Origin of the sequence: Cellulosimicrobium sp. AB352 (assembly GCF_049538415.1) — a bacterium.
In the GTDB taxonomy this organism is placed as follows: domain Bacteria; phylum Actinomycetota; class Actinomycetes; order Actinomycetales; family Cellulomonadaceae; genus Cellulosimicrobium; species Cellulosimicrobium funkei.
The window spans coordinates 115,344-211,312 of record NZ_JBMVFX010000004.1 but is presented as its reverse complement, the minus strand read 5'-3'; the positions used below and the strand labels follow the sequence as shown (position 1 = coordinate 211,312).

87 protein-coding genes and 1 tRNA gene (1 of these 88 only partly in view) are annotated in these 95,969 nt (G+C 73.5%); 22 read left to right on the top strand and 66 right to left on the bottom strand.

Annotation, left to right across the window (positions count from 1 at the left end):
- Window positions 1-35: 35 nt before the first annotated feature.
- The 7 genes from ACPCUX_RS04885 to ACPCUX_RS04855 all read right to left on the bottom strand — a co-directional run bounded on the left by ACPCUX_RS04885 (window position 36) and on the right by ACPCUX_RS04855 (window position 10,138).
- Window positions 36-1,922 carry a PfkB family carbohydrate kinase gene (locus tag ACPCUX_RS04885; RefSeq protein ID WP_423388261.1) on the bottom strand — a complete coding sequence of 629 codons (1,887 nt, stop codon included), beginning with the start codon at window positions 1,920-1,922 and terminating at the stop codon, window positions 36-38.
- Window positions 1,919-3,199, bottom strand: coding sequence for an AGE family epimerase/isomerase (locus ACPCUX_RS04880; protein ID WP_423388260.1), 1,281 nt, complete (start codon window positions 3,197-3,199; stop codon window positions 1,919-1,921). The genes ACPCUX_RS04885 and ACPCUX_RS04880 overlap by 4 nt, the downstream gene beginning before the upstream one ends.
- Window positions 3,196-5,718 (bottom strand): glycoside hydrolase family 2 protein, encoded by a 2,523-nt coding sequence (locus ACPCUX_RS04875; protein WP_255179314.1) that lies wholly within the window; start codon window positions 5,716-5,718, stop codon window positions 3,196-3,198. Before ACPCUX_RS04875 ends, ACPCUX_RS04880 begins: the two co-directional genes overlap by 4 nt.
- Complete coding sequence (locus ACPCUX_RS04870; protein ID WP_081896102.1) at window positions 5,715-6,632, bottom strand: carbohydrate ABC transporter permease; 918 nt, start codon at window positions 6,630-6,632, stop codon at window positions 5,715-5,717. Before ACPCUX_RS04870 ends, ACPCUX_RS04875 begins: the two co-directional genes overlap by 4 nt.
- Window positions 6,629-7,567, bottom strand: coding sequence for a carbohydrate ABC transporter permease (locus ACPCUX_RS04865; protein WP_034656390.1), 939 nt, complete (start codon window positions 7,565-7,567; stop codon window positions 6,629-6,631). Before ACPCUX_RS04865 ends, ACPCUX_RS04870 begins: the two co-directional genes overlap by 4 nt.
- Before the next feature lie 80 nt (window positions 7,568-7,647).
- Window positions 7,648-8,955 (bottom strand): ABC transporter substrate-binding protein, encoded by a 1,308-nt coding sequence (locus tag ACPCUX_RS04860; protein WP_034656391.1) that lies wholly within the window; start codon window positions 8,953-8,955, stop codon window positions 7,648-7,650.
- 166 nt (window positions 8,956-9,121) lie between these two features.
- Window positions 9,122-10,138 carry a LacI family DNA-binding transcriptional regulator gene (locus ACPCUX_RS04855; RefSeq protein ID WP_034656392.1) on the bottom strand — a complete coding sequence of 339 codons (1,017 nt, stop codon included), beginning with the start codon at window positions 10,136-10,138 and terminating at the stop codon, window positions 9,122-9,124.
- 88 nt (window positions 10,139-10,226) lie between these two features.
- On the opposite strand from ACPCUX_RS04855, the gene glgB reads away from it, so the two are divergent.
- Window positions 10,227-12,458 carry a 1,4-alpha-glucan branching protein GlgB gene (gene glgB / locus ACPCUX_RS04850; protein WP_423388259.1) on the top strand — a complete coding sequence of 744 codons (2,232 nt, stop codon included), beginning with the start codon at window positions 10,227-10,229 and terminating at the stop codon, window positions 12,456-12,458.
- Window positions 12,459-12,842: 384 nt separating this feature from the next.
- Here glgB and ACPCUX_RS04845 read toward each other — a convergent pair whose 3' ends face one another.
- The 3 genes from ACPCUX_RS04845 to ACPCUX_RS04835 are packed head-to-tail and all read right to left on the bottom strand — an operon-like array spanning window position 12,843 to window position 16,065.
- Window positions 12,843-13,793, bottom strand: a complete 951-nt coding sequence (locus tag ACPCUX_RS04845) for a tetratricopeptide repeat protein (RefSeq protein ID WP_034653561.1) — start codon at window positions 13,791-13,793, stop codon at window positions 12,843-12,845.
- 20 nt (window positions 13,794-13,813) lie between these two features.
- The gene (locus ACPCUX_RS04840) at window positions 13,814-14,851 is read right to left on the bottom strand and encodes a hypothetical protein (RefSeq protein ID WP_051027862.1); all 1,038 of its coding nucleotides are present in this window, start codon (window positions 14,849-14,851) and stop codon (window positions 13,814-13,816) included.
- Entirely contained in the window at window positions 14,848-16,065 is a 1,218-nt protein-coding gene (locus ACPCUX_RS04835; RefSeq protein WP_043653203.1) for a hypothetical protein, read from the bottom strand. The genes ACPCUX_RS04840 and ACPCUX_RS04835 overlap by 4 nt, the downstream gene beginning before the upstream one ends.
- A gap of 364 nt (window positions 16,066-16,429) precedes the next feature.
- Between ACPCUX_RS04835 and ACPCUX_RS04830 the strand changes: the two genes are divergently transcribed.
- Window positions 16,430-17,923 (top strand): hypothetical protein, encoded by a 1,494-nt coding sequence (locus ACPCUX_RS04830; protein ID WP_244550490.1) that lies wholly within the window; start codon window positions 16,430-16,432, stop codon window positions 17,921-17,923.
- Window positions 17,924-17,927: 4 nt separating this feature from the next.
- Window positions 17,928-18,377 (top strand): hypothetical protein, encoded by a 450-nt coding sequence (locus ACPCUX_RS04825; protein WP_423388258.1) that lies wholly within the window; start codon window positions 17,928-17,930, stop codon window positions 18,375-18,377.
- Window positions 18,378-18,392: 15 nt separating this feature from the next.
- On the opposite strand, the gene ACPCUX_RS04820 is transcribed toward ACPCUX_RS04825, so the two are convergent.
- Genes ACPCUX_RS04820 through ACPCUX_RS04810 form a run of 3 tightly spaced genes read right to left on the bottom strand, consistent with a single transcriptional unit; the run spans window position 18,393 to window position 20,412 of the window.
- Window positions 18,393-19,181 carry an alpha/beta fold hydrolase gene (locus ACPCUX_RS04820; RefSeq protein WP_396052353.1) on the bottom strand — a complete coding sequence of 263 codons (789 nt, stop codon included), beginning with the start codon at window positions 19,179-19,181 and terminating at the stop codon, window positions 18,393-18,395.
- A gap of 54 nt (window positions 19,182-19,235) precedes the next feature.
- Complete coding sequence (locus ACPCUX_RS04815) at window positions 19,236-20,087, bottom strand: alpha/beta hydrolase (RefSeq protein WP_423388257.1); 852 nt, start codon at window positions 20,085-20,087, stop codon at window positions 19,236-19,238.
- A 19-nt stretch (window positions 20,088-20,106) separates the two neighbouring features.
- Window positions 20,107-20,412, bottom strand: a complete 306-nt coding sequence (locus ACPCUX_RS04810; RefSeq protein WP_378226773.1) for a hypothetical protein — start codon at window positions 20,410-20,412, stop codon at window positions 20,107-20,109.
- A 196-nt stretch (window positions 20,413-20,608) separates the two neighbouring features.
- Between ACPCUX_RS04810 and ACPCUX_RS04805 the strand changes: the two genes are divergently transcribed.
- Complete coding sequence (locus ACPCUX_RS04805) at window positions 20,609-21,586, top strand: FKBP-type peptidyl-prolyl cis-trans isomerase (protein ID WP_034653526.1); 978 nt, start codon at window positions 20,609-20,611, stop codon at window positions 21,584-21,586.
- 100 nt (window positions 21,587-21,686) lie between these two features.
- A complete protein-coding gene (locus ACPCUX_RS04800; RefSeq protein WP_415296587.1) occupies window positions 21,687-22,244 on the top strand; it encodes a phosphoribosyltransferase in 558 nt (185 codons plus the stop codon).
- An 18-nt stretch (window positions 22,245-22,262) separates the two neighbouring features.
- Here ACPCUX_RS04800 and ACPCUX_RS04795 read toward each other — a convergent pair whose 3' ends face one another.
- From ACPCUX_RS04795 to nrdH, 5 genes are all read right to left on the bottom strand, one after another.
- Complete coding sequence (locus tag ACPCUX_RS04795; RefSeq protein ID WP_423388256.1) at window positions 22,263-23,132, bottom strand: fructosamine kinase family protein; 870 nt, start codon at window positions 23,130-23,132, stop codon at window positions 22,263-22,265.
- A gap of 81 nt (window positions 23,133-23,213) precedes the next feature.
- Window positions 23,214-24,194 carry a class 1b ribonucleoside-diphosphate reductase subunit beta gene (gene nrdF, locus ACPCUX_RS04790; protein WP_034653523.1) on the bottom strand — a complete coding sequence of 327 codons (981 nt, stop codon included), beginning with the start codon at window positions 24,192-24,194 and terminating at the stop codon, window positions 23,214-23,216.
- Between the two features lie 138 nt (window positions 24,195-24,332).
- Window positions 24,333-26,519 carry a class 1b ribonucleoside-diphosphate reductase subunit alpha gene (gene nrdE / locus ACPCUX_RS04785; RefSeq protein WP_076406009.1) on the bottom strand — a complete coding sequence of 729 codons (2,187 nt, stop codon included), beginning with the start codon at window positions 26,517-26,519 and terminating at the stop codon, window positions 24,333-24,335.
- The gene (gene nrdI, locus ACPCUX_RS04780) at window positions 26,489-26,920 is read right to left on the bottom strand and encodes a class Ib ribonucleoside-diphosphate reductase assembly flavoprotein NrdI (RefSeq protein ID WP_021480850.1); all 432 of its coding nucleotides are present in this window, start codon (window positions 26,918-26,920) and stop codon (window positions 26,489-26,491) included. The genes nrdE and nrdI overlap by 31 nt, the downstream gene beginning before the upstream one ends.
- A gap of 81 nt (window positions 26,921-27,001) precedes the next feature.
- A complete protein-coding gene (gene nrdH, locus ACPCUX_RS04775) occupies window positions 27,002-27,247 on the bottom strand; it encodes a glutaredoxin-like protein NrdH (RefSeq protein WP_114552651.1) in 246 nt (81 codons plus the stop codon).
- A gap of 666 nt (window positions 27,248-27,913) precedes the next feature.
- Here nrdH and ACPCUX_RS04770 point away from each other — a divergent pair.
- Window positions 27,914-29,398, top strand: coding sequence for an APC family permease (locus ACPCUX_RS04770; protein WP_423388255.1), 1,485 nt, complete (start codon window positions 27,914-27,916; stop codon window positions 29,396-29,398).
- Window positions 29,395-29,841 (top strand): hypothetical protein, encoded by a 447-nt coding sequence (locus ACPCUX_RS04765; protein ID WP_423388254.1) that lies wholly within the window; start codon window positions 29,395-29,397, stop codon window positions 29,839-29,841. The genes ACPCUX_RS04770 and ACPCUX_RS04765 overlap by 4 nt, the downstream gene beginning before the upstream one ends.
- A 6-nt stretch (window positions 29,842-29,847) precedes the next feature.
- Here ACPCUX_RS04765 and ACPCUX_RS04760 read toward each other — a convergent pair whose 3' ends face one another.
- The 33 genes from ACPCUX_RS04760 to argS form a co-directional block, all read right to left on the bottom strand.
- Window positions 29,848-31,350 carry an MFS transporter gene (locus tag ACPCUX_RS04760; protein WP_144722689.1) on the bottom strand — a complete coding sequence of 501 codons (1,503 nt, stop codon included), beginning with the start codon at window positions 31,348-31,350 and terminating at the stop codon, window positions 29,848-29,850.
- A 133-nt stretch (window positions 31,351-31,483) separates the two neighbouring features.
- Window positions 31,484-32,974 (bottom strand): GH1 family beta-glucosidase, encoded by a 1,491-nt coding sequence (locus ACPCUX_RS04755; protein WP_423388253.1) that lies wholly within the window; start codon window positions 32,972-32,974, stop codon window positions 31,484-31,486.
- A gap of 129 nt (window positions 32,975-33,103) precedes the next feature.
- Complete coding sequence (yicI, locus tag ACPCUX_RS04750; RefSeq protein ID WP_423388252.1) at window positions 33,104-35,401, bottom strand: alpha-xylosidase; 2,298 nt, start codon at window positions 35,399-35,401, stop codon at window positions 33,104-33,106.
- Between the two features lie 57 nt (window positions 35,402-35,458).
- A complete protein-coding gene (locus ACPCUX_RS04745; protein ID WP_083711944.1) occupies window positions 35,459-36,382 on the bottom strand; it encodes a carbohydrate ABC transporter permease in 924 nt (307 codons plus the stop codon).
- Window positions 36,382-37,371 (bottom strand): carbohydrate ABC transporter permease, encoded by a 990-nt coding sequence (locus tag ACPCUX_RS04740; protein ID WP_081599874.1) that lies wholly within the window; start codon window positions 37,369-37,371, stop codon window positions 36,382-36,384. Before ACPCUX_RS04740 ends, ACPCUX_RS04745 begins: the two co-directional genes overlap by 1 nt.
- A 101-nt stretch (window positions 37,372-37,472) precedes the next feature.
- Window positions 37,473-38,774: an ABC transporter substrate-binding protein gene (locus ACPCUX_RS04735; RefSeq protein WP_043653192.1), complete on the bottom strand. Its 1,302-nt coding sequence runs from the start codon at window positions 38,772-38,774 to the stop codon at window positions 37,473-37,475.
- 71 nt (window positions 38,775-38,845) lie between these two features.
- On the bottom strand, window positions 38,846-39,898 hold the full coding sequence (locus tag ACPCUX_RS04730; protein ID WP_423388251.1) for a LacI family DNA-binding transcriptional regulator: 1,053 nt from the start codon (window positions 39,896-39,898) through the stop codon (window positions 38,846-38,848).
- A 246-nt stretch (window positions 39,899-40,144) separates the two neighbouring features.
- On the bottom strand, window positions 40,145-41,425 hold the full coding sequence (locus ACPCUX_RS04725) for an N-acetylglucosamine-6-phosphate deacetylase (protein WP_085387559.1): 1,281 nt from the start codon (window positions 41,423-41,425) through the stop codon (window positions 40,145-40,147).
- A 48-nt stretch (window positions 41,426-41,473) separates the two neighbouring features.
- Complete coding sequence (locus ACPCUX_RS04720) at window positions 41,474-41,995, bottom strand: DUF1990 family protein (RefSeq protein ID WP_085387558.1); 522 nt, start codon at window positions 41,993-41,995, stop codon at window positions 41,474-41,476.
- Window positions 41,992-42,978 (bottom strand): YndJ family transporter, encoded by a 987-nt coding sequence (locus tag ACPCUX_RS04715; protein WP_423388250.1) that lies wholly within the window; start codon window positions 42,976-42,978, stop codon window positions 41,992-41,994. Before ACPCUX_RS04715 ends, ACPCUX_RS04720 begins: the two co-directional genes overlap by 4 nt.
- Window positions 42,975-43,664, bottom strand: a complete 690-nt coding sequence (locus ACPCUX_RS04710; protein ID WP_114553064.1) for a TetR family transcriptional regulator — start codon at window positions 43,662-43,664, stop codon at window positions 42,975-42,977. Before ACPCUX_RS04710 ends, ACPCUX_RS04715 begins: the two co-directional genes overlap by 4 nt.
- Window positions 43,665-43,851: 187 nt before the next feature.
- Window positions 43,852-44,547 carry an endonuclease NucS gene (nucS, locus tag ACPCUX_RS04705; RefSeq protein WP_114553063.1) on the bottom strand — a complete coding sequence of 232 codons (696 nt, stop codon included), beginning with the start codon at window positions 44,545-44,547 and terminating at the stop codon, window positions 43,852-43,854.
- 64 nt (window positions 44,548-44,611) lie between these two features.
- Window positions 44,612-45,028 (bottom strand): DUF2550 domain-containing protein, encoded by a 417-nt coding sequence (locus ACPCUX_RS04700; RefSeq protein ID WP_034653511.1) that lies wholly within the window; start codon window positions 45,026-45,028, stop codon window positions 44,612-44,614.
- Window positions 45,029-45,041: 13 nt separating this feature from the next.
- Window positions 45,042-45,308 carry a F0F1 ATP synthase subunit epsilon gene (locus ACPCUX_RS04695; RefSeq protein ID WP_021480887.1) on the bottom strand — a complete coding sequence of 89 codons (267 nt, stop codon included), beginning with the start codon at window positions 45,306-45,308 and terminating at the stop codon, window positions 45,042-45,044.
- Window positions 45,309-45,440: 132 nt separating this feature from the next.
- Window positions 45,441-46,922 carry a F0F1 ATP synthase subunit beta gene (gene atpD, locus ACPCUX_RS04690; RefSeq protein ID WP_021480886.1) on the bottom strand — a complete coding sequence of 494 codons (1,482 nt, stop codon included), beginning with the start codon at window positions 46,920-46,922 and terminating at the stop codon, window positions 45,441-45,443.
- 91 nt (window positions 46,923-47,013) lie between these two features.
- Window positions 47,014-47,910: a F0F1 ATP synthase subunit gamma gene (locus tag ACPCUX_RS04685; RefSeq protein ID WP_021480884.1), complete on the bottom strand. Its 897-nt coding sequence runs from the start codon at window positions 47,908-47,910 to the stop codon at window positions 47,014-47,016.
- 2 nt (window positions 47,911-47,912) lie between these two features.
- Window positions 47,913-49,544, bottom strand: a complete 1,632-nt coding sequence (gene atpA, locus ACPCUX_RS04680) for a F0F1 ATP synthase subunit alpha (protein WP_034653508.1) — start codon at window positions 49,542-49,544, stop codon at window positions 47,913-47,915.
- A 109-nt stretch (window positions 49,545-49,653) separates the two neighbouring features.
- Entirely contained in the window at window positions 49,654-50,469 is an 816-nt protein-coding gene (locus ACPCUX_RS04675) for a F0F1 ATP synthase subunit delta (RefSeq protein ID WP_043655661.1), read from the bottom strand.
- Window positions 50,469-51,077, bottom strand: coding sequence for a F0F1 ATP synthase subunit B (locus ACPCUX_RS04670; protein WP_423388249.1), 609 nt, complete (start codon window positions 51,075-51,077; stop codon window positions 50,469-50,471). The genes ACPCUX_RS04675 and ACPCUX_RS04670 overlap by 1 nt, the downstream gene beginning before the upstream one ends.
- Window positions 51,077-51,307, bottom strand: a complete 231-nt coding sequence (locus ACPCUX_RS04665) for an ATP synthase F0 subunit C (protein WP_021482769.1) — start codon at window positions 51,305-51,307, stop codon at window positions 51,077-51,079. The genes ACPCUX_RS04670 and ACPCUX_RS04665 overlap by 1 nt, the downstream gene beginning before the upstream one ends.
- A gap of 104 nt (window positions 51,308-51,411) precedes the next feature.
- Window positions 51,412-52,206: a F0F1 ATP synthase subunit A gene (gene atpB / locus ACPCUX_RS04660; RefSeq protein WP_021482770.1), complete on the bottom strand. Its 795-nt coding sequence runs from the start codon at window positions 52,204-52,206 to the stop codon at window positions 51,412-51,414.
- A 238-nt stretch (window positions 52,207-52,444) separates the two neighbouring features.
- Window positions 52,445-52,996, bottom strand: a complete 552-nt coding sequence (locus ACPCUX_RS04655) for a hypothetical protein (protein WP_253705644.1) — start codon at window positions 52,994-52,996, stop codon at window positions 52,445-52,447.
- Complete coding sequence (locus tag ACPCUX_RS04650) at window positions 52,993-54,249, bottom strand: glycosyltransferase family 4 protein (RefSeq protein ID WP_085387555.1); 1,257 nt, start codon at window positions 54,247-54,249, stop codon at window positions 52,993-52,995. Before ACPCUX_RS04650 ends, ACPCUX_RS04655 begins: the two co-directional genes overlap by 4 nt.
- Entirely contained in the window at window positions 54,246-55,016 is a 771-nt protein-coding gene (locus tag ACPCUX_RS04645; RefSeq protein WP_081600066.1) for an L-threonylcarbamoyladenylate synthase, read from the bottom strand. The genes ACPCUX_RS04650 and ACPCUX_RS04645 overlap by 4 nt, the downstream gene beginning before the upstream one ends.
- Complete coding sequence (prmC, locus tag ACPCUX_RS04640; RefSeq protein ID WP_423388248.1) at window positions 55,013-56,023, bottom strand: peptide chain release factor N(5)-glutamine methyltransferase; 1,011 nt, start codon at window positions 56,021-56,023, stop codon at window positions 55,013-55,015. Before prmC ends, ACPCUX_RS04645 begins: the two co-directional genes overlap by 4 nt.
- Window position 56,024: 1 nt before the next feature.
- Window positions 56,025-57,128: a peptide chain release factor 1 gene (gene prfA, locus ACPCUX_RS04635; RefSeq protein ID WP_043655669.1), complete on the bottom strand. Its 1,104-nt coding sequence runs from the start codon at window positions 57,126-57,128 to the stop codon at window positions 56,025-56,027.
- Between the two features lie 202 nt (window positions 57,129-57,330).
- Entirely contained in the window at window positions 57,331-57,549 is a 219-nt protein-coding gene (gene rpmE / locus ACPCUX_RS04630; RefSeq protein WP_021483241.1) for a 50S ribosomal protein L31, read from the bottom strand.
- A gap of 164 nt (window positions 57,550-57,713) precedes the next feature.
- Complete coding sequence (gene rho / locus ACPCUX_RS04625; RefSeq protein ID WP_137281212.1) at window positions 57,714-59,834, bottom strand: transcription termination factor Rho; 2,121 nt, start codon at window positions 59,832-59,834, stop codon at window positions 57,714-57,716.
- Between the two features lie 249 nt (window positions 59,835-60,083).
- Window positions 60,084-61,013 carry a homoserine kinase gene (gene thrB / locus ACPCUX_RS04620; RefSeq protein WP_043658744.1) on the bottom strand — a complete coding sequence of 310 codons (930 nt, stop codon included), beginning with the start codon at window positions 61,011-61,013 and terminating at the stop codon, window positions 60,084-60,086.
- The gene (gene thrC / locus ACPCUX_RS04615) at window positions 61,013-62,116 is read right to left on the bottom strand and encodes a threonine synthase (RefSeq protein WP_171468197.1); all 1,104 of its coding nucleotides are present in this window, start codon (window positions 62,114-62,116) and stop codon (window positions 61,013-61,015) included. The genes thrB and thrC overlap by 1 nt, the downstream gene beginning before the upstream one ends.
- Window positions 62,116-63,453, bottom strand: a complete 1,338-nt coding sequence (locus ACPCUX_RS04610; protein WP_086150772.1) for a homoserine dehydrogenase — start codon at window positions 63,451-63,453, stop codon at window positions 62,116-62,118. Before ACPCUX_RS04610 ends, thrC begins: the two co-directional genes overlap by 1 nt.
- 163 nt (window positions 63,454-63,616) lie before the next feature.
- Window positions 63,617-65,005: a diaminopimelate decarboxylase gene (lysA, locus tag ACPCUX_RS04605; protein ID WP_423388247.1), complete on the bottom strand. Its 1,389-nt coding sequence runs from the start codon at window positions 65,003-65,005 to the stop codon at window positions 63,617-63,619.
- On the bottom strand, window positions 65,002-66,687 hold the full coding sequence (gene argS, locus ACPCUX_RS04600; protein WP_415296609.1) for an arginine--tRNA ligase: 1,686 nt from the start codon (window positions 66,685-66,687) through the stop codon (window positions 65,002-65,004). The genes lysA and argS overlap by 4 nt, the downstream gene beginning before the upstream one ends.
- A gap of 235 nt (window positions 66,688-66,922) precedes the next feature.
- Here argS and ACPCUX_RS04595 point away from each other — a divergent pair.
- A tRNA-Arg gene (locus tag ACPCUX_RS04595) sits at window positions 66,923-66,995 on the top strand.
- Window positions 66,996-67,107: 112 nt separating this feature from the next.
- Window positions 67,108-67,740, top strand: a complete 633-nt coding sequence (locus ACPCUX_RS04590) for a CYTH domain-containing protein (protein ID WP_034655122.1) — start codon at window positions 67,108-67,110, stop codon at window positions 67,738-67,740.
- A gap of 39 nt (window positions 67,741-67,779) precedes the next feature.
- Here the strand turns inward: ACPCUX_RS04590 and ACPCUX_RS04585 are convergent, their stop codons facing one another.
- The 4 genes from ACPCUX_RS04585 to ACPCUX_RS04570 all read right to left on the bottom strand — a co-directional run bounded on the left by ACPCUX_RS04585 (window position 67,780) and on the right by ACPCUX_RS04570 (window position 71,777).
- Window positions 67,780-68,343, bottom strand: coding sequence for a hypothetical protein (locus ACPCUX_RS04585; protein WP_144722700.1), 564 nt, complete (start codon window positions 68,341-68,343; stop codon window positions 67,780-67,782).
- Between the two features lie 55 nt (window positions 68,344-68,398).
- The gene (locus ACPCUX_RS04580) at window positions 68,399-69,205 is read right to left on the bottom strand and encodes a M15 family metallopeptidase (RefSeq protein ID WP_085387548.1); all 807 of its coding nucleotides are present in this window, start codon (window positions 69,203-69,205) and stop codon (window positions 68,399-68,401) included.
- 155 nt (window positions 69,206-69,360) lie between these two features.
- Window positions 69,361-70,404: a hemolysin family protein gene (locus ACPCUX_RS04575; RefSeq protein WP_085387547.1), complete on the bottom strand. Its 1,044-nt coding sequence runs from the start codon at window positions 70,402-70,404 to the stop codon at window positions 69,361-69,363.
- A complete protein-coding gene (locus ACPCUX_RS04570; protein ID WP_423388246.1) occupies window positions 70,401-71,777 on the bottom strand; it encodes a hemolysin family protein in 1,377 nt (458 codons plus the stop codon). Before ACPCUX_RS04570 ends, ACPCUX_RS04575 begins: the two co-directional genes overlap by 4 nt.
- 186 nt (window positions 71,778-71,963) lie before the next feature.
- Here ACPCUX_RS04570 and ACPCUX_RS04565 point away from each other — a divergent pair, with 186 nt between their 5' ends.
- The 3 genes from ACPCUX_RS04565 to ACPCUX_RS04555 all read left to right on the top strand — a co-directional run bounded on the left by ACPCUX_RS04565 (window position 71,964) and on the right by ACPCUX_RS04555 (window position 78,186).
- A complete protein-coding gene (locus ACPCUX_RS04565) occupies window positions 71,964-72,770 on the top strand; it encodes a response regulator transcription factor (protein WP_228075110.1) in 807 nt (268 codons plus the stop codon).
- The gene (locus ACPCUX_RS04560; RefSeq protein ID WP_081600254.1) at window positions 72,767-73,963 is read left to right on the top strand and encodes a sensor histidine kinase; all 1,197 of its coding nucleotides are present in this window, start codon (window positions 72,767-72,769) and stop codon (window positions 73,961-73,963) included. Before ACPCUX_RS04565 ends, ACPCUX_RS04560 begins: the two co-directional genes overlap by 4 nt.
- Window positions 73,964-74,358: 395 nt before the next feature.
- Complete coding sequence (locus ACPCUX_RS04555; protein WP_232322744.1) at window positions 74,359-78,186, top strand: multifunctional oxoglutarate decarboxylase/oxoglutarate dehydrogenase thiamine pyrophosphate-binding subunit/dihydrolipoyllysine-residue succinyltransferase subunit; 3,828 nt, start codon at window positions 74,359-74,361, stop codon at window positions 78,184-78,186.
- Window positions 78,187-78,289: 103 nt separating this feature from the next.
- Here ACPCUX_RS04555 and ACPCUX_RS04550 read toward each other — a convergent pair whose 3' ends face one another.
- Window positions 78,290-79,285 (bottom strand): aldo/keto reductase, encoded by a 996-nt coding sequence (locus tag ACPCUX_RS04550; RefSeq protein ID WP_043655897.1) that lies wholly within the window; start codon window positions 79,283-79,285, stop codon window positions 78,290-78,292.
- A 108-nt stretch (window positions 79,286-79,393) separates the two neighbouring features.
- Here ACPCUX_RS04550 and ACPCUX_RS04545 point away from each other — a divergent pair, with 108 nt between their 5' ends.
- Window positions 79,394-80,308 (top strand): aldose 1-epimerase family protein, encoded by a 915-nt coding sequence (locus ACPCUX_RS04545; protein WP_415296617.1) that lies wholly within the window; start codon window positions 79,394-79,396, stop codon window positions 80,306-80,308.
- Between the two features lie 88 nt (window positions 80,309-80,396).
- On the top strand, window positions 80,397-81,020 hold the full coding sequence (locus ACPCUX_RS04540) for a GDSL-type esterase/lipase family protein (RefSeq protein WP_031316757.1): 624 nt from the start codon (window positions 80,397-80,399) through the stop codon (window positions 81,018-81,020).
- 78 nt (window positions 81,021-81,098) lie between these two features.
- On the opposite strand, the gene ACPCUX_RS04535 is transcribed toward ACPCUX_RS04540, so the two are convergent.
- The 3 genes from ACPCUX_RS04535 to ACPCUX_RS04525 are packed head-to-tail and all read right to left on the bottom strand — an operon-like array spanning window position 81,099 to window position 83,481.
- Complete coding sequence (locus tag ACPCUX_RS04535; RefSeq protein ID WP_061269170.1) at window positions 81,099-81,902, bottom strand: DUF4097 family beta strand repeat-containing protein; 804 nt, start codon at window positions 81,900-81,902, stop codon at window positions 81,099-81,101.
- 50 nt (window positions 81,903-81,952) lie between these two features.
- Window positions 81,953-82,552 carry a PadR family transcriptional regulator gene (locus tag ACPCUX_RS04530; RefSeq protein ID WP_076405974.1) on the bottom strand — a complete coding sequence of 200 codons (600 nt, stop codon included), beginning with the start codon at window positions 82,550-82,552 and terminating at the stop codon, window positions 81,953-81,955.
- Window positions 82,552-83,481, bottom strand: a complete 930-nt coding sequence (locus ACPCUX_RS04525) for a DUF4097 family beta strand repeat-containing protein (RefSeq protein ID WP_395413137.1) — start codon at window positions 83,479-83,481, stop codon at window positions 82,552-82,554. The genes ACPCUX_RS04530 and ACPCUX_RS04525 overlap by 1 nt, the downstream gene beginning before the upstream one ends.
- Window positions 83,482-83,710: 229 nt before the next feature.
- Between ACPCUX_RS04525 and ACPCUX_RS04520 the strand changes: the two genes are divergently transcribed.
- Window positions 83,711-83,785 (top strand): 50S ribosomal protein bL37, encoded by a 75-nt coding sequence (locus tag ACPCUX_RS04520; RefSeq protein WP_099052597.1) that lies wholly within the window; start codon window positions 83,711-83,713, stop codon window positions 83,783-83,785.
- A gap of 110 nt (window positions 83,786-83,895) precedes the next feature.
- On the opposite strand, the gene rsrA is transcribed toward ACPCUX_RS04520, so the two are convergent.
- Window positions 83,896-84,231 (bottom strand): mycothiol system anti-sigma-R factor, encoded by a 336-nt coding sequence (gene rsrA / locus ACPCUX_RS04515; protein ID WP_021483111.1) that lies wholly within the window; start codon window positions 84,229-84,231, stop codon window positions 83,896-83,898.
- Window positions 84,228-84,977: a sigma-70 family RNA polymerase sigma factor gene (locus tag ACPCUX_RS04510; RefSeq protein ID WP_423388245.1), complete on the bottom strand. Its 750-nt coding sequence runs from the start codon at window positions 84,975-84,977 to the stop codon at window positions 84,228-84,230. The genes rsrA and ACPCUX_RS04510 overlap by 4 nt, the downstream gene beginning before the upstream one ends.
- Window positions 84,978-85,281: 304 nt before the next feature.
- Here ACPCUX_RS04510 and ACPCUX_RS04505 point away from each other — a divergent pair, with 304 nt between their 5' ends.
- The 4 genes from ACPCUX_RS04505 to hisN all read left to right on the top strand — a co-directional run bounded on the left by ACPCUX_RS04505 (window position 85,282) and on the right by hisN (window position 89,260).
- On the top strand, window positions 85,282-85,908 hold the full coding sequence (locus ACPCUX_RS04505; RefSeq protein ID WP_423388244.1) for a DoxX family protein: 627 nt from the start codon (window positions 85,282-85,284) through the stop codon (window positions 85,906-85,908).
- A gap of 82 nt (window positions 85,909-85,990) precedes the next feature.
- A complete protein-coding gene (aroA, locus tag ACPCUX_RS04500) occupies window positions 85,991-87,340 on the top strand; it encodes a 3-phosphoshikimate 1-carboxyvinyltransferase (protein ID WP_423388243.1) in 1,350 nt (449 codons plus the stop codon).
- Window positions 87,340-88,407: a ribosome small subunit-dependent GTPase A gene (gene rsgA / locus ACPCUX_RS04495; protein WP_114553729.1), complete on the top strand. Its 1,068-nt coding sequence runs from the start codon at window positions 87,340-87,342 to the stop codon at window positions 88,405-88,407. The genes aroA and rsgA overlap by 1 nt, the downstream gene beginning before the upstream one ends.
- A 58-nt stretch (window positions 88,408-88,465) precedes the next feature.
- Window positions 88,466-89,260 (top strand): histidinol-phosphatase, encoded by a 795-nt coding sequence (gene hisN / locus ACPCUX_RS04490; protein ID WP_021482063.1) that lies wholly within the window; start codon window positions 88,466-88,468, stop codon window positions 89,258-89,260.
- A 53-nt stretch (window positions 89,261-89,313) separates the two neighbouring features.
- Here the strand turns inward: hisN and ACPCUX_RS04485 are convergent, their stop codons facing one another.
- Genes ACPCUX_RS04485 through ACPCUX_RS04475 form a run of 3 tightly spaced genes read right to left on the bottom strand, consistent with a single transcriptional unit; the run spans window position 89,314 to window position 91,923 of the window.
- On the bottom strand, window positions 89,314-89,844 hold the full coding sequence (locus ACPCUX_RS04485) for a DUF6912 family protein (protein WP_043655874.1): 531 nt from the start codon (window positions 89,842-89,844) through the stop codon (window positions 89,314-89,316).
- A 4-nt stretch (window positions 89,845-89,848) separates the two neighbouring features.
- Complete coding sequence (locus tag ACPCUX_RS04480; RefSeq protein WP_423388242.1) at window positions 89,849-91,225, bottom strand: AAA family ATPase; 1,377 nt, start codon at window positions 91,223-91,225, stop codon at window positions 89,849-89,851.
- Window positions 91,222-91,923, bottom strand: a complete 702-nt coding sequence (locus ACPCUX_RS04475; protein ID WP_114554295.1) for a hypothetical protein — start codon at window positions 91,921-91,923, stop codon at window positions 91,222-91,224. The genes ACPCUX_RS04480 and ACPCUX_RS04475 overlap by 4 nt, the downstream gene beginning before the upstream one ends.
- 125 nt (window positions 91,924-92,048) lie before the next feature.
- Here ACPCUX_RS04475 and ACPCUX_RS04470 point away from each other — a divergent pair, with 125 nt between their 5' ends.
- The gene (locus tag ACPCUX_RS04470; protein ID WP_114554296.1) at window positions 92,049-92,264 is read left to right on the top strand and encodes a helix-turn-helix domain-containing protein; all 216 of its coding nucleotides are present in this window, start codon (window positions 92,049-92,051) and stop codon (window positions 92,262-92,264) included.
- A gap of 92 nt (window positions 92,265-92,356) precedes the next feature.
- Here ACPCUX_RS04470 and ACPCUX_RS04465 read toward each other — a convergent pair whose 3' ends face one another.
- Window positions 92,357-92,896 (bottom strand): hypothetical protein, encoded by a 540-nt coding sequence (locus ACPCUX_RS04465; RefSeq protein WP_086151003.1) that lies wholly within the window; start codon window positions 92,894-92,896, stop codon window positions 92,357-92,359.
- A 167-nt stretch (window positions 92,897-93,063) separates the two neighbouring features.
- Between ACPCUX_RS04465 and ACPCUX_RS04460 the strand changes: the two genes are divergently transcribed.
- A complete protein-coding gene (locus ACPCUX_RS04460) occupies window positions 93,064-94,206 on the top strand; it encodes a LysM peptidoglycan-binding domain-containing protein (RefSeq protein WP_423388241.1) in 1,143 nt (380 codons plus the stop codon).
- 28 nt (window positions 94,207-94,234) lie between these two features.
- The gene (locus ACPCUX_RS04455; RefSeq protein WP_423388240.1) at window positions 94,235-94,825 is read left to right on the top strand and encodes an Rv3235 family protein; all 591 of its coding nucleotides are present in this window, start codon (window positions 94,235-94,237) and stop codon (window positions 94,823-94,825) included.
- A gap of 147 nt (window positions 94,826-94,972) precedes the next feature.
- On the opposite strand, the gene secA is transcribed toward ACPCUX_RS04455, so the two are convergent.
- On the bottom strand, window positions 94,973-95,969 hold the final stretch of the coding sequence (secA, locus tag ACPCUX_RS04450) for a preprotein translocase subunit SecA (protein ID WP_255179358.1). 2,069 nt of this gene lie beyond the right edge of the window; the window shows 997 of its 3,066 coding nt (coding positions 2,070-3,066); the start codon falls outside the window, past its right edge — the gene reads right to left on this strand; its stop codon occupies window positions 94,973-94,975.

Sequence of the window (95,969 nt, the reverse complement as noted above, 5' to 3'; positions counted from 1 at the left end):
GACGCCCCGCCCCGCTCCCCTACCGGAGCCGGAGCTCAGTCCCGCGAGCGCGCCCGCAGCTCCTCGTAGACGTGCCGGACGACGTCCGCGCCCGGCTTGCCGTACATGCAGTAGTCGTCGTTCGCTGCCGCCTCGGCCTCGGTGTAGAGCGGAGTCGGCCAGTCCCACAGGAAGTAGCCGGAGACCCAGGGTCGTCGGCCGCACGCGTCGAACATCTCCGCGAGCCAGGCCGCCTGAGCCTCGCCCGACGGCGGCCCGGCGAGAGTCCAGTCGTTCGGTCTCTCCGGTGAGCCCTCGCGGCTGGGGCATCCGGCCTCGAGGAAGACGAACGGCTTGTCCTCGCGCGCGACGACGGCCTCGATCCGGTCCAGGTGGCGCTCCCACGTCCCTGCCGGGTAATAACCCGAGCTGCCGATCACGTCGACCGCGTCCCACCAGGTGACGCGGTCCTCCTGGTACTTGTCGCAGTTGTACGTGACGAGGCCGTCGTAGACCTCGCGCACGGCTGCGACAAGGGCCCGCCACTGTGCGTCGTGCCCGTCGGCGCGAACCATCTCGCACCCGACGCAGAGCATCTCCACGCCCTCCTCGGCCGCAATCCGCGCGTGGTGCACGATGAACTGCGTGTACGACGCGAACCACTCGTCCCACGAGGGCTCGCCCGGGACGTCTTCGTCGAAGAAGCCGATGAACGCGCGCCAGGTTCCGTCGGCGGAGTCGACGACCGGTTTGAGGCACACCTTCCAGCCGCGCGCCTTGGCCGCGCGGATCGCGGCGCGCACCTCGTCGTCGGTCACCGTCGGCTCGTCGCCGTAGCGGACCGTGGTCGACTGGGGCGTGTCCTGCTTCGCGGAGAACGTCACGGCGACCCAGTCCACGCCGAGCCCGCGCAGCTGGTCCATGGAGCGCTCGGCCCCCGGACCGGTCCAGGTTCCGCGCACGCCGGTCCAGCCCCAGGTCATGCCCGTGACGGGTGCCCCGGCGAACGGCGTGGGCCGTACCGGCCCTTCGGCCGCGTGGAGCTCGGCCCGGGTCGGCGGGTTCGCCCCCGCGCGCGATACCGTGACCGACGCGGCGACCGCTGCGGACCGTGCCGCGGTCCGCACCGCCGCGTCCGACAGCCGGCGCAGAACGTCCGCGCCTCTCGGGCCGCGCACCCCGCGAGCCGCGAGCGCGTCGAGCAGCGCCCCGGTGAACGTGTCGCCCGCGCCGACGGTGTCGACGACGTCGACCGCACGGCCCGGGACCTCGACGAGGCGGCCGTCGTGCCGCACGAGGGTCGCGCCGTCGCCTCCGCGTGTCACGACGACGAGGGCTACGCCCCATGCCGACCAGCGGCGGGCGACGTCGAGCGGGTCGGTCGCGGGGGCGAACCATGCGAGGTCCTCGTCGCTCACCTTGACGACGTCGGCGAGCGCGGCGAGCTCCTCGACGCGGGTCCGGACCGCCGCGGGGTCGTCGACGAGAGCGGGGCGCACGTTGGGGTCGTACGAGACGACGGCGGAGGAGCGCGCCCGGCGCACGACGTCCCGGACCACTTCGGCGCCTGGAGAGAGCACCGCCGCGACGGAGCCGACGTGGACGACCTCCGCGTCGCCGAGCTCGACCTCCCCGAGCTCCCACGCGAGGTCGAAGGTGTACGTCGCCTGCCCCTGGGCGTCCAGGGAGACGGTCGCGGCCGACGTCCGGCCTGTCGAGGGCACGTGCGCGTTCACGTCCACGTCGCTCGCGACGAGCCAGTCGCGGACCAGGGCGCCGCGCTCGTCGGGGGCGAGAGCCGTGGTGAGTGACACCTCCCGCCCAAGCCTGCCGAGCGTGAGCGCGACGTTGGCGGGGCTGCCGCCGGGCAGCTCGTGCGTCACGCCGTCGCGGCCCGGGACGACGTCGACGAGTGCCTCGCCGACCACGAGGATGCGCGTCACGAGGCCACCTGCCCGTCGTGGACAGCGCGCGCGATCGAGCGGCCGAGCGGAAGCCGCGGTAAGAGCGTTGCCTGGACCGCGTGGTAGAGGTCGGGCTTGCCGGGCCACGTTCCCCGCGCGGGGTGGTTCGAGCGGTCGAGCTCGTGGTGCCAGGATCCCCTGTCGTGGTCGACCACGAACGTCACCGCGTAGTCCCACCAGGTCGCGTACAGGTCGGCGTAGCGGGCGTCACCCGTCCGTCGGTGCAGGGCGTCCGCGGCGGCGATCGCCTCGGCGACGACCCAGTGCATGCGCTCGCGCACGACGGGCACACCGGACCAGTCGGTCGTGTAGACGAACCCCTCGGCGCCGTCCACGGCCCAGCCGTCAGCCATGGCGCGGTCGAACAGCACTGTCGCCGTCGCGCGCAGGTCGGACGGCGCGACCGTGCCCAGGGCGCCCTCGAGGTGCAGGAGGAGCCGGGACCACTCGAGCCCGTGCCCGACGGTCGCCCCGTAGGGCTTGAACGGGTCGGCGGGCCGGTCGGCGTTGAGCTCCAGGTGCGGCGTCCACGTGTCGTCGAAGTGCTCGGGCAGACGGCCGTCGTGCTCCTCGGCAAGCCGCACGACGAGCCGGGCCACGCGCGCGGCGCGGTCGCGCCACGCGACGTCTTCGGTGGCGTCGGCGACGGCGAGCATCGCCTCCACCGCGTGCATATTGGCGTTGAGGCCCCGGTAAGCGTCGAGGACGGTGAACGATGCGTCCCAGGTGTCGACGACGAGGCCGGTCGCGTCGTCCCAGAAATGCTCGAGGAACACGGAGCACGCGTCCGTGAGCAGGGCCCGCGCGCCCGGCACGCCGGCCAGGGTCGCGCTCGACGCGGCAAGCAGGACGAACGCGTGGTCGTACGCGGACTTGCCTGCGCCAAGGTCCGGTGCGCCTTGCGCGTCGAGGGCGTGGAACCACCCTCCGTGCTCAGCGTCGTGCAGCGGTCCCAGCAGGCCGTCGAGGGCCCCGCGCGCGACCGGTTCGCACCCGGGCACGCCCAGCATGGCACCGAGCGCGTAGACATGGACGGTCCGGCACGTGATCCACGTCTGGACGCCTGCCGCCGGGTCGGGGGCCCCGGTCTCGTCGAGGTAGGCCGCCCCTCCCCCCGGCGCGACGACGCGACGCCCGAACCCGAGCAGCGACCGCGTGTGGGCATCGAGCCAGGCGACGTGCGTCTCGCGCTCGGTCCAGGCGAGCTCGTCGCGCACCCCGCCGCGCGACCGGAGGTCGATCGTCGGCGCCGTCATGCTGACATCACGGGCCGGCGCGACATGAGCTGGTTGACGCTGCGCAGGACCCGCGGGTCGGCGAGCGCGGACCTGTCCAGCGCTTCGGGGGCCGCCACGTGGAAGGTCACGCTCTCGCCGGCAAGGAGGTCCACCAGCATGTCGTCCACGACGGCGTCGGGGTGCACCTTGTCTGCGAGCAGCGACAGACCCCGCACGAGGGTGTTGGTCGTGACCCGGACGCGCGCCCCGTCGTCGGTCGAGGTGACCTCGACGTGCAGCGCCGGGCTGCGCAGGGCGCTGTCGCGCGGTTCGGTGTAGAACCACGTTGCGCGCTCGTGTCCGAGCGACGCGACGAGCAGCTCGCCGGCGGCATCACCCGGGACGGCGAGGTCGGTCGGCAGCTGGACCGTGTCCGTCGCACGTGCCGCGACGTCGACAGGGATCTTCGTCGCCTCGACCTCGACGCCGTCGTAGCGGATCCGCCGGACGACGAGGTCGCCGCGCCACTGCTCGGCGGAGTCGTTGACGACCGCCACGACGAGCTGCCCGTCCTCCCCACGCGGCTGGACGGTGAGCAGACGGTCGGCGAATGCGTGGCGCAGCGCGAACAGGAGCGGCTTCTGGCGTCCGTCGCCGTCGACAGCGGCCCAGGACGTCACGGGCCAGCAGTCGTTGAGCTGCCAGACGACCGCGCCCATGCAGCGCGGGCTCCAGGAGCGGTAGTGCTCGAGCGCCGTGCGCACGGCGGTTGCCTGGTTCCAGGACATGGCCCAGTGCCAGTCCTCCATCGCGTCGGGCAGCGGGACGTGGGCGACGAGCCCGTCCGTCAGCTTGTCGTTGCCCTGCATCGCCTTCTGGTGGACGAGCATCCCGGGCGACTCGGGCGTCAGGGGGTCGTCGCTGATCGCGCGCGTGAGGGTGGACCAGGTGGGAGGCCCCTGCCAGCCGAACTCGGCCATGAACCGCGGCACGGTGTCGCGGTAGTGCGGCCAGTCCTGGCGGTTCCACAGCTCCCACTCGTGCATCGAGCCGTGCCGCGGGTCGTTCGGGTGCACGTCGAGGCTGCCCGACCACGGGCTCGACGGTGTGTACGCGCAGTCGGGGTCGAGCTCCGCGACGACGCGCGGAAACAGCTCCGTGTAGTAGCCGAGACCCCAGGTGCGGCCGTCGAGGCGCTTGTCCCAGCTCCAGTCGTGGAATCCCCAGATGTTCTCGTTGCTGCCGTTCCAGAGCACGAGCGACGCGTGATGACCGAGGCGGGCGACGTTGTCGCGGACCTCCGCCTCGACCTCGGAGCGCAGCGGCTCCTCCTCCGCGTAGGCCGCGCAGGCGAAGAGGAAGTCCTGCCAGGTGAGCAGGCCCCGCTCGTCGCACAGGTCGTAGAAGTCGTCCGACTCGTAGATCCCGCCGCCCCATACGCGCAGGAGGTTGAGGTTCGCGGAGACCGCCTGGTCGATGCGCGCGGCGTACCGCTCGCGCGTGACGCGGTGCGGGAACGCGTCGTCCGGGATCCAGTTCGCCCCGCGTACCCAGACCGGCACGCCGTTCACGACGAACCGGAAGGACGTGCCGTCCTCGTCGGGCTCCATCTCGAGCGTCGCGGTGCGGAAGCCGACGCGACGGGCGGAGGTATCGAGGGGCTCCCCCGCGCCCAGCAGCTCGACGGCGACGTCGTAGAGCGGCTGGTCACCGTGCGTGCGCGGCCACCAGAGATCGACCTGCGGCACGACGACGTCGACCTCGGCCGAGCCGCCGTCGGCCGGCACCTGGACCCGCACCCCGGCGACGGACGCCGCGAGGGTGAGCGGCGCGAGACCGCGACCTGTGCCGGAGCGCTCGACCTCCACGACCACGCGCACCCGGCCCGCCGTCGGTGCCGTGGACTCGCCGGGCTCGCCCGCGACCGCCGCGTGGACGCGCACCTGGGCGAGTCTCGCCACCGACCAGGACTCGAGACGCACGGGGCGCCAGATCCCGGACGTCGCCGTGTCGGGACCCCAGTCCCAGCCGAAGCTGCATGCCATCTTGCGCATGGCGTTGAACGGGTGCTGGTTGACCTGCGGCCGGTAGCCCAGGAGGAGGCTCTGCCGGTCGGCGTACGGGACGGGGGCGGAGAACCGGACCACGAGTTCGTTCTCGCCCGCGACGAGCAGCGGACCGACGTCGAACCGGTAGGTGCGGTGCATGTTCGCCGTCGTGCCCACCACCGTCCCGTTGAGCCGGACCTCCGCGACGGTGTCGAGGCCGTCGAAGACGAGGTCGTGCCGCTCGTGCCCGTCCGGGGCCCACGCGAAGCGCGTGGTGTATGCCCAGTCGGTGCGACCGATCCACGCCTGGAGACGCTCGTGGTCGTCGAGGTAGGGGTCGTCGATCACGCCTGCGGCGAGGAGGTCCGTGTGCACGCTCCCCGGGACCGTTGCCGGGACGTCGGAGACGGTCGTCCCCACGGGAATCGCTCCCCCGACGGCGCTCACCGTCCAGCCCTCGTGCAGCTCGCGGCGGGTCGCCCTGAGGGCGGATTTCTCGGTGAAGGTCACTTCGTGGCTCCTGCGGTCAGGCCGTTGTAGATGTGTCGCTGGAGGAGGAGGAAGGCGATCAGCGTCGGGACGATCACGAGGATCGTGCCGGCGGCGATGACCTCCCACTCCGACCCCGTCGGTCCCTTGAACCGGAAGAGGGTCGTCGAGATGACGCCGAGCTTGCTCGACGGCATGTAGAGGAACGGGATGTAGAACTCGTTGTAGATCGCGATGCCCTTGATGATGACGACGGTGGCGATCGCCGGCTTGAGCAGCGGGAAGACGATCCGTGCGTAGATCGTCAGGCGGTTCGCCCCGTCCAGCATCGCGGCCTCGTCGAGCGAGCGCGGTATGGAGCGCATGAACTGCAAGAAGATGTAGATCGCGATGATGTCCGTGCCCATGAAGAGCACGATCGCGGCCCAGCGGGTGTTGAAGAGCCCGAGGCCGTTGATGATCTGGAACGTCGCGACCTGCGTGGTGACCGCGGGGACGAGCGTCGCCAGCAGGAACCCGGCCATGACGACCTTCTTGCCGCGGAAGTCGAACCGGTCCACCGCGTACGCGGTCATCGTCCCGATGAGAATCGTCCCGGCGAGCGCGACGACGAGGATGATCATGGTGTTCACGAAGCCCGCGAGCATGTCGCTGTCCGTGAAGGCCCGCGTGAAGTTCGCGAAGTTGAACCAGTTCCGGGGGAGATCGAGCGGACCGGTCGTCACGTACTCCTCGCGGGACTTGAAGGCCGCGAAGAAGATCGTGAGGATCGGGACGACGGCGGCCGCGCACGCGATGACGAGGCTGATGTACTTCGCCGTCGTGGCCAACGGCCCGGCGACGGGTGCGACGCCCCTCGAGAACCGGGCGGCGGCCCGGCGGAGCTTGTCCGCTGCGGTGATCCGGTTCGGCGCGGGTGCGGTGGGGGCGCTCATACCAGGTCTCCCTTCTCGTCCGGGAAGAACTTGCGTTGGATCGCGCTGATCACGAGGACGATGATCAGCAGCACGACGGCCATCGCGGACGCGAGGCCGACCTTGGAGTACCGGAACGCCGTGTCGACGGTCTGGATGACGAAAGTCTCGGAACCGTTCGCGCCCTTCGTCATGATGAAGGGGATCTCGAAGACCGAGAGCGCGCCCGAGACGGCGAGGATCAGGGACAGACCGACGATCTGCTTGATGCCCGGGAAGATGATGTAGCGGAACTTCTGCCACGACGTCGCGCCGTCGAGGTCCGCGGCCTCGTACACGTCACCCGGGATCGCTTGGATCGCACCGAGGAACAGCACGAAGTTCAGGCCCATGTAGCGCCACACGGAGGTGCCGGCGAGCGAGTAGTTGACGATCGACGGGTCTCCGAGCCAGTGCGGAGTCTCCTGCACGCCGACGATCGCCAGCAGGGCGTCCAACGTCCCGTCCGGGCGGAAGAAGTAGAGGAAGACGAGGCCGATCGCCACGCCGTTCAGGAGGTACGGGAAGAAGATGACGCCCTTGAAGAAGTTCCGGAACCGCGTGCTGAAGCTGAGGATCGTCGCGAAGTAGAGCGCCAGCGCGAGCTGGACGAGCGCCCCGACGAGGTAGTAGAGGCTGACGAAGAAGACCCGGAACAGCTCGGGCCGCGTGAAGATGTCGACGTAGTTCTTGAACCCGACGCCTTCCTTCACAGCGTCGAGACCGTCCCAGGACGTGAAGCTGTACCAGATCATGTTCGCCACCGGCAGGTACGTGAACACGAGCAGCAACCCGAGCGGGACGACGAGGAACAGCCACGGGGTGAGCGACCCGGGACGTCGCTTGGGCGGTCGGGACGTAGCACTCCGTCTGTGTGGCTGGGTCGATGCGGCCACGGTCGGACTGGTGACAGCCATGTCATGCTCTTTTCGGTCGATAGGGCGTGAGACCCCCGGCGGGGCGGGCCGGGGGCCTCACGCGAACCAGGACTCCTGCGTCAGCCGACGACGTTCGCGCGCGCGGCCGCCCAGCGGGAGTTGAGGTCGGCGAAGAAGGACTCCTTGTCGCCGTCCGCGGCGCCGCGGGCGACGTCGACCAGCTGCTTGCGGTACTTGTCACCCCAGAGGTCGATCTCCGCCTCGTTGCTGATGTCGTTGTCCCACGTCTCCTCGCCGGCCGGGGCCGGGGAGAGCTCGACCTGGTTGACGCCCAGGGCCTCGAACGTGGCCAGGTTGTCCGGGGCCGCCGCGCCGACGACCGGTGAGATACCGCCCTGCTCCGATGCGAAGGTCGACTCGTTCAGGAACCAGTCGACCCACGCCCGCGCGGCGTCCTTGTTCTTGGAGTGCTTCGAGATCGCGAGCTTGTAGTCGCCCGAGACGGTCGAGGAGAACGCGCCCTCGTTCTGCCAGGGCATCGGCCAGAAGTCGATGTCGTCCGCGGACCCGCCGGCTGCCTCGGCCGCGTCCTGCATCTGCGGGACCGCCCAGGAGCCGAGCACCATCGCACCGACCTTGCCGGTGCCGAGGAGGGTCTTGGACTCCTCCCAGTTGGTCGTCGTGGGGTCCTCCTCGGTGACGCCCGCGGCGACGATGTCGTACAGCAGGCCGTCGATCGCGTACTGCTCGTTGCCCTCGGCCCACGGGTCGTCCTGCGAGGTCCGGATGCTCACGGCGTCCGTCCCGGCGATCGTTCCCTGGTTGTTCTGCCACTGGGTGAGCGGCCAGCCGTCCGTGTAGTTGGTGTAGTACGGGACCGCGTCGGTCTTCTCACCGATCTGCTCGAGCGCGTCGACGAACGCCTCGGGCGTCGCGGGCGGCTCGGTGATGCCGGCCTGCTCCCAGACCTTCGTGTTCACGACGTAGCCCATCGCGGTGCCGAAGGTCGCAATGCCGTAGACGTCGCCGTCGTAGGCCTGCTCGTTGATGAAACGGTATTCCTGCCCGAGCTCGTCCACCGTGCCGAGGGGCTCGAAGAACTGCGGGAGCTGGTCCTTGCTCACCGAGTTGGGGACGAGGAGGACGTCCCCGTAGTCCTGTGTGTTGAGTCGGATCGAGACGTCGCCCTCGTAGTCGGTGATCGCCTCGAACTCGACCGTCACACCGGGGTTCTCGGTCTGGAACTGGTCCGCGTAGTCCTGGAGCGTGGTGTCGACGATGTCCGTGCGGTTGGTCAGGACCGTGATGGTGCCCGAAAGCTCGCCGGCCTTTCCGCCCCCACCCTCGCCCGAGCCGCTCGAGCATGCACCGAGCGCCAGCGTCAGCGCTGTCACGGTGAGCACGGCGGCGGTCTGCTTCCTTGCCATGTCGTTCCACTCCTTGGTCGTCGTTGACGTCGCGCGCGACGGGCTCCGCTTGCGCGGACGTCGCTGGCGACACGACTAGTGAAGCGTTTAAGTTTGCGTAAGTCCAACCCTCGAAGGTAACAAACCGATATCAAGGCGGCTTCGGCCTACGCGACGATGAAGCGCATCAGGACACGGGGCGTCCAGTCGTCCCCCGCGGGCGCAGCGTCGGGGTCGAGTCGAGGAAGCTCCCCCCGACCTGACCCGCGATCCGGTCGAACAGACGGCGAGCGACGTGCGCGCCGTAGCGCGTGACGTCGTGGCTCAGCGCCGAGAGGCGAGGGAACGTCGCCTCGCACAGGGGCGAGTCGTCCCACGCGATCATCGACACCTCCTGTGGCACCCGGACACCGATCTCGCTCGCGACTCCCAGCCCCGCGACCGCCATGACGTCGTTGTCGTAGATGATCCCCGTCGGCCGGTCGGTGCTCGTGAGGAGCGTCCGCGTCACCGCCGCCCCCTGGACGGCTGAGTAGTCCGTGCGCACGACCGTTCCCTCCGCGCCGAGCGCCGCGATCTCGTCGCGGAACGCCGCGTCGCGGATCCCCGTGTGCCCGAACCCCTCCAGGCCCGCGACCCGGGCGATCCTGCGGTGCCCGACGGCGTGCAGGTAGCGCACCGACTCGCGCATCGCGGCAGCGTCGTCCGTCCACACGCTCGGCAGACCGCCTGCGAGCGCCGGGTCTCCCACCACCACGGCCGGGAGCGCCTCGGGCTCGGAGAACATCGAGATCCGGGGGTCGTCGATGCTCGGGTCGACGAGGATCACCCCGTCGACCCGACGTGCCGCGCGCCATGCACGGTACGCCCGCAGCTCGGTCTCCTGGTCCGGAACGACCTGGAGGAGCAGCGCGTACGACCGCTTCGACAGCTCGGACTCGATGCCCGCGAGGAACTGCATGTAGAACGACTCGACCCCGAGCATCCCAGGGTCGCGCGCGAGCACCAGGCCGACCGTCTCCGTCCGGGCCCCCGAGAGGGAGCGCGCCGCGGAGCTGGGGGCCCACCCCAGGTCTGACGCGATCGAGAGGATCCGCGCACGCGTCGCCTCCGACACCCCCGGCCGGTTGTTGAGCGCGTACGACACCGCACCCGTCGAGACCCCGGCCTCGCGCGCGATGTCCGCGATGGTGATCCTTGCCACGACGCTCCTTCCTCCAGGTCGCGAGCCTACTGTGACTGTCCGGCGAGCCCGTCCTGTGAGGGTGCGCGGGACGTGGAAAGGTTGCCCCATGACCGGGCCCGCCGCTTCCCCCACCCCGCCCCCCGTCGTCGTGCCGCAGGACGCGCTCGCCGCGGCCGCGGGCGGGCGCACGTTCGACCCGCACGCCGTGCTCGGCCCGCACCTCGCGGACGACGCCGCGGACGCGCGGGCCGTCGTCCGCGTCCTGCGCCCGCTCGCGGACGAGGTCGTCGTCGTCACCGCCGACGGCGAGCACCCCGCGGTGCACGAGCAGGACGGGGTGTGGGCCGCCGTCGTGCCGGTGCACCAGGACGCCGACGGCACCCGGCACGCCCCCGACTACCGCGTCCGTGCCCGCTACGGGCACGAGTCCACGACCGTGGACGACCCCTACCGGTTCCTGCCCACGCTCGGCGACGTCGACCTGCACCTGATCCGCGAGGGCCGGCACGAGGAGCTGTGGCGCGTGCTCGGCGCGAACGTGCGCACGTACCCGAGCGCGCTCGGCGACACGACCGGCACGGCGTTCGCCGTCTGGGCGCCCAACGCGCGCGCGGTCCGCGTCATCGGCGACTTCAACGGCTGGGGACCCACGCACCCGATGCGCTCGCTCGGGTCCACCGGGGTGTGGGAGCTCTTCGTCCCCGGCGTCGTCGCGGGCGCGCGCTACAAGTACGAGATCCTCGGGCCCGACGGCTCGTGGCGCCAGAAGGCCGACCCGCTCGCCAAGGCGGCCGAGGTGCCCCCGGCGACGGCGAGCGTCGTCGTCGAGTCGCGGTACGAGTGGTCCGACGACGCCTGGCTCGCCGAGCGTGCGGCGCACGACCCGCACACGCAGCCGCTCAGCATCTACGAGGTGCACCTCGGCTCGTGGCGCCAGGGCCTGTCCTACCGCGACCTCGCGGAGCAGCTCACGGCGTACGTCGTCGAGCAGGGGTTCACGCACGTCGAGCTCCTGCCCGTCGCCGAGCACCCGTTCGGCGGGTCGTGGGGCTACCAGGTCACGGGCTACTACGCCCCGACGTCCCGGTTCGGCCACCCCGACGACTTCCGCTACCTCGTCGACCGCCTGCACGCCGCCGGGATCGGCGTCGTCGTCGACTGGGTGCCCGCGCACTTCCCGCGCGACGAGTGGGCCCTCGCCCGCTTCGACGGCACCCCCTGCTACGAGCACGCCGACCCGCTGCGCGGCGAGCAGCCCGACTGGGGCACGTACGTCTTCGACTTCGGCCGCAACGAGGTCCGCAACTTCCTCGTCGCCAACGCGACCTACTGGCTCGAGGAGTTCCACGTCGACGCGCTGCGCGTCGACGCCGTCGCGTCCATGCTCTACCTCGACTACTCGCGCGGTCCCGGCCAGTGGCACCCCAACGTGCACGGCGGGCGCGAGAACCTCGAGGCCATCGCGTTCCTCCAGGAGGCCAACGCCACCGCGTACCGGCGCACGCCCGGCGTCATGATGATCGCCGAGGAGTCGACCGCGTGGCCGGGCGTCACCCGGCCCACCTCCGCGGGGGGCCTCGGGTTCGGGCTCAAGTGGAACATGGGCTGGATGAACGACTCCCTGCGCTACGTCGCCGAGGAGCCGATCAACCGCCGGTACCACCACCACGAGATCACGTTCTCCATGGTCTACGCGTACTCCGAGCAGTTCGTGCTCCCCATCAGCCACGACGAGGTCGTGCACGGCAAGGGCTCGCTCTACGGGAAGATGCCGGGCGACGACTGGCAGAAGCGCGCCGGCGTGCGCGCGTTCCTCGCCTACCAGTGGTCGCACCCCGGCAAGCAGCTCCTCTTCATGGGCAGCGAGATCGGCCAGCACTCCGAGTGGAACGAGGGCCGGTCGCTCGACTGGGACGGCCTCGCCGCCGACCCGGGCCGGCAGGGCGTGCAGCGTGTCGTGCGTGACCTCAACGCCCTGTACCGCGCGACCCCTGCTCTGTGGGAGCTCGACCACGACCCCGCGGGGTTCGAGTGGCTCGACGCCGACGACGCCGACCACAACGTCCTCGCCTACGTACGCCGCGGGCGCGACGGCAGCGAGGTCGCCGTCGTCGTGAACTTCGCCGGGACGCCGCACGAGGGCTACCGCGTCGCCCTGCCGTCGGGCGGCGCGTGGCGCGAGGTCCTCAACACCGACGCCGAGGTCTACGGCGGCTCCGGTGTCGGCAACCTCGGTGAGGTCGCGGCGGAGCCCGTCCCGTGGAAGGGGCGCGCGTACTCCGCGGTCCTGCGCGTGCCGCCGCTCGGCGCGCTGTACCTCGTCCCGTCGCCGAGGTAGAGGCCCGGTCCGCCGAGGCAGAGGCCTGGTCGCCGAGGCAGAGGCCTGGTCGCCGAGGTAGAGGCCTGGTCCCGCCGACGGCGAGTTGTCGTCACCCTGGGTGGTGGGTGGGGTGGTGGCGCCGGGTCTACCATCCGCCGCTCGTTCCTCGCGGCTCCCGCCAGGCCCGCCACGACCCGGCGCCACCACCCCACCCACCGAGTTCGTCGCACCCCCGGCGCTGCCTCCTCAGCGCGACGGCAGCCGGTCTCCTCGCGGTGACCTCCACGCACGACGGCAGCAGCCGGTCACGCGGTGACCTCCACGCACGACGGCGGCCGGTCACCTCACGGTGACCGGCCGCCGTCGTGCGTGACGCGGGTGCGTCGGTAGAGCGCGGGTGTGTCAGTACAGGCTGATCGCGAGGCGCTGGCGGGCCTTGCCGACGCGGGGGTCGGTGGGGCCCACGACCTCGAAGTAGTCGAGGAGGCGCACTCGGAGCTTCTCCTTGCCGTCCGCGTCGGCGCCGGGCAGCAGGTCGAGGAGCCGGTCGAGGGCGTCGTCCACGTGCCCGCCGAGCAGGTCGAGGTCGGCGATGGCGAGCTGGGCGTCGACGTCCTGCGGTGCGGCGGCGGCCGCGGCGCGGACCGTCGCGAGGTCGGCGTCGCGGGTGCGCTGGAGGAGGCGGACCTGCGCGAGCCCCGCGACGGCGAGCGCGTCGCGCGGGTCCTGCTTGATCGCCTTCTCGTAGGCCGCGACCGCGGCGTCGAGGTCGTCGCGCTCGATCGCGTCGTACGCCTCCTGGTGCAGCGGCGGGAGCTCGGGCTCCGGCTCGGCGGCGGGCTCCGCGGGGCGCTCGGGCTCGCCGTCGGCGCCCTGGGCGGGCGCACGACCGGTCACGCCGTTCGCCTCGGCCGCCTGGAGCACCTGGTCGAGCACGGCGCGCACCTGCTCGACGGGCGCGGCGCCCTGGAACAGCGGCACGGGCTGACCCTGCAGGATCGCGACGACGGTCGGCACGCCCTGGACCTGGAACGCGGCCGTGATCTGCGGGTACGCCTGGGCGTCGACGCGGGCCAGGAGGAAGCGGCCGGCGTACTCGTCGGCCAGCGCGCCGAGGTCGGTGCCGAGCTGCGCGTTCGCCTGGTCCGTCGGGATCCACAGGAGCACGACGACGGGGTACTGCGCCGAGTCCTGGACGAGCTGGCCGAACGTCTCGTCCGTGACGTCGACGACGTACCCGCCCGCGGCGGGCGCGCCGCCCTCCTCGCCGGGCGGGGGTGACTGCGGCCTGGTCAGCGCGGACAGGTCGACCGCGCCGCGCACGTCGAACGTGGGCTGGGTGGGTTCGCTCATGGTCGCAATCCTACGGAGCGTCAGGCGTTCGCGACCGACGTCGCGACGTGCTCGTTGCCCACCACGCGGATCTTCTCCTCGGAGCCCGCGGGCGGCACGTAGAGCGCGACGACGTCGACGTAGCCGACCTTGAGCACGTTCGTCGGAGTCTTGTCCCCGTACAGCGCCTTGATCGACTCCGTGTCGGGCGGCACCTGCGCGCCCTCCTCGGCCGTCATCGACTCCTGCGAGGTCATCGCACCGACCACGAGCGCGCCGCCGTCCGCGGTGCGGACCGCGCGCACGGGCTCGTCCGGGTTGGGCGTGAACGTCAGGGCGTAGGCGCCCGCGGCGGGCTGGAGCGCCGTCGTCCAGTCCTGCGCGCGCTTGGCGAGCAGGGTGCGGAACGAGTCCTCCTCGAAGGCCCCCGCGAACCCGGAGCCCGTGCCGAGGTTGAGCACGTCGGCGTACTGCGCGACGGCGTCCGTCGGCGTGACGAGCAGGCTCGAGTCGTCGGGCGCGACGTCCTCGCTGCCGATGCTCGGGTCCGCAAAGCTCGGCATGGTGACGCCCGGGAGGAGGCGGACCCAGGCCCAGAGCTGGTAGTCGTCGCGCGCGGTGTCCTGCTCCAGGACGGACAGGCGCGGCGTCTGCAGGTTCTCGGGCTGCACGCTCACGGCGAACGACGTGCGCGGCCAGGTCTGCGTCGTCGGGATGACGACCTGCTGCGCCTCCGTCGGGAGCTCGGTCACGAGGTCGGCGTTGCCGCGCGCGGCGGCGACGGCGAGCTGGCTCGTGCGGATCGCGAGCGCCGGGCCCGTGACGCGGCCCTCGAGCTGGGCCGCGTCGTTGGTCTCGCTCGCCGCCGCGAGCGCGGCGGCGACCGCGTCGAGGACGGCGGTCTCCTGCGCCTCGGTGAGGACGGGCGCGGGCGGGTCCTGCGTGGGGTCGGGCTCGGGCGTCGGGAGGGGTGCGGAGCAGGCGGCGAGCAGGAGCGCGCCGACCAGTCCCCCGGCCACCCCGCCGAGGTGACGACGGGCGCGGCGGGCGCGGGCCGTGTCGCGGGCGGTGCTGGTCATCGGGTGCTGTCCTTCGTCTCGTCCGGGTCGCTCTCGGGTGCAGGCGCCGGGGCGCTCTCGTCGCTGCCGGGCGTGAAGCCCCACGCCCGGCGCCAGGCGTCTGCGCGCGTGCTCGCGCTGTCCTCCGTGGTCGGGTGCGCGCTCGCGTCGACGGTCGGCTGGGCCGCGGTGCGCGGGCGGCGCTCGCCGCGCGCGACGATCGGGATCTGGCCGGTGAGCCACGCGCGGCGCGGCTTCTGGGCGCGGGCCTGCTGCTGCGCGAGGCGGTCGGCCTCCTCGCGCTCGCGCAGCTCACGCCGCGTGAGCATGCGCACCTGGGCCGTGTCGGTCGGCACCTCGCCGTCGGGCGCGTCGGCGTCGTCCGACGACGTCCCCGCCGTCGTGCCGGCCGGCGCCACCGCCGGGGTCGCGGAGGTCGTGGTGCCGCCCGAGGGCCCGCGGCGGCGCGGGCGCAGGCTCGCCGCCCCGATGCCGAGACCGAGGAGGATGAGCACGGCACCGCCGATGACGCCGGGCCACAGGAACGGCGTCTCGACCTGGCGCGGCCACGAGAGCTCGACGGTCGGGGCGACGGCGTCCTCGCCCACGCCGGCGGCGAGGAGCTGCCAGCGGCCGGGCTGGTCGGACCAGCGCAGGCTCGCCGAGCCGGCGCCCGTCGCCTCCTCCAGCCACATGTCCGAGCCGGCGGGGTCGACGCCGACGACGGGGGCCTCCGCGGCCGCGTCGCCCTCCGCGGGCGTCTCGCCCTCGGCGGGCGTCTCGCCCTCGGCCGGGCTCTCGGCGTCGGCGGGTGCCTCGGCGTCGGCCGGGCTCTCGCCCTCCGCGGGCGACTCCCCGTCCGCGGGCGTCTCGCCCTCCGCGGGCTCGTCCTCCGCGGCCGGCGCGTCGACGGCGCGCGTCGCGAGCGCGTCCCAGTCGGACAGGCCGGTGACCAGACCGTGCGGGTCCTCGCCGACCCACCCGGTCACGTCGGCCTCGCGGCCGATCGCGAGGGTGACCTGCTGCTCACCGGGTGCTGTCGCGCGGATCGTCACGTCCTCGGCGACGAGGTCGAGGACCCCGGGCGCGGTGACGAGCACCGTGCCGTCGCCGGTGTACGCCGTGGTCGCCACGACCGTGTCGCTGTCCCGCCAGACGGTGGCGGACGCGACACCGAGGCCGACGGCGACCAGCCCTCCCACGAGCAGGAGGGCGGCGATGATTCGTTGCAGCACCGAGGTTCCCTTCGTCGATCGACGTTCAAGGATAGGTGCGAAACCCCTCGTGGATCGACCGAGACGCCTCGCCTGTGGATCCTCACGAACCGTTCACGCGCCCCTCCCGGGACGGTCTCACCGCTCCCAGGGAACGTCGTGCCCGGCGGCCGAGAGGGCCGCCGTTCCCGCGAGGGAAGACCGCGCGCGCAGCACTGCGACCATCGTCTCACCCCCACCAATCCGGGTATTCAGGACAGCGTGATCCCCGTATCCTGGTCGGAGCACGGCGGGGCCGTGGCACGACCGCCGCGCCCTCCCTCCCCGGGAGGGGACGCCGACCGGCGGCGGAAGCCGCGACGACTCAGCACCGGAGGTCATCGACGTGTCCGACGAGCGCACGCTCTTCCCCATCACGATGCGCGGGTACGACCGCGTCCAGGTCGAGGCCCAGCTCGCGAGGCTGGAGAAGGCCGTGGAGGACGCGCGGGCGCGCGTCGAGGCGGCGGACGCCCGCGCCATGCAGCTCACGAGCGAGCTCAACGACGCCCAGCGCCAGCTCCGCGAGGCGGACCGGCCGTCGTACGCGGGGCTCGGGTCCCGCATCGAGCAGCTCCTGCGCTCGGCGGAGGAGCAGTCGGCGGACATCCTGTCGCAGGCCAACGCCCAGGCGGCCGACATCATGGCCCGCGCGAAGCTCTCGGCGGGCCAGGTCCGGTCCCGGGCCGAGAACGAGGTCGCCGAGCTGCTCAACAGCGCACGCCTGGAGTCGGAGGAGATCCGCTCCACGAGCGCGTCCGAGGCCGAGGGCACGCTGCTCAGCGCCCAGCGCCGCGCGGAGGAGCTGGTCGGCTCCGCGGAGCGCGAGGCCGCGCGCATCCACAGCGCGCTCGCCACGGAGGAGAGCGAGCGCCGCGCGTCGCTCGAGCGCGAGCTCGGCACGCTGCGTGCGACGGCGGAGCGCGAGACCACGGAGCTGCGCGTCACGACCGAGCGCGAGGCCGCGGAGCTCCGCGCGCGCGTCGCGGCGGAGACGGCGGCGCAGCGCGAGGCCGCGGAGCGCGAGTCGGCCGAGCTGCTGGAGAACGCGCGTCGCGAGGCGCAGCGCCAGGTGGACGAGGCGCAGCGCAAGGCGACCGAGGCAGCGAACGCCGTCACGTCCGAGATGGAGACGCTGCGCGACCAGGCCCGCACCGCCCTCGCGGACGCCGAGCTCGAGGTCGTGCGTCGCCGCGAGGAGGCGGAGCGCGAGAACGCCGAGCGCCACGCCGCCGCCAAGGCGGAGACGGAGAAGCTCGTCGCGACGGCCGAGGAGCACGCCGCGGAGGCGGAGAAGCGTGTCGCCCACGCGCTCCAGCAGGCGGAGAAGGTCCGCAGCGAGTCCGACGCGTACGTGAAGGACCTCCTGTCGACCGCGCGCCGGAACGCCGACCAGGTCGTCGCCGAGGCCCGGGCGTTCGCCGACCAGACGGTGAGCGACGCGAAGGCCGAGGCCGAGCAGCAGCGCAACGTCGCCCAGCGCCAGCTCGAGGACCTCACGCGTCAGCACGACTCGATCAACACCTACCTCGACGAGCTGCGCGGGCTGCTCGGCAGCGAGAACGAGGCCGCGAAGGCTCCCGCGAAGAAGGCCGTGCCCTCCGGGACCCCCGCCCAGCAGGCGCGCGCCGCGACGCTCATGACGGCCGAGTTCCCGGTCGTCCCGGACGAGTCCGGGCAGCGGGTCGGGACGGTCGAGGCGCCGGCGAAGGGTGGCTCCGCGGCGTCCGCCGACGCGCGGCCGAGCGACACGAAGACGGCCGACACCAAGCAGGCCGGCCCGAAGTCGAGCGGCACGAAGACGGCCGACGCGAAGCCCGACGCTCCCGCCTCGGCCTGACGCCGTGCCGGCCACCGCGGGCCCGTCGGGTCCCTCGGGGTCCGCTGCCGACGACTGGCGTCGGCAGCGGACCGAGGCCGCCGCGCACCAGCAGCGCGAGCTCGACCGGCAGCGCGCCCGCGAGAGCGACGCGGCCCGGGGCCTGCTCGCCGACTTCGTCGCGCGGGCGCGCGACCGGGGCCTGGCTCCCGAGCCGCTCCGCGCCCGCGCGTTCGACGGCACCGCGACGTACCGCACCCCGCTCCGCGGGTGGTACCTGCGCCGCAACCACAGCGTCGCCGTCGGCGAGGACGGCGAGTTCTACGTGCTCTCGGTGCCCGGCGGCGTGCGCGCGCGCCTGCGGGGCGTCGTGGTCGAACCGTCCGACCCGCCGCTCGTGCTGGGCAAGGGCGGCAGGGACGGCGAGTCCATCGACCTCGCCGACGCGCTCGCGCTCGTGCTCGACGGGCGCTGACCCGCGGTCAGCGGTTCAGACGGTCGCCCGCGCCAGGAGGTCCGCGAGCGCGTCGGCCACCGCGGCGGGGTCCTCGACCGCGCTCATGTGGCCCGCGCCCGTCACCTGCACGAGCTGCGCGGTCGGCGCCGCGGCGACCATGTGCTCCGCCTCCGCCACCGGCGTGACCTGGTCCTCCTCGCCCACGACCACCGCGACCGGCCCCGCGAATCCCGCGAGGACGGACGTGCGGTCGGGGCGGGCCGCCATCGCCCGCTGCGACCACGCGACGCCGTCGGGCCGCTGCGCACGGATCCACTCCTCGAGCCGCGCGGTCAGGTGCGGGCGGGCAGCCTTGCTCGTCTCGCCGAGGAGCACCCCCGGCATGCCGAGGACGGGATCGACGGTCTGCGTGCTCTCCGCCTCGTCGGCGATGCGCAGGCGGTTCGCGCGCGCGTCGTCGGAGTCCGCGGTGGACTTGGTGTCCACCAGCCCGAGCCCCGCGACCAGCTCCGGCCGGCGCTCCGCGAGCGCGAGGGCCACGTAGCCGCCCATCGACAGGCCCGCGACGACTGCGCGCGTGATCCCCGCCGCGGCGAGCGCGTCCGCGGTCGCGTCGGCCGCCGCCTCGATCGACGGCGGCTCGCCCCCCAGCGGGCTCGCGCCCAGGCCGGGGAGGTCGACCGCGACGACGGTGGGCTCGCCCGGCAGCGCCTCCGCGACGTCTGCCCACATCCGGTGGTCGAGCGGGAAGCCGTGCAGCAGCACGAGCGGTGTCCCGTACCCCTCGCGCAGCGTGAAGGTCTCGAGCGGTGCCGTCGTCACGTGGTCCTCCTCGGATCGGTCGGGTGCGCGCGGCGCCTCGCGCCGCGGCGGGGGTCAGTCGACGACGCCGTCGGACCGGCTCGCGTCGTAGCTCGCCTGGTCCGAGTCGGCCGTGTCGCGGTCGGCCGTGCCGCTCGCGTCGCCGTCCCACGTGGTCGGCAGCGGGAGCGGGAAACCGGGACGCACGTGCCCCACGATCTCGTCGAGCACGCGCCGCACCGACGACTCCCCCACCCACAGGTGCTTGGCGCCCTCGACGCCGATCACCTCGGCGTTCCGCACGCGCGCGAAGCGTCGGCGCGCCTCGTCGGGGCGCAGGTAGTCGTCGAGCTCGGGCACGAGGACCACGAGCGGCTTGCCGAACGCGTCCCAGCGGTCGAGGTCGGCGTCCGTCGCGCGGTGCAGCGGGGGCGAGAGGAGGATCGCGCCCTCCACCGCCGGGTCCGCGCCGTGCTTGAGCGCGAGCTCCGTGCCGAACGACCACCCGACGAGCCACCGGTTCGGGAGGTCGTGGAACTCGGCGAACTCGATCGCCGCCGCGACGTCGAAGCGCTCGGCCTCGCCGCCGTCGAACGCGCCCTCGCTCGTTCCCCGCGGGGACGACGTGCCGCGCGTGTTGAACCGCAGCACGGCGAGGTCTGCGAGCGCCGGCAGACGCCACGCCGCCTTCCGGTAGACGTGCGAGTCCATGTACCCGCCGTGCGTCGGCAGGGGGTGCAGCGTGACGAGGGTCGCGACCGGGTCGCGGTCCGCGGGGAGCGCCAGCTCGCCGACGAGCGTGAGGCCGTCCGCGGTGTGCAGCTCGACGTCCTCGCGCCGCGCGGGCAGGACGCTGAGCGACCGGATGGGGGTCGGCTCCGTCGAGGCTCGGGCGGGATCGGGCGCGGTCTCGGGTGCGGTGCTCATCGTCCCGAGCCTAGTGCGTCTACCGCGGCCGACGGCGGCCCCGCGCCTCCCAGCACGACCTGTGCCAGTGGCGACGGTGGTCGAGCGCGGTCTCGGCCCCGAAGAAGGAGTCGTCCTGCCACGCCACGACGTGCCCGGTGCCGGGCGGGATCTCCTGCTGGCAGCCCGGGCAGAGGTAGGTCTTCGAGCCGCCGCGCACCGTGCGGACCTGCCACTCGCCGTCGGCTCCCGACTCCCGGCGCGCACCGCCGAGGGCGCGGTCCAGGTCGAGGGGCGCGGGCTCCGCGCCCCAGGGTCGCTTGCGGGACGGTCGACGGGACGGCATGGGCCCATTCTCCCCCGCGGCACCGCCGGGGACCTCCCAGCGGGCGTCCAGCCGCGACCGCTAGAGTGTCCGGGCCGGTGCTGCACCCGGCGTCCGACCGCGAGGTGGCCCGTCCCCGGGCGCCGACGACCGCCGTCGTGCGGGTGCGGCCCAGACCCGACGGCCCCGCCGTCCCCCCGACCGAAGGACCCTCCTCGTGAAGCACCGCACCCTGCGCGGCGTCGCCGCGCTCACCCTGGGCGCCGCCCTCGTCCTCTCCGGCTGTTCGTCGGAGGGCGGCGGTTCCGACGACGAGACGTCGGCGAGCCCGTCCGCCTCCGACGGCGCGACGTCGTCGCCCGAGGACGTCGCGGCGCTCGAGGCCGTGACGGTCACGGGCGACCCCGGCAGCGAGCCGACCGTCGAGTTCGAGGCCCCGCTCGAGGTCTCGGGCCCGGTCGCGCTCTCGCTCGGGGACGGCGACGGCGACGAGATCGCGAAGGGCCAGGAGGTGACGCTGCACCAGGCCGCGTACTCCGGCACGGACGCGTCCAAGCTCGGCTCCACGTGGGAGGACGACTCGGCGCAGCAGATCGTCCTCGACGACCAGGTGTACCCGCAGCTGCTCGAGGCGCTGGTCGGCAAGAAGGTCGGCACGCGCTTCCTGTTCGCCGCACCGGGGCAGGACGGAAGCGCCGTCCTCACCGTCGCCGAGGTCACCGAGGTCCGGGACGCCCCGGTCGCGCCGGACCCCGCCGACGTGCCGGACCGCGCCGAGGGCGAGGCCGTGACCCCGGCCGAGGGGCTGCCCGTCGTCACGCTCGACGACACGGGCAAGCCGTCCGTCGAGATCCCCGAGGGCTACACCGCGCCGACCGAGCTCGTCGTGCAGCCGCTCATCAAGGGCAGCGGCCCCGAGGTCACCGAGGACCAGACGGTCATCGCGCACTACACGGGCTGGAAGCTCGACGGCGAGCAGTTCGACTCGTCGTGGGACCGTGGTGAGCCCTCCACCTTCCCGCTGAGCGGCGTCGTCGCCGGCTGGACCCAGGGCCTCTCCGGCCAGACCGTCGGGAGCCAGGTGCTCCTCGTCATCCCGCCGTCGCTCGGCTACGGCGAGAAGAGCGACACGAACACGAACGAGCTCGCGGGCGAGACGCTCGTCTTCGTCGTGGACATCCTCGCGGCCTACTGACCTGCCGCCGCCTCACGGAGGGCCGCACCCCGCTCGGGGTGCGGCCCTCCGTGCGTCCGGGCGTGTCGGGCGGGGCGTGGGCGGGTCGTAGGCTCGACGCATGACGGACGCCTCCACGACCTCGGTCCCACCCGTGCCCGACGACGCCGCGACCCCCTCGACAGCCCCGCCCGAGCGCGAGGTGCTCACGTGGGAGACCTTCGGCGTCGCCGCGCGCGAGCTCGCCGAGCAGGTCGTCGCGAGCGGGTTCCGCCCGGAGGTCGTCGTCGCGGTCGCCCGCGGCGGACTCCTGCCCGGCGGCGCGGTCGCGTACGCACTCGGGACCAAGGGCGTGGGCACGCTCAACGTCGAGTTCTACACCGACATCGGCCAGACCCTCACCGACCCGCGGGTGCTGCCGCCCCTCATGGACACGTCCGACCTGCCGGGCGCGCACGTGCTCGTGGTCGACGACGTCGCCGACTCGGGCCGGACGCTCGCCCTGGTCATGGACATGCTCAGCACCCATGGGGCCGAGGCCCGCTCCGCGGTGCTCTACACGAAGCCGCGCACGATCATCCAGCCGGACTACTCGTGGAAGGACACCGACCTCTGGATCACGTTCCCGTGGTCGGCCGACCCTCCCGTCGAGGGTGCGCAGTCCCGGCCGAACGACTGACCGGACGGCCGTCGTCGGTCAGCAGGTCCGGAAGGGCGCGAGCGTCGCGCGGACGGCGTCCGCCGCACCCCAGTCGGGGTCGAACTGCGCGACGACGGCTAGGTGCTGCCGGAGCTGGACGACGGGCAGGCGCTCCCGCCAGTCGTCGTCGAGGCCGGTGAGCTCCGCGTAGAGCCCGAAGAAGGCATCGGCCTCGGGCGGGGGCGCGGTCGTCCACACGTGGGCCAGGTCGACCTCGGGCCACGTGTAGGAGACGGCCGGGTCGATCAAGGCCGGGCGTCCGTCGGCGGTCGCCATGACGTTCGACGCCCACAGGTCGCCGTGCGTCAGGCAGGCGGGCCCTCCCGGCAGCACCTCCGGGAGCCGCGCGCACAGACGCTCGAGCGCGGCGCGGTCCGCGGCGTCGAGGGCGGCGTCGACCCGCGGCTCGTCGAGCCAGCGCAGCAGGCGGTGCTGCGCGAAGAAGTCGAACCCGTCCTCCGTCCAGGTGTTCACCTGCCGACGGCGGCCGAGCCAGCCGTCCCGGTGCCAGCCGAAGCGCTCGCTGCGGGTCGTGGTGTGCACGTGCGCCAGCGAACGGGCGAGGTCTTCCCAGAAGGCCGGCGTCGAGGGCCGCGGGGCGAGCGCGGACAGCACGAGCAGGTCCCGGCCCGCGTGGACGACGTCCGCGGTCTCCAGCCCGGCGGCGCGGAGCGCAGCCAGACCCTCGGCCTCGACCGTGAAGACGTCGTCGCCCGGTGCGTCCGTGTCGAACGCCTTGACGAACAGCGGCGCGCCGTCGGCCCGCCGCGCCAGTCCGGCCGTCGCGGCGAGCCCACCGCTCACCGGCTCGACCGAGGTCACGTCGTCGAGCCCTGCGGCGCGCAGCCGCTCCCTGAGCATGCCCATGGCGGGACTATGCCAGACGCCGAGGGCCCGGACCCGCGGCTTAGCGCGGACCCGGGCCCTCGGCGCGAAGGCAGACGAGGGTCAGAAGTCCCAGTCGTCGTCCTCGGTGTTCACGGCCTTGCCGATGACGTACGACGAGCCGGACCCGGAGAAGAAGTCGTGGTTCTCGTCGGCGTTCGGCGACAGCGCCGAGAGGATCGCCGGGTTGACGTCCGTCTCGTCCTTGGGGAAGAGCGCCTCGTAACCGAGGTTCATGAGCGCCTTGTTGGCGTTGTACCGCAGGAACTTCTTGACGTCCTCGGTCAGCCCGACGCCGTCGTAGAGGTCCTCCGTGTACTGCACCTCGTTCTCGTACAGCTCGAAGAGCAGCTCGAACGTGTACGCCTTGAGCTCGTCGCGCTCCTCCGGGGAGAGCTTCTCGAGACCCTTCTGGAACTTGTAGCCGATGTAGTACCCGTGCACGGCCTCGTCGCGGATGATGAGGCGGATGAGGTCGGCCGTGTTCGTCAGCTTGGCGCGCGACGACCAGTACATCGGCAGGTAGAAGCCGGAGTAGAAGAGGAACGACTCGAGCAGCGTGCTCGCGACCTTGCGCTTGAGCGGCGAGTCGCCCTTGTAGTAGTCCATGACGATCTCGGCCTTGCGCTGGAGGTTCGGGTTCTCCTCCGACCAGCGGAACGCGTCGTCGATCTCACGCGTGGAGCACAGCGTCGAGAAGATCGACGAGTAGCTCTTGGCGTGCACCGACTCCATGAACGCGATGTTGGTGTACACCGCTTCCTCGTGCGGCGTGATCGCGTCGGGGATGAGCGACACCGCGCCGACCGTGCCCTGGATCGTGTCCAGCAGCGTCAGGCCGGTGAACACGCGCATCGTGAGCTCCTGCTCCTGCGCGGTGAGCGTGTTCCACGACTGGATGTCGTTCGACACCGGCACCTTCTCGGGCAGCCAGAAGTTCCCGACGAGGCGGTCCCACACCTCGAGGTCCTTCTCGTCCTCGAGACGGTTCCAGTTGATCGCGCTCACGCGATCGATGAGCTTGAGCTTCCCCGTGGGCGACATCTGCCTTCTTCTCTCCTGCTGACCCCGGACCGACCGGGACGACTTCGTGGGACCGGACCCCGCGCCGTCGGCCACGCCTCTCCGAGAGGGTGGCCGACAGCACCGGGCATCGAGGCAACCGGTGGCTGCCTCAGGCGACTACAGCATGCAGCTGACGCAACCCTCGACCTCCGTGCCCTCCAGGGCCATCTGGCGGAGGCGGATGTAGTAGAGCGTCTTGATGCCCTTGCGCCACGCGTAGATCTGCGCGCGGTTGACGTCGCGCGTCGTGACCGTGTCCTTGAAGAACAGCGTGAGGCTCAGACCTTGGTCGACGTGCTGCGTCGCGGCGGCGTACGTGTCGATGATCTTCTCGTAGCCGATCTCGTACGCGTCCTCGTAGTACTCGAGGTTGTCGTTCGTCAGGTAGGGCGCCGGGTAGTAGACGCGCCCGATCTTGCCCTCCTTGCGGATCTCGATCTTCGACGGCACCGGGTGGATCGAGGACGTCGAGTTGTTGATGTAGGAGATCGAGCCCGTCGGCGGGACGGCCTGGAGGTTCTGGTTGTAGATCCCGTGCTCCATGACCGAGGCCTTGAGGGCGGCCCAGTCGTCCTGGGTCGGGATGTGCACGCCGGCGTCGGCGAAGAGCCGGCGCACGCGCTCGGTCGCGGGCTCCCACACGCGGTCGGTGTACTTGTCGAAGTACTCCCCCGTCGCGTACTTCGAGTCCTCGAAGCCGCCGAACGCACGCCCGCGCTCGATCGCGAGGCGGTTCGACGCCGCGATCGCGTGGTAGGCGACCGTGTAGAAGTAGATGTTCGTGAAGTCGATGCCCTCCTCGGACCCGTAGTGGATCCGCTCGCGCGCGAGGTAGCCGTGGAGGTTCATCTGGCCGAGACCGATCGCATGGCCGGACTCGTTGGCCCGCTTGACCGACGGCACCGACTCGATGCTCGTCTGGTCGGAGACCGCGGTGAGCGCGCGGATCGCGGTGTCGATCGTCTTCGCGAAGTCGGGCGAGTCCATCGTCTTGGCGATGTTCAGCGAGCCGAGGTTGCAGGAGATGTCGCGGCCGACGTGGTCGTACGAGAGGTCCTCGTTGAACGTCGACGGCGTCGAGACCTGGAGGATCTCCGAGCACAGGTTCGAGTGGGTGATGCGGCCCTTGATCGGGTTCGCCTTGTTCACCGTGTCCTCGAACATGATGTACGGGTAGCCGGACTCGAACTGGAGCTCGGCGATCGTCTGGAAGAAGTCGCGCGCCTTGATCTTCGTCTTGCGGATGCGCGAGTCGTCGACCATCTCGTCGTACTTCTCGGTGATCGAGATGTCGGCGAACGGCTTGCCGTAGACGCGCTCGACGTCGTACGGCGAGAAGAGGTACATGTCCTCGTTCTTCTTCGCGAGCTCGAACGTGATGTCCGGGATCACGACGCCGAGCGACAGCGTCTTGATGCGGATCTTCTCGTCCGCGTTCTCGCGCTTGGTGTCGAGGAACCGCATGATGTCGGGGTGGTGCGCGTGCAGGTACACGGCACCGGCGCCCTGGCGCGCGCCGAGCTGGTTCGCGTAGGAGAACGAGTCCTCGAGCAGCTTCATCACGGGGATGACGCCGGACGACTGGTTCTCGATGTGCTTGATGGGCGCGCCGTGCTCGCGGATGTTCGACAGGAGCAGGGCGACGCCGCCGCCACGCTTGGAGAGCTGCAGCGCGGAGTTGATGCCGCGCGCGATGGACTCCATGTTGTCCTCGATGCGCAGCAGGAAGCAGGACACGGGCTCGCCGCGCTGCGCCTTGCCGACGTTGAGGAACGTGGGGGTCGCGGGCTGGAAGCGGCCCGAGATGACCTCCTCGACGATGTCCAGCGCGGCCTGCTCGTTGCCGTCGGCGAGGCCGAGCGCGACCATGCAGACGCGGTCCTCGAAGCGCTCGAGGTAGCGCTTCCCGTCGAACGTCTTGAGCGTGTACGACGTGTAGTACTTGAAGGCGCCGAGGAACGTCTCGAAGCGGAACTTCTTCGCGTAGGCGAACTCGAACAGCGACTTCACGAACTCGCGGTCGTACTTCGCGAGGACGGCCGGGTCGTAGTACTTGTTCTCGACGAGGTAGTCCAGCTTCTCCGCGAGGTCGTGGAAGAAGACGGTGTTCTGGTTGACGTGCTGCAGGAAGTACTGCCGCGCGGCCTCACGGTCCTTGTCGAACTGGATCTCGCCGTTCGGGCCGTAGAGGTTGAGCATCGCGTTGAGCGCGTGGAAGTCGAGCTGGGTGCTCGCGAGCGGCACCTCGGTGACCGTGCCACCACCTGCCACGCTCACGCCGGAATCCGTGACTGTCGTTGCCAAAATCGTCCCAATCCGTCGCGGACGCGCGCGGCGTCCTCGGCTGTTCCCAGGAGTTCGAAGGCGTACAGGTAGGGCACCTGGCACTTCGCGGAGATGATGTCGCCGGCGATGCAGTAGGCCTCGCCGAAGTTGGTGTTGCCGGCGGCGATGACGCCGCGGATCAACGACCGGTTGTGCACGTCGTTGAGGAACTTCACGACCTGGCGCGGGACGGCACCGCCCTCGTTGCCGCCCCCGTAGGTCGGGACCATGAGCACGTACGGTTCCTCGACGCGCAGGAAGCCCTCGGTCGGACGCAGCGGGATGCGCTGGACGTCCATGCCGAGGGCCGGCAGGTCGAGCCGCTGGACGAACCGGTGCGTGTTCTCGCTGACGCTGGAGAAGTACACGAGCGACCCCACGGGGACGCACCTCCGTCCTGCCCTGCTCCGCCTGCTTCCGTACGGGTTTCCGGGCGCCTCGCGGCGCCACGGGGAGGCCGGTCAGGCGACGACCGGCGAGACCTTCTGCGCGAGGGCGGTGATCTGGTCGGGGCGGAACCCGGACCAGTGCTCGTCCCCGGCGATGACCACGGGAGCCTGCAGGTAGCCGAGCCCGCGCACGAGCTCGAGCGCCTCGGCGTCCTGGGTGATGTCCACGACGGAGTACTCGATGCCCTTCTTGTCGAGAGCGCGGTACGTCGCGTCGCACTGGACGCAGGCCGGCTTGCTGTAGACCGTGACGCTCATGGGGGTGGCTCCTCGTCTCGCGCTCTCGTCCGGGACGGTCCTCGGGGAGGGAGAAACATCCCTGACCTCGAAGGACACCGGTGGAACTACGTCTGTGTGATTCGCCAGGAGGCCTCCGGCCCCCTGGGTGTGCAACCACTATACCTAGTGGTCGAGACCGTGCCACTGCACTAGATGTCGTGGTGGAACTTCACCCCCGCGGGTGTGCTAGGCGCCATGGATCCATGGTCTCAGGCCCCTCCGACACTCCCGCGGAGCGCTCGTCCACAGCCCGTCGTCCACCGATCCGACCGGCCCGGAACGGCGTCTTCCCGCGGACGGCGAGACGCCGTCCACAGGGTGGGGACGACGTCGGTCCACACCCTGTGCGGAGCGCCGGCACCCCGCCGCGCGGGCTCCTGCGGGGCGACTCCCCGCTGGCCGGCACGTCGACAAATCCTCCCAATCCGGACGGCCGATCCGTCGAACTCGTCGGCGTGTCGCGCCGTCGGCGTGTCGTACGCCATGCCCGACAGCCACGCCGCAAGTCACCCGGAGCAGGTGATCCCTGCAGGAACGCGCACGGAGGACGATCGGCACGTCGGAGGTCCACGACGGCGCCGAGGAGGCGGTCGAGATGCACCCTGAGCACGCAGCAGTGCGCCGCGACGACGCGGAGCGGGCGGCATGAGCGCGGCGGAGGCCGCCGCCGAGGGGCCGGCGGTGCCGACGACGAGGGCCAGGGCGCGCGCCGCGGTCCCGGCGAGCAGCTACATCTCGTGGATCGCGCTCGCGATGATGACGACGAGCTCCGTCGCGAGCCTGCGCGCCGCGCCGACCATGGCCGTGTACGGCCTGGCGTGCGTCTTCCTCTATCTCCTGCCCGCCGTGGTGTTCCTCCTGCCCACGTCGCTGGTCTCGGCGGAGCTCGCCTCCGGGTGGAGCGGCGGCGTCTACAAGTGGGTGTCCGAGGGGATCTCGAAGCCGATGGGCTTCCTCGCGGTGTGGTGCCAGTTCGCGATGACGATCTTCTACTACCCCAGCCTGCTCGGCTTCGTCGCGAGCACGCTCGCGTACGTCATCAACCCGAGCCTCGCGAGCAGCGGCGTGTGGACGGCGATCGTCATCGTCGTCGTCTACTGGTCCGGCGTCTGGGTGTCGTCCCGCGGCACCAAGGGCGTGGCCGGGCTCGCGAGCGGCGGTCTCGTCATCGGCACGCTCGTCCCGGGCGTGATCCTCGTGACGCTCGGCGTCGTGTTCCTCGGGCAGGGCAACCCGTCCGCCGCCCCGATGGACGCCGAGCACCTGCTCCCCGCGTGGGCCGGGCTGTCGAGCCTCGTGCTGATCGTCAACAACTTCCTGTCGTACTCCGGCATGGAGATGAACGCGGTGCACGTGGGGTCGCTGCGCAACCCCGCGCGCGAGTTCCCGCGCTCGATCTTCCTCGCGATGGGGATGGTGCTGCTGATCTTCATCCTCCCCGCGCTCGCGATCAGCTGGGTCGTCCCGGCCGAGCAGCTCTCCCTCACCGCGGGCATCATGCAGGCCTTCGACGCCGTGTTCGCCTACTTCGGCTCCCAGTGGCTCACCCCGATCATCGGGATCATGCTCGTCACGGCGTCCGTCGCCGGCATGCTCACGTGGCTCGCGGGCCCGTCCAAGGGCCTCCTGCTCATCTCGCGCCAGGAGGGCTACCTCCCGCCGTTCCTCCAGCGGCTCAACAAGAACGGCGTCCAGCAGAACATCCTCGTCACGCAGGGCGTCGTCACGACGCTCATCGCCCTCGGCTACGCGCTCATCCCGAGCGTGTCGAGCGCGTACTGGATCTTCTCGGTCATCACGACGCAGGTGTACCTGATCATGTACCTGCTCATGTTCGTCGCCGCCGTGCGCCTGCGGCGTCAGCAGCCCGACCACGCACGCGGGTACCGCGCCCCGATGCTCGGCGTGCTGTGCGGCGTCGGCTTCGTCGCGTCGCTCGCCGCCCTGCTGGTGGGCTTCGTCCCGCCGTCGCAGTTCGGGTCGGGGAGCCCCGGCTCCTACCTCGTCATCGTCGCCGGCGGGGCCCTCGGCCTGGGCCTCCTGGTGCCGTACCTCTTCTACCGGTCACGCAAGCCGTCGTGGAGGCTCCCGGACACGACGACGCAGGAGTCGGAGGCGAGCGCACCATGAGCGAGGTCACGGAACGTCAGCCGCGCCGCGAGCGCCGGACCATCTACGTCGTCGCGGCCGTGGTCGTCGTCGCGCTCGTCGTCGTCACGCTGGTCGCCCGCGGCTCGCAGGAGACGACGACGGAGGCCGAGCAGAAGGCCGACCAGCTCCTCGTGGCGTTCGCGGCCGCGGGCGTGCCGACGCCGGACGCGGAGCAGGTCGTGCGCGTCCTGGGCGACGACGGCGGGGCCACGTGCGAGGACCCGGGCGGCGCGCTGAGCCGTGCGACGCTCCTGGGCCAGCTCGTCAACGGGGCCGCCGGGCCGGGCATCCGGCCGGTCGTCGCCGACAACCGCGTCGTCCGGGGGCAGCTCCTCGTCATCGAGATCTACTGCCCGGACGAGCTCGCGGGCTTCCAGGACCTCGTGGACGGCCTGCACCTCGACGACACGGTCCGGGGCTGACCGCGCTCAGTCCGCCGACCGCGCGCCCATGGGCGTGGCCGACGTGGGCAGGGTGTGCGTCACCGCGGCGGCCGCCGACGCGGCGTCGTGCACCGTGCCGCGCTCGGCGCGGTACCGCCGGCCCATGACGACCGCCATGACGACCCCGAGCGCGCTGGTCGCCGCCATGACCCACGACGCGGTGCCGAGGCCCGCGGCGAGGGACTCCGCGGTCGAGGCCCCCGCGGCGGTGCGGTCGGCGACGACGGCGGCGTAGATCGAGGCCACGACCGCCGTCGCGACGGCGGCACCCACGTAGCGCGCCATGTTCGACACGCCCGACGCCGCGCCGACCTCGTTCGCGGAGACGCACGCCGTGGACGCCGAGGACGCGGGGCCGTTGGACAGGCCCATGCCGACGGCGATGGCGATCAGCGGGAGCACGAAGGCGCCGTACCGCCATTCGGCCTGGACGACGCCGACGACGCCGAACCCGACCGCCGTGAGCAGGAACCCGAGGCCGATGACCTGCCGGCCGCCGATCCGCGCGGCGAACCGTGGGACGAGCGGGGCCACGACGACGAGCCCCGCGGTGGCCGGGAGTGTCGCGAGCCCCGCCTCGAGCGGGCTGAGGCCCAGAGTCGCGGGGTCCTGGAAGTAGATGCTCAGCAGGTACATGAGCCCGTTGATCGTGCCGGAGCCGATGAGGATGGCCACGGTCGCGCCGACGAGCACGCGGTTGCGCAGGAGCGCGAGGTCGAGGAGCGGGACCGCGACGCGGCGCTCGACCGCGACGAACAGGCAGCCCGCCACGACGGCGACCGCGAGGCTGCCGAGGGTCGCGAGCGATCCCCACCCCCAGTCGCTGCCCTTGCTCAGCGCGAGGATGAGGGGCGCGAGGGTGAGCGCGACCAGGACGGTGCCCGCGTAGTCGATCGAGCGCGAGCGGCCGGGGTCGCGCGACTCCGCCACCACGACGTACGTGAGGACGACGCACGCGGCGGCGACGACGGCGTCGACCCAGAACAGCCCCTGCCACCCCGTGAGGTTGACGAGCAGCCCGCCGAGCAGCGGCCCGGCCGCGGCCCCGACGGCGGACGCCGCACCCCACAGCGAGACCGCCCGGAGCTGGGCGTCGCCGCTGTTGGCCACGGAGAGCAGGCTCAGGCCGCACGCCACGATGGTCGCCCCGGCGGCGCCCTGGACGAACCGTCCGGCGATGACCATGCCGCCCGACGGCGCGAGCGCGATGAGCACGCAGGACGCGACGAACAGCAGGAGCCCGAGCTGGAAGACCCGCTTGCGCCCGAAGACGTCCCCGAGGGCCCCGGACGTGACGATCACCGCGGCCCCGACCAGGGAGTACCCGGTCACGGCCCACTGGAGCGTCGTGACGCTCGTGCCGGTGTCCTCGCTGATCGCGGGGAGCAGGATGCTCACCGCGGACGTGTTCGCGTTGACCACCAGCGTCGACAGGCACGCGGCGGCGAGGACACCACCGGTCCTGGCCCTGACCTCGACATCGCTCATGGCTGCGACGCTAGGCAAGGCCGCCGGGGTGCGCCTCACCCCGTCCGGGCGAGGCGCGGCGGGACCGCCGACCCGCGCGCGGCGAGGGCCCGCCCGGTGCGACCGGACGGGCCCTCGCGGGTGGAGCGGTGCGTCAGGCGGTCTCGTCGACCGTGGGGAGCTCGTTCGACGTCGCGAGCCGGCGGTACCAGTGCGCGGAGTCCTTCCACGTGCGCTCGAGCGTGTCGTAGTCGACGCGGATGATCCCGAAGCGGCGCTCGTACCCGTAGCCCCACTCGAAGTTGTCGAGCAGGGACCACGCGAAGTACCCGCGCACGTCGGCGCCCGCGTCGATCGCGGCGCCCACCGCGTCGACGTGGTCGTGCAGGTAGGCGACGCGGCGATCGTCGTGCACGCGGGGGGTCCCGTCGGCGTCGACCGTGACCTCGTCGGCGAATGCGGCGCCGTTCTCGGTGACCATCATCGGCTGGTGCGGGTACGTCGTCGCCACGGACACGAGCAGCTCGGTCATGCCGGCGGGCTCGATGTTCCAGCCCATCGCGGTGTACGGGCCGGGCTGCTGGACGAACTCCACGTCGTCGACGCCGATCCACGGGCTGTGGCTCGACGCGCCGTGGCCGTCGTTCTCGGACCGCTCGCCCTCGCCGGAGAAGTGGCGCACGCGCACGGTCGAGTAGTAGTTGACGCCGAGGATCGACAGCGGCTGTCGCACCGTCTCGAGGTCGCCCTCCCGCACGAACGACCAGTCGCTCACGTGCGCGGTGTCGGCGAGCAGGTCGGCGGGGTACTCGCCGTCGAGCATGGGCGCGAGGAACGCGCGGTTGGCGAGCGCGTCGATCTTGCGCACCGCGTCGAGGTCCGCGGCCGACGACGGGTCGTCGGGCCGGATGACGTGCAGGTTGAGCGTGACGGACGTCTTCGCGTCCTCGCCGAGCTCGTCGCGGATCGCCTGGACGGCGAGGCCGTGCGCGAGGTTGAGGTGGTGCACGGCCGCGAGCGCCGCGGCGGGCTCGGTGCGGCCGGGCGCGTGCACGCCGGAGCCGTAGCCGAGGTAGGCGGAGCACCACGGCTCGTTGAGGGTCGTCCAGGTGTCGATCCGGTCGCCGAGCTCGCGCGCCATGTGGCGGGCGTACTCGGCGAACGCGTACGCGGTGTCGCGGTTCGCCCAGCCCCCGGCGTCCTCGAGCTCCTGCGGGAGGTCCCAGTGGTAGAGCGTGACGACGGGCTTGACGCCCTTCTCGAGGAGCGCGTCGACGAGGCGCGAGTAGAACGCGACGCCCTCGGGGTTGAGCGGGCCGGTGCCGCCCGGCTGCACGCGCGACCACGAGATGGAGAACCGGTACGCGCCGAGGCCGAGGTCGGCGATGTGCTGCACGTCCTCCTGCCACCGGTGGTAGTGGTCGTCCGCGACGTCGCCCGTGTCGCCGTTGAGCGTGCGGCCCAGGGTGTGGGAGTACGTGTCCCAGATGGACGGCGTGCGGCCGCCCTCGGCGGCGGCGCCCTCGATCTGGTAGGCGGCGGTCGCGGAGCCCCAGAGGAAGTCGGTCGGGAACGTGCGGCGGCCCGACGACGCGGGCGCGGCCTGCGCGTCGACGGCGACGGGGGCGGTGGTGTCGGTGGTCACGAGGGTCCTCGCTGGTCGGTCGTCGGACGACGTGGTCCGCGACGGTGGTCGGGTCGGTGGCCGGCGCGACGACGCCGGGCGGACGCACCATGGGAGCGCTTCCATGGTGCGTCCGCCCAGGATACGTCCTCAGCCGAGGTCGAGAGTCACGCTCGTCGCGCCGTGCGCCTCGGCCGTCGCCGCGCCGGCCCGCACGGACCAGGCCGCGGGGGCGTCGTCGGACGAGACGGTGAGGGTCGCGCCCGACCGGCGCACGCGGAACGTGGCCCCGGCCGCGCTGTCCGACGGCGGGACGACCACGAGCTCGTCGTACCCGTCGGGCAGCTCGAACGCGTGCAGCGTGACGCCGTCGGCCCAGTCGTAGTCCGGCCGGTCGGTGCGGGCGCCGACCGGCAGGACGGTGCCCGGGCGCACGAGCACCGGGAGCGAGTCGAACCCGTGGGTCTCGGTGACCCAGCGCGGGCCGGTCACGGTCTCGCTCAGGGCGGGGCCGTCGTCGGGCTGGACGAGACGCGTCCACGTGCCCTCCGGCACGTAGTACTCCACGCGGCCGTCCGCGCGGAACACGGGCGCGACGAGGAGCGCGTCGCCCAGCAGGTACTGCGTGTCCGCGGTGTACCCGGCGCGGTCGTGCGGGAGCTCGAGCACGAGCGGCCGCATCATCGGCACGCCGTCGGTGTGCGCCTCCTCGGCCACCCGCCCGAGGTACGGCATGAGCGAGAGCTTGAGGTGCGTGAACTTGCGCGTCACGTCGACGGCCTCGTCGTCGAACGCCCACGGGACCCGGACCGAGCCCGACCCGTGCAGGCGCGAGTGCGACGACAGCAGCCCGAACGCCGTCCAGCGCTTGAACACGCCCGGGTCCGGCGTGCCCTCGAAGCCGCCCATGTCGTGGCTCCAGTAGCCGAAGCCCGACATCGACATCGACAGGCCGCCGCGCAGCGACTCGGCCATCGACGCGTACGTCGAGTCGCAGTCGCCGCCCCAGTGCACGGGGAACTGCTGGCCGCCCGCGGTCGCGGACCGCGCGAACAGGACCGCCTCGCCCTCGCCGCGCTTGCGCTCGAGCAGCCGGAAGACCGCCTCGTTGTAGAGCTGGGCGTAGTAGTTGTGCATCTTGCGCGGGTCGGAGCCGTCGTGCCACGCGATGCCGTCGACGGGGATCCGCTCGCCGAAGTCGGTCTTGAAGCAGTCGACGCCCTGGTCGAGCAGGCCCTCGAGCTTGCCCACGTACCACGCGGTCGCGTCGGGGTTGGTGAAGTCCACCAGCCCCATGCCCGCCTGCCACAAATCCCACTGCCACACGGACCCGTCCTCGCGCTGCACGAGGAAGCCCTGCTCCGCGGCCTCCGCGAAGAGGGGCGAGCGCTGCGCGACGTACGGGTTGATCCACACGCACACCTTGAGCCCGCGGTCGTGCAGGCGCCGGAGCATGCCCTCGGGGTCGGGGAACGTGCGCGGGTCCCACTCGAAGTCGACCCACTGGTACTCGCGCATCCAGAAGCAGTCGAAGTGGAACACCGACAGCGGCAGGTCGCGCTCGGCCATCCCGTCGATGAACCCGTTCACCGTCTGCTCGTCGTAGCTCGTCGTGAACGACGTCGTGAGCCACAGGCCGAACGACCACGCCGGCACGCGCGCGGGGCGGCCCGTCAGCGCCGTGTACCGGCGCAGCACGTCCTTGGGCGTCGGGCCCTGGATGACCAGGTACTCCAGCGACTGCCCCTCGACGGAGAACTGGACGCGCGTGTTCACCTCGGAGGCGACCTCGAACGAGACCTTCTCCGGGTGCTCGACGAACACCCCGTAGCCCTTGGTCGTGAGGTAGAGCGGCACGGACTTGTACGCCTGCTCGCTCGACGTCCCGCCGTCCTCGTTCCAGATGTCCACGACCTGGCCGTTCTTGACGAACGGGCCGAACCGCTCCCCCAGGCCGTAGACGAGCTCGCCCGGCTCGAGCGCGAGCTGCTCGTGCGTCCACGCGCCGCCGTCGTCCGACGTGACGTGCCCGACCGACTTCGGCAGCGAGGAGGTCAGCACCTCGCCGTCCGCCTCGAAGTCCACGCGCCAGCGGTCGCCCCGGTGCACGCGCACGGCGAGGTCCTTGGACCGCAGGACGGCGACGTCGTCGTGCACCTCGACCTCGGGCCGGAACCCGGGCTCGCCGGTCACCTGGAACGCCGGGCCCCGGCGCACCGCGCCCTGGTGGTGCTCGACGCGCACGCGGATCACACCGGGTGCGGGCGAGGAGTACGTCGTCGTGAGCATCGGGCGGTTGAGCGTGTCGCCCCGGCCGCGGATCTTCGCCGTCGGCGCGTACACGGTGAGCGTGCCGGCCGCCTCGTCCGCGCGGACGTCGTCGACCTCGACCGCGTAGAGCGGGTGCATGCCGGGTCGGACCTGCCAGTACCCGTCGGTGAACTTCATGGGTGGTGCTTCCTTCGTCGGTGCGTATCGGTGTCTCGGGGCGTCAGGCCGGAGGCCTCACTTGACGGCGCCGGCCGTCACGCCGCGGGTGAGGGTGCGCTGGAAGATGAGGAAGAAGATCAGCGCGGGGATCAGCGAGACGAGCGCGCCCGCGTTGGTCGTCGGGGCGTCCATCATGCGGTCGCCCTGGAGCGACGCGAGCGCGATGGGGATCGTCTGGGTGTCGTTGGTCGTCAGCATGACCAGCGGGATGAAGAACTCGTTCCACGTCCAGATGAAGAAGAAGATCATGAGGACGCCGAGCGTCGGCCGGACGATCGGGTACACGACCTGCCACAGGATGCGCCAGCGGCCGGCGCCGTCGAGCTGCGCCGCCTCGAGGAGCGCGGGCGGGAACGTCCCGAGCACGGACGAGAGCAGGTAGGTGCCGAACGCCGCCTGGATGACCGTGAAGATGATGATGATCGACCACTGCGAGTTCGACAGGCCGACCTTCTGCGCCATGTCGAACAGCGGGTAGATGAGCGCCTCCTGCGGCAGCATGTTCGCCACGAGGAACAGCGTGACGATCCACAGCCGGCCCTTGATGCGGCCGACGCCGATCGCGTACGCGCTGAGGAGCGACAGGAGCGTGCCGAACACCGCGACGAGCGCCGAGATGAAGACGGAGTTCCAGAGCTTCTGCGGGAAGTTCGTGCGCGTCCAGAAGTTCTGCACGCCGTCGAGGTAGAGCTCGCTCGGGAGGCTCAGCGGCCCGTCCTGGGAGTACTCGGCCGGGGACTTGAACGCGTTGAGCACCATGATGACGAACGGCGACAGCATGAGGAGCGCGACGAGCACCGCCGCGGCGAGCACGAACCAGCGGCCGATCCCGCGGCGGTAGCGCTCGTCCTGCCGGGTGGCGCGCAGGGCGCGGCGGGGGCGGGACGCGCCGGCGCCCGGCGCCACGGCGTCCGCGGGGGTGGTGGTGACGGTGGACATCAGCGGCCCTCCTGCTCACGACGCTCGGCGCGGCTCTGCAGCGCGAGGATCACGACGGCGACGACGATGATGACGAGGGTGAGCACGGTCGCCACCGCGGCGCCGTAGCCGACCTTCGACTTGTCGAAGAAGTTCAGGTACGAGTAGTAGCTCGGGACGAGCGTGGAGCTCTCGGGGCCGCCGCGCGTGAGCACGTAGATGGGCCCGAAGACCTTGAGCGCCGCGACGGTGCAGGTGAGCGTGACGACGAACGTCTCGGGACGGATCTGCGGGATCGTGATGGCCCCGAAGCGCCGCCACCAGCCGGCGCCGTCGAGCTCGGCGGCCTCGTAGAGCTCGGGGTCCACGCGCTGGAGCGCGGACATGAAGATGACCACCGGGTAGCCGATCTGCACCCAGATGAGCACGAGCATGACGCTCGGCAGCGCGGTCGAGGTGTCGCCCAGCCAGTTCGGCGGGTTCTCGACCCCGATCCCGCGCAGCATGACGTTGAGCGCGCCGGTCTGGGCGTTGAGGATCCAGTTCCACAGCACGCCGGCCACGGCGACCGGGAGGATCTGGGGCAGGTAGTACGTCGCGCGCAGGAACGCCGCGACACGGGGCCCGAACCGGCGGCCGAGGTAGTCGAACAGCACGGCGGCGAGCACGAGGCCGACGAGGGTCGGCACGACGACCATCGCGAGGATCATCGCGATGGAGTTCTGGAACGAGGTCCAGAACGCCGAGTCGTGCATCAGGTCGGCGTAGTTCCCCAGCCCGTACCAGCGCATCGGCGCCATGCCGCCGCGCCACTTGAACAGGCTGTAGTAGACGTTCATCGCGAACGGGTAGCCGATCACGACGACGAACGCCACCGCGCCGGGCAGGAGGTAGGGCAGGTACGGGAGCCAGGCGGGCCGGCGACGACGGCGGCGTGCCGCGGTCGCGCGCGACGCCTCGCGCGCGGGTCCGGGCCCGGCCTCGGGCACGGTGTCGGTGCGGGTGGTCATGACGGTCTCTTTCGCGGGAGGTCCTCGGGTGGTGCTCGGGTGGTGCCCGGGCGGCCGGCCGACGCAGGTGCCGGCCGGCCGCCCGGGACGGGCGGTTCCGCTCAGCTGTCGAGCAGGTCCGCCTTGCCGTCCACGTAGGCGGACTCGAGGCCGTCGAGCACCTCGGTCGGCGACTTCGACTGGTTGATGAGCGACTGGAGCTCGCTGACGATCACGTCGTAGTAGCCGGGCACGGGCCAGTCGGGGTAGAACGCGAGGCCGTCGTCGTCGAGGATCGCCTGGAAGTTCTCGGTGAGCTGCTGCGTGCGCTCGTCCGTGATGACGGACGCGTCACCGGCGACAGGCAGGCCGCCCTTCTCCGCGAGGATGTTCTGCACCTCGGGGCGCAGCGTGACGTCGATGAACTCCTCGGCGAGGTCGGGCGAGTCCGCGTTCGCGGGGACGACCCACAGATTGCCGGACGAGCCGACCTGGAGCGTGTTGCCGGGGAAGTTGAACTGGCCCCAGTCGGCGTCCATCTCCTCGACGATGCGGCCGAACCACCACGAGCCGGAGACCATCATCGGGTAGGTGCCGTTGATGAACGAGACACCCATGTCCTCGGCGGTGAGCGCCGCGGAGTCGGACGCCACGTAGCCGTCCTTGATCCAGGAGTCGAGCTTCTCGGTCGCCTGCGTCATCTCGGGACCGTGGAAGTCGGGGTCGCCGTCGAAGAGCTGGTACTGGTCGATGAAGTCGCGGTCCGAGTTCGCGAGCACGAGCTCGTACCAGAGCTGGCCCATCGGGTACTCGGCGCCGGCCTCGGCGAGCGGCGTGACGCCCTGGGCCTTGAAGGCCTGCATGACGGTCTCGAGCTCCTCGAGCGTCGTCGGCACCTCGAGCCCGTACTGGGCGAACATGTCCTTGTTGTAGTAGACCTGCACGAACTCGCCGTAGTTCGGGACGCCGTACCACTCGCCCGAGCCCATGAGGCCCTGGTCGTCGTAGGTCGCGGTCGTCTGGAGCGAGCCGCTGAGCTTCTCGTCCCATCCGCGCTCGGTCGCCGCGTCGGTGAGCGGGGTCAGCAGGCCCTGCGCGGCGAGCTGGCCGGCGGTCGCGTTGCCCTTGTTGTACTCCATGACGTCCGGCACGTCGTCGCCGGTGAGGACGATCTTGGCGTTCTTCTGGATCTGTTCGAACGTCTGCTTCTCGACGACGACGTCGACGTCCGGGTTCTCCTCCTCGAAGATCTCGATCGCCTTGGCCCAGGCCTGGCCCATGGCCGAGTCCTCGTTCTCGTAGTGCCAGATCGTCAGGGTCTGGTCGTCGGACCCGCCGCTGCCGCCCGAGCTCCCGCACGCCCCGAGGGCGAGTGGGAGCGCTGCCACGGCAGCGACGAGCGAGATCTTCCGGGATCGCAGCATGTGCGTGTCCTCCTCATCGAGTTCCGGCGGGGGCCGGAGGGCGGCCGGGCGTCGCCCGGCCGGTCGGTGTTTCAGCGAGCCGCGGGCTCGGGGTCGTCGTCCGGTGCCCGGCCGGCCGCGGGGGCGACGCTGCTGCCGGGCTCGAGGACGCACGGGATGAGCACGTTCGGTGTGCTCGGACGGGAGCCGTCCACGAGGGACAGCAGCTTCTGCACGCCCAGGCGGCCGAGCTCGGCCCCGGGGGCGTGCATGGTGGTGAGCGGCGGGTTGCTCATCTCCCCGACGCCGGGCGACGTGACGATCGACAGGATCGACATGTCGCCGGGGATCGCGACGCCGCGCTGCTGGAGCTCGGCCACGACGCCGAACGTCGCGATCTCGTTCATGGTGACGAACGCCGTGAGCCGGGGCTCGCGCGCGAGCAGCGTCGCGACGGCGTCACGGCCCGCGCTCGGCGACTCGTCGACGCGCAGCGCGACCGGCTCGAGCCCGCGACGGCGCATCGCCGCCTCGAAGCCCTCCTCGGCACGGAACGTCGGCGCGTAGCCCTCGTCCGCCGTCGCCTGCGAGTGGTTGACGAGCGCCACGTGCCGGTGCCCGAGGTCGACGAGGTGCTGGACCGCGTCGTCCGTCGTGCGCTCGAAGTCGATGTCGACCGACGGCCGGTCGGACACGTCGCGCGTCCGGCCGATCATCGTGTACGGGACGCCGGCCTCGTGCAGCACGTCGACCCGCGCGTCGTCGAGCGCGACCTCCATGAGCAGGACGCCGTCCGCCATCCCCTGGCGCACGAGGTCGCGGACCTCGGGCGCCTGGGTCGTGCGGAAGGGCCACAGGACCAGGTGGTAACCGTTCTCGCGCGCGGTCTCCGCCGCCGACGAGACGAACTCCGCGACCGTGCCGCCGAGGCCCTTCTCCATCGCGGGGTAGATGAGGGCGAGCACGTGGCTGCGGCGGGACGCGAGGCCGCGGGCCATCGCGTTGGGCTGGTAGCCGAGCTCGGCCATGGCGTCCTCGATGCGCCGACGCGTGGCGTCGGAGACCGGACGCGTGCCGGACAGCGCGTACGAGACCGTGCTCAGCGAGACCTGCGCGCGTCGCGCCACGTCCTGCATCGTCGCCATCCTCACCACTCCCCTGTGGTCCGGTCCCGCACCTCGGCCGTCGAAGCGCTTCGTCGAAACGCATCGTCGAAGCGCTTCGATGTTACGAGTATTGATTGAACAAATGGACGGAGTCAAGTCCGTCGGACGAGAGCACGCTCTCTCGTTTCCGCGGGGCGCCCCGACCTGCGACGACGTCCGGACGCGCACGAGCCGCCGGGCGGCAGGACCGCCCAGCGGCTCGATCGGTCCCCGGCGGGCCCGGGGTCAGGCGGAGAGGTCGACGCCCTCCCCGCCGCGCAGCACCTCGCGCACGCGCAGGTCGCCGTCCGTCACGACGACGTCGGCACGCAGCCCCGCGACCAGCCCGCCGCGGTCGTCGAGACCGAGCACCCCGGCCGGCGTCCACGACGCCGCACGTACCGCGTCGACGAGCGGCACCCCCGCCTCGACCGTCTCGCGCACGACGTCGAGCAGGTGGTACGTGCCGCCGGCGATGGCCCCGCCGTCGGTGAGACGCGCGACGCCGTGCGCGACCGTGACGCGCATCGGACCGAGCTCGTACGCGCCGTCCGCCATGCCCGCCGCGGCCATCGCGTCCGTGACGAGCGCGACGGCGTCCGGCCCGGCCACCGCGCCGTCCGCCCCCACGTGCGGCCCGACGAGCTCGACGACGCTCCGGATCGTGCCGTGCGCGAGGTGGGTGCCGTCGGCGACGAGCTCGACGACCATCTCGCCGCGCGCGGCCGCCGCGAGGCACGCGGCCACAGGCCCCGGCTCGCGGTGGTGCAGCGGGCGCATCCCGTTGAACAGGTGCGTCGCGGTCAGCCGCGCGCCCGGCCGGCCCGCCGCGGCGAACGCCGCGACGCCCGCGGCGATCGCCGCCTCGGTCTGCTCGGTCGTCGCGTCCGTGTGCCCGATCGAGGGCACGGCGCCGACCTCGACGAGCGTCTCGATCACTCCCCCGGGCCCGACGACGCCCGGCACCTCGGGCGCGACCGTCATGGTGCGCAGGTGCCCGCGCGCCGCGGCAGCGATCGCCCGGACGAGCTCCGGGTCGCCGTCGAGCATGTCGTGCGGGTTCTGGGCTCCGCACCGCACCTCCGAGAGGAACGGGCCCTCGAGGTGGATGCCGACGATCTCGCCCGCCTCCGCGAGGTCGGCGAGCGTCGCCGCGCGGGCGAGCAGGACGTCGCGCGGCGCGGTCACGAGCGACGCGACGAGGCTCGTGGTGCCGTGCCGCAGGTGCTCGCGCGCCCCGCCGAGCGCCTCGGCCGCGCTCGTCGCGTCGGGGAAGCTCGACCCGCCGCCGCCGTGGTCGTGCACGTCCACCAGGCCCGGGAGCAGGGTCACCCCGTCCCCGGCGGGCACGTCGGGGAACCCGGCGGCCGCCGCCTCCGAGCGCGGGCCGACCCACGCGACGAGTCCGTCACGGACGGCCACGACGCCGTCGTCGAGCACCCTGTCCGGGGTGACGACGCGACCCGCGAGGACGCGCGCGGTGCCGGGCTGTTGGTCGGGACGAGGGCTGCGGACGGCGTCGGTCATGGGGCCATTCTGGCGCACTTCGTACACCCGGCGTGCAAACCTCTCGGGTCAGCCGTCGGCCGCCTCGAGGAGCCGTCGCGCACCCCGTCCGAGGTGCAGCGCGAACAGCCGCTGGAACGTCGGCACGGCGAACGAGAACGGCCGCACCCACCACAGCACGGGGCGGCTGAAGACGTCGATGCGCCACCACAGGTCACCGGCGTCGTCGCGCTCGACGGCGAACCGCTCCTCCCCCACGAACGCGTGGCCCGGGAGCGTCCCGTAGGCGAAGCCCACGCGTCGCTCGGTGCGCTCGACCCACACGACCTCGCACGGCTCGTACAGCCGCAGGCGCCCGACACCGAGCAGGGTCGTGACCCGCACCCCCGGGGCTGCCTCGGCGGCGTCCGTCTCGAGCCGCACGCGTGCCGCGGCGTGCACCTGCCACGTGAGGAGCTGCTCGCCCAGCCGGGCGAGGTCCTCGGGCGGGCGGGCGCGGTCGGTGAGGCGGCGCCGCACGTGCAGGTGCCGGTACCCCGCGGGCCAGCGGTCCGTGCGCGTCGCCCCGACCTCGGGGTAGGTGAACGTCATGCCGTGCTCCTCTCGGCCCCCGGGCGGGGGCTCGTCGGGTCCGGGTCCCCTGCCGGGGACGGGGTCGTGCCGTCGCGGGCGAGCAGCCGGACGCCGAGCAGCGCGCAGACCACGAAGCCGAGCGCGTTCCCGACCCCGTGCGTCGCGGCCATGACGTCGAGGCTCGGGTGCGCGAACCCGAAGGCCTCGCCCCCCGCCCACCACAGCGCGAGCACCATCGACGCGCTCACGACGACGGCCGCCGTGCCGAGCAGCGCCCGGGCTGTGGCCGGCCGTCCGCCGGGGCGCGCGAGCGACCGCACGACGGCGGCCGCCGTCGCCCACAGCGCGAGCGTGAGGACGACCGCCCCGACGAGCTCGGCGACGTCGCCCACGAAGTACCCGACGAGGACGAGCGTCGTCCCGGCCGGGACGCCCCAGGCGCCCGCCGTCGCGAGCCGGTCGCCCGGGGCGAGCCGCGCGACCGCGCCGGCGACGAGCGCCGCCCCGAAGCCCGCGTAGAGCATGTGCGGCACCGTGAGGGCGAGGTAGGTGCCCGAGAACCCGAGCAGACCCCACTCCGCGCGCTCGGCGACGAGCGCGCTCGCCCCGACCGCGGGCAGCACGAGCGCGGTCACGGTCGCGACCCGGACGGCGAGGTCGACGCGCGGCGCCAGGCCGCCCGCACGGTCACCGGGCACGACGGCGTGCGCGCGCCCCGGGCGGGCGGGAGGCGCCACGTCGCGCAGCGTGCGCACGGCGAGGCGGACGCCCGCCCCGAGCAGGACGGCGGCCGCGAGGACGAAGGGCAGCGTCAGCACGACGGCCAGCCGGCTGTGCGGCAGCAGGAGGCTCACGACGGCGGCGGCACCGGCGAGCGGCCACGCGGCGCTGCGCGGCGCCGGGACGACCTGCGGCCCGAGGAGCCGCAGGCCGAGCGGGAGCACGACCACCGCGCCGAGCGCCACGAGCAGCCCGACGACCGCCTCGCCCGCCGGGCTCACGACGACACCCCGCGGGTCGGGGCCGGCGCCGAGACGTCCTGGACGAGGCGCAGGGCGTCGTCGACCACCCCGCGGGCGACCGGGAGTCGTGCCAGCCGGACGAGGCTGCCGACGAGCGCCGCACCGCCGTCGACGAGGCGGCGCGTGCGCGCGAACCCCGGCGAGGAGTCGTAGACCCAGAAGAGCGTGATGCCGAGCTGCGCCAGCCAGAGCAGCTCCGGCAGGCGCGCCCGGAGGTGCGCCGGGACGCGCGACGACGTCCCCGCCACGACCTCCTCGAAGAGGCTCCGCGAGAGGTCGCGCGCGTCGGTCGACGCGGCCGAGAACGGGCTCGCGTCGGAACCCGGACGGATCGCGACCGAGACGAACTCCGCGCCGAACGCGTGGAAGGGGGCGAACGCGTCGATCGCCGCGCCCCACACGCCGCGCAGCCGGTCGGCGAGCGACCCGCCCGCCGCGAGGAGCGGGGCGGCGAGCACGGCGTGCTCGCGCTGCACGTCGAGGTAGAGCTCCTGGACGAGCGCGTCCTTGGACGGGAAGTGGTAGTACGCGTTCCCCGTGCTCACGCCCGCCTCCGCCGCGACGGCGCGCATCGTCGTGCGCTCGTAGCCGACGTCGCGCAGCATCCGGATCGCGACGTCGCGCAGGTGCGCGCGGGTCCGCTCGGACTTCGGCGTCGCGCTCATGCGTCAGGGCCTTTTTTGAACATGTTCAAAAACTACCACGGCACGGTCCTGGCGCGTGCGGTGCGGTGGCCCCGTTGCCGCCGCCAGCCGCCGCCGAGCAGGCGGTCCCGGCGGGCCGAACAGGCGATGGTGGCTCGTCCGGGGGTCAGGACGGACCACGACCGCCTGCTCGGCGGTGGGACGGGCGTCAGAAGAGACGCGAGTCGACGTCGTCGACGCCGCGCATCGCGTCGTAGTCGAGCAGGAGGCAGCCGATGCCGCGGTCCGTCGCGAGCACGCGCGCCTGCGGCTTGATCTCCTGCGCGGCGAACACGCCGCGCACGGGCGCGAGCAGCGGGTCGCGGTTGAGCAGCTCGAGGTAGCGCGTGAGCTGCTCGACGCCGTCGATGTCGCCCCGGCGCTTGATCTCGACCGCGACCGTCGCGCCGAGCGGGTCCTTGGCGAGGATGTCGACGGGACCGATCGCCGTCGGGTACTCGCGGCGCACGAGGGTGTGGCCCGAGCCGAGCAGCTCGATCTGCGCGGCCAGCATCTCCTGGAGGTGCGCCTCGACGCCGTCCTTGACGAGCCCCGGGTCGACGCCGAGCTCGTGCGAGCTGTCGTGCTGCACCTCGTGCAGCTCGATCTCCAGCCGGTCGTCGCTCTTCGCGTGCTGGACGGCCCAGACCTCCGTGACGCCGCGCTCGCGCGCCTCGTCGGAGGGCGCGCGCACCGCGAGCGAGCACGGCGGGCTCATCCAGTTCAGCGGCTTGTACGACCCGCCGTCCGAGTGCAGCAGCACGCTCCCGTCGGCCTTGACGATGAGCACGCGCGTCGCGAGCGGCAGGTGGGCGGACAGGCGGCCCGTGTAGCGGGCGGAGCAGCGGGCGACGACGAGGCGCATGAGGCGGGTCCTCCGGGTCGGTGGTGGGCGGTCCGGTCACGGCGTCTGCCCCCGGGGCGACGCCTCAGACGACGACGTCGCGCCGCCCCGGAGGCGCGGCCTCCAGCCAGGAGGCGAGGCCCTCGTAGGCGGCCCGCGACATCGTGAGCTCGAAGTCCTGGCCGCGGTAGCGGCAGCGGACGAGGTAGGTGTCGGACGCCTCGCCGGCGAGCGGCTCACGGCCCGCGATGACGAGGTCGTAGCGGGACCAGGTGCGGGCGGGCCGCAGCGACACGGACCACAGCCGCCACCAGTCGATGCGGCCGACGCCGTAGTGCGCGATGCCCGCGACCCAGGGGGCCCCGGGGGCGCCCGCGCGCCGCGCGCCGCACTCGAACGAACCGACGCGGTGCGACAGGGCGCGCAGACGCCACACCCCCAGCCCGATCGCGACAAGGACGAGGACGAGCAGTCCGAGCGCGATCCAGGCCAGGGGCGTCATGGTCGGGCGGAGGTCAGCGGGCCGGTACGGACTCGACGGAGTCCGCCACGATCGTGACCTGGTTCGAGTCGACGGAGAGGAACCCGCCGGAGACGCGGACCTCGAGGGACTCCCCCTCGCCCGCGATGCGTACCGAGCCCTCCTGCAGCACGGAGAGCAGCGGCGAGTGGTCCGCGAGGATGCCGATCTCGCCGTCCGCCGCGGGGGCCGTGACCCGCTGCGCGCGGCCCGACCAGATCTTGCGGTCCGCCGCCACGAGGTCGACGTTCAGCTGTGCCACGGGAACTCCTTCATGGGCGGTTCATGCCCGGTGTGCTGTCCGGGACGACGCCCGGTCCGCGTGCGGCGGACCGGGTCGGGAGCGACGCCCACGGGGCCGGACCGTACGGCCCGGCCCCGTGCGAGCGTCGGGTCAGGCGCCGTACTCCTTCTGGATGCGGGCCCAGTTGCGCTCGAGGTCCTCGAGGCCACCGATGTTGTAGAAGGCCTGCTCGGAGATGTGGTCGAACTCGCCGTCGGCGATCTTCTTGAACGCCTCGATGGTCTCGCTCAGCGGGACCGTCGAGCCCACGACGCCGGTGAACTTCTCGGCCATGTAGGTGTTCTGGGAGAGGAACTGCTGGATGCGGCGCGCACGCGCGACGACCGTCTTGTCCTCCTCCGAGAGCTCGTCCACACCGAGGATCGCGATGATGTCCTGGAGCTCCTTGTTGCGCTGCAGGATCGACTTCACGCGCGTCGCGACGTCGTAGTGCTCCTGGCCCACGTAGCGCGGGTCGAGGATGCGGCTCGTCGAGGCGAGCGGGTCCACCGCGGGGTACAGACCGCGCGAGGCGATCTCACGGGAGAGCTCGGTCGTCGCGTCGAGGTGCGCGAACGTCGTCGCCGGCGCCGGGTCGGTGTAGTCGTCCGCCGGGACGTAGATCGCCTGGAGCGACGTGATCGAGTGACCACGCGTCGAGGTGATGCGCTCCTGGAGCAGACCCATCTCGTCGGCGAGGTTCGGCTGGTAGCCGACCGCGGACGGCATGCGCCCGAGCAGCGTCGACACCTCGGAACCCGCCTGGGTGAAGCGGAAGATGTTGTCGATGAACAGGAGGACGTCCTGCTTCTTCACGTCGCGGAAGTACTCCGCCATGGTCAGCGCGGAGAGCGCGACGCGAAGACGCGTGCCCGGGGGCTCGTCCATCTGGCCGAAGACGAGGGCGGTCTTGTCGAAGACGCCCGCGTCCTCCATCTCGTGGATGAGGTCGTTGCCCTCACGCGTGCGCTCGCCGACGCCGGCGAACACCGAGACACCGCCGTGGTCCTGCGCGACGCGCTGGATCATCTCCTGGATGAGGACCGTCTTGCCGACGCCCGCACCACCGAAGAGGCCGATCTTCCCACCCTGCACGTACGGCGTGAGGAGGTCGATGACCTTGATGCCCGTCTCGAACATCGTGGTCTTCGACTCGAGTTGGTCGAACGCCGGGGGCTTGCGGTGGATCGGCCAGCGCTCGGTGATCTCGATCGTCTCGCCGGGCTCGGCGTTGAGGACGTCGCCCGTGACGTTGAAGACCTTGCCCTTGGTGACGTCGCCGACGGGGACGCTGATCGGGGCGCCCGTGTCGGTGACCTGCGCGCCACGGACGAGGCCGTCCGTCGGCTTGAGGGCGATCGCACGGATGAGCGAGTCGCCGAGGTGCTGCGCGACCTCGAGCGTGAGCGTGAACGACTTCTCGCCCTCGCCCTGCGACGACAGGTCGATGTCGACGGTCAGCGCGTTGTAGATGTCGGGGATGGCGTCCGCCGGGAACTCGATGTCCACGACGGGGCCGATCACACGAGCGACTCGGCCCACGCCGGGACCGCTGGAGTGCTCGACCTGTGCTTCCACGGTGGTGGCGGTCATTGCTGGCCTCGCTTCGCAGTGCCGGAGTGGTCCCCGGCGGGTTCGGTCAGGATGTCGGTGATGGTGCTGGCCGCGCGGGCCTCGCGGCCCGTCATGACGCCGCCAGGGCGTCGGCACCCGAGACGATCTCGCTGATCTCCTGGGTGATGTCCGCCTGGCGCGCCTGGTTCGCGAGCCGCGTGTAGTTGCGGATGAGGTCCTCCGCGTTGTCCGTCGCGGTGTGCATCGCCCGCTGCCGCGCCGCGAGCTCGGACGCCGCCGCCTCGAGGAGGCAGCTGAAGATCCGGCTGCGGACGTAGCGCGGGAGCAGCGCGTCGAGCACCGCCTCCGGCGAGGGCTCGAAGTCGTACAGCGGGAGCACGTCGTGCTTGCCGGCGGGGGCGACGCCCTCGACGACCTCGAGCGGGAGCATCCGCACGACGCGAGGTCGCTGCGTGACCATGTTGACGAACTGCGTGTAGACGATGTGCAGCTCGCTCACGCCGCCCTCGGCGGCCGGCGCGAGGAAGGCCCCGAGCAGGGTCTCGGCGATCTCGCCGGCGACCTCCGCGTTGGGGGCGTCCGACCCGTACGACCACGTGCCCGCGAGCTCGCGCCCGCGGAACGTGTAGTACTGGATCGCCCGACGGCCGGCCGCGTAGAGCGCGACCTCCTTGCCCTCGGCGGCGAGCCGCTCCACGAGGCGCTCCGTCTCGCGGATGATCGACGCCGAGTAGGCGCCGGCCATGCCGCGGTCGGACGCGACGACGAGCACCGCGACACGGTTGGTGTCCGTGCGCTCGCTCGTCAGCGGGTGCTGCGTCGTCGTGTGCGTCGCGACGGCCGACACCGCCCGGGTGATCGCCCGGGCGTACGGCGCCGCGGCCGCGGTGCGGTCGCGGGCCTTGCCGATGCGCGACGCGGCGATGAGCTCCTGCGCGCGGAACATCTTCTTGAGCGACTGCGTCGACTTGATCCGCTGCTTGTAGACGCGCTGGGATCCGGCCATGCTCAGGCCCTCTTCTGCCGGACGATCTGCTCCTGCTCGATCTCCGTCTCGGTCTCGTCCTCGGTGTCGCCGCCGACGAGCGGCGTGCCGTCACCCTTGAGGAAGCCGGCACGGAAGGCGTCGACCGCCTCCGAGAGCTGCGCCTCGGTCGCGTCCTCGAGCTTGCCCGTCTCGACGATCGTCGAGAAGACGTCCGTGTTGCGGCGCAGGTGGTCGAGCATCTCGGACTCGAAGCGGCGCACGTCCTCGACGGGGACGTCGTCGAGCTTGCCCTTGGTGCCGGCCCAGATCGACGCGACCTGCTCCTCGACGGGGAACGGCGAGTACTGGCCCTGCTTGAGCAGCTCCATGAGGACCGCACCACGCTGGAGCTGGCCGCGCGACGCCGCGTCGAGGTCGGACGCGAACATCGCGAACGCCTCGAGCGAGCGGTACTGCGCGAGCTCGAGCTTCAGCGTGCCCGAGACCTTCTTCATCGCCTTGACCTGGGCGTCACCACCGACGCGCGACACCGAGATGCCGACGTCGACGGCCGGACGCTGGTCCGCGTTGAAGAGGTCGGACTGGAGGAAGATCTGCCCGTCCGTGATGGAGATGACGTTCGTGGGGATGTACGCCGAGACGTCGTTCGCCTTCGTCTCGATGACCGGCAGACCCGTCATCGAGCCCGCGCCCAGCTCGTCCGAGAGCTTCGCGCAACGCTCGAGGAGGCGGGAGTGCAGGTAGAAGACGTCACCGGGGTACGCCTCGCGGCCCGGCGGGCGGCGCAGCAGCAGCGACACGGCGCGGTACGCCTCGGCCTGCTTCGACAGGTCGTCGAACACGATGAGGACGTGCTTGCCGCCGTACATCCAGTGCTGACCGATGGCCGAGCCGGTGTAGGGGGCGAGGTACTTGAAGCCCGCCGGGTCGGACGCCGGGGCCGCGACGATCGTCGTGTACTCGAGCGCGCCGGCCTCCTCGAGGGCGCCGCGGACCGACGCGATCGTCGAGCCCTTCTGGCCGATGGCGACGTAGATGCAGCGGACCTGCTTGGTCGGGTCGCCCGACTCCCAGTTCGCCTTCTGGTTGATGATCGTGTCGATCGCGATCGCCGTCTTGCCCGTCTGGCGGTCGCCGATGATCAGCTGACGCTGACCGCGGCCGATCGGGATCATCGAGTCGATCGCCTTGAGGCCCGTCTGGAGGGGCTCGTGGACCGACTTGCGCGCCATGACGCCGGGCGCCTGGAGCTCGAGGGCGCGGCGGCCCTCCGTCGCGACCTCGCCGAGGCCGTCGATCGGGTTGCCCAGCGGGTCGACGACGCGACCGAGGTAGCCGTCACCGACCGGGACGGAGAGGACCTCGCCCGTGCGACGGACCTCCTGCCCCTCCTCGATGCCGGTGAACTCGCCGAGCACGACGACACCGATCTCGCGGACGTCGAGGTTGAGGGCGAGACCGAGGGTCCCGTCCTCGAAGCGCAGCAGCTCGTTGGCCATCGCGCCCGGGAGACCCTCGACCTGGGCGATGCCGTCGGCGGCCAGGGTGACCCGGCCCACCTCCTCGGACACGGCGCCCTCGGGCTCGTAGGACTTCACGAAGCTGTCCAGAGCGGCCCGGATCTCCTCCGGCCGGATCGTCAGCTCAGCCATTGCTCTTCTCCTGTCGTGGCCGCACCTCGTGGTTCGGGTGCGGTCGAACGTTTGTCGGTTGTGCGGCCGGTGGCCGGCAGGACGGTCGTCGGTCGGAAGGGTGGGCCGGTCAGCTCACGAGACGTCGGCGCGCGTCGGCCAGCCGGGCCAGCACCGTGGAGTCCACGACGTCGGCACCGACCTGGACGCGCATCCCGCCGAGGACGGCGGGGTCGACCGTGACGTTGAGCTGCACGGCCCGCCCGTAGGCCCGCTCGAGCAGCGCCGAGAGGCGGTCGAGCTGTGCCTGCGTGAGCACCGTCGCCGACGTCACGGAGGCGACGAGCCGCTGCCGACGCTCGGCCGCGACCTCACCGATCCAACCCAGCGTCGGGACGAACCGGCGCCCGCGCAGCGCGCGCGTCGCGTGGACCGCGAGCACCTCGGTCGCACGGTCGGCCTTCCCGCCGAGCAGCGCGTGCACGAAGGCGGCGCGACGCTCGGGGTCGATCGTGTCGTCGGAGAGGATCTGCCGTGCCTCGCGCTGCCCGACGAGCGCGCGCGACGTCCGGAAGAGCTCGTCCTCGACCTGCTCGAGCGCACCACGGGACTGGGCGGACGCGAGGACCGCCTCCAGACCGAGGCGCTCGGTCGCGTCCGCGAGGTCGCTCTCGCGCGACCACCGCGACCGGACGAGGCCGGCCATGAGGTCGACGACGCGCTCGTCGAAGCCCGACGCGAGGACGGCCGTGACCAGCGCCGCCTTGTCCGCACCGGAGCGGGACGGGTCGGCGAGCGAGCGCCGCAGCGGCGCCGACTCGTCGAGCGCCGCCGTGACCGCGAAGAGCTGCTCGCCGAGCGCGAGCGCGCTCTCGCCCGCCGAGCGCAGGACCGGCTCGAACCGGTCCCGCGCCTGCGTCAGGGACTCGCCGCTCGTTCCGCGCATCAGCGCTCCTCGGTGCCGGGACCGGTGCCCGCCGCGCTCGCCGCCGCGGGACCCGCGGCCTCGAGCTCGTCGAGGAAGCGGTCGACGACGCGGCTCTGGCGTGCCGAGTCGGCGAGCGACTCGCCCACGATCTTGGAGGCGAGCTCCGTCGCGAGCAGACCGACGTCGTTGCGCAGCAAGACCGCGGCCTGCTGGCGCTCGGCCTCGATCTGGCGGTGCGCCGTCTCGACGATGCGCGCGGCGTCGTCGGACGCCTTGGCCCGCAGGTCGGAGACGATCGCCGAGCCCTCGGCGCGCGCCTCCTCACGGATCTTCGCCGCCTCGGTGCGAGCCTCCTGGAGCTGCTGGTGGTACTCCGCCAGCGCCGCCGCGGCCTCGGCCTGGGCGGACTCCGCCTTGGCCAGACCGCCCTCGATCTTCGCGGTGCGCTCGTCCAGGACCGCCTGGAACTTCGGCAGGACCGCCTTGTAGAAGACGACCGCGATGATGACGAGGACGACGGCCGACCACAGGATGTCGTAGCCGGCGGGGAGGAACAGGTCGATGCCTGCCGGCTCCTCGCCGGTCTCCGCCGCGAGGGTCAGCGCGGCGTCAGCCAGCGCCGTCATCACTGGAAGAGGAAGCCGGCGACGAGCCCGAGCAGCGCGAGCAGCTCGACGAACGCGACACCGAGGAACATGGTGGCGCGGAGCTGGCCGGCGACCTCAGGCTGGCGGGCCATGCCCTCGACGGTCTTGCCGATGAGGATGCCGAGGCCGATGCCCGGGCCGATCGCGGCGATGCCGTAACCGATCGTGTTGATGCTGCCGGAGACCTCGGCGAGGGTGGTGACGTCCACGTGTGCTCGTTCCTTCCGTTGGGCGCCCGACCGGTCGGCCGGGCGTCACATTGAGTGGTGCGTGGTGGGAGAGGGTCGGTCGGGGCGCGCGGTGCGGCCTCGGGTCAGTGCTCCTCTTCGAGCGCGATGTTCAGGTACACCGACGCGAGGAGCGCGAAGATGTAGGCCTGCAGGGCCGCGACGAGGAGCTCGAAGAGCGTGAAGATCAGCCCGCCGGCGAGCGTCAGGACGCCGAAGGCCTTCATCGCGGGGACCGCCTCGAAGACGAAGTACTGCGTCGCGGCGAAGCACAGGACCAGCATGATGTGGCCGGCGACCATGTTGGCGACGAGACGGATCGCGAGCGAGGCCGGCCGGATGATGAGGATCTGGAGCAGCTCGATCGGGGTGACGATCAGGTAGATCGGCGCCGGGATGCCCGGGGGGAAGAGGCTGTTCTTGAGGTAGCCGCCGAGGCCGTGCGCCTTGATGCCCACGGCCCAGTAGGTGACGAGCACCCACAGCGCGAGCAGGAAGGGCAGGCCCATGCGGGCGGTACCGGCCATGTTGAGGCCGGGGATGATGCCCGTGAGGTTGAAGGCGAGGACCGCGAAGAAGATCGTCGTGATCATGGGGACGAAGCGCTTGGCGTGCTCCTTGCCCATGATCTCCTCGACGATCTGGACCCGGACGAAGTCCAGCATCATCTCGATCGCGTTCTGGAAGCGCCCGGGGACCAGGCGCGCCCGACGCGCGGCGACGACGAAGATCGCGAGGAGGACGATCGTGGCCACGATCCGGACGATCCAGATCCGGTCGATCTGGAAGATGGTGCCCTCGAAGAGGATCGCCGGCGGGAAGAAGTCGGCGATGGACGGCGCGTGGAAGCCACCTTCGCTCTCGGATGCAGCGAGGAGCACGGGGGTCGCAAGCGTGGACAGGGTGGACTCCCAATGGTCGTGTGGTCCGGGCAGCCGTCACCCGTGGGTGGGCACGCCGTCGGACCTGGCCGTCATGGATTCGCCAGTAGCCTAACGTATGGATCCGCGTGCTCTCGCCGTTCCCGGCCGCTTGTGACATTTTGCTCATGCTGCGGGACGAGGGTCCCTCCCCCCGCGCGGCGGCCCCGTGGTACGTCGGCGGCGCGCCGGTGGTACGTCAGCGCGCCGCGGGGTCGACGTACGGGATCCGTCCCCTGCTCACGGCCCGGTAGTCGAGCGCGGCGGAGCCGATCACGCCGACGAGCAGCACCCCGGCGAACACCCACCGGTCGTAGAAGTCCATGCCGCGCAGCACGACGAGGACGGCGATCAGCACCACCATCTTGCCGAGCCAGCTCGCCATGACGATCGCGGCCGTCGTCGTCGGGCTGGAGTCGACGGTGCGCAGCATCGTCCAGACCGTGGTCGCGGAGAAGATCAGGGCGACGCCCACGCCCAGGAGCGCGCCCCAGACGCCCGGCAGCCCCGCGACGAGCGCACCGACCGCGACGCCGAGCACGGTCAGCGCGCCGAGCAGCACCAGCACGTCGCGCAGGGCGGTGCGGAACACCGCACGCACGGCGCGGCCGTGCGCGCCGATCGTCTGCTCGACGGGGCCCTCGGTCGCCGTGCTGCCCGACCTGCCGTCCACCGTGCCGTCCGGCCTGCCCTCCGGCCTGGCGTCCGGTCGGTCGTCCGGGCGGGCGGGCTCGGGCTGGCTCGTCGTCATCTCAGGGCTTCCTTCGGCGGGGTGGGGACGGCGGACGACGCGGCCGGGTCGCTGGACCCGGGCGCGGAGGATGTGGGGGGCGCGAGGGCCGGCGGGACGTCGACCGCCGCGGCGGCGTCGTCGTCGAGGAACCGCCCGCGCGTGCGCAGCGGTCCGAGCGTGAGGAGCGCCGCGGCGACGACGGCCCCGGCGAGCCCTGCGGCGACGCCGTGCCAGTGCCACTGGACCAGCGCGACGGCGGCGAACGCGAACACGGCCGTCCACACGTAGAGGATGAGCACGGCGCGCCGGTGCGAGTGCCCGATCGCGAGCATCCGGTGGTGCAGGTGCATGCGGTCCGGGTGGAACGGGGACTTGCCGCGCGCGACGCGGCGCACGACCGCCATGGCCATGTCGAGCAGCGGCAGGAGGATCACCGCGAGCGGCAGGAGGAGCGGGATGAACGCCGGGATCTGCTGCGCCCCGGAGAGCGTGGTCGTGTCGACCCGGCCCGTCACGACGATCGCCGCGGCGGAGAACACGAGGCCGAGGACCATCGAGCCCGAGTCCCCCATGAAGATCCGGGCGGGATGGAAGTTGTGCGGCAGGAACCCGACGCAGATGCCGACGAGGGCCGCGATGACGAGGGTCGCGAGGCTCGAGTAGTCGTCGGCGCTCGCCTTCTGCGTGAGCACGTACGAGTAGAGGAAGAACGCGGCGCCCCCGATCGCGACGAGGCCGGCCGCGAGGCCGTCGAGGCCGTCCACGAAGTTCACGGCGTTCATGGCCACCACGACCACGAGGATCGTGGCGACGAGCTGGAGGCGCGAGGACCAGATGAGCTGCTGCTCCCCGATGGGGATGGGCAGCGTGAACAGCACGACGCCCTGGCTCGCCATGAGCCCGGCCGCGAGCACCTGGCCCGCGAGCTTGGTCATCCAGTCGAGGTCCCAGATGTCGTCGGCGATGCCGAGCAGGCAGACGATCGCCGCGGCGCCGACGATCCCCCAGATCCGGGCGTCGGCGACCATCTGCCCCGCGACCTCGCCGACGAAGACGCTCTCGAGGAAGGGCATCTGTGACGCGAAGACGACCGCCACCACCAGCCCCAGCAGCATCGCGAGACCGCCGAGCCGGGGGGTCGGGATCGTGTGGACGTCGCGGTCGCGCACCGCCGTGATGGCGCCCGTGCGCAGCGCGACCCAGCGCGCGAAGGGTGTCGCGAGGAACGTCACCGCGGCGGCGACGAGCATCACGAGCAGGTAGACCCTCACCCGCCGTTCGCCTCCGGCTCCCCGGCGTCGCCGGAGCCTCGGGTCTCGGCGGGTGCGTCGGGGACGGCAGCCTCGGCGGGCACCGTCTCCGGCGGCTCCGGGGCGGCGTCCGCGGCCGGCTCGTCGTCGGGGCCGAGGACGGGCGCGACCTCGCGCAGCTGCTCGAGCGTCACGGCCCCCTGCCGCACGACGCGCAGCGCGCCGGACGTCGCGTCGACGATCGTGGACGCCACTCCCCCGGGCGCCGTCCCGCCGTCGAGGTAGACGCCGACGGCGCTGCCGAGCTGCTCGCGCGCGTCGTCGACGTGCAGCGCGGCGGGGCGACCCGTCGCGTTCGCGGACGACACGGCGAGGGGCCCGGTGCGGCGCAGGAGCGCGAGCGCGGCCGGGTGGTCGGGCATGCGCAGCGCGACCGTGCCGTGCGTCTCGCCGAGGTCCCACGCGAGCGACGGCTGGGCCCGCAGGATGATCGTGAACCCGCCGGGCCAGAACGCCTCGACGAGGCGGCGCGCGTCGTCGGGCACGTCGGTGGCGAGGCCGTCGAGCGTGCGCGCGTCGGGGACGAGGACCGGGGGCGGCATGTGCCGCCCGCGGCCCTTCGCGGCGAGCAGCGCGGACACCGCCTCGGCGTCGAACGCGTCGGCGCCGATGCCGTAGACGGTGTCGGTGGGCAGCACGACGAGGCCACCGCGGGAGATCGCGTTGACCGCCTCGTCGATGCCGGCGCCCCAGGTGTTCGGGTCGGTCACGGGGTGGACGGAGCTCACGGGTCCATCCTTCCACGCCCGTGCGGCGACCCCGGGTCACCGGCGGCACCGGCTCGTCGTGCCACGACCATGCGGTCGCGGCCCGTGAGGTCCGTCAGGGTGCGCACCTCGACGAACGCGTCCGCGGCGCGGGCGGCCGCGCGCACGTCGGCGGCCTGCACCTCCGCGTGCTCCATGACGAACAGGCCGCCGGGCCGCAGCAGGCGCGCGGCGGCGCGCACGACGGCGCGCGGCACCTCCAGCCCGTCGGCGCCGCGACCGTAGAGCGCCAGGTCGGGGTCGTGGTCGCGGACCTCGGGGTCGACCGGCACCGCGTCCGGCGGGATGTACGGCGGGTTCGACACGACGACGTCGACCGTCCCGTCGAGCTCGGCGAGCAGGGCCGGGTCGCCCACGTCGCCGACGAGCGTGCGCTGGGTGCCCGACCCCACGCGCGCGGCGTTCGCCGTCGTCGCGCGGACGGCGTCGGGCGAGAGGTCGACCGCGACGACGCGCGAGCCCGGCACCTCGACGTCGACGCTGATCCCGATGACGCCCGACCCGCAGCACAGGTCCACGACGAGCGGCGGCCGGTCAGCGCGACCCGGGTCGCCGAGGAGCCGTGCCGCCTCGTCGATCGCGACCTGCGCGACCGTCTCCGTCTCCGGGCGGGGCACGAAGACGTCGTCGAGCACCTCGACCGTGACGTGCCGGAACACGGTGTGCCCGACGATGCGCTGGAGCGGCTCACGCCCTCGTCGGCGCTCCACCGCGTCCGCGAAGTCGGCGAGGAAGCGGTCGGTCGCGCCCGTCGGGAGCGCGGGGGCGAGCGGGGCGTCGCCCGCGGGGAGCCGGTACCACTCGAGGCGCGGCAGGCCGAGGCTCCAGGCCGCGAGGGCCTCCGCGTCGTGGCGCGCGGACGGGACGCCGGCCTCCACGAGGATCCCCTCGGCGGCCCGCACCGCGCGCCGCAGGTCGTCCGCGGTGAGCGCGGCGGGCACGGACCGCTCGGTGCGCGCGTCGCCCATCTCAGGCCTCGCCCGCGGCGGCGAGCCGGGCCGCCTCGTCCGCCTCCACGGCCGAGCGCACGACGGGGTCGAGGTCGCCGTCGAGCACCTGGTCGAGGTTGTACGCCTTGTACCCGGTGCGGTGGTCCGCGATGCGGTTCTCCGGGAAGTTGTACGTGCGGATGCGCTCGGAGCGGTCGACCGTCCGCACCTGGGAGCGCCGCAGGTCCGCCGCCTCCGCGGCGGCCGCCTCCTGCTGCGCGGCGAGCAGACGCGCGCGCAGCACGCGCATCGCCTGCTCCCGGTTCTGGAGCTGCGACTTCTCGTTCTGCATCGACACGACGATCCCCGTCGGCAGGTGCGTGATCCGCACCGCGGAGTCGGTCGTGTTGACCGACTGCCCGCCCGGGCCCGACGAGCGGTAGACGTCGATGCGCAGGTCGTTCGGGTCGATCTCGACCTCGCCCGCGTCCTCGACCTCGGGGAACACGAGCACGCCGGCGGCAGACGTGTGGATGCGGCCCTGCGACTCCGTCACGGGCACGCGCTGGACCCGGTGCACGCCGCCCTCGTACTTGAGGTTGGCCCAGACGCCCTCGGCCGGGTCGGACGGCGTGCTGCGCGCCTTCACCGCGACCTGGACGTCCTTGTAGCCGCCGAGGTCGGAGTCGGTCGACTCCAGGACCTCCGTCTTCCAGCCGCGGCGCTCGGCGTACCGCAGGTACATGCGCAGCAGGTCGCCCGCGAACAGTGCCGACTCCTCGCCGCCCTCGCCCGCCTTGATCTCGAGGATGACGTCGCGGCCGTCGTCGGGGTCGCGCGGGACGAGCACGCGGCGCAGGCGCTCGCGCGCCTCCTCCTCGGTGGCGCGCAGGCCCGGGAGCTCGTCGGCGAACGCGTCGCCGTCGTCGCCGCCCAGCGCGGCGAGCTCGGCCGCGGCCTCGGCGTCGTCGCTCGCCTCGCGCCACGCGCGGTACGCGCCCACGACCTGGTTCAGCTCGGCGTAGCGGCGCCCGAGCGTGCGGGCGCGGCCCGCGTCGGCGTGGACGGCCGGGTCGGCGAGCTGCGCCTCGATCTCGGCGTGCTCGGCCAGCAACGGCACGACGGCGGCGAACGACTCGGTCACGGACGGCTCCTCGGGCGGTACGGCGGTGCGGGACGGCGGTCGCGGCGCGGCGCGCGGGCGCCGGGCGTGCGGTCGCACGCGGGCGCGTCACCGGGTCCGGCGCTCCGACCGGCCCCCGACAACGCGACAGCGCCGGTGGTCCGAGCGCACCGACTGCCCCTGGAGAGGTTGTCGGGCTCGGACCACCGGCGCTGCGGTGCTGCTACTTGTCGGCGTCCTTCTTGCCGTAGCGCGCCTGGAAGCGGGCCACGCGGCCACCGGTGTCGAGGATCTTCTGCTTGCCCGTGTAGAACGGGTGGCAGGCGCTGCACACGTCGGAGCTGATCTTGCCCGACGCCTCGGTGCTGCGCGTCACGAACGTGTTCCCGCAGGTGCACGTCACCTCGGTGACGACGTACTCGGGGTGGATACCAGACTTCACGGTTTTCTCCTTGGGGTGACGTCTCCGGGTCAGGTGCGGCTACCGCACCTGTGAACCGGCGACAGGCGGCCTGACGAGCGCAGGCCGACGAACCATTGTGCCAGAACGCGCGGGGGCCCCGAGAACTTCCCGGGGCCACCCGCCGTCGGTGACCGGGCGACGCGTCAGATCGTGCGGCCGACGTTGTCGTCGTCGGCCAGCCCGCCGGGCGTCGTCTTCTGGACGTGCAGCAGGAACTCGACGTTCGTCTGCGTCTTCTTGAGCTGGCCGAGCAGCAGCTCGATCGCCTGCTGCTGGTCGAGGGCGCCCATGACGCGGCGGAGCTTGTAGATGATCTTCAGCTCGTCCTGCGACATGAGGATCTCCTCGCGGCGCGTGCCGGACGCGTTGACGTCCACGGCCGGGAAGATGCGCTTGTCCGCGAGGTTCCGGGACAGGCGGAGCTCCATGTTCCCCGTGCCCTTGAACTCCTCGAAGATGACCTCGTCCATCTTCGAGCCCGTCTCCACGAGCGCCGAGGCGAGGATCGTCAGGGAGCCGCCGTTCTCGATGTTGCGCGCCGCGCCGAAGAACCGCTTCGGCGGGTAGAGCGCGGACGCGTCCACACCACCGGACAGGATGCGGCCCGAGGCCGGCGCCGCGAGGTTGTACGCGCGCGACAGGCGGGTGAGCGAGTCGAGGAGCACCACGACGTCCTGGCCGAGCTCGACCAGGCGCTTCGCGCGCTCGATCGCGAGCTCGGCGACGATCGTGTGGTCCGACGCGGGGCGGTCGAACGTCGAGGCGATGACCTCGCCGCGGACCGTCCGCTCCATGTCGGTGACCTCTTCGGGCCGCTCGTCCACGAGCACCACCATGAGGTGGACCTCGGGGTTGTTCGCGGCGATCGCGTTGGCGATCTGCTGCATGATGATCGTCTTGCCGGCCTTGGGCGGCGCGACGATGAGACCGCGCTGGCCCTTGCCGATCGGCGCGACGATGTCGATGACGCGCGGCGTGAGACGCGTGGCCTCGGAGTTCTCGAGGCGCAGGCGCTCCTGCGGGTACAGCGGCGTGAGCCGGTTGAACTCCGGACGCTCGCGCGCCTCCTCCGGCGACATGCCGTTGACCGTGTCCAGGCGCACGAGCGCGTTGAACTTCTGGCGCGCGGTGTTGCCCTGGTTCTCGCCCTCGCGCGGCTGGCGCACGGCGCCCGTCACGGCGTCGCCGCGACGCAGCCCGGCCTTCTTCACCTGGCCGAGCGACACGTAGACGTCGTTGTTGCCCGGCAGGTAGCCGCTGGTGCGGACGAACGCGTAGTTGTCGAGGATGTCGAGGATGCCCGCGACGGGGAGCAGGACGTCGTCCTCGTTGACCTCGATGTCGTCGAGGCCCGAGAGGTCCGGTCCCTGGCGGTTGCGGCCGCGCTTGCGGTCGCGGTCGCGACCGCGGTCGCGGCCCCGACGGCGGCGCCCGCCGCGCTCGTCGTCCAGGAGCTGGCGGTCGTCACGGCGGTCGCCCTGACGCTCGCCCCGGCCCTGCTGGCCGGACTGCTGACCGGACTGCTTCTCCGGCTGCTGCTCACGCTGGCGCTCGCCGCCCTGCTGGTCGCGCTGACGGTCGGCGCGCGGCGCGTCGCCGTCGCCCTCGCCCGTGCGCGGGGCACCGGCACCGCGGCCCGCACGGCGCGAGCCGCGCTCGCCCGTGACCAGGCCGACGGCGGCCGCGGCGCGCGCCGCACGCTCGTCGGGCGACTCGTTCGCGGTGTCGCGCGTGCGCACGCCCTCGCCGAGGGCCTCGGCGACCGCGGCCGCGGCCTCCGACCGCGCGTCGCGGCGGCCGTCGCGGCGCTCGCCGCGCTGCTCCGTGCGCTGCTCGTCGGCGCGCACCGGGAGGTCGAGCACGGGAGCGGCGGTGCGCTCCTCGCGGCTCGCGGCCGACGGCGCGTCCTGACGCGTCGCCGGGGAGTCGGTGCCGGCCGCGGGGCTCGCCGCGGGCCGCTCGGCGCGGCGGCTGCGGCCGCGCCCCGAGGCGACGGGCGCCTCGTTCGTCTCACGCGACGCGGCGGTCGCCGCGTCCGTGTCGCGCCGGGACGCGGCGGGGCGCTCGGAGGCACCCTGCTCGCCCGTGCGGGCGCGGATGACGTCCACGAGATCGCCCTTCCGCATCTTGGACGTGCCCTTGACCCCGAGCTGCGACGCGAGCGCCTGCAGCTCCGGGAGGCGCAGCGTGGAGAGCGCGCCGTTCCGGGCGGTACCGCCGGCAGCGGTCGCGCTGCTCGTGGCGGTGTCGATGGTGTCTGTCACGAAGGACCCTTCCCCCTCGTTTGCGTCCGTCTCTCAGAGGGCGGACCGCGGGTGGTCGACGCCCGGCCGTGACGGCCGGTGCGCAGGTGTCACCACGCGTCAGTGGTACGACGACGTCATCTGACGCGGGCTGGATTGCCTTCTCTCGGACGGGCTCTGTCGCGGCACTTCCGCGCTGGAGAACGCTCGACTGCTGATGCGAGAGCGTGACCGAAGGCTGGGACCATCCTAGCACCGGCAGGACAGCGGTCAGAGCCGTTCGGCGACGACCCCGCGCGTGTCGACGTCGAGGCGGCGGACCGACCAGTCCGCGCTCCCCCCGACGAGCTCGTCCGCGACGCCCGCGACCTCGTCGAGGCGCTCCGCGGCGGACAGGACGAGGACCGTGGGGCCGGCACCCGACACCGTCGCCGCGAGCCCCCGCGCACGCAGCGCGCGGACGAGCTCGGACGTGGTCGGCATGACGCCGGCGCGGTACCCCTGGTGGAGCCGGTCGTCGGTCGCGTCGAGGAGCAGGTCGGGACGCCGCGTGAGCGCCTCGACGAGCAGCGCCGACCGCCCCGCGTTGAACGCCGCGTCGGCGTGCGGCACCTGCGCCGGGAGCACCCCGCGCGCGCGGCTCGTCGCGAGCCGGGCCGAGGGGACCAGCACCGTCGCCCGCAGGTCGGGGTGCACGTCGAGCCGGACGGCACGCGCCCCGGCCCCGGGCGTACCGCTCTCCCACGCGACGGTCGCGCCGCCGAGCAGCGCGGGCGCCGCGTTGTCCGGGTGGCCCTCGATCGCGGTCGCGAGGCCGAGCGCGACGTCGTCGTCGAGGACCGACGGGTCGGCGACGAGCGCGCGCGCCGCCACGATGCCCGCGACGACGGCCGCGGCAGACGAGCCGAGGCCCCGCCCGTGGGGGACGCGGTTGACGCACGTCAGGTGCAGGCCCGTCTGCGGCGCACCCGCCACGTCGAGCGCGGCCCGCAGGGCCCGCACCACGAGGTGGGACTCGTCGCCGGGCACCTCTCCGGCGCCCTCGCCCTCGACGTCGACCACGACGTCGTCGCTCGCGAGCGCGCGCACGTCGAGCACGTCGTGGAGCGCGAGCGCGAGGCCCAGCGCGTCGAAGCCGGGGCCGAGGTTCGCGCTCGTCGCGGGGACGCGCACCCGCACGTGGTCCGCGCCGAGCTGCATCAGTCGAGCCCGAGGGCGTCGGCGATGGACACCACGTCGGCGGTCACGCGCGTCGGCTCGACCTCGGTGCCGTCGAGCGTGCGCAGCGCCCACTGCGGGTCCTTGAGCCCGTGACCGGTGACCGTGACGACGATGCGCGCGCCCGCGGGCACGAGCCCGCGCTCGGCGCGCGCGAGGATCCCGGCGACGCCGGCGGCCGACGCGGGCTCGACGAAAACGCCGACCTCGCTCGACAGCACGCGGTGCGCCGCGAGGATCTGCTCGTCGGACACGGCCTCGATGACGCCGCCCGACTCGTCGCGCGCGGCCTCGGCGAGCTCCCACGACGCGGGGTTGCCGATGCGGATGGCGGTCGCGACGGTCTCGGGCTCCGTGATCGGGTGGCCCGCGACGATCGGCGCGGCGCCCGCCGCCTGGAAGCCCCACATCTGCGGCGTGCGCGTCGCGACGGCCGGCAGGCCCTCCCCCGCGTGCCCCGCGGCGCCCTGGCCCGCGTACTCGCGGAAGCCCTTCCAGTACGCCGTGATGTTCCCCGCGTTGCCGACGGGCAGCGCGTGGATGTCCGGGGCGTCGCCGAGCGCGTCGACGATCTCGAACGCGCCCGTCTTCTGGCCCTCGATGCGGTCGGGGTTGACCGAGTTCACGAGCTCGACCGGGTACGCCTCGGCGAGCTTGCGCGCCGCGACGAGGCAGTCGTCGAAGTTCCCGTCGACCTGGAGCAGCCGCGCGCCGTGCGCGATCGCCTGGCTCAGCTTGCCCATCGCGATCTTGCCGTCCGGGACGAGCACCGCGCACGTCATCCCCGCGCGCACGGCGTAGGCGGCCGCCGACGCCGACGTGTTGCCCGTGGACGCGCACACGACCGCCTGCGCACCGCGACCCGCGGCCGCGGAGATCGCCGCCGTCATGCCGCGGTCCTTGAACGACCCCGTGGGGTTCATGCCCTCGACCTTGACGAAGACCTGGGCCCCCGTGCGCGCCGACAGGGCCGGCGCCTCGACGAGCGGCGTGCCGCCCTCGCCGAGCGTGACGATCCGCTCGGACACGTGCGCGGGCAGCCGGTCACGGTACTCGGCGATGATGCCTTGCCACTGGTGGGCCATCAGGCTCCCTCGACTCTCAGGACGGACGTGATCGTGCGGACGGGCTCGAGCTCGGCGACCGCCGCGACGGTGGCCGACAGCGCCGACTCGGGCGCCGCGTGCGTGGTGATGAGGAGCTCCGCGACGCCGGGCTCGGCGACGTCGGCCGCGCCGCGCGCCGTCGGCTGGCGGACCGCCTCGATGGACACGCCGTGCTCGGCGAGCGCGTGCGCGACCTGCGCGAGCACGCCGGGGCGGTCCTCGACGTCGAGCCGCACCTGGTAGCGCGTGACCGCGGCGCTCGGCGGGAGGATCGGGAGCTCGGCGTACGTGGACTCCTGCGGCCCCTTGCCCCCGAGCACGCGGTGGCGGGCGGCGGAGACGACGTCGCCGAGCACGGCCGACGCCGTCGGGGCGCCGCCCGCCCCGCGCCCGTAGAACATGAGCTCGCCCGCGGACTCGGCCTCCACGAACACGGCGTTGAACGAGCCGCGCACGTTCGCGAGCGGGTGCGAGGTCGGCACGAGCGCCGGGTGCACGCGCACGGACACGCCCGCCTCCCCGGTCGCCCCGCCGTCGCGCCGCTCGGCGATGGCGAGCAGCTTGATGACGTGGCCCGTCTGCGCGGCCCACGCGACGTCGTCGGCCGTGACGGCGAGGATGCCCTCGCGCGCGACGTCGTCGAGGGACACGCGCGTGTGGAACGCGAGGCTCGCGAGGATCGCCGCCTTGGCCGCGGCGTCGTACCCCTCGACGTCGGCCGTCGGGTCCGCCTCCGCGTAGCCGAGGTCCTGCGCCTCCCGGACGGCCTCGTCGAGGCCCCGGCCCGTCGTGGCCATCTGGTCGAGCACGTAGTTGGTCGTCCCGTTGACGATGCCGAGCACGCGGCGCACGCGGTCGCCCGCGAGCGACTCGCGCACCGGGCGCACGATCGGGATGGCGCCCGCGACGGCGGCCTCGAAGTAGATGTCCACCCCGGCGGCGTCGGCCGCCTTGTAGAGCGTGGGGCCGTCCTCGGCGAGGAGGGCCTTGTTCGCCGTCACGACGGCGGCGCCGGCCTCGATCGCGCGCAGCAGCAGCGACCGCGCGGGCTCCGTGCCGCCCATCACCTCGACGACGATGTCCGCGCGCTCGACGAGGCTCGCCGCGTCCTCCGTGAGCAGCGACCGGTCCACCGCGGCGTCGCGCGGGGCGGACGCGTCGCGGACCGCGATCCCGACGAGCTCCAGGGGCGCACCGACCCGGGACGCGAGGTCGTCGGCCTGCTCCGTGAGCAGCCGCGCGACCTGGGTGCCGACGACGCCGCACCCCAGCAGGGCGACGCGCAGGGGCGGGTGGGACTCGGCGGCAGACGGCACGACGGACCTTCCTCGGGTGGTCAGGACGGGTGCGGCACCAGGCGCGGCCCGGGTCGTGCCCGGGTGGCTCGGGAGCCGCAGGCACAGGATACGGCGACGCGCGCGCCCGCCCGGGGCGTGCCCACAGGTCGGATGCCGACCCGCGGGCACGACCCGGTGGGCGTCACCCCTCGTCGAGCGCCAGCAGGTCCTCGACGGTCTCGCGCCGCACGAGCACGCGGCTCGCGCCGTCGTGCACGGCGACCACGGGAGGACGCGCCAGCAGGTTGTAGTTCGACGCCATCGAGCGGCCGTAGGCCCCCGTGGCGGGCACCGCGAGCAGGTCGCCCGCCCGCACGTCCCCGGGGAGCTGCACCTCGTGGACGACGATGTCACCGCTCTCGCAGTGCTTGCCCACGACCCGCGCGAGCACGGGCCCGGCCTCGGAGGCCCGGCCGACGACCTCGGCGTGGTACTGCGCCGCGTAGAGCGCGGGGCGGATGTTGTCGCTCATGCCGCCGTCCACCGACACGTACGTGCGCACGCGCCCGTCGTCGAGGGTCACGGGCTTCACCGTGCCGACCGTGTAGAGCGTGAGGCCGGCCGGCCCGACGATCGCGCGCCCCGGCTCGATCGAGAACCGCGGCAGCGGCGTGCCGAGCTCCGCGGCCACCGCCTCGACCGCGCGCGCGACGTCCTTCGCGACGCGCTCCGGGTCGAGCGCGACGTCGCCCGGGAGGTACGCGATGCCGTAGCCGCCGCCGATGTCGACCTCGTCGACGAGGACGCCCGAGCGGGCCGCGAGCTGCGCCCGCAGCTCCAGCACGGCGCGCGCCGCGACCTCGAAGCCCGAGGGGTCGAGGATCTGGGAGCCGATGTGCGAGTGGATCCCGAGCAGGTGCAGCTCGGGGCGCGCGACGACGTCGAGCAGCGCCGCCATCGCCGGGGAGTCGCCGGCCGCGCCGCCGTCCGCGGGGCGGGGCGCGGCGATCGACAGCCCGAACTTCTGGTCCTCGTGTGCGGTCGAGATGTACTCGTGCCCGCCCGCGTGGACGCCCGTCGTCACGCGGACCATGACGGGCGCGACCACGCCGCGCTCGCCCGCGAGCCGCGCGACGCGCTCGACCTCGACGAGCGAGTCCACGATGATCCGGCCCACGCCCTCGTCGAGCGCCCGGCCGATCTCGGCGTCGGACTTGTTGTTGCCGTGCAGGCCGATCTCCGGGCCGGGGACGCCGGCGCGCAGCGCGACGGCGAGCTCTCCCCCGCTCGCGGTGTCGACGCGCAGGCCCTCCTCGCGCGCCCAGCGCGCGACGGCCACGGTGAGCAGCGCCTTGCCCGCGTAGTACACGTCGACGTCCGACCCGACGGCGCGGAACGCCGTCTCGAACGCCGTCCGGTACGCGCGCGCCCGGGCGCGGAAGTCCGCCTCGTCGAGCACGTACGCGGGCGTCCCGTGCTCGGCCGCGAGGTCGTGGACGTCGACGCCCGCGACCTCGACCGCGCCGTCGTCCCGGCGCCGCACGCCGCGCGACCACGGCTCGCCGGGGTGTCCCGGCAGGCTCGTGCTCACATGCGCTCCGGCGCGCTCACGCCGAGCAGCCCCAGGCCGTTGGCGAGGACCTGGCGCACCGCGTCGTTGAGCCAAAGGCGCGTGCGGTGCGTGTCCGTGACCTCCTCGTCCGGGTACGGCAGCACGCGCTGCGACTTCTGCTGGTACCACGTGTGGTAGTCGCCGGCCAGGGCCTCGAGGTAGCGCGCGACGCGGTGCGGCTCGCGCAGCTCGGCCGCCTGGGCGACGATGCGCGGGAACTCGGTGAGCCGCCCGACGAGCGCCGCCTCGCTCGGGTGGTCGAGCAGCGCGGGCTCGAACCCGTCGGCGCGCGCGACGCCGCGGTCGGCCGCGTTGCGGTCCACCGCCGCGGTGCGCGAGTGCGCGTACTGCACGTAGTAGACGGGGTTCTCGTTCGTCGCCCGCGCGAGCAGGTCGAGGTCGAGGTCGATGTTCTGGTCCGCGGACGAGCGCGCGAGCGAGTAGCGCGCGGCGTCGACGCCGACGGCGTCCACCAGGTCCTCCAGCGTCACGACCGTCCCGGCGCGCTTGGACATGCGCACGGGCTGGCCGTCCTTGACGAGGTTGACCATCTGCCCGATGAGGAGCTGCAGGTTCTTCCCCGGGGTGTCGCCGAAGGCCGCGCAGACCGCCATCATGCGGCCGACGTACCCGTGGTGGTCGGCGCCGAGCATGATGATGACCTCGTCGAAGCCGCGCTCGCGCTTGTCGAGGTAGTAGGCGATGTCGCCCGCGATGTAGGCCGCCTCGCCGTCGGACTTGATGACGACGCGGTCCTTGTCGTCGCCGAAGTCGGTCGTGCGCAGCCAGGTCGCGCCGTCCTTCTCGAACATGTGACCGGACGCGCGCAGGCGCTCGACTGCGCGCTCGACGGCGCCCGACTCGTGCAGCGAGTCCTCGTGGAAGTAGACGTCGAAGTCGACGCCGAAGTCGTGGAGCGACGCCTTGATCTCGCCGAACATGCGCTCGACGCCGCGCGCGCGGAACACCTCCTGCGCCTCGGCGTCCGGGAGCGTGCGCGGGTCGGGGTCGCCCGCGGCGAGGGCGTCGGCGACGACCGCGTCGGCGATCTCGGTGATGTACTCGCCGCCGTACCCGTCCTCCGGCGCCTCCTGGCCGCGCGAGCGCGCGAGGAGCGAGCGCGCGAAGCGGTCGATCTGGGCGCCGTGGTCGTTGAAGTAGTACTCCCGCGTCACGTCCGCGCCGCTCGCCTCGAGCACGCGCGCGAGCGAGTCGCCGACGGCGGCCCAGCGGACGCCACCGATGTGGATGGGCCCGGTCGGGTTCGCGGAGACGAACTCGAGGTTGACCTTCTTGCCCGCCGCGGAGTCGCCGCGCCCGTACGCCGGGCCGGCCTCGACGATGGTGCGCGCGAGCTCGCCCGCGGCGGCCGCGTCGAGCGTGATGTTGAGGAAGCCGGGGCCGGCGACGTCCACGGCCCGGATGCCCGGGTGCGCGGCGAGGCGGCGCGCGAGGTCCTCGGCGAGCGCGCGCGGCGTCGTGCCCGCCTTCTTCGCGAGCTGCAGCGCGACGTTCGTGGCCCAGTCGCCGTGCTCGCGCTGGCGGGGTCGCTCCACGTGGACGCGCTCGGGGACCGCGGTCGGGTCCAGGGCGAGGGTGCCGTCGGCGACGGCGGCGGCCAGGGCAGCGCTCAGCGCTTCGGAGAGCTCGTCGGGGGTCACCGGGCGATTCTACCGAGGCGCGGGGGCCGTCCGTCGCGCCATTTCACCGCCGCCCGTCCCGCCGCGCCGGGGCCCCGTCCCGCCGCGCCGGGGGCCGGGCCCGCTCCCCCGCGTCTCCGCGCCGGGCCGGAGCACCGGGGCGGCGCACCCGGTCGGCAGCCGGCCGCGCCGGGTCCGCGCACCCCCTGCGGGCTGGTAGTCTCGTGCATCGCGTCGGCGGTCACCGTCGGCGCTCGCCCTCGTAGCTCAGTGGATAGAGCGTCTGCCTCCGGAGCAGAAGGTCGTAGGTTCGAATCCTATCGAGGGCACCCGCACCGCTCCCACGAGCCCGGCCCGCCTCGCGCGGCCGGGCTCGCGCCGTCTCCGGGCCCGCTGCGCGAGGTCCCGCCACGACCCGCGCGCTCCCGCTACGGTGGGCCCATGACCGACGGCGGCTACGGGGACTTCGAGTTCGAGCGCCGGTTCCTCGTGCGCGAGCTGCCCGAGGACCTGCGCGACGCGCCCGCGCTCATCGTGCAGAGCTACTACCTGGCCGACGAGGGGTACGCGCTGCGGCTGCGCGCGAAGGTGCCCACGGTCGACGCGACGATGGACGCGACGACCGACCCGGTCCGGCTCCTCGACCGCTACGCCCCCGCCGTCGACCTGTGCACGCTCACCGTCAAGGGCCCGATGGCCGGCGGCACGCGCTACGAGGCGGAGCGCGAGGTCGACGTGGCGGTGGGCGTCCAGATGATCCGCCGCGGCGGTGCGCGCGTCGTCAAGACCCGCTACTCCGTGTGGGTCGGGGCCGACGGCTGGGTCGTCGACGTGTTCGGCGGGGCGAACCACCCGCTCGTCGTCGCGGAGTGCGAGCGCACCGGTCCCGTCACGGACCTGCAGATCCCCGCGTTCTGCGTCACCGAGCTCACGGACGACCCCCGGTTCTCCAACGACGCGCTCGCGGGCCGCCCCTACGGCGCGTGGCGCGAGGAGTTCGAGGCCGAGCTCGCCGCGTCCGGCCCGCGGTTCCTCCAGGACTTCGGCCGCAACGAGCGGCTCTCCGGCCCGTAGGCACCGCGCGGGCACGCGCCCGGACGCCCGGTCCTCGGGTCAGCGCAGCGCGTCCGCAGCCGCGCACACCGCGGCGACGTCGAACCGGACCGTGCGCCCGTCGACCGGCACCCACCCGGGCTCGTGCCCGAACAGGACCGCCCACGGCAGCGCGCCGGGCGACACGTGCTCGCGCGCCCGGTCGTGCGCGCGCGCCTCCGCGACCTCGCGCTCGACGGCGTCCTCCAGCGCGACGAGGTCGGCCCGCACCGCGTCGCCCTTCTCCGTGAGCCGGCGTGACCGTCCCGCCTCCAGGTAGCCGTCGTGGCGGGCGCTGCGCAAGACCCGGCGGGCGGCGTCGTGCACGCGGAGGCGCAGGGCGTCGTCGGAGGGGTCGAGCGCGACGCGCGCGCCCTCGCCCGCCGTCCCGCCGAAGAGGGTCGACAGGGCGAGGTGCTCGCGCTCGGAGGCACGCGACGCGTCGAGGAGGACGAGGACGGGAGGCTCGCCGGGCGCCGTCGGCTCCACGCGGACGAGGCCGCCTACGGCGAGGCTCAGCACCTGCGCGGCGAGCGCGTGCTCGGGACGGCGCAGGACGACCGCGGCGAGGAGCAGGTCGGCCACGGTCCGACGATACGGCGCGGGGCGGCCGGGCGCGGGGCGGCCGGCCGGGGGCGCGTCAGGAGTTCTGGATCTCCTCGACGCCCTGGACGAACTCGAAGTGCCAGGGCTCGTAGGCGCCGCTGCCGCCGCGCTTGGCCCACGCCGGGTTGGCCCAGCCGTACGTGGCGCCGTTCTGGTTGATCCACGCGTAGACCTCGCGCGAGCCGGTCTCCACGGAGCAGAGGTCGATCGCGAGCCCCCACCCGTGCATGGACCAGCCGGGGGGCGCCGCGAAGGCGCCGCGGGAGGACTTGAGCGAGACCTGCGTCGAGAGCGTGCGGTACGACGACACGAGGCAGAGGTCCCGGCCGAAGGTGGCCCGGAACGCCTCGTTCATCGCGGAGAGCGCGACGGCCGCGTCGGGTCGCAGGTGCTCGTCCGCCTGCCACAGCTCGCACAGGGCGTGCTCGTCGAGCTTGCCGTTCGTGCCCTCGGGCCGGACGGTCGGGTCGCAGCCCGGCAGCGGGTCGCGCGCGGCGGAGCGGGAGGCCGCCTCGCGGCGCACCTCGACGCGGGGCGCGGCGGCGACGCTCGGGGAGACGGCGGGTGCGGTCGCGGCGGCGGTCGCGAGGTCGAGCGCGCTCGGGCCGACGGGGCGGGTCTCCGGCTCGAAGGGCGACCCGCTGCCGAGCGCGTCGTCGGCGCCCGCGGAGAGCGGCATCGCGATGGTCGCGGCGGCGAGCGTCCCGAGGACGGCGACGCGCGGCACCCAGCGGTGCTGGCTGGAGACCTGTGCCTGGGGGCGGCGACGCCGGGAGCCCTGCTCCGCCTCGCGCCGGGCCCGTCGTGAGTCGAGGGCGGGTGCGCCGTGCTGCGACTCCACCCGCCACCTGCCTCTCACGTCGTCGGGGTGGCTCCGAGCCACCGATGACCGATCAATCACGGAACAGTAACGAAGGGCTCCGGCGATGCCAAGTCCCCTGCTCAGAGCCTCGGCGGAGCGCCCTCGGGCACCCTCGCGCCGGCCGGGACGCCGGCCTAGTGCCGGCGCTGCATCGCGTCGCGCACCTCGCCGACGAGCTCCTCGAGGATGTCCTCGAGGAAGACCACCCCGAGCGCGCCCCCGCCCTCGGGACCGTCGACGCGCGCCAGGTGCGCCCCCGAGCGCTGCATGGCGCGCAGCGCGTCCTCCACCTCGTCGTCGGGCGCGGCGGCCGCGAGCGCCCGCACGCGCCACGACGGGACCGGGGCCTCGCGCGTCGTCTCGTCCGCGTAGAGCACGTCCTTGACGTGCAGGTAGCCCACGAGGTCGCCCGTGACGTCCGCGACGGCGAACCGGGAGAAGCCGGTCTTGGCGACCAGGCGCTCGACCTCGTCGGGCGTGCACCCCTCGGTGACGGTGACGAGGTCCGCGACGGGGACCATGACGTCCTGCGCGGTGCGCTCGGAGAACTCGATGGCCCCGGACAGCAGCCCCTGCTCGTCGCGCAGCACGCCCTCGGCCTGGGAGTGCTCGACGATGGACTGCACCTCCTCGGCGGTGAACGCCGACGCCACCTCGTCCTTCGGCTCGACGCCCGTGGCGCGCACCGCGTGGTTCGCGAGCCAGTTGAGCGCGACGATGACGGGGCGCAGCACGCGCCCGATCCACACGAGCGGCGGACCGAACCACATGACGGCCGTCTCGGGCCCGGAGACCGCGAGGTTCTTCGGGACCATCTCGCCGAGCACCACGTGCAGGTAGACGACGATCGCGAGCGCCACGACGAACGCGATCGGGTGCGCGAGCGCGGTGCTCACGCCGAGCGCGTGCAGCGGGTCCTCGATGAGGTGCGCGATGGCCGGCTCCGCGACGACGCCCAGACCCGTGGAGCAGACGGTCACGCCGAGCTGGGCGCACGCGAGCATGAGCGACACGTGCTCCATCGCCCACAGGACCGTCTGGGCGCGGCGGTTGCCCTGCGCGGCGAGCGGCTCGATCGCCGAGCGGCGCGCGGAGATCACCGCGAACTCGGCGCCGACGAAGAACGCGTTGCCGGCGAGCAGGAGGAGCGCGACGAGGAGCGCGGTGGTCGAGCTCACGCGTCCCCCTCCGTCGGTGTCGCGCGGACCGAGAGCCGCTCGACGCGCCGCCCCTCCATCGCCTCCACGCGCAGCACCACGCGGTACCGACCCTCGCCCGCGGCGATCTCGTCGCCGGGCTCGGGGACGCGGCCGAGGCGGGCCATGACGAGGCCGCCGAGCGTCTCGTAGGCGCCGTCCTCGGGGACGCGCAGCCCGGTGACCTCGGTGAGCTCGTCGGGCCGCATGACGCCGGGCACGAGCCACGAGCCGTCCGCGCGGCGGGCAGCGCCGGAGCGCCGGGGGTCGTGCTCGTCCGCGACGTCGCCCACGAGCTCCTCGACGACGTCCTCGAGCGTGACGACGCCCGAGGTGCCGCCGTACTCGTCGACCACGACCGCCATCTGGAGGCCGAAGCCGCGGAGCTCGACGAGGAGCGGCCCGAGCCGCACCGTCTCGGGCACGCGCGAGGCGTCGGCCATGAGGGCCGCCGCGGGGACCTCGTGGCGCCGCTCGTAGGGGACGGCGACGGCGCGGCGCAGGTGGACGAGGCCGACGACGTCGTCACGGTCCTCGCCGATGACGGGGAACCGCGAGTGCCCGGTGCGCCGGGCGGCGTCGACGACGTCCGCGGCGGTCGCGTCCCGGTCCACGACGACCATGCGCATGCGGTCGGTCATGACGTCGACGGCGCTCAGCTCGTCGAGCTCGATCGAGTTGGTGAGGAGGGTCGCGACGGAGACGTCGAGCGTGCCCTCCTGGGCGGAGCGGCGCACGAGGGCGGCGAGCTCGGACGCCGAGCGGGCGCCCGACAGCTCCTCGCGCGGCTCGACGCCGACGCGGCGCAGGATCGCGTTCGCCGAGCCGTTGAGCACGGCGATGACCGGCCGGAACAGCTTGGTGAACTGCCGCTGCACGGGCACGACCTGCCGCGCGGTGGCGTAGGGCGCGCTGAGCGCGAAGTTCTTCGGGATGAGCTCGCCGAAGAGCATCGAGACGAAGTTCACGACGAGCAGCGCGAGCACGCCCGCGAGGACCGCGGAGGCCGCGTGGCCGAGCGGCGTCGAGCTCAGGGCGTCCCCGAAGAGCGCGAGGAGCGCGGGCTGCGCGGTGTACCCGAGGAGGATCGTCGTGAGAGTGATGCCGACCTGCGCCGAGGAGAGCTCGGTCGACAGGTGCTTGAGCCCGGCCCGGACGCTGCGGTCGCGACGGTCGGGGCCGCCCGTCCCCCCCGACGGCACCGAGCCGCGTCTGTCGCCCTCCTGGTCGGCGTCGTCCCCGGCGGGGAGGACGGCGGGGTCGAGGGTGACCAGGGAGAACTCGCTGGCCACGAAGACGGCGGTACCTGCGGTGAGGAGCACCCCGAGCGCGACCATGACCCAGTCGCCTACCACGAGGTGCTCCACCGATATCGGGAGGTGCTCTTCATCGTGCCGACGATGTTAGCGCTCGCCCGTCGCGCGGCGCCCGGGAGGGACGGCCCGGCGGCCCCCGGGCGGCACCGCACGACCGCGCGACCTGGTCCTCCCACGACGACGAAATCCGGCCGACCTGGGCCGACGTGTGCCACGCTGTATCCCATGGCAGATCCGAGGGCAGCGAGCGCAGCACCGACCGGCGCGGGGGCCGGTCCCGTCCCCGGCCGCGGGCCCGTGCCCACGACCGCCCCGGTGGCCGGCGGCGGCACCCCGCAGCAGGCGGCCACGGTCCTCGTCGTCGAGGACGAGCCCGCGATCGCGACCGCCATCGCGCAGCGGCTGAGCGCGGAGGGCTGGCGCGTCGAGGTCGCGCGCGACGGCCTGTCCGCCGTCGACGCCGCGGCGCGCCTGCGCCCGGACGCGATCGTCCTCGACGTCATGCTCCCCGGCATCGACGGCCTCGAGGTCACGCGCCGCATCCAGGCGGAGCAGCCCGTGCCGATCCTCATGCTCACCGCGCGCGACGACGAGACCGACATGCTCATCGGGCTCGGCGTCGGCGCGGACGACTACATGACGAAGCCGTTCTCCATGCGCGAGCTCGTCGCGCGCATCAAGGCGCTGCTGCGCCGCGTCGACCGCGCCACGCAGGCCGCGAGCTCCGCCCCGAGCGACCCGCCCATGACGGTGGGCGACGTGACGATCGACAAGGCCCAGCGCCGCGTCTACCGCGCGGGCGAGGAGGTCCACCTCACGCCCACCGAGTTCGAGCTGCTCGTCATGCTCGCGAGCTCGCCGAAGACGGTCCTCACGCGCGAGCGCCTGCTCGCCGAGGTGTGGGACTGGGCCGACGCCAGCGGGACGCGCACCGTCGACTCCCACATCAAGGCGCTGCGCCGCAAGCTCGGTGCAGACCTCATCCGCACGGTCCACGGCGTCGGCTACGCGTTCGAGCCGCCCGCCGGATGACCTCCTCCCCCGCCGACCCCGCCGGCGGCACGGACCCGGGCCAGGCGCAGGCTCCCGGCCCGGCGCGGCCGGGACCGCACCGGGCCCACACGATCCGCCCGCACCTCCCCGACGTCCGGCCGCTCGACTCGTTCCGCTCGCTGAAGATCAAGCTCGGCGTGCTGGTCGCCGCGACGGTGACGCTCGCCGTCCTCATCACGTGGATCGGGCTGCAGAACCAGCTCGGGCCGTCACGCACGTTCCCGCTCGCGATCGTGCTGTCGCTGCTGCTCACGCAGCTCCTCGCGCGCGGTATGACGTCCCCCCTGCGGGAGATGACCGCCGCCGCCCGGGCGATGGCCGACGGCGACTACACGCGGCGCGTGCGCGCCACGAGCCGCGACGAGGTGGGCCAGCTCGCGGTGGCGTTCAACGTCATGGCGGAGGACCTCGCGACGAGCGACCAGGTGCGCCGCGAGCTCATCGCGAACGTCTCGCACGAGCTGCGCACCCCGATCGCGGCGCTCCAGGCCCAGCTCGAGAACGTCGTGGACGGGGTGACGCCCCCGACGCCCGCGACGATGGAGATGTCGCTCGCGCAGACCGAGCGCCTCACGCGGCTCGTCGCGTACCTCCTGGACCTGTCGCGCATCGAGGCGGGCGCCGCGGCGCTCAACATCACCCAGATCGACGTCGGCGACTTCCTCGAGGAGAACGCCGAGGCCGTGTCGATGGTCGAGGCGGGCAAGCAGCTGCGCTACGTCGTGGACGTCACGCCCCCGGACCTCGTGCTCGAGGCGGACCGCGAGCGGCTGCACCAGGTCGTGACCAACCTCCTGCAGAACGCGATCCGGCACTCGCCGCAGGGCGGGGAGATCCGGCTCGAGGCGTACCCGGTGGACGACGACGTCGTGCTGGAGGTCGTCGACGAGGGCCCCGGGATCGCCAAGGAGGACCGCGAGCGGATCTTCGAGCGGTTCGCCCGGGCCAGCGCGACGGGCGCGCACACGACGACGGGCGGCTCGACGGGCGGCACGGGGATCGGGCTCGCGATCGTGCGCTGGGCGGTGGACCTGCACGGCGGCCGGATCGAGGTCGCGGACTCGCGCCGGGGGGCGACGATGCGCGTCACGCTGCCCGCGCACGCGGGCTCCGCGCCGTTCCCGCCCGAGGACGGCGACGCGTCGTACCCGGCGCACCCCGACGTGCGGTGACTCCGTCCTGACAGCGCGCGCACCCGCCCGCGCTCGTGCGTGAGATGCGTCACACCGCCGCGCGGAGATACCTCGGGATGGCGTGGAATTCCGCGATCTTGCCCTCCGACGAGGTGCGCGTGGGGTCACGTTTGCCTGGCCCAGACACGGCGTGAAGAACCCGCGAACAGGCCGCGCCGGAACGCTCGGCCCAACGCCCGAGGCCGACGACGAGGGCCTAGGCTGGAGTGGTCCGGAACCCGGACGAGCCCGTGCCGACGTCGGGGGCGCCGCAGCAGCGGTGCGCCGTCGTGCCACGGTCGCGGGCTGTGACCGACAGCGACCTGTGTGTGAAAGTGGGCGATCCTCGCGTGTCCCCGAAGGCTGAGTCAGAGGCGATCAGCGACGCAAGCTCCGTGTTCGGAGCGAACGAGTGGCTCGTCGACGAGCTGTACGAGCAGTACCTCCAGGACAAGAACGCGGTAGACCCCGCGTGGTGGGACTTCTTCGAGGACTACCGCCCTGCGGAGCGCTCGGACGCCGACACCACGAGCGACGCCCCGGCGGCGCCCGCGAACGGGTCCGTCCCGGCCGCGGCACCCGCGAACGGGTCCCGCCCGGCCGCGGCGAACGGCTCGCCCGCTCCGGCGGCGCCCGCCGCGCCGGCACCCGCAGCGCCGACCGCCGTGACGGACGGCTCGGCCGCCGCCGAGGCCGCGCAGCGCGTCAAGCCGCCGAAGCTCCCGGCCGACCCGGCGGTCAACGCCGCGGTCGAGGCCGTGCACGCGTCGCGCCCCGTCGCGACCGCCCAGCCCGCGACGGCGCCGTACGCCCAGGTGCCCGCGCGCAAGGTCGCCGGCGCCCCCGCGCCCGAGGACCAGGCCACGGACGACGTGCAGAAGCTCCGCGGCCCGGCCGCGCGCGTCGTGACGAACATGGAGGCCAGCATCCAGGTGCCGACGGCGACGTCGGTGCGCGCGGTGCCGGCCAAGCTCATGGTCGACAACCGCATCGTCATCAACAACCACCTCGCGCGCGGTCGCGGCGGCAAGATCTCGTTCACGCACCTCATCGGCTTCGCGCTCGTCGAGGCGCTGGCCGACATGCCGGTGATGAACGCGAGCTACACGCAGATCGAGGGCAAGCCCGCGATCAACCAGCCCGCGCACGTGAACTTCGGGCTCGCGATCGACCTGGCGAAGCCCGACGGCTCGCGCCAGCTCCTCGTGCCGAGCATCAAGAAGGCCGAGACGATGGACTTCGCCCAGTTCTGGGCGGCCTACGAGGACCTCGTGCGCCGTGCGCGCGGCGGCAAGCTCGGCGTCGACGACTTCGCGGGCACCACGATCTCGCTCACCAACCCGGGCGGCATCGGCACCGTGCACTCCGTGCCCCGCCTCATGCAGGGCCAGGGCACGATCATCGGCGTCGGCGCGATGGACTACCCCGCGGAGTTCGCGGGCGCCTCGACCGAGCGGCTCGCCCGCCTGGGCATCTCGAAGGTCCTGACGATCACGTCGACCTACGACCACCGCATCATCCAGGGCGCGCAGTCGGGCGAGTTCCTGCGCATCCTGTCGCAGAAGCTCCTCGGCGAGGACGGCTTCTACGACCGCGTGTTCGCCGCGCTGCGCATCCCCTACGAGCCGGTGCGCTGGGTCCGCGACAACACGACGGACGCCGAGATCGAGGCGGCCAAGCCCGCCAAGATCGCCGAGCTGGTGCACTCCTACCGCTCGCGCGGCCACCTCATGGCCGACACCGACCCGCTCGCGTACCGCCAGCGCAAGCACGGCGACCTCGACATCCAGAACCACGGCATGACGCTGTGGGACCTCGACCGCACGTTCCCCACGGGCGGGTTCGGCGGCCGCACCAAGTCGACGCTGCGCGACATCCTCGGCCTGCTGCGCGACTCCTACTGCCGCACCGTCGGCGTGGAGTACATGCACCTGGCGGACCGCACCCAGCGCAAGTGGCTCCAGGAGCGCCTCGAGTCCGGGTACGCGCGTACGCCGCGCGAGGACCAGCTCCGCATCCTGCGCCGCCTCAACTCCGCCGAGGCGTTCGAGACGTTCCTGCAGACGAAGTTCGTCGGGCAGAAGCGCTTCTCGCTCGAGGGCGGCGAGGCGCTCATCCCGCTGCTCGACGCGATCCTGTCGAAGGCCGCCGAGAACGGCCTCGACGAGGTCGGCATCGGCATGGCGCACCGCGGGCGGCTCAACGTGCTCGCCAACATCGCGGGCAAGAGCTACGCGCAGATCTTCGCGGAGTTCGAGGGCAACCTCGACCCGAAGAGCGTCCAGGGCTCGGGCGACGTGAAGTACCACCTCGGCACCGAGGGCGTCTTCACGGCCGAGACCGGTGCGACGACGAAGGTCTACCTCGCGGCGAACCCCTCGCACCTCGAGGCGGTCGACCCGGTGCTCGAGGGCATCGTGCGCGCCAAGCAGGACCGCATCGACCTGGGCGGCGACGGCTTCTCCGTGCTGCCGATCCTCATCCACGGCGACGCGGCCTTCGCGGGCCAGGGCGTCGTGCCCGAGGTGCTCAACCTCGCGCAGCTGCGCGGCTACCGCACCGGCGGCACCGTGCACGTCATCATCAACAACCAGGTCGGCTTCACCACGGGCCCGTCGTCGTCGCGCTCGACGACGTACGCGACCGACGTCGCCAAGGGCTACCAGGTCCCGATCTTCCACGTGAACGGCGACGACCCCGAGGCGTGCGTGCGCGTCGCCGAGCTCGCCTTCGCGTTCCGCGAGCAGTTCGACCGCGACGTGATCATCGACATGATCTGCTACCGCCGCCGCGGTCACAACGAGGGCGACGACCCCTCGATGACGCAGCCGCTCATGTACAACCTCATCGAGGCGAAGCGCTCGGTGCGCAAGCTGTACACCGAGAACCTCGTCGCGCGCGGCGACATCACGCTCGAGGAGGCCGAGCACGTCCTCCAGGACTACCAGGCCCAGCTCGAGCGCGTCTTCACCGAGACCAAGGAGGGCGGCTTCACGCCCGCCGCGGACCGCGAGCCGGTCGCCGGTCTCGAGCGCCCGGAGTCCCAGCTCGAGGACGCCGGCACCATGGTCGGCTGGAAGACGGCGATCGACCGCTCGGTCCTCGAGCGCGTCGGCCAGGTGCACGTCGCGCCGCCGGAGGGCTTCACCGTCCACCCGAAGCTCGCGCAGCTCCTCGAGAAGCGCCGGCAGATGTCCGTCGAGGGCAACATCGACTGGGGCTTCGGCGAGCTCGCCGCGTTCGGCTCGCTCCTCGTCGAGGGCACCCCGGTGCGCCTCGCCGGCCAGGACTCGCGCCGTGGCACGTTCGTGCAGCGTCACGCCGTCCTGCACGACCGCGAGACGGGCGCCGAGTGGACGCCGCTGCTGTACCTGTCGGCGGACCAGGCGAAGTTCTGGGTGTACGACTCGTCGCTCTCGGAGTACGCCGCGCTCGGGTTCGAGTACGGCTACTCGGTCGAGCGCCCCGACGCGCTCGTGCTGTGGGAGGCGCAGTTCGGCGACTTCGTCAACGGCGCCCAGACGGTGATCGACGAGTTCATCTCGTCGGCCGAGCAGAAGTGGGGCCAGTACTCCTCGGTCGTCATGCTCCTCCCCCACGGCTACGAGGGCCAGGGGCCGGACCACTCGTCCGCGCGCATCGAGCGCTTCCTCCAGCTCGCGGCCGAGGACAACATGACGGTCGCGCAGCCGTCCACGCCGGCGTCGTACTTCCACCTGCTCCGCCGGCAGGCGTACGCCCGCCCGCGTCGTCCGCTCATCGTCTTCACGCCGAAGCAGCTGCTGCGCCTCAAGGCGGCCGCGTCGAGCGTCGAGGACTTCACGACCGGCACGTTCCGCCCGGTGATCCCGGACGCGTCGGCCGACCCGGCGAAGGTCGACCGCGTGCTCCTGTGCACGGGCCGCGTCTACTACGACCTGCTCGCCGAGCGCACCAAGCGCGGCGACGAGGGCGTGGCGCTGGTCCGCCTCGAGCAGCTGTACCCGCTCGACGTCGACGGCATCCGGGCCGAGCTCGCGAAGTACCCGGGCGCCGAGGTCGTCTGGGTCCAGGACGAGCCCGAGAACCAGGGTGCCTGGTCGTTCGTGCACATCAACCTGCCCGAGGACCTGCCGCGCGTGAGCGTCGTCTCCCGTCCGGCGTCGGCCTCCACGGCCGCCGGCACGGCGAAGAAGCACCAGGCGCAGCAGGCCGTGCTGCTGGAGCAGGCGTTCGCCCGCTGACCGGCCCGCACGACCCGCGCACGACGAAGGCCCCCTCCGCGCGGAGGGGGCCTTCGTCGTCGGTGCGCCGTCGCCGTCGGACCGGGGGCTCGGTCCTGCCGACCTACCAGCGGTCGTGGATCTTCTCGCGCAGGTAGCGGTCGTAGATCTCGCGCACGCCCGACGTGAAGAGCGGGCCGAGGACGTCCGCGTCGCCCGCGGCGGCGTTCGACCGCGCCTGCTCGACGTTGCGCGCGCCGGGGATGACGGTCGACACGCCCGGCTGCTGCCAGACCCACGCGATGGCCACCTGGGCCGGGGTGAGGTCCTGCCCGACGACGTCGTGCACGAGCGTGGTGAACTCGGCCGCCGCCTGGACGCCGGTCTCGAAGTCGACGCCCGAGAACGTCTCGCCGACGTCGAACGCGCTGCCGTCGCGGTTGTACGTGCGGTGGTCGTCCGCGGCGAACGTCGTGTCCTTCGTGTACTTCCCGGACAGCAGCCCGGACGCGAGCGGGACGCGCGCGATGACGCCGACGCCGGCGTCGGACGCCGCGGGCAGCACCGCGTCGAGCGGCTTGAGCCGGAACGCGTTGAGGATGATCTGCACCGTGGCGACGTGGGGGCGCGCGATGGCCGTGAGGGCCTCGTCCACGGTCTCGACGCTCACGCCGTAGCTCGCGATCGCACCCTCGGCGACGAGCGTGTCGAGGCCGTCGTAGACCTCGTCGCGCGAGTAGACGGCGGTCGGCGGGCAGTGCAGCTGCACGAGGTCCAGCCGGTCGGTCCGCAGGTTGCGGCGCGAGCGGTCGACCCACTCGCGGAACTTGGCGAGCGTGTAGTTGTCGGCGTCCTGCGGCTCCCGGCGGCCCATCTTCGTGGCGACCGTGATCCCGTGGCCGGGGTTGTCGGCGAGGTAGGAGCCGATGATCTGCTCGCTGCGCCCGTCGCCGTAGACGTCCGCGGTGTCGAAGAACGTCACGCCGGCCTGCGCGGAGGCGTCGAGGACGGCGCGCGCGTCGTCCTCGCTCACGTCGCCCCAGTCGGCGCCGAGCTGCCAGGTTCCCAGTCCGACGACCGAGACGAGCCGTCCCGTCCGCCCGAGCACCTGTCGTTCCATCGTTCCTCCTCGTGCTGCGTCGGGTGCGCCGGAAGACACACCCGGGCACCGAGTCTGACGGGCGTGGGCGCATCGCGCACCCGCGCACGCCGAGTACCGTATGTGAGCGTGAACACCCATGCCCCCTCAGGAGCCCAGGTCCGCATCGCCCACGGCGACCACGCAGCGACGATCACCGAGGTCGGAGCGGCCGTCCGCGAGTACGCGGTGGGGGGCCGGCCGGTCTTCACGCCCTTCGGCGAGGACGAGGTGTCGCCCGCGTTCAACGGCGCCGTCCTGCTCCCCTGGCCCAACCGGCTGCGCGACGGGCAATACACGGTCGACGGCACGACGTACCAGGTCCCGATCTCGGAGCCGGACCGCGGGACCGCGCTGCACGGCCTCGCGTGCTGGCAGCGCTGGACGGTCGTCGAGCACGAGGCCGCGCGCGCGACGCTCGAGCTGCACCTGCCGCCGTCGCCGGGCTACCCGTTCGACCTCGTCGCGCGCGTGACGTACTCGCTCGACGACGCGGGGCTGCGCGTCCACGTCCGCACGACGAACGTCGGCACGGCGACCGCCCCGTACGGCGTCGGCTTCCACCCGTGGCTCTCGGCCGACGGCGCGAACCTCGACGCGTGCACGCTGCGCCTGGACGCGGCGACCCGCGTCACGACCGACGAGCGGCTCCTGCCGACCGGCACCGAGCCCGCCACCGGCACGTTCGACCTGCGCGAGCCGCGCCTGCTCGCGGGCGTCGACCTCGACGACGCGTACGTCGACGTGCTGCGCGACGAGGACGGGCTGTCCTGGATCCGCCTCACCGCGCCCGACGGCCGCACGGCCGCCGTGTGGATGGACGGCTCGATGGACACGTGGCAGGTCTGCACGGGCGACCACGTCGGCGACGTCGCGTTCCGCCGCACCGGCGTCGCCGCCGAGCCGATGAGCTGCGTCGCGGACGCGTTCCGGACGGGCGAGCGCCTCGTCCGGCTCGAGCCCGGGGCGTCCCACGAGGTGACCTGGGGAGCGACGCTGGCCTGAGGCGTCCGGCCGCCGCGGCGACCTCCGCGCGGGTCGACACGCCGTCCGCACCGGCTCGGATCGACCCGCGCGGCCCGCGTCGGGGAGAATGGCGCTCGTGGAAGACGCGGTGAGTCGTGAGGTACGGATCTGCGTCGTCGGCGACGAGCTGAGCGCCGGCGTCGGCGACGCGAAGGCCCTGGGGTGGGCGGGGCGCGTCGTCGCGCGCACGCGCTTCCCCCAGCCGGCGTACGTGTTCCCCCTCGCCATCCCCGGCGAGACGACGACGGCGCTCAGCCAGCGCTGGGAGGCGGAGACCGCGCGCCGGTTCTCCCCCGAGCCGGACGTCGACAACCGCCTCGTCATCGGCCTCGGCCGCCACGACCTCGACGCGGGGCTGTCGGTCGCGCGCTCGCGCCTCAACCTCGCGAACGTGCTCGACGTCGCGGAGTCCCACCGCCTGCCCACGTTCGTCGTCGGGCCGCCGCCAGGCCATGCGCAGGACGCGGAGCGCCTCGCGGAGCTGTCCCACGCGTTCTCGGACGTCGCGAACCGGCGCCGTGTCCCCTACGTCGACACGTTCAGCCCGCTCGTCACGCACGAGCAGTGGCTCGCCGACCTCGCGCAGAGCGGGAACGGCTTCCCCGGCCAGGCGGGCTACGGGCTCATGGCGTGGCTCGTGCTGCACACCGGCTGGCACGCGTGGCTCGGGCTGCCCGACGACACCGTCTGAGCCCGCGCAGGGACGCACGAGCGAGGGGGAGGCGTGGTCGCGGACCACGCCTCCCCCTCGCCTTCGGGGCGGTACCGCTCAGCCGCGCGAGACCGTGAGGTCGCCCGAGACGGTGCTCGCCGACACGTAGGCGCCGCCCGCGCCGTGCTGGTCGACGTGGTCGACGGACGTCGTGCGCTGCGCGCTGGAGTCGAGCCGCACGCCGTCGAGCACGGCCTTGCCGGTGACGCTGCGGGCCTTGAGGTTCACGGCCGAGCCGGCGCCGAGGCGCACGGCCACGTCGCCGGAGACCGTGCGCGCGTCGACGAGCGGGGTGCTCTCGCGCGCGACGACCTCGACGCCGCTCGTGACGGTGCTGACCGACACGCGCCCGAGCGTGCCGCCGAGCGTGACGGTGCCGGACGCCGTGGTCACGTGGACGTCGCCGACGTGCTCGCCGACGTCGACGGAGCCGGTGGCCGTGCGGACCGACGCCGTGCCCGAGACGCCCTGGACGCGGACGGCGCCGGTCCCGGTCGTGACGGACACGTCCGCCCGCGTCCCGACGACGGTCGCCGCGGCGCGCGCGGTCGTCACCTTGAGCGGGACGCTCGCGGGCACGGTGACCCGCACGACGGCGCGGTCCTTGTCGCGCAGGCCCTTCGCGCGGTCGACGAGGCCCTCGATGCCGGCGAAGTCGTACCCGACGCGCAGCTCGCCGTCGTGCACGCTCACCTGCAGCGGGCGCTCGGACACCTCGCTCACGTCGAGGTGCGCCCCGCTCTCGCGGCCGGGGTCGGCGACGACGTCGACCGACCCGTCCGTGAGCTGGACGACGACGCGCCGGACGTCCGCGACGTCGACGCTCCGGGGGGCGTTGATGACCCAGGACTCGGTGCTCATGCGCTTCTCCTCGTTCGGTTCTCTGGTGCGTGGTCGGTGGTCTCGGGACGTCAGGGCAGGGTGGACCGCACGGCCCGGCGCGCGCTGTCGAGCACGGTGCGCAGCGTGTCGACCGTCAGCTCGGGCACCCCGCCGGTCGCGTCCGCCCGGCGCAGGTCCGCGCGGAGCTCGTCGCGGAAGCGCTGCAGCACGGCCTCCGCCTCGGCTCGGCGCGCGGTCGACTCGCGACGGCGGGTGTCGTGCTCGCCGTCGCGCGGGCGGGCGCGCGCCGTCTGGGCGGCGGCGGCGAGCTCGGCGCGCAGTCCCCGCAGGGAGCCCTGCACGTCGGCGCGCAGCGCCTCGGCGCGCTGGCGCACCGTCTCGGCGATGCCGTGCTCGAGCGCCGCGACGTCCGCGCGCCGCGCCTCGATCTCGGCGCGCCCCGCGGGGGTCAGCTCGTACGTCGTCTTGCGCCCGTCGGCGCTGCGGTGGACCAGGCCCTCGTCCTCGAGCCGCGCGAGGCGCGGGTAGATCGTCCCGGCGCTCGGGCGGTACGTGCCCCCGAACCGCTCGGAGAGCTCGGTGATGAGCTCGTACCCGTGCTTGGGCCCGGACGCGAGGAGCGCGAGCAGGTAGAGCCGGAGCTGGCCGTGGGCGAAGACGGTGGCCATCAGCGGTCCACCGGGCCGCTCGCGGGGGCCGGTCGCCCGGCGGGCGCACCGGGGCTGCCCCACGCCGGGGCGTCCGGGGCCGCGTCCTGCACCGGGGGCGCGTCGGCCGGGGCGGACGACGTCCCGGCCGTCCCCCGCAGGACCGTGACGTCGCCCGAGACGGCCGAGACGCGGACGGGCGCGCCCGCGCCGAGCCGCGCCGCGCGGTGGAAGGACCGCGCGGACCCGCGCTGCTCCTCGCCGTCGACGACGAGCCGGCCGCTGAGGCAGCGCACGGCGTAGTCCATCGCGTCCGGGTCGGGCAGGCGCACGAGCACGTCGGCGGAGACGGCGCTCACCGTGATCTCGTCCGGCGTCGTGCGCGTGTCCACGGTCACGGAGCCGGAGACCGAGTCGAGGCGCAGCGAGCGCAGCGCGCCCGTGGCGGTGAGCCCGCCGGAGACGGACTCCATCCGGACCGGGCCGTCGTGCTCGCTCGCGGCGACCTCGCCGGAGACGGTGTCGACGCGCAGCGGGCCGCGCGTCCGGCTCGTCATGACGGCGCCGGACACGGTCGCGAGCCGCACGCCCTCGCGGGCGCCCGCGACGAGCGCCTCGCCCTGCACGGTCGCGACCTCGACCTGCGCGCCCGCCGGGACGGCGACGTGGACCTCCGCGGCGTCCTTGCCGGTGTACGTGCGGAAGCGCTCGAGGAAGCCCTTCCAGCCCGCCTCGAACGGGCCGTAGCCCACCCGCAGCGTCGTCCCGTCGAGCCGCACCTCGAGCGCGCGCCCGCTCACGGAGTGCACCTCGACGCGCGCGTCGGTCCGTGCCGGGTCCTCGTGCGCGACGACGTCGATGCGCCCGCCGATCATCGTCGCGTCGAGCCGGCGCACGAGCGCGAGGTCGATGGCCTGCGGACCGGTGAGGGTCCAGAGCTCCTGCGTCATCCCGCGCTCCGTCCTGGTCGCCGCGCGCCATCTCGACCAGGACGGCCGGAGGGCACTCGCGATATATCTCGTTCCGTCAGACACGATATATCGCGTGCTCGACCGTGACAAGGGGTCGCGTGTGGGACCATGGGAGACGGACTGGACACGCCGAGACCGGTCGTTCCACGTCGACACCCGTCGAGAACCGCCGAGACCGGCAGCACTCCCCGACCGTCAGGAGAACACCATGAGCAAGCGCGGACGCAAGCGTCGCAGCCGCAAGGGCAACGCCGCGAACCACGGCAAGCGCCCCAACGCCTGAGACGGCGCAGCCCCCGCGAGGGGGAGCACGGAAGAGGGCCCGGACCGACGTCGTCGGTCCGGGCCCTCTCTCGTGCGCGCGGGCCCCAGGGGCTGGCCCCCGGACCCGGGTCAGCGGGTCTCGACGACCGTCGTCGTCGTGACCATCACCGTGAGCTGCGTGTGGATGCGCTCCCGCAGCCCCGCCGGCGCCTTCTCGTGGCACGAGCGGCGCACGAGCTGCTTGACGAGCTCCTCGACGCTCAGCTCGGCCAGGCACGGCGAGCAGTGCGCGACGTGCTGGCGCATGCGCAGCTCGTCGTCGGGCGTCATCTCGGAGTCCAGGTACTCGTACAGGTGCGTGAGCGCGTGCTCGCACTCGGACTCGCCCGCGGTCGAGTGCGGGATCGGGGTCACCGGCTCCTCGACCGGACCCCGTCCGGGCTCACGGGTCTCTGACGTGCTCACGACTCACCTCCGGGGCTCTTCGCGCCCACCAGTCCTCGCCTCGCGGCGTAGTCGGCCAGCAGCTCGCGCAGCTGGCGCCTGCCTCGGTGCAGGCGGGACATGACCGTGCCGATCGGTGTCCCCATGATCTCCGCGATCTCCTTGTACGGGAAGCCCTCGACGTCGGCGTAGTACACGACCATGCGCCGGTCCTCGGGGAGCTCCTGGAGCGCGCGCTTGACGTCCGAGTCCGGCAGGCGGTCGAGCGCCTCCGCCTCGGCCGAGCGCAGGCCCTGCGACGTGTGCGACGCCGCGCGCGCGATCTGCCAGTCCTCGACGTCGTCCGTCTGCGCCTGCTGCGGCTCGCGCTGCTTCTTGCGGTACGTGTTGATGAACGTGTTCGTGAGGATCCGGTACAGCCACGCCTTGAGGTTCGTGCCCGGGCGGTACTGGTGGAACGCCGCGAACGCCTTCGCGAACGTCTCCTGCACCAGGTCCTCGGCGTCCGAGGGGTTGCGCGTCATCCGCAGCGCGGCGGAGTACAGCTGGTCGAGGTACTGCAGGGCGTCCCGCTCGAACCGGGCGGCGCGCGCGGCGTCGCTCTCGGCCTCCGGGGCGCGGTTCGTGTCCTCGGCGTCCGTCGCGTCGGCGGGCGGCGTCGTGCCGGCGGGCGGCGTCGTGCCGGCGGGCGCACCGTCGTCCGGCGTCGTTCCCGACGTCGTCGCAGGGCTGCCGGAGACGTCGCTGCCGGAGATTCGCTCTGTCATCAACAACGAGCCTAGTCCCCCGTTCGTCTGGGTGTTCGATGAGGCGTCCCGCGCACGGCTCGGCACCGACCACGCGGCGGCGAACCCGGCGTCCGGCGCCGGGGTCGTCGACGCGACCCGGGCGGCGGGTGCGGGAGTCTGGAGCAGGGCGGTCACGAGGGGTGCAACCCGCGAGCGCCCCCGGGCATTCCCGGCCCGGGCACCGCCGCGGGTGGCGCCGTCCCGGGGGGCGCGGCAGGCTGGGACCCACCGGAGGACGCCCGCCCAGGGCACCGGCGAGTCACCAGCGATGAGGAGAGAACCGATGCTGCTGCGTCACCTCGCGAGGCCCATGCTGGCCTCGTGGTTCGTCTACGACGGGGTCCAGGCCGCGCTCAAGCCGGCGGAGCACGTGCGGGCCGCGCGCGCGGGCGTCGAGCTCGTCGAGAAGCGCGTCGGCATCGAGGCCCCGCTCAGCGAGCGGCAGGTGACGACGCTCGTCCGCGCCCACGGCGCGGCGACGGCGGTCGCAGGCCTGTACCTCGCCGTCGGCAAGGCGCCCCGGACCGCCGCGCTCGCGCTCGCCGCGCTCACGGTCCCGCTGGCCGTCGTCAACCAGCCGTTCACGGGTGGCGAGGCCACGCGCACCGAGCGGACGCGGAAGTTCGTCGCGAACGTCGGCGCGATCGGGGCCGCGCTCATCGCGGGCGCCGACTACGAGGGCCGCCCGGGCGTCCAGTGGCGTCTCGAGCGGGCGCGGCACGACCTCGCGCTCGCCAAGCAGGCGAAGCAGGAGGCCGTCGTCGCGGGGGCGAAGAGCACCGCGAAGGACGTGTCGCGCTCGGCTCGCCGCGCCGCGAAGGCCGCCCAGGACGCCGCGCAGCACGCCGCGAGCAGCACCAAGGGCGCCGTGCACGACGCCGGGGCCGCCGTCCGCGCCAAGGTCGCCTGACGCGTCGCACCGCGCTGCCGCGCCCGTCCGCCCGGCGGGACCGGCCGCCGTCGGGCCACGACGCTCCACTAGCCTGGACGCCATGACGACGCAGCCCTCCGCGCCCACCGACGCACCGTCCCCCGCCCCGGCCGACGCCTGGGTCGCGCCCACGGCGCGCGGGCCGCTCGACGCGACGGTCGAGGTCCCGGGGTCGAAGTCGCTGACGAACCGGCTGCTCGTGCTCGCGGCGCTCGCCGACGGCCCCGGGACGCTGCGCGGCGCGCTGCGGAGCCGCGACGCCGACCTCATGATCGCGGCGCTGCGCGCGCTGGGCGTCGGGATCGAGGAGGGCGCGTCGCCGACCGAGCTGCACGTGACGCCCGGCGCCCTGCGCGGACCGGTCGACGTCGACTGCGGCCTCGCCGGGACGGTCATGCGCTTCCTCCCGCCGGTCGCGGCGCTGGCGGACGGCGCGGTGCGGTTCGACGGCGACGAGGGTGCGCGGGTGCGGCCCATGGGCCCGGTGGTGGCGGCGCTCAGCGCGCTGGACGTCCCGGTCGCGGGCGACGACGGCGGCAGCCTGCCCACGACGCTCCCGTTCACCGTGCGCGGGCGCGGCCGGGTCCGGGGCGGATCCGTCGACATCGACGCGTCGGCGTCGAGCCAGTTCGTCTCCGGGCTGCTCCTCGCGGCGGCGCGCTACGACCAGGGCCTCACGGTCCGGCACGTCGGGCACACGCTGCCGAGCATGCCCCACATCGAGATGACGGTGGAGGTCCTGCGGGAGGTCGGGGTCGTCGTCGACGACTCGCGCCCGGCGATCTGGCGCGTCGAGCCGGGGCCGATCGCGGCGCGCGACGTGCAGGTCGAGCCCGACCTGTCGAACGCCGCGCCGTTCCTCGCGGCCGCGCTCGTCGCCGGGGGCACCGTGCGCGTCACGGGCTGGCCGACGGCGACCACGCAGCCCGGCGCGATGGTCCCCGAGCTGCTCGAGACCATGGGCGCCACGTCGTCCCTCGACGGCGACGTGCTCACCGTGACGGGCACGGGCGAGGTGCGCGGCGTCGACGTGGACCTGCACGCCGCCGGCGAGCTCGCCCCCACGATCGCCGCCCTCGCGGCCCTCGCCGACGGGCCCAGCCGCCTGCGCGGCATCGCGCACCTGCGCGGGCACGAGACGGACCGCCTGGCCGCGCTCGCGACCGAGATCACGCGCCTCGGAGGGCAGGCCGAGGAGACGCGCGACGGGCTCGTCATCACGCCGCGCCCCTTGCACGGGGCCGTCTTCCGTACCTACCACGACCACCGCATGGCGACCTCGGCCGCCGTGATCGGGCTGCGCGTGCCGGGCGTCGGCGTCGAGAACGTCGCGACGACGGCCAAGACGCTCCCCGGCTTCGCGGGCATGTGGGATCGGATGCTCGGCGGCTCGGGGGCGGCGGCCCGCTGATGGCCCGCGTCCCGGACGAGTCCGACTTCCGCTCGCGCCCCGGCAAGCGTGGCAGCCGCCCGCGCACCAAACAGCGCCCCGAGCACGCGGACGCGGTGACCGGGTTCGTCACGGGCGTGGACCGGGGCCGGTACACGCTGCTCGTGGGCGGGACCGACGACGGGACGGTCGTCGGCGCCGAGGACGAGCGCACCGTCCTCGCGATGAAGGCCCGCGAGCTCGGGCGCACGCGGATCGTGTGCGGGGACCGCGTCGACCTCGTCGGCGACGTCACCGGGGACGACGGCTCGCTCGCGCGCATCGTCCGCATCCAGGAGCGGTCGTCGGTGCTCCGCCGCACCGCCGACGACACCGACCCGTACGAGCGCGTCATCGTCGCGAACGCGGACCAGCTCGTCGTCGTCACCGCCCTCGCCGAGCCGGAGCCGCGCACGCGCATGATCGACCGGTGCGTCGTCGCCGCGTACGACGCCGGCATGGACGTCCTGCTGTGCCTCACCAAGGCGGACCTCGCCGACCCGGCGCCGCTGCGCGCGCTGTACGAGCCGCTCGGCGTCTCCGTCGTCGTCACGCGGCGCGCGCCCGACGGCCTCGCGCCGGACGGCTGGGCCATCGAGCCGCTCGACGCCGTCCGCGAGGCGCTGACCGGTCGCACGTCGGTGTTCGTCGGGCACTCGGGCGTCGGCAAGTCGACGCTCGTCAACGCGCTCGTGCCCGACGCCCGGCGCGCGACGGGGCACGTCAACGACGTCACGGGGCGCGGCCGGCACACGTCGACGTCGGCGGTCGCGCTGCGCCTGCCGGGCGGCGGGTGGGTCATCGACACCCCGGGCGTGCGGTCGTTCGGGCTCGCGCACGTGCAGGTCGACCACCTGCTGCGCGCGTTCGAGGACCTCGACGCCGTCGCCGCCGCGTGCCCGCGCGGGTGCACCCACCTCGACGACGCGCCGGACTGCGCGCTCGACGACTGGGTGGCGGACTCCCCCGACGACGCCACCCGCGACGCCCGCGCGGCGCGGCTCGAGTCGTTCCGGCGCGTGCTCGCCTCGCGCACCGGCGCCGCCTGAGCCCGCACCCCGCGCGGCGCCTCCCCCGGCCCGTGCGCGCACCGCTACGGTGTGAGCCATGACGCCCCCCTCGACGCGCGGCTACGACGACGACCTGCGCCTCGCCCACGTGATCGCCGACCAGGTCGACGCCCACACCCTGTCGCGCTTCAAGGCGCTCGACCTGCACGTCGAGTCCAAGCCCGACTCGACGCCCGTGAGCGACGCCGACCGGACCGCCGAGGAGATCATCCGCGGCCAGCTCGGCCGGGCCCGCGGCCGCGACGCGATCGTGGGCGAGGAGTACGGCGAGACGGGCCACGGCGCCCGCCGCTGGATCGTCGACCCCATCGACGGGACGAAGAACTTCGTGCGCGGCGTCCCCGTGTGGGCCACGCTCATCGCGCTCGCCGACGGCGACGAGGTCGTCGTCGGGCTGGTGTCCGCGCCCGCGCTCGGCCGGCGCTGGTGGGCCTCGAAGGGCACCGGCGCGTGGACGGGCAAGTCGCTCGCCGCCGCGTCGCGCCTGCACGTCTCGGGCGTCTCGTCGTGGTCCGACGCGTCGCTCGCCTACGCGTCGCTCGACGGCTGGGAGGAGCGCGGCAAGCTCGAGCCGTTCCTCGACCTCATGCGCGGCGCGTGGCGCACGCGCGGCTACGGCGACTTCTGGTCGTACATGCTCGTCGCCGAGGGCGCGGTCGACGCGGCCGCCGAGCCCGAGCTCGAGCTCTACGACATGGCCGCGCTCGTGCCGATCGTCACCGAGGCGGGCGGGCGGTTCACGTCGCTCGACGGCGCCGACGGCCCGTGGGGCGGCAACGCCGTCGCGACGAACGGCCTCCTGCACGACGAGGTGCTGGGCCGCCTGGGCTGACGGGGCTCGTCACCCCGGCGGTGGCCCAGGTCCGCCCCGGGTTCGCCCCGGCCTCAGCCGCGCGGCACGTCCTTGAGCTCGGACCAGTCGTACCAGAGCAGGTCGCGCTCGCCCACGCGCTCGATGGCCGCGTCGAGCGCCGCGTCCGCGTCGGGACCGTCGTCGTCCGCCGCGGCGAGCACGGCCTCGACGTCCGCGACCGCCTCCGGCTCGTCGACGTGCACGCACACGATCGCGACGTCGGGCACCGTGCGCAGCACCTCGACGGCGCTCGGGGCGGGCGCGTCCTCGTCGTCGGAGTCCTCGGCCCCCACGACCTGGACCGCGCCGTCGGGCACCTCGAGCGTGACGACGAGCCGCTGCCGCGGCGCGTCCGGGCGTGATGCGACGAGCGCGAGCGAGTCGTCCGCCGCCTCGAGCGCCGCCGCGTACTCGAGGCCCTCCTCGTCCTCGTCGGGCAGCGCACGCGTCAGCGCGGCGGTCACGGCGTGGGCGCCGCGCGGGGCGACGGTCCAGCGGGCGGCGTCGGCGGTCACGGTGACGGCGTCGAGCTCGTCGAGCGTCGCGGGGAGATAGATGCGCATGGGTTCAGTGTGCCGCCTCGAGCACCGGACCGGGCGCCGCACCACGCCCGGACGGGGCGGCCTCCCGCACCGCCTCCGCGAGCCGGGCCAGCGCGCGCCGGGCAGGGCTCGCCGGGGTGGTCTCGCCGAGCGTCCTCCCTTCCCGGAGGGCCACGTCGACGGCGGTGTCCTCCGGGACGACGTGCAGGTCCTCGACGCCGGCGTACCGCGCCATCGCGTCGCGCACCGCGCGCTCGGGCCGTGGCCCGACGACGCTCGCCCGCACCCGGTTCACGACGACGACGCGGGCCGCGGCGGCCGCCGCCCCGGACTCTCCCAGCTCGTCGAGCGCGCGGACGAGGCGCTGGAGCCCGACCGGGTCCCCGCCGCCCACGACCACGACCACGTCCGCGGCGCCCAGCGCGCTGAGCGTCGCGTCGTGGCGCTGCGGGGCGCGGGTGTCGTAGCTGAGCAGCTCGTCCTGCTCGATGCCGAAGCCGCAGTCGACGACGGTCCAGTCCCCGACCGACCGCGCCACCTGCCACACCGCGTCGAGCGACGGGCCCGGCAGCTCGGGCCAGCGCGCCGCCCGGGCGAGGCCCGTGAGGACGCGGACGCGGGGCACGAGCACCGGGGCCAGCGCGCGGAGGCCCGCGGCGTCGAGCACACCCTGACCGGCGCTGCGGGCCGCGGCGGCGAGCCCCGGGGACTCGTCGAGCAGCCCGAGGCGCTGCGCGACCGTCCCGCCGTACGTGTCCGCGTCGACGAGCAGCACCTCGGCCGGAGGCCCGACGGCGGCCGTGGCAGCCGCGTCGACCTCGTGCGCCCGGCGTGCGGCGCGGTGCCGCCGGGGCCGCCCCGCGGGTGCCGGGCCCGCGAGCTCGACCGCGAGGTTCGTCGCGACGGTCGTGCGGCCCGGCGCCCCGGTCGGGCCCCAGACGGCGACGGTCCGGCCGTCGCGCCGGTCGCCCTCGCCGTCGGCCGGCACGGGCGCCAGGACGCGGGCGGGCGCGCCGGGCGGGCCCGCGTGCGCGGTGCGGGCCGGCACGACCGCCCGGACGGCGTCGCACAGGGTGCCCGGGGACCGGTCCACGTCCACCACGGTGTCCACCCCGTGGGCCCGCAGCCGGTCCTCCTCCCACGTGCCCCCGGGGGCGAGCGCGACGACCCGGACGTCGTGCGCGTGCAGGTCGGCCACGGCCTGCCGGTCCAGCGCCGGGAGGTCGTGCGAGACGACGGCGACCCGCCCGGCCCCCGCGGCCGCCGCGGCGAGCAGCTCGACGACGTCCGCGCAGCGCCGCGTCACCCGCAGCCCGGACGCGTCGAGCGTCGTGACGACCTCCGCCTCGCGCGCCCCGCGGACCGCGCACAGGACCGTCGTGACCGTGGTCGCGCCGCTCACCCCGCACCGCCGACCGGGACCAGCGCGAGGGTGCCCTCCCCCGCGACGGCGGCGAGCACGGCGGGGAGGTCGTCGACCTCGACGAGCAGGTGCACCGTCGTCGGCCCGCCGACCACGAGCGTGCCCTCGCCCTCGTCGACCTGCGCGACCGTGACGCCACCGACGAGCATCTCCGGCACGGCACCCGGTCCGTCCGGGGCGTCCTGCGCGACGTCCGGGGACGGTGCGGCGGCGGCCTCCGGGACGTGCCAGAGGTCGACGTCGGCGCCGGCCACGATCCGCTCCGAGAGGCCCGACGTCACGGGCACCGCGACCGCCCGCACCGCGAGGTCGGTGGCGGCGCCGAGCGCCGTCGCCGGGACGAGCTCGCCCGCGGACACCGTCCGCAGGACGACCGCCTCGTCCGGGAGCCCGTCCTCGACGAGCAGGTAGCGGTCGGTCTGCGCGCCGAGCCGCACCTCGACCGTGCGCAGCTCCGCCGCACCGACGGTGGTGCCGGGCGTCAGCGGCGTCCCGGCCGCGTACACCGCGACCGTACGGCTCGCGCTGCTCACGGCCCAGGACCCCAGCGCGACGGACAGCGCCACCACGACGACCCCCACGAGGAGCCGCGGGTCCTTCCAGCCCGGCCGCCGCAGCCGCGCGGCGGGCGGGGGCGTCGCGGCCCCCGGGACGGGTCGTTCCACGGTCGTCGTCATCCATCTCCCCCTCGGTGGTCGGCACGTCGCCCGTGCCGCGGCTTCATGATCCCCGGTCGGCGGGGCGCGTGGCAGCGCCTGTGGACGAGCACCTCGACGGGGCGCGCGCGTGCCAGACTGACGCCATGCCCCAGCGGTTCCTCACCCTCGCCGACGTCACGGACGAGCTCAACATCTCGGCGGCGCAGGCGTACGCGCTCGTCCGGTCGGGAGAGCTGCCCGCGATCCAGGTGGGCGGTCGCGGCCAGTGGCGGGTCGAGATGAGCGAGCTCGAGGCGTACATCCAGCGCATGTACGCGCAGACGCGCCAGCGCATCGAGGCGGGCGACTTCGACGGCTGACGGCACGCCGTCGCGCCTTCGCCGACCCGTGCCGCGTCCCCACGCCGTCGTGCGACGGCGTCCCTGCTCCCCCGGCTCCCCCTGCCGCGCGCTCACCTCGGTACGTACCCCGTCTCCGCCTCGCTGACGCACACGACGGCCGACCAACGGACCACCCGCGCGCCGTGAGTGCTGCCGGGCGACGGCTCGAGGTCGAGATGGTCCTTCCCCACCCGGGCGACCCACCCTGAGTAGCTCCCGGCGGCCGTCCGCACCTGGACCGGTCTCCGGTCCCGCTGGAGCGCGCGCAGCGCGTGCCCGAGGCCGAGCGCCGCCGACCGGGACGAGCGCGGCGGGTCGGCGTGCCGCCCGAGACCCCGCACCGCGACCACGGCGTCCAGCGGGACGAGGTGCTGCCGGCGGCCGTCGACGACCAGCGCCCACTCCTGCGCGACCTCCCGCACCTCGCCGGTCACCGCCGACGCGTCGCGGAGCTCGAGCGTCACGGGCCCCGGCGCGGCGCGCAGCCGCTCGGTGAGGAGCACCGTCGCGTGCTCCGCCCGGGTCAGGTCGGCGACCGCGGCGACGCGGTCCTGCGACTCCGCCGCGGCGAGCTGCGCCGCGAGGTCGTCGAACAGGGCGTCCCATCGCATCGGCACACCGTAGCGGGGTGCCACCGCACCCGACCCTCCGTCGTCCACATCACGGGACGGGCCTGGACAGGCGTCGATCCTGCACGCTTAGATCAATGTGTCGCCATCAAACGACACCAAACGACACCAAACGCTGTCGAGTGCGCGACGGCAGGCAGGGGGCAACGATGGACCGGGTTAATGCTGGATCCCGACGAGCCGGGGGTCTGCTCGCCCTCCTTGCGCTCGTCCTCGTCCTGGGCGGCGCGACGACCGTCCTGTCGTTCCGGGCGCTGCACCTCGTCGACGCGCTCCCGACGCACCGCGTCGAGTCCTGGGTGGAGCTCGGCGCGGTGTCGGTGGGCGCGCTGGTCGCCCTCTGGGTCGCGCTCAGCGCGCTCGTCGCGCTGGCCTGCGTGGCTGCCGAGGCCGCCGGACGGTCCTGGACGACGGGAGAACGCCTCCTGCGCCGCGCGGCGCCGGCCGTCGTCCGGCACGCGGCGCGCGCCGCCGTCGGCGCCACTGTCGGCGCGGGCCTGCTCGTCGCCGGCGGGACAGCGCACGCGGCCGCCCCGGCGGACGACCCGGGCGTCGTCGCCGTCGATCTCGGGTGGCGACCCAGCGGTGCCGTCGCCGGGGACGGGGGCACGGTGTCGAGCAGCGCCGCGGAGAGCGCCGCTTCGACGTCCCGGACGACCCCCGGCGCCCCGTCCGCCACGGCGGACGGCTCCACGGCGGGTTCCGACGGTTCGTCGAGCACCCGGGCGGACGCCGCGCCGGGCCAGCCCGCGCCGGTCACCTCGGTGCCGCCGTCTTCGGTGCCGCCGTCGTCCGTGTCGGCGCCCTCGGTGCCGCCCTCCGGGGTGCCGGCGGACGCCGGCACGTCGCAGGACCCCCACCGCTCGCACGGTGCCACCTCCGCAGCGACCGGCGCGACGCCGTCGACGAGCGCGGAGAGCGCTGGTACGGGCGACACCACCGACTCCGGAGGGGCGCGCGCCGGGGCGGGCGTCGTCGGCCAGGAGACGGAGGATTCCGGCGCCGCGGGACAGACGGTCGCTGCGGAGGGGGCCTCGTCGGACGCCGTCCGCCAGCGCGACGCGGCGCTGGCCGTGACTCGCGACGTGCCCGGTCCGGAGGCCGCGCCGGAGGTGGTCGTCGTGCGCGGCGACTCGCTGTGGTCGATCGCCTCCCGGCACCTGCCCGCGGGGTCCACCGACCGGCAGGTCGCGGAGGCGGTGGAGCGCTGGCACGTGACGAACGCCCATGTCGTGGGCGCGGACCCCGACCTCGTCCGGCCGGGCCAGGTCCTCGTCGCGCCGTCCGCCTGACCACCGCCGACCCCGAAGGAGCCCCACCATGACCGCTCCCCTGCTGGCCGGCGCGCACGCCCCGGTCACCACCGCGACACCCGCGGCCGCACCGACGGCCCCTCCCACGAACGGGACCACGGTCCGCCCGCTCCGCTCGACGAGCGTCCCGTCCGCCCCGCCTGCGCGGCTGCTCCGCTGCCTCGGCGACCCGACCGTCGCCACGGTCGACGTGACCGACCCGACGACGGCCCGCGCGCCGCAGCACGTCGTCCGGGGCCGTCCCCTCGGGCGCCCGACGACACCCGTGCCGCTGCCGGACCCGACCGCGCTGTGCTGCGCCGTGGTCCGGGCGGCGGTCGAGGTCGTCCGGGGCGAGCGCACGGTCGGACAGCTCGCGCGGTGGGTGTCGCCGGAGATCTACGAGGCGCTCGCCCGGCGCGCCCGGCTCGTGGCCGACGGCCCGGGCGAGACCCCGGCCCGCCCGGTCGCCGTCCGCCGCGCGCGGGTCCTGCGCATCGGCGACGGCGTCGCCGAGGGGACGGTCGTCGTCCAGGACGGGGACCGGGTCCGCGCCGCCGCGGCGCGGCTGGAGGCGCGCCGCGGAGCCTGGCGCGTGGTCGCGCTCGAGATCGGCTGAGCCCTTCCCGCACCGGGCACGACGACGCCCTTCCCGGACCCGACATCCCCGGCGGCCTTCCTGGCTGGGCACGACGACGGCGAGGCGCCCACCCGCAGGTGGACGCCTCGCCGTCGTCGTCAGGGTGCCCGGCGGACGGGCATCCGGTCAGGCCTCGTTCTGGCCGTGGCAGACCTTGTACTTCTTGCCGGAGCCGCACGGGCACTGCGCGTTGCGGGGCGTGCCCGGGAAGGTCCGGCCGTCGCTCTCGACCGCCGTCGCCTCGCCGTGCAGCGCGCGGCGCGAGCGTCGGCCCGCGTCGCCCGACACCACGGCCTGGCCCGTGCCGTCCTCGCTCGGGGCGGTGTACGACAGCGGGACCTGGCGGTCGGGGCCGTCGAGGCCCTTCGCGATGAGCGTGCCGGGGCGGTCGCCGCCCGGGCCCTCGGCCGCGGCACGTGCCGCCACCGGCTCCGGCGCGACCGGCGCGTCCTCGACGGGCGCGTCCTCCACGGAGGCGTCCTCGACCGGCTCGTCCGCGACGGGCGCGCCGTCGACGGGCGAGTCCTGCGTCGGCGCCGCGTCGCGCTGCGCCGCCGCCGCGAGACCGGCCGCCGCACCGGCCGACGCGGCACCCGCCGCGCCGCCGAGCGCCTGGCCCGCGGCCGACTGCGCGGCCTGCGCCGCACCCGCGACGGAGATCGCGGGCGCCTGGCCCGTGGCCGCGCCCGGCTCCGCGACCTTGACCTCGAGGTTGAAGAGGTACCCGACCGTCTCCTCCTTGATGGCCTCGGTCATCGCCTGGAAGAGCTGGAAGCCCTCGCGCTGGTACTCGACCAGCGGGTCGCGCTGCGCCATCGCGCGCAGCCCGATGCCCTCCTTGAGGTAGTCCATCTCGTAGAGGTGCTCGCGCCACTTGCGGTCGAGGACCGAGAGCGTCACGCGACGCTCGAGCTGGCGCATGTTCGCCGCGCCGAGCTGCTCCTCGCGGTTCTGGTAGGCGATGCGGGCGTCCGAGAGGATCTCCTCGAGCAGCATCTCGCTCGTGAGGCGCGTCTCGCCGCCGGCCTGCTCCACGACCTCGTCCACCGTGATGGAGATGGGGAACACCGCCTTGAGCGCGGTCCACAGCCCCTCGAGGTCCCAGCTCTCCGGGTTGCCCTCG

What these genes read in the sequence shown, in the direction of transcription:
- ACPCUX_RS04455 (WP_423388240.1), top strand. Translation starts at nt 94,235, where the DNA reads ATGACCGCTCCCCTGCTGGCCGGCGCGCACGCCCCGGTCACCACCGCG.
- thrB (WP_043658744.1), bottom strand. Translation starts at nt 61,013, where the DNA reads ATGCAGCTCGGCGCGGACCACGTGCGGGTGCGCGTCCCCGCGACGAGC.
- atpD (WP_021480886.1), bottom strand. Translation starts at nt 46,922, where the DNA reads ATGACCGCCACCACCGTGGAAGCACAGGTCGAGCACTCCAGCGGTCCC.
- ACPCUX_RS04530 (WP_076405974.1), bottom strand. Translation starts at nt 82,552, where the DNA reads ATGGCCACCGTCTTCGCCCACGGCCAGCTCCGGCTCTACCTGCTCGCG.
- ACPCUX_RS04470 (WP_114554296.1), top strand. Translation starts at nt 92,049, where the DNA reads ATGCCCCAGCGGTTCCTCACCCTCGCCGACGTCACGGACGAGCTCAAC.
- ACPCUX_RS04510 (WP_423388245.1), bottom strand. Translation starts at nt 84,977, where the DNA reads ATGACAGAGCGAATCTCCGGCAGCGACGTCTCCGGCAGCCCTGCGACG.
- ACPCUX_RS04460 (WP_423388241.1), top strand. Translation starts at nt 93,064, where the DNA reads ATGGACCGGGTTAATGCTGGATCCCGACGAGCCGGGGGTCTGCTCGCC.
- aroA (WP_423388243.1), top strand. Translation starts at nt 85,991, where the DNA reads ATGACGACGCAGCCCTCCGCGCCCACCGACGCACCGTCCCCCGCCCCG.
- ACPCUX_RS04565 (WP_228075110.1), top strand. Translation starts at nt 71,964, where the DNA reads ATGGCAGATCCGAGGGCAGCGAGCGCAGCACCGACCGGCGCGGGGGCC.
- rsgA (WP_114553729.1), top strand. Translation starts at nt 87,340, where the DNA reads ATGGCCCGCGTCCCGGACGAGTCCGACTTCCGCTCGCGCCCCGGCAAG.
- ACPCUX_RS04770 (WP_423388255.1), top strand. Translation starts at nt 27,914, where the DNA reads ATGAGCGCGGCGGAGGCCGCCGCCGAGGGGCCGGCGGTGCCGACGACG.
- ACPCUX_RS04525 (WP_395413137.1), bottom strand. Translation starts at nt 83,481, where the DNA reads ATGACGCAGGAGCTCTGGACCCTCACCGGTCCGCAGGCCATCGACCTC.
- ACPCUX_RS04670 (WP_423388249.1), bottom strand. Translation starts at nt 51,077, where the DNA reads ATGACGGCGCTGGCTGACGCCGCGCTGACCCTCGCGGCGGAGACCGGC.
- ACPCUX_RS04590 (WP_034655122.1), top strand. Translation starts at nt 67,108, where the DNA reads ATGACCGACGGCGGCTACGGGGACTTCGAGTTCGAGCGCCGGTTCCTC.
- ACPCUX_RS04860 (WP_034656391.1), bottom strand. Translation starts at nt 8,955, where the DNA reads ATGGCAAGGAAGCAGACCGCCGCCGTGCTCACCGTGACAGCGCTGACG.
- ACPCUX_RS04840 (WP_051027862.1), bottom strand. Translation starts at nt 14,851, where the DNA reads ATGACCAGCACCGCCCGCGACACGGCCCGCGCCCGCCGCGCCCGTCGT.
- ACPCUX_RS04720 (WP_085387558.1), bottom strand. Translation starts at nt 41,995, where the DNA reads ATGACGTTCACCTACCCCGAGGTCGGGGCGACGCGCACGGACCGCTGG.
- ACPCUX_RS04745 (WP_083711944.1), bottom strand. Translation starts at nt 36,382, where the DNA reads ATGTCCACCGTCACCACCACCCCCGCGGACGCCGTGGCGCCGGGCGCC.
- atpA (WP_034653508.1), bottom strand. Translation starts at nt 49,544, where the DNA reads ATGGCTGAGCTGACGATCCGGCCGGAGGAGATCCGGGCCGCTCTGGAC.
- ACPCUX_RS04505 (WP_423388244.1), top strand. Translation starts at nt 85,282, where the DNA reads ATGCTGCTGCGTCACCTCGCGAGGCCCATGCTGGCCTCGTGGTTCGTC.
- ACPCUX_RS04810 (WP_378226773.1), bottom strand. Translation starts at nt 20,412, where the DNA reads ATGCCGTCCCGTCGACCGTCCCGCAAGCGACCCTGGGGCGCGGAGCCC.
- yicI (WP_423388252.1), bottom strand. Translation starts at nt 35,401, where the DNA reads ATGAAGTTCACCGACGGGTACTGGCAGGTCCGACCCGGCATGCACCCG.
- ACPCUX_RS04800 (WP_415296587.1), top strand. Translation starts at nt 21,687, where the DNA reads ATGACGGACGCCTCCACGACCTCGGTCCCACCCGTGCCCGACGACGCC.
- ACPCUX_RS04865 (WP_034656390.1), bottom strand. Translation starts at nt 7,567, where the DNA reads ATGGCTGTCACCAGTCCGACCGTGGCCGCATCGACCCAGCCACACAGA.
- ACPCUX_RS04540 (WP_031316757.1), top strand. Translation starts at nt 80,397, where the DNA reads ATGGCGCTCGTGGAAGACGCGGTGAGTCGTGAGGTACGGATCTGCGTC.
- ACPCUX_RS04795 (WP_423388256.1), bottom strand. Translation starts at nt 23,132, where the DNA reads ATGGGCATGCTCAGGGAGCGGCTGCGCGCCGCAGGGCTCGACGACGTG.
- thrC (WP_171468197.1), bottom strand. Translation starts at nt 62,116, where the DNA reads ATGGCCCACCAGTGGCAAGGCATCATCGCCGAGTACCGTGACCGGCTG.
- ACPCUX_RS04815 (WP_423388257.1), bottom strand. Translation starts at nt 20,087, where the DNA reads ATGAGCACCGCACCCGAGACCGCGCCCGATCCCGCCCGAGCCTCGACG.
- nrdH (WP_114552651.1), bottom strand. Translation starts at nt 27,247, where the DNA reads ATGAGCGTCACGGTCTACAGCAAGCCGGCCTGCGTCCAGTGCGACGCG.
- glgB (WP_423388259.1), top strand. Translation starts at nt 10,227, where the DNA reads ATGACCGGGCCCGCCGCTTCCCCCACCCCGCCCCCCGTCGTCGTGCCG.
- ACPCUX_RS04655 (WP_253705644.1), bottom strand. Translation starts at nt 52,996, where the DNA reads ATGACGACGAGCCAGCCCGAGCCCGCCCGCCCGGACGACCGACCGGAC.
- nucS (WP_114553063.1), bottom strand. Translation starts at nt 44,547, where the DNA reads ATGCGCCTCGTCGTCGCCCGCTGCTCCGCCCGCTACACGGGCCGCCTG.
- ACPCUX_RS04485 (WP_043655874.1), bottom strand. Translation starts at nt 89,844, where the DNA reads ATGCGCATCTATCTCCCCGCGACGCTCGACGAGCTCGACGCCGTCACC.
- hisN (WP_021482063.1), top strand. Translation starts at nt 88,466, where the DNA reads ATGACGCCCCCCTCGACGCGCGGCTACGACGACGACCTGCGCCTCGCC.
- ACPCUX_RS04735 (WP_043653192.1), bottom strand. Translation starts at nt 38,774, where the DNA reads ATGCTGCGATCCCGGAAGATCTCGCTCGTCGCTGCCGTGGCAGCGCTC.
- ACPCUX_RS04685 (WP_021480884.1), bottom strand. Translation starts at nt 47,910, where the DNA reads ATGGCCGGATCCCAGCGCGTCTACAAGCAGCGGATCAAGTCGACGCAG.
- ACPCUX_RS04560 (WP_081600254.1), top strand. Translation starts at nt 72,767, where the DNA reads ATGACCTCCTCCCCCGCCGACCCCGCCGGCGGCACGGACCCGGGCCAG.
- nrdF (WP_034653523.1), bottom strand. Translation starts at nt 24,194, where the DNA reads ATGTCGCCCACGGGGAAGCTCAAGCTCATCGATCGCGTGAGCGCGATC.
- ACPCUX_RS04845 (WP_034653561.1), bottom strand. Translation starts at nt 13,793, where the DNA reads ATGAGCGAACCCACCCAGCCCACGTTCGACGTGCGCGGCGCGGTCGAC.
- ACPCUX_RS04760 (WP_144722689.1), bottom strand. Translation starts at nt 31,350, where the DNA reads ATGAGCGATGTCGAGGTCAGGGCCAGGACCGGTGGTGTCCTCGCCGCC.
- ACPCUX_RS04475 (WP_114554295.1), bottom strand. Translation starts at nt 91,923, where the DNA reads ATGACGACGACCGTGGAACGACCCGTCCCGGGGGCCGCGACGCCCCCG.
- ACPCUX_RS04710 (WP_114553064.1), bottom strand. Translation starts at nt 43,664, where the DNA reads ATGAGCGCGACGCCGAAGTCCGAGCGGACCCGCGCGCACCTGCGCGAC.
- ACPCUX_RS04740 (WP_081599874.1), bottom strand. Translation starts at nt 37,371, where the DNA reads ATGACCACCCGCACCGACACCGTGCCCGAGGCCGGGCCCGGACCCGCG.
- ACPCUX_RS04725 (WP_085387559.1), bottom strand. Translation starts at nt 41,425, where the DNA reads ATGACCGACGCCGTCCGCAGCCCTCGTCCCGACCAACAGCCCGGCACC.
- ACPCUX_RS04870 (WP_081896102.1), bottom strand. Translation starts at nt 6,632, where the DNA reads ATGAGCGCCCCCACCGCACCCGCGCCGAACCGGATCACCGCAGCGGAC.
- ACPCUX_RS04465 (WP_086151003.1), bottom strand. Translation starts at nt 92,896, where the DNA reads ATGCGATGGGACGCCCTGTTCGACGACCTCGCGGCGCAGCTCGCCGCG.
- ACPCUX_RS04880 (WP_423388260.1), bottom strand. Translation starts at nt 3,199, where the DNA reads ATGACGGCGCCGACGATCGACCTCCGGTCGCGCGGCGGGGTGCGCGAC.
- ACPCUX_RS04535 (WP_061269170.1), bottom strand. Translation starts at nt 81,902, where the DNA reads ATGAGCACCGAGTCCTGGGTCATCAACGCCCCCCGGAGCGTCGACGTC.
- ACPCUX_RS04765 (WP_423388254.1), top strand. Translation starts at nt 29,395, where the DNA reads ATGAGCGAGGTCACGGAACGTCAGCCGCGCCGCGAGCGCCGGACCATC.
- ACPCUX_RS04550 (WP_043655897.1), bottom strand. Translation starts at nt 79,285, where the DNA reads ATGGAACGACAGGTGCTCGGGCGGACGGGACGGCTCGTCTCGGTCGTC.
- ACPCUX_RS04700 (WP_034653511.1), bottom strand. Translation starts at nt 45,028, where the DNA reads ATGACGCCCCTGGCCTGGATCGCGCTCGGACTGCTCGTCCTCGTCCTT.
- ACPCUX_RS04675 (WP_043655661.1), bottom strand. Translation starts at nt 50,469, where the DNA reads ATGCGCGGAACGAGCGGCGAGTCCCTGACGCAGGCGCGGGACCGGTTC.
- ACPCUX_RS04730 (WP_423388251.1), bottom strand. Translation starts at nt 39,898, where the DNA reads ATGGCGACGATGCAGGACGTGGCGCGACGCGCGCAGGTCTCGCTGAGC.
- prmC (WP_423388248.1), bottom strand. Translation starts at nt 56,023, where the DNA reads ATGGGCGACGCGCGCACCGAGCGGTCCGTGCCCGCCGCGCTCACCGCG.